General features: G+C 45.1%; 112 protein-coding genes and 1 tRNA gene (1 of these 113 running past the window's edge). 69 read left to right on the top strand and 44 right to left on the bottom strand.

What is annotated here, in order from left to right; genetic code table 11:
• The first annotated feature begins 421 nt into the window (after nucleotides 1–421).
• The gene (locus tag CSH92_RS10060) at nucleotides 422–952 is read left to right on the top strand and encodes a gamma carbonic anhydrase family protein (protein WP_100657519.1); all 531 of its coding nucleotides are present in this window, start codon (nucleotides 422–424) and stop codon (nucleotides 950–952) included.
• Nucleotides 953–1168: 216 nt separating this feature from the next.
• On the opposite strand, the gene aroE is transcribed toward CSH92_RS10060, so the two are convergent.
• The 7 genes from aroE to CSH92_RS10095 form a co-directional block, all read right to left on the bottom strand.
• Nucleotides 1169–1996 (bottom strand): shikimate dehydrogenase, encoded by an 828-nt coding sequence (gene aroE / locus CSH92_RS10065; RefSeq protein ID WP_100657520.1) that lies wholly within the window; start codon nucleotides 1994–1996, stop codon nucleotides 1169–1171.
• Between the two features lie 96 nt (nucleotides 1997–2092).
• Nucleotides 2093–2791, bottom strand: a complete 699-nt coding sequence (locus CSH92_RS10070) for an OmpW family outer membrane protein (RefSeq protein WP_100657521.1) — start codon at nucleotides 2789–2791, stop codon at nucleotides 2093–2095.
• Between the two features lie 350 nt (nucleotides 2792–3141).
• Entirely contained in the window at nucleotides 3142–4083 is a 942-nt protein-coding gene (gene hemF / locus CSH92_RS10075; protein WP_100657522.1) for an oxygen-dependent coproporphyrinogen oxidase, read from the bottom strand.
• A gap of 1 nt (nucleotide 4084) precedes the next feature.
• Nucleotides 4085–4639, bottom strand: coding sequence for a DNA topoisomerase family protein (locus tag CSH92_RS10080; protein WP_100657523.1), 555 nt, complete (start codon nucleotides 4637–4639; stop codon nucleotides 4085–4087).
• Nucleotides 4640–4673: 34 nt separating this feature from the next.
• Nucleotides 4674–5150: a DUF494 family protein gene (locus CSH92_RS10085; RefSeq protein WP_100657524.1), complete on the bottom strand. Its 477-nt coding sequence runs from the start codon at nucleotides 5148–5150 to the stop codon at nucleotides 4674–4676.
• A gap of 1 nt (nucleotide 5151) precedes the next feature.
• Nucleotides 5152–6285: a DNA-processing protein DprA gene (gene dprA, locus CSH92_RS10090; RefSeq protein WP_124916945.1), complete on the bottom strand. Its 1134-nt coding sequence runs from the start codon at nucleotides 6283–6285 to the stop codon at nucleotides 5152–5154.
• A gap of 30 nt (nucleotides 6286–6315) precedes the next feature.
• The gene (locus CSH92_RS10095; RefSeq protein WP_100657526.1) at nucleotides 6316–7383 is read right to left on the bottom strand and encodes a LysM peptidoglycan-binding domain-containing protein; all 1068 of its coding nucleotides are present in this window, start codon (nucleotides 7381–7383) and stop codon (nucleotides 6316–6318) included.
• 200 nt (nucleotides 7384–7583) lie between these two features.
• Here CSH92_RS10095 and def point away from each other — a divergent pair, with 200 nt between their 5' ends.
• The 4 genes from def to trkA are packed head-to-tail and all read left to right on the top strand — an operon-like array spanning nucleotide 7584 to nucleotide 11754.
• On the top strand, nucleotides 7584–8093 hold the full coding sequence (gene def / locus CSH92_RS10100) for a peptide deformylase (protein WP_100657527.1): 510 nt from the start codon (nucleotides 7584–7586) through the stop codon (nucleotides 8091–8093).
• 20 nt (nucleotides 8094–8113) lie between these two features.
• Nucleotides 8114–9043 (top strand): methionyl-tRNA formyltransferase, encoded by a 930-nt coding sequence (fmt, locus tag CSH92_RS10105; RefSeq protein ID WP_240612786.1) that lies wholly within the window; start codon nucleotides 8114–8116, stop codon nucleotides 9041–9043.
• The gene (gene rsmB / locus CSH92_RS10110) at nucleotides 9040–10371 is read left to right on the top strand and encodes a 16S rRNA (cytosine(967)-C(5))-methyltransferase RsmB (protein WP_100657529.1); all 1332 of its coding nucleotides are present in this window, start codon (nucleotides 9040–9042) and stop codon (nucleotides 10369–10371) included. Before fmt ends, rsmB begins: the two co-directional genes overlap by 4 nt.
• 3 nt (nucleotides 10372–10374) lie before the next feature.
• Nucleotides 10375–11754, top strand: coding sequence for a Trk system potassium transporter TrkA (trkA, locus tag CSH92_RS10115; protein ID WP_100657530.1), 1380 nt, complete (start codon nucleotides 10375–10377; stop codon nucleotides 11752–11754).
• A gap of 77 nt (nucleotides 11755–11831) precedes the next feature.
• On the opposite strand, the gene CSH92_RS10120 is transcribed toward trkA, so the two are convergent.
• On the bottom strand, nucleotides 11832–13283 hold the full coding sequence (locus CSH92_RS10120) for a TrkH family potassium uptake protein (RefSeq protein WP_100657531.1): 1452 nt from the start codon (nucleotides 13281–13283) through the stop codon (nucleotides 11832–11834).
• 477 nt (nucleotides 13284–13760) lie between these two features.
• Here CSH92_RS10120 and polA point away from each other — a divergent pair, with 477 nt between their 5' ends.
• Complete coding sequence (polA, locus tag CSH92_RS10125) at nucleotides 13761–16541, top strand: DNA polymerase I (RefSeq protein ID WP_100657532.1); 2781 nt, start codon at nucleotides 13761–13763, stop codon at nucleotides 16539–16541.
• A 275-nt stretch (nucleotides 16542–16816) separates the two neighbouring features.
• On the opposite strand, the gene yihA is transcribed toward polA, so the two are convergent.
• A complete protein-coding gene (yihA, locus tag CSH92_RS10130) occupies nucleotides 16817–17422 on the bottom strand; it encodes a ribosome biogenesis GTP-binding protein YihA/YsxC (RefSeq protein ID WP_100657533.1) in 606 nt (201 codons plus the stop codon).
• A 171-nt stretch (nucleotides 17423–17593) separates the two neighbouring features.
• Between yihA and CSH92_RS10135 the strand changes: the two genes are divergently transcribed.
• The 4 genes from CSH92_RS10135 (at nucleotide 17594) to CSH92_RS10150 (ending at nucleotide 20205) form a co-directional block, all read left to right on the top strand.
• Nucleotides 17594–18229: a c-type cytochrome gene (locus CSH92_RS10135; protein ID WP_100657534.1), complete on the top strand. Its 636-nt coding sequence runs from the start codon at nucleotides 17594–17596 to the stop codon at nucleotides 18227–18229.
• Between the two features lie 327 nt (nucleotides 18230–18556).
• Complete coding sequence (locus CSH92_RS10140) at nucleotides 18557–19219, top strand: class I SAM-dependent methyltransferase (protein ID WP_100657535.1); 663 nt, start codon at nucleotides 18557–18559, stop codon at nucleotides 19217–19219.
• A 21-nt stretch (nucleotides 19220–19240) separates the two neighbouring features.
• A complete protein-coding gene (yihI, locus tag CSH92_RS10145) occupies nucleotides 19241–19759 on the top strand; it encodes a Der GTPase-activating protein YihI (protein ID WP_100657536.1) in 519 nt (172 codons plus the stop codon).
• Nucleotides 19756–20205, top strand: a complete 450-nt coding sequence (locus CSH92_RS10150; RefSeq protein WP_100657537.1) for a DUF2489 domain-containing protein — start codon at nucleotides 19756–19758, stop codon at nucleotides 20203–20205. Before yihI ends, CSH92_RS10150 begins: the two co-directional genes overlap by 4 nt.
• 1 nt (nucleotide 20206) lies before the next feature.
• Here the strand turns inward: CSH92_RS10150 and CSH92_RS10155 are convergent, their stop codons facing one another.
• A complete protein-coding gene (locus tag CSH92_RS10155) occupies nucleotides 20207–20809 on the bottom strand; it encodes a DNA-3-methyladenine glycosylase I (RefSeq protein ID WP_100657538.1) in 603 nt (200 codons plus the stop codon).
• Between the two features lie 95 nt (nucleotides 20810–20904).
• On the opposite strand from CSH92_RS10155, the gene glyQ reads away from it, so the two are divergent.
• From glyQ to CSH92_RS10170, 3 genes are read left to right on the top strand one after another with little or no spacing between them, the layout of a single operon-like run.
• The gene (gene glyQ / locus CSH92_RS10160; protein ID WP_100657539.1) at nucleotides 20905–21810 is read left to right on the top strand and encodes a glycine--tRNA ligase subunit alpha; all 906 of its coding nucleotides are present in this window, start codon (nucleotides 20905–20907) and stop codon (nucleotides 21808–21810) included.
• Nucleotides 21811–21813: 3 nt separating this feature from the next.
• On the top strand, nucleotides 21814–23889 hold the full coding sequence (gene glyS, locus CSH92_RS10165; RefSeq protein ID WP_100657540.1) for a glycine--tRNA ligase subunit beta: 2076 nt from the start codon (nucleotides 21814–21816) through the stop codon (nucleotides 23887–23889).
• An 11-nt stretch (nucleotides 23890–23900) separates the two neighbouring features.
• A complete protein-coding gene (locus tag CSH92_RS10170) occupies nucleotides 23901–24356 on the top strand; it encodes an early set domain-containing protein (RefSeq protein ID WP_100657541.1) in 456 nt (151 codons plus the stop codon).
• 101 nt (nucleotides 24357–24457) lie between these two features.
• Here CSH92_RS10170 and gyrB read toward each other — a convergent pair whose 3' ends face one another.
• Genes gyrB through dnaA form a run of 4 tightly spaced genes read right to left on the bottom strand, consistent with a single transcriptional unit; the run spans nucleotide 24458 to nucleotide 30584 of the window.
• The gene (gyrB, locus tag CSH92_RS10175) at nucleotides 24458–26875 is read right to left on the bottom strand and encodes a DNA topoisomerase (ATP-hydrolyzing) subunit B (RefSeq protein ID WP_100657542.1); all 2418 of its coding nucleotides are present in this window, start codon (nucleotides 26873–26875) and stop codon (nucleotides 24458–24460) included.
• A 3-nt stretch (nucleotides 26876–26878) separates the two neighbouring features.
• The gene (gene recF, locus CSH92_RS10180) at nucleotides 26879–28006 is read right to left on the bottom strand and encodes a DNA replication/repair protein RecF (protein ID WP_100657543.1); all 1128 of its coding nucleotides are present in this window, start codon (nucleotides 28004–28006) and stop codon (nucleotides 26879–26881) included.
• Nucleotides 28007–28014: 8 nt separating this feature from the next.
• Nucleotides 28015–29118, bottom strand: a complete 1104-nt coding sequence (dnaN, locus tag CSH92_RS10185) for a DNA polymerase III subunit beta (protein ID WP_100657544.1) — start codon at nucleotides 29116–29118, stop codon at nucleotides 28015–28017.
• A 26-nt stretch (nucleotides 29119–29144) separates the two neighbouring features.
• On the bottom strand, nucleotides 29145–30584 hold the full coding sequence (gene dnaA / locus CSH92_RS10190; protein ID WP_100657545.1) for a chromosomal replication initiator protein DnaA: 1440 nt from the start codon (nucleotides 30582–30584) through the stop codon (nucleotides 29145–29147).
• 604 nt (nucleotides 30585–31188) lie between these two features.
• On the opposite strand from dnaA, the gene rpmH reads away from it, so the two are divergent.
• The 23 genes from rpmH (at nucleotide 31189) to CSH92_RS10305 (ending at nucleotide 50236) form a co-directional block, all read left to right on the top strand.
• Nucleotides 31189–31323, top strand: a complete 135-nt coding sequence (rpmH, locus tag CSH92_RS10195; protein WP_082633349.1) for a 50S ribosomal protein L34 — start codon at nucleotides 31189–31191, stop codon at nucleotides 31321–31323.
• 16 nt (nucleotides 31324–31339) lie between these two features.
• Nucleotides 31340–31696 (top strand): ribonuclease P protein component, encoded by a 357-nt coding sequence (gene rnpA, locus CSH92_RS10200; protein WP_100657854.1) that lies wholly within the window; start codon nucleotides 31340–31342, stop codon nucleotides 31694–31696.
• Nucleotides 31696–31932 (top strand): membrane protein insertion efficiency factor YidD, encoded by a 237-nt coding sequence (gene yidD, locus CSH92_RS10205; RefSeq protein ID WP_420807510.1) that lies wholly within the window; start codon nucleotides 31696–31698, stop codon nucleotides 31930–31932. Before rnpA ends, yidD begins: the two co-directional genes overlap by 1 nt.
• Nucleotides 31933–31941: 9 nt before the next feature.
• On the top strand, nucleotides 31942–33621 hold the full coding sequence (gene yidC, locus CSH92_RS10210) for a membrane protein insertase YidC (RefSeq protein ID WP_100657547.1): 1680 nt from the start codon (nucleotides 31942–31944) through the stop codon (nucleotides 33619–33621).
• 21 nt (nucleotides 33622–33642) lie between these two features.
• Nucleotides 33643–34125: a YajQ family cyclic di-GMP-binding protein gene (locus CSH92_RS10215; RefSeq protein WP_100657548.1), complete on the top strand. Its 483-nt coding sequence runs from the start codon at nucleotides 33643–33645 to the stop codon at nucleotides 34123–34125.
• 19 nt (nucleotides 34126–34144) lie between these two features.
• Complete coding sequence (gene mnmE, locus CSH92_RS10220; RefSeq protein WP_100657549.1) at nucleotides 34145–35527, top strand: tRNA uridine-5-carboxymethylaminomethyl(34) synthesis GTPase MnmE; 1383 nt, start codon at nucleotides 34145–34147, stop codon at nucleotides 35525–35527.
• Nucleotides 35528–35531: 4 nt separating this feature from the next.
• Nucleotides 35532–35975 carry an FMN-binding protein MioC gene (mioC, locus tag CSH92_RS10225; protein WP_100657855.1) on the top strand — a complete coding sequence of 148 codons (444 nt, stop codon included), beginning with the start codon at nucleotides 35532–35534 and terminating at the stop codon, nucleotides 35973–35975.
• 8 nt (nucleotides 35976–35983) lie between these two features.
• Nucleotides 35984–36628: a DnaT-like ssDNA-binding domain-containing protein gene (locus tag CSH92_RS10230; RefSeq protein WP_100657550.1), complete on the top strand. Its 645-nt coding sequence runs from the start codon at nucleotides 35984–35986 to the stop codon at nucleotides 36626–36628.
• 37 nt (nucleotides 36629–36665) lie between these two features.
• The gene (locus CSH92_RS10235; protein ID WP_100657551.1) at nucleotides 36666–37487 is read left to right on the top strand and encodes a DnaA ATPase domain-containing protein; all 822 of its coding nucleotides are present in this window, start codon (nucleotides 36666–36668) and stop codon (nucleotides 37485–37487) included.
• A 76-nt stretch (nucleotides 37488–37563) separates the two neighbouring features.
• A complete protein-coding gene (locus tag CSH92_RS10240; RefSeq protein ID WP_100657552.1) occupies nucleotides 37564–38346 on the top strand; it encodes a DUF4097 family beta strand repeat-containing protein in 783 nt (260 codons plus the stop codon).
• Between the two features lie 520 nt (nucleotides 38347–38866).
• The gene (mnmG, locus tag CSH92_RS10245; protein WP_100657856.1) at nucleotides 38867–40768 is read left to right on the top strand and encodes a tRNA uridine-5-carboxymethylaminomethyl(34) synthesis enzyme MnmG; all 1902 of its coding nucleotides are present in this window, start codon (nucleotides 38867–38869) and stop codon (nucleotides 40766–40768) included.
• Nucleotides 40768–41397: a 16S rRNA (guanine(527)-N(7))-methyltransferase RsmG gene (gene rsmG / locus CSH92_RS10250; RefSeq protein ID WP_100657553.1), complete on the top strand. Its 630-nt coding sequence runs from the start codon at nucleotides 40768–40770 to the stop codon at nucleotides 41395–41397. The genes mnmG and rsmG overlap by 1 nt, the downstream gene beginning before the upstream one ends.
• A gap of 11 nt (nucleotides 41398–41408) precedes the next feature.
• Nucleotides 41409–42203 (top strand): ParA family protein, encoded by a 795-nt coding sequence (locus tag CSH92_RS10255; RefSeq protein WP_100657554.1) that lies wholly within the window; start codon nucleotides 41409–41411, stop codon nucleotides 42201–42203.
• 17 nt (nucleotides 42204–42220) lie between these two features.
• Nucleotides 42221–43099 (top strand): ParB/RepB/Spo0J family partition protein, encoded by an 879-nt coding sequence (locus tag CSH92_RS10260; protein WP_100657555.1) that lies wholly within the window; start codon nucleotides 42221–42223, stop codon nucleotides 43097–43099.
• 186 nt (nucleotides 43100–43285) lie between these two features.
• A complete protein-coding gene (locus CSH92_RS10265) occupies nucleotides 43286–43675 on the top strand; it encodes an ATP synthase subunit I (protein WP_100657556.1) in 390 nt (129 codons plus the stop codon).
• 46 nt (nucleotides 43676–43721) lie between these two features.
• On the top strand, nucleotides 43722–44555 hold the full coding sequence (gene atpB / locus CSH92_RS10270) for a F0F1 ATP synthase subunit A (RefSeq protein WP_100657557.1): 834 nt from the start codon (nucleotides 43722–43724) through the stop codon (nucleotides 44553–44555).
• Between the two features lie 54 nt (nucleotides 44556–44609).
• Nucleotides 44610–44831: a F0F1 ATP synthase subunit C gene (gene atpE / locus CSH92_RS10275; RefSeq protein WP_026376053.1), complete on the top strand. Its 222-nt coding sequence runs from the start codon at nucleotides 44610–44612 to the stop codon at nucleotides 44829–44831.
• 46 nt (nucleotides 44832–44877) lie between these two features.
• Nucleotides 44878–45348: a F0F1 ATP synthase subunit B gene (atpF, locus tag CSH92_RS10280; protein WP_100657558.1), complete on the top strand. Its 471-nt coding sequence runs from the start codon at nucleotides 44878–44880 to the stop codon at nucleotides 45346–45348.
• 12 nt (nucleotides 45349–45360) lie between these two features.
• On the top strand, nucleotides 45361–45894 hold the full coding sequence (gene atpH / locus CSH92_RS10285) for a F0F1 ATP synthase subunit delta (RefSeq protein WP_100657559.1): 534 nt from the start codon (nucleotides 45361–45363) through the stop codon (nucleotides 45892–45894).
• A 14-nt stretch (nucleotides 45895–45908) separates the two neighbouring features.
• A complete protein-coding gene (atpA, locus tag CSH92_RS10290) occupies nucleotides 45909–47450 on the top strand; it encodes a F0F1 ATP synthase subunit alpha (RefSeq protein WP_100657560.1) in 1542 nt (513 codons plus the stop codon).
• A gap of 54 nt (nucleotides 47451–47504) precedes the next feature.
• Nucleotides 47505–48365, top strand: coding sequence for a F0F1 ATP synthase subunit gamma (gene atpG / locus CSH92_RS10295; protein ID WP_100657561.1), 861 nt, complete (start codon nucleotides 47505–47507; stop codon nucleotides 48363–48365).
• Between the two features lie 31 nt (nucleotides 48366–48396).
• The gene (gene atpD, locus CSH92_RS10300) at nucleotides 48397–49782 is read left to right on the top strand and encodes a F0F1 ATP synthase subunit beta (protein WP_100657562.1); all 1386 of its coding nucleotides are present in this window, start codon (nucleotides 48397–48399) and stop codon (nucleotides 49780–49782) included.
• 37 nt (nucleotides 49783–49819) lie between these two features.
• A complete protein-coding gene (locus CSH92_RS10305; RefSeq protein ID WP_100657563.1) occupies nucleotides 49820–50236 on the top strand; it encodes a F0F1 ATP synthase subunit epsilon in 417 nt (138 codons plus the stop codon).
• A 49-nt stretch (nucleotides 50237–50285) separates the two neighbouring features.
• Here CSH92_RS10305 and CSH92_RS10310 read toward each other — a convergent pair whose 3' ends face one another.
• From CSH92_RS10310 to soxR, 3 genes are all read right to left on the bottom strand, one after another.
• On the bottom strand, nucleotides 50286–51029 hold the full coding sequence (locus tag CSH92_RS10310) for a transporter substrate-binding domain-containing protein (RefSeq protein WP_100657564.1): 744 nt from the start codon (nucleotides 51027–51029) through the stop codon (nucleotides 50286–50288).
• A gap of 128 nt (nucleotides 51030–51157) precedes the next feature.
• Nucleotides 51158–53590 carry an endonuclease gene (locus tag CSH92_RS10315; RefSeq protein ID WP_100657565.1) on the bottom strand — a complete coding sequence of 811 codons (2433 nt, stop codon included), beginning with the start codon at nucleotides 53588–53590 and terminating at the stop codon, nucleotides 51158–51160.
• 169 nt (nucleotides 53591–53759) lie between these two features.
• Nucleotides 53760–54200, bottom strand: coding sequence for a redox-sensitive transcriptional activator SoxR (soxR, locus tag CSH92_RS10320; protein WP_100657566.1), 441 nt, complete (start codon nucleotides 54198–54200; stop codon nucleotides 53760–53762).
• A gap of 91 nt (nucleotides 54201–54291) precedes the next feature.
• Between soxR and CSH92_RS17120 the strand changes: the two genes are divergently transcribed.
• Nucleotides 54292–54432, top strand: coding sequence for a hypothetical protein (locus tag CSH92_RS17120; RefSeq protein ID WP_164084713.1), 141 nt, complete (start codon nucleotides 54292–54294; stop codon nucleotides 54430–54432).
• 96 nt (nucleotides 54433–54528) lie between these two features.
• Here the strand turns inward: CSH92_RS17120 and CSH92_RS10325 are convergent, their stop codons facing one another.
• From CSH92_RS10325 to imuA, 5 genes are all read right to left on the bottom strand, one after another.
• Complete coding sequence (locus CSH92_RS10325; protein WP_100657567.1) at nucleotides 54529–56697, bottom strand: prolyl oligopeptidase family serine peptidase; 2169 nt, start codon at nucleotides 56695–56697, stop codon at nucleotides 54529–54531.
• A gap of 320 nt (nucleotides 56698–57017) precedes the next feature.
• Complete coding sequence (locus tag CSH92_RS10330) at nucleotides 57018–57218, bottom strand: hypothetical protein (protein WP_100657568.1); 201 nt, start codon at nucleotides 57216–57218, stop codon at nucleotides 57018–57020.
• An 87-nt stretch (nucleotides 57219–57305) separates the two neighbouring features.
• Nucleotides 57306–60377: an error-prone DNA polymerase gene (locus CSH92_RS10335; RefSeq protein ID WP_205662172.1), complete on the bottom strand. Its 3072-nt coding sequence runs from the start codon at nucleotides 60375–60377 to the stop codon at nucleotides 57306–57308.
• Nucleotides 60377–61804 carry a Y-family DNA polymerase gene (locus tag CSH92_RS10340; RefSeq protein WP_100657569.1) on the bottom strand — a complete coding sequence of 476 codons (1428 nt, stop codon included), beginning with the start codon at nucleotides 61802–61804 and terminating at the stop codon, nucleotides 60377–60379. Before CSH92_RS10340 ends, CSH92_RS10335 begins: the two co-directional genes overlap by 1 nt.
• 5 nt (nucleotides 61805–61809) lie before the next feature.
• Complete coding sequence (gene imuA / locus CSH92_RS10345) at nucleotides 61810–62496, bottom strand: translesion DNA synthesis-associated protein ImuA (RefSeq protein WP_100657570.1); 687 nt, start codon at nucleotides 62494–62496, stop codon at nucleotides 61810–61812.
• A gap of 190 nt (nucleotides 62497–62686) precedes the next feature.
• Here imuA and CSH92_RS10350 point away from each other — a divergent pair, with 190 nt between their 5' ends.
• Nucleotides 62687–63187, top strand: coding sequence for a hypothetical protein (locus tag CSH92_RS10350; protein ID WP_100657571.1), 501 nt, complete (start codon nucleotides 62687–62689; stop codon nucleotides 63185–63187).
• A gap of 30 nt (nucleotides 63188–63217) precedes the next feature.
• On the opposite strand, the gene CSH92_RS10355 is transcribed toward CSH92_RS10350, so the two are convergent.
• The 5 genes from CSH92_RS10355 to CSH92_RS10375 form a co-directional block, all read right to left on the bottom strand.
• Nucleotides 63218–63727 carry a hypothetical protein gene (locus CSH92_RS10355; RefSeq protein WP_100657572.1) on the bottom strand — a complete coding sequence of 170 codons (510 nt, stop codon included), beginning with the start codon at nucleotides 63725–63727 and terminating at the stop codon, nucleotides 63218–63220.
• A 17-nt stretch (nucleotides 63728–63744) separates the two neighbouring features.
• Nucleotides 63745–65505: a DUF885 domain-containing protein gene (locus CSH92_RS10360; RefSeq protein WP_100657573.1), complete on the bottom strand. Its 1761-nt coding sequence runs from the start codon at nucleotides 65503–65505 to the stop codon at nucleotides 63745–63747.
• 33 nt (nucleotides 65506–65538) lie between these two features.
• Nucleotides 65539–65856 (bottom strand): DUF1820 family protein, encoded by a 318-nt coding sequence (locus CSH92_RS10365; RefSeq protein ID WP_100657574.1) that lies wholly within the window; start codon nucleotides 65854–65856, stop codon nucleotides 65539–65541.
• A gap of 44 nt (nucleotides 65857–65900) precedes the next feature.
• Entirely contained in the window at nucleotides 65901–66992 is a 1092-nt protein-coding gene (locus CSH92_RS10370) for an MBL fold metallo-hydrolase (protein ID WP_164084714.1), read from the bottom strand.
• 81 nt (nucleotides 66993–67073) lie between these two features.
• The gene (locus CSH92_RS10375; protein WP_100657576.1) at nucleotides 67074–67643 is read right to left on the bottom strand and encodes a TetR/AcrR family transcriptional regulator; all 570 of its coding nucleotides are present in this window, start codon (nucleotides 67641–67643) and stop codon (nucleotides 67074–67076) included.
• A 250-nt stretch (nucleotides 67644–67893) separates the two neighbouring features.
• Here CSH92_RS10375 and CSH92_RS10380 point away from each other — a divergent pair, with 250 nt between their 5' ends.
• Entirely contained in the window at nucleotides 67894–69498 is a 1605-nt protein-coding gene (locus CSH92_RS10380) for a M28 family metallopeptidase (RefSeq protein WP_240612799.1), read from the top strand.
• Between the two features lie 132 nt (nucleotides 69499–69630).
• Here CSH92_RS10380 and slmA read toward each other — a convergent pair whose 3' ends face one another.
• Together slmA and coaBC are read right to left on the bottom strand one after the other, a co-directional pair.
• The gene (gene slmA, locus CSH92_RS10385; protein ID WP_100657578.1) at nucleotides 69631–70218 is read right to left on the bottom strand and encodes a nucleoid occlusion factor SlmA; all 588 of its coding nucleotides are present in this window, start codon (nucleotides 70216–70218) and stop codon (nucleotides 69631–69633) included.
• Nucleotides 70218–71444, bottom strand: a complete 1227-nt coding sequence (gene coaBC / locus CSH92_RS10390; RefSeq protein ID WP_100657579.1) for a bifunctional phosphopantothenoylcysteine decarboxylase/phosphopantothenate--cysteine ligase CoaBC — start codon at nucleotides 71442–71444, stop codon at nucleotides 70218–70220. The genes slmA and coaBC overlap by 1 nt, the downstream gene beginning before the upstream one ends.
• Nucleotides 71445–71527: 83 nt before the next feature.
• On the opposite strand from coaBC, the gene radC reads away from it, so the two are divergent.
• The 8 genes from radC to mutM all read left to right on the top strand — a co-directional run bounded on the left by radC (nucleotide 71528) and on the right by mutM (nucleotide 76920).
• Nucleotides 71528–72202 carry a RadC family protein gene (gene radC, locus CSH92_RS10395; RefSeq protein WP_100657580.1) on the top strand — a complete coding sequence of 225 codons (675 nt, stop codon included), beginning with the start codon at nucleotides 71528–71530 and terminating at the stop codon, nucleotides 72200–72202.
• Between the two features lie 13 nt (nucleotides 72203–72215).
• On the top strand, nucleotides 72216–73370 hold the full coding sequence (locus CSH92_RS10400) for a glycosyltransferase (RefSeq protein WP_100657581.1): 1155 nt from the start codon (nucleotides 72216–72218) through the stop codon (nucleotides 73368–73370).
• Between the two features lie 2 nt (nucleotides 73371–73372).
• On the top strand, nucleotides 73373–74131 hold the full coding sequence (locus CSH92_RS10405) for a glycosyltransferase family 25 protein (protein WP_100657582.1): 759 nt from the start codon (nucleotides 73373–73375) through the stop codon (nucleotides 74129–74131).
• A 5-nt stretch (nucleotides 74132–74136) separates the two neighbouring features.
• Nucleotides 74137–74976 carry a glycosyltransferase family 2 protein gene (locus CSH92_RS10410; RefSeq protein WP_100657583.1) on the top strand — a complete coding sequence of 280 codons (840 nt, stop codon included), beginning with the start codon at nucleotides 74137–74139 and terminating at the stop codon, nucleotides 74974–74976.
• A 152-nt stretch (nucleotides 74977–75128) separates the two neighbouring features.
• Nucleotides 75129–75365, top strand: coding sequence for a 50S ribosomal protein L28 (gene rpmB, locus CSH92_RS10415; RefSeq protein WP_100657584.1), 237 nt, complete (start codon nucleotides 75129–75131; stop codon nucleotides 75363–75365).
• Nucleotides 75366–75377: 12 nt separating this feature from the next.
• Complete coding sequence (gene rpmG / locus CSH92_RS10420) at nucleotides 75378–75533, top strand: 50S ribosomal protein L33 (protein ID WP_014107089.1); 156 nt, start codon at nucleotides 75378–75380, stop codon at nucleotides 75531–75533.
• A gap of 111 nt (nucleotides 75534–75644) precedes the next feature.
• The gene (locus CSH92_RS10425; RefSeq protein WP_100657585.1) at nucleotides 75645–76097 is read left to right on the top strand and encodes a hypothetical protein; all 453 of its coding nucleotides are present in this window, start codon (nucleotides 75645–75647) and stop codon (nucleotides 76095–76097) included.
• A gap of 10 nt (nucleotides 76098–76107) precedes the next feature.
• Entirely contained in the window at nucleotides 76108–76920 is an 813-nt protein-coding gene (gene mutM / locus CSH92_RS10430) for a bifunctional DNA-formamidopyrimidine glycosylase/DNA-(apurinic or apyrimidinic site) lyase (RefSeq protein WP_100657586.1), read from the top strand.
• On the opposite strand, the gene coaD is transcribed toward mutM, so the two are convergent.
• Entirely contained in the window at nucleotides 76917–77411 is a 495-nt protein-coding gene (coaD, locus tag CSH92_RS10435; protein ID WP_100657587.1) for a pantetheine-phosphate adenylyltransferase, read from the bottom strand. The genes mutM and coaD overlap by 4 nt on opposite strands.
• A gap of 177 nt (nucleotides 77412–77588) precedes the next feature.
• On the opposite strand from coaD, the gene CSH92_RS10440 reads away from it, so the two are divergent.
• Both CSH92_RS10440 and CSH92_RS10445 read left to right on the top strand, forming a co-directional pair.
• Nucleotides 77589–79019, top strand: coding sequence for a capsule assembly Wzi family protein (locus CSH92_RS10440; RefSeq protein WP_100657588.1), 1431 nt, complete (start codon nucleotides 77589–77591; stop codon nucleotides 79017–79019).
• Nucleotides 79020–79030: 11 nt separating this feature from the next.
• Complete coding sequence (locus tag CSH92_RS10445) at nucleotides 79031–79798, top strand: glycosyltransferase family 2 protein (RefSeq protein ID WP_100657589.1); 768 nt, start codon at nucleotides 79031–79033, stop codon at nucleotides 79796–79798.
• A gap of 1 nt (nucleotide 79799) precedes the next feature.
• Here CSH92_RS10445 and CSH92_RS10450 read toward each other — a convergent pair whose 3' ends face one another.
• Nucleotides 79800–80537, bottom strand: coding sequence for a 3-deoxy-D-manno-octulosonic acid kinase (locus CSH92_RS10450; protein WP_164084715.1), 738 nt, complete (start codon nucleotides 80535–80537; stop codon nucleotides 79800–79802).
• A gap of 188 nt (nucleotides 80538–80725) precedes the next feature.
• Here CSH92_RS10450 and CSH92_RS10455 point away from each other — a divergent pair, with 188 nt between their 5' ends.
• Nucleotides 80726–81691, top strand: coding sequence for a glycosyltransferase family 9 protein (locus tag CSH92_RS10455; protein WP_240612787.1), 966 nt, complete (start codon nucleotides 80726–80728; stop codon nucleotides 81689–81691).
• Here CSH92_RS10455 and CSH92_RS10460 read toward each other — a convergent pair.
• Nucleotides 81677–83002: a 3-deoxy-D-manno-octulosonic acid transferase gene (locus CSH92_RS10460; protein WP_100657592.1), complete on the bottom strand. Its 1326-nt coding sequence runs from the start codon at nucleotides 83000–83002 to the stop codon at nucleotides 81677–81679. The genes CSH92_RS10455 and CSH92_RS10460 overlap by 15 nt on opposite strands.
• A 153-nt stretch (nucleotides 83003–83155) precedes the next feature.
• On the opposite strand from CSH92_RS10460, the gene CSH92_RS10465 reads away from it, so the two are divergent.
• From CSH92_RS10465 to glpG, 7 genes are all read left to right on the top strand, one after another.
• Nucleotides 83156–83599, top strand: a complete 444-nt coding sequence (locus CSH92_RS10465) for a hypothetical protein (RefSeq protein WP_124916946.1) — start codon at nucleotides 83156–83158, stop codon at nucleotides 83597–83599.
• Entirely contained in the window at nucleotides 83596–84789 is a 1194-nt protein-coding gene (locus tag CSH92_RS10470; protein ID WP_100657594.1) for a hypothetical protein, read from the top strand. The genes CSH92_RS10465 and CSH92_RS10470 overlap by 4 nt, the downstream gene beginning before the upstream one ends.
• Before the next feature lies 1 nt (nucleotide 84790).
• Nucleotides 84791–87235: a putative bifunctional diguanylate cyclase/phosphodiesterase gene (locus tag CSH92_RS10475; protein ID WP_100657595.1), complete on the top strand. Its 2445-nt coding sequence runs from the start codon at nucleotides 84791–84793 to the stop codon at nucleotides 87233–87235.
• A 65-nt stretch (nucleotides 87236–87300) separates the two neighbouring features.
• On the top strand, nucleotides 87301–88497 hold the full coding sequence (locus tag CSH92_RS10480; protein ID WP_100657596.1) for a glycine C-acetyltransferase: 1197 nt from the start codon (nucleotides 87301–87303) through the stop codon (nucleotides 88495–88497).
• Entirely contained in the window at nucleotides 88494–89519 is a 1026-nt protein-coding gene (tdh, locus tag CSH92_RS10485) for an L-threonine 3-dehydrogenase (RefSeq protein ID WP_100657597.1), read from the top strand. The genes CSH92_RS10480 and tdh overlap by 4 nt, the downstream gene beginning before the upstream one ends.
• 7 nt (nucleotides 89520–89526) lie before the next feature.
• Nucleotides 89527–89850 carry a thiosulfate sulfurtransferase GlpE gene (glpE, locus tag CSH92_RS10490; RefSeq protein WP_100657598.1) on the top strand — a complete coding sequence of 108 codons (324 nt, stop codon included), beginning with the start codon at nucleotides 89527–89529 and terminating at the stop codon, nucleotides 89848–89850.
• Nucleotides 89851–89852: 2 nt separating this feature from the next.
• Entirely contained in the window at nucleotides 89853–90686 is an 834-nt protein-coding gene (gene glpG, locus CSH92_RS10495) for a rhomboid family intramembrane serine protease GlpG (protein WP_100657599.1), read from the top strand.
• 84 nt (nucleotides 90687–90770) lie between these two features.
• Here the strand turns inward: glpG and CSH92_RS10500 are convergent, their stop codons facing one another.
• Nucleotides 90771–91085: a flagellar basal body-associated protein FliL gene (locus CSH92_RS10500; protein WP_420807511.1), complete on the bottom strand. Its 315-nt coding sequence runs from the start codon at nucleotides 91083–91085 to the stop codon at nucleotides 90771–90773.
• A 258-nt stretch (nucleotides 91086–91343) separates the two neighbouring features.
• Here CSH92_RS10500 and CSH92_RS10505 point away from each other — a divergent pair, with 258 nt between their 5' ends.
• The 3 genes from CSH92_RS10505 to CSH92_RS10515 are packed head-to-tail and all read left to right on the top strand — an operon-like array spanning nucleotide 91344 to nucleotide 94745.
• Nucleotides 91344–91916, top strand: coding sequence for a chorismate--pyruvate lyase family protein (locus CSH92_RS10505; RefSeq protein WP_164084716.1), 573 nt, complete (start codon nucleotides 91344–91346; stop codon nucleotides 91914–91916).
• Nucleotides 91917–91928: 12 nt separating this feature from the next.
• Nucleotides 91929–92783 carry a 4-hydroxybenzoate octaprenyltransferase gene (gene ubiA / locus CSH92_RS10510; RefSeq protein WP_100657602.1) on the top strand — a complete coding sequence of 285 codons (855 nt, stop codon included), beginning with the start codon at nucleotides 91929–91931 and terminating at the stop codon, nucleotides 92781–92783.
• A gap of 21 nt (nucleotides 92784–92804) precedes the next feature.
• Nucleotides 92805–94745 carry a methyl-accepting chemotaxis protein gene (locus tag CSH92_RS10515; RefSeq protein WP_100657603.1) on the top strand — a complete coding sequence of 647 codons (1941 nt, stop codon included), beginning with the start codon at nucleotides 92805–92807 and terminating at the stop codon, nucleotides 94743–94745.
• Between the two features lie 7 nt (nucleotides 94746–94752).
• On the opposite strand, the gene ubiK is transcribed toward CSH92_RS10515, so the two are convergent.
• On the bottom strand, nucleotides 94753–95004 hold the full coding sequence (gene ubiK / locus CSH92_RS10520; protein WP_100657604.1) for a ubiquinone biosynthesis accessory factor UbiK: 252 nt from the start codon (nucleotides 95002–95004) through the stop codon (nucleotides 94753–94755).
• Between the two features lie 136 nt (nucleotides 95005–95140).
• On the opposite strand from ubiK, the gene rep reads away from it, so the two are divergent.
• On the top strand, nucleotides 95141–97153 hold the full coding sequence (rep, locus tag CSH92_RS10525; protein ID WP_100657605.1) for a DNA helicase Rep: 2013 nt from the start codon (nucleotides 95141–95143) through the stop codon (nucleotides 97151–97153).
• Nucleotides 97154–97158: 5 nt separating this feature from the next.
• On the opposite strand, the gene CSH92_RS10530 is transcribed toward rep, so the two are convergent.
• Both CSH92_RS10530 and CSH92_RS10535 read right to left on the bottom strand, forming a co-directional pair.
• Nucleotides 97159–99753: a sensor domain-containing diguanylate cyclase gene (locus CSH92_RS10530; RefSeq protein WP_100657606.1), complete on the bottom strand. Its 2595-nt coding sequence runs from the start codon at nucleotides 99751–99753 to the stop codon at nucleotides 97159–97161.
• 64 nt (nucleotides 99754–99817) lie between these two features.
• A complete protein-coding gene (locus tag CSH92_RS10535) occupies nucleotides 99818–100219 on the bottom strand; it encodes a c-type cytochrome (protein WP_338063735.1) in 402 nt (133 codons plus the stop codon).
• A gap of 247 nt (nucleotides 100220–100466) precedes the next feature.
• Here CSH92_RS10535 and CSH92_RS10540 point away from each other — a divergent pair.
• A tRNA-Arg gene (locus tag CSH92_RS10540) sits at nucleotides 100467–100543 on the top strand.
• A 165-nt stretch (nucleotides 100544–100708) separates the two neighbouring features.
• On the opposite strand, the gene CSH92_RS10545 is transcribed toward CSH92_RS10540, so the two are convergent.
• Together CSH92_RS10545 and CSH92_RS10550 are read right to left on the bottom strand one after the other, a co-directional pair.
• Nucleotides 100709–101065, bottom strand: coding sequence for a hypothetical protein (locus CSH92_RS10545; protein WP_124916947.1), 357 nt, complete (start codon nucleotides 101063–101065; stop codon nucleotides 100709–100711).
• A gap of 7 nt (nucleotides 101066–101072) precedes the next feature.
• Nucleotides 101073–101435: a TMEM175 family protein gene (locus CSH92_RS10550; protein ID WP_100657608.1), complete on the bottom strand. Its 363-nt coding sequence runs from the start codon at nucleotides 101433–101435 to the stop codon at nucleotides 101073–101075.
• A gap of 301 nt (nucleotides 101436–101736) precedes the next feature.
• Here CSH92_RS10550 and CSH92_RS10555 point away from each other — a divergent pair, with 301 nt between their 5' ends.
• From CSH92_RS10555 to CSH92_RS10580, 6 genes are read left to right on the top strand one after another with little or no spacing between them, the layout of a single operon-like run.
• A complete protein-coding gene (locus CSH92_RS10555) occupies nucleotides 101737–104526 on the top strand; it encodes a monovalent cation/H+ antiporter subunit A (RefSeq protein WP_205662162.1) in 2790 nt (929 codons plus the stop codon).
• Nucleotides 104526–104891, top strand: a complete 366-nt coding sequence (locus CSH92_RS10560; protein WP_100657610.1) for a Na+/H+ antiporter subunit C — start codon at nucleotides 104526–104528, stop codon at nucleotides 104889–104891. The genes CSH92_RS10555 and CSH92_RS10560 overlap by 1 nt, the downstream gene beginning before the upstream one ends.
• Nucleotides 104888–106411 (top strand): monovalent cation/H+ antiporter subunit D, encoded by a 1524-nt coding sequence (locus CSH92_RS10565; RefSeq protein WP_100657611.1) that lies wholly within the window; start codon nucleotides 104888–104890, stop codon nucleotides 106409–106411. The genes CSH92_RS10560 and CSH92_RS10565 overlap by 4 nt, the downstream gene beginning before the upstream one ends.
• Nucleotides 106408–106911: a Na+/H+ antiporter subunit E gene (locus CSH92_RS10570; RefSeq protein ID WP_338063736.1), complete on the top strand. Its 504-nt coding sequence runs from the start codon at nucleotides 106408–106410 to the stop codon at nucleotides 106909–106911. Before CSH92_RS10565 ends, CSH92_RS10570 begins: the two co-directional genes overlap by 4 nt.
• Nucleotides 106905–107174 carry a K+/H+ antiporter subunit F gene (locus tag CSH92_RS10575; RefSeq protein ID WP_100657612.1) on the top strand — a complete coding sequence of 90 codons (270 nt, stop codon included), beginning with the start codon at nucleotides 106905–106907 and terminating at the stop codon, nucleotides 107172–107174. The genes CSH92_RS10570 and CSH92_RS10575 overlap by 7 nt, the downstream gene beginning before the upstream one ends.
• Nucleotides 107175–107182: 8 nt before the next feature.
• Nucleotides 107183–107566 (top strand): Na+/H+ antiporter subunit G, encoded by a 384-nt coding sequence (locus CSH92_RS10580; RefSeq protein ID WP_100657613.1) that lies wholly within the window; start codon nucleotides 107183–107185, stop codon nucleotides 107564–107566.
• A gap of 84 nt (nucleotides 107567–107650) precedes the next feature.
• Here the strand turns inward: CSH92_RS10580 and CSH92_RS10585 are convergent, their stop codons facing one another.
• Nucleotides 107651–108730 carry a carbohydrate porin gene (locus CSH92_RS10585; RefSeq protein ID WP_164084717.1) on the bottom strand — a complete coding sequence of 360 codons (1080 nt, stop codon included), beginning with the start codon at nucleotides 108728–108730 and terminating at the stop codon, nucleotides 107651–107653.
• Between the two features lie 174 nt (nucleotides 108731–108904).
• Here CSH92_RS10585 and CSH92_RS10590 point away from each other — a divergent pair, with 174 nt between their 5' ends.
• A complete protein-coding gene (locus tag CSH92_RS10590) occupies nucleotides 108905–110200 on the top strand; it encodes a sigma-54 interaction domain-containing protein (RefSeq protein ID WP_240612788.1) in 1296 nt (431 codons plus the stop codon).
• Between the two features lie 36 nt (nucleotides 110201–110236).
• Here CSH92_RS10590 and CSH92_RS10595 read toward each other — a convergent pair whose 3' ends face one another.
• The 5 genes from CSH92_RS10595 to CSH92_RS10615 form a co-directional block, all read right to left on the bottom strand.
• Nucleotides 110237–110452, bottom strand: a complete 216-nt coding sequence (locus CSH92_RS10595; RefSeq protein ID WP_100657615.1) for a YgaP family membrane protein — start codon at nucleotides 110450–110452, stop codon at nucleotides 110237–110239.
• Between the two features lie 15 nt (nucleotides 110453–110467).
• A complete protein-coding gene (locus tag CSH92_RS10600) occupies nucleotides 110468–111781 on the bottom strand; it encodes a hypothetical protein (RefSeq protein WP_100657616.1) in 1314 nt (437 codons plus the stop codon).
• Complete coding sequence (locus CSH92_RS10605) at nucleotides 111781–112566, bottom strand: outer membrane lipoprotein-sorting protein (protein ID WP_100657617.1); 786 nt, start codon at nucleotides 112564–112566, stop codon at nucleotides 111781–111783. The genes CSH92_RS10600 and CSH92_RS10605 overlap by 1 nt, the downstream gene beginning before the upstream one ends.
• Nucleotides 112567–112581: 15 nt before the next feature.
• Complete coding sequence (locus tag CSH92_RS10610; RefSeq protein ID WP_100657618.1) at nucleotides 112582–115119, bottom strand: efflux RND transporter permease subunit; 2538 nt, start codon at nucleotides 115117–115119, stop codon at nucleotides 112582–112584.
• Between the two features lie 212 nt (nucleotides 115120–115331).
• On the bottom strand, nucleotides 115332–115343 hold the final stretch of the coding sequence (locus CSH92_RS10615; protein ID WP_100657619.1) for a PAS domain-containing protein. The gene runs 4485 nt beyond the window's last position; only the last 12 of its 4497 coding nucleotides appear in the window; its start codon lies off the right edge, out of view; its stop codon occupies nucleotides 115332–115334.

Raw genomic sequence — 115343 nt, forward strand, 5'->3', positions numbered from 1 at the left:
AGGTGCAAAATAACGACGCTTTATATCGTTCTTTTGCGCAAGGAGGACAATCAGTACGCTCAGTTGCTAACTATTGTTCTCTTTGCTGTGCTATTGAAGCGTCTTTGTGACTCTCCTCAAGCGGGATGCGAATTCTACATTGTCGCATCTGGGAGTCAAGCATTTTTTTGAAATTTTATTTTCAGCGATTTGCTTGAAACCCGCTTCAGCTAAGGGATTGCGTCAAATCATTGGCGTTGAAGTTGATTTGTTCATTTCGTCTTCCCGTTGAAGCGAGCGCGCATTCTACAGACCTAACTTCTCAGGTCAACCGCTTTTTTGAAAAAAGTTGAAAAAAAGCGTTTTTCGAGCGAATAACGCGCAAAAAGGTTATTTAAGATACAATCCCACTACAACCTATTTACATTAATGCGGAGATAACATGCCAATTAAGTCCTATAAAGGAATTACCCCGACCGTAGGTAAAAGTAACTATATAGATGAAAGTGCAGTGCTATATGGCGATGTTGTCATGGGTGATGACGTAGGTATATGGCCTCTAGTGGCAGCGCGCGGCGATGTGAATCATATCCGAATTGGAGATCGCACAAATATTCAAGATGGTAGCGTACTGCATGTCACTCGAGTATCAGAAAAAAATCCCAAAGGATTTCCTTTGATAATTGGTGACGATGTAACCGTTGGCCACAAGTGTATGTTGCATGGATGCACATTGGGTAATCGTATTTTGGTGGGTATGGGTGCAATAGTGATGGACGGCGCTATCGTAGAGGACGATGTATTTATTGGAGCTGGCACTGTCGTTCCGCCGAACAAACGACTTCGCTCTGGATACCTTTATGTAGGTAACCCCATGGAAGAGAAGCGCAAATTAAGTGAAGCGGAAGTCGCCTTCTTAAAACAGTCTGCACTTAACTATGTAAAGCTTAAAGATGAGTATCTAGCAGAATAGTCAATGTTTTCGTTCGAGAGCACCCTCTAGAAATCATGCTACAGAATTAATGATACATTGCAGGGTCGACTCAACCCTGCAAAGTGGTCAAAAAAAAGCAAAACATGAAAGAGATTTATTACCCAAAGTAAAATGGGCAGCTGATAGGTGCAAGCTAGTGACAGCTTCTTAGATGTTAACCCCAAATACCTGTTTCTGTTTTGCCCACTTTTTGTGTTACAGCTGTTCCCTTAACTCTGTAATGACAGGTTGAATGTTTGGCATAAAATCAGTCCAAATTTTAAAACTCATTGCGGCCTGCCCCACCAGCATCCCTAACCCATCGCTTATCTTTGTTGCGCCGGCTCCTTTTGCCCATGCTAAAAAAGAAGTAGGTTGACTCGCATATACCATATCGTAAACCAAGTCAGCTTCAGCAACGACAGGGGCGGAAATGGGAGGTATTTGATTGTCTAAACTCAACGATGTGGCGTTGATGACAATATCAAAGCTATGCTCATCAATATCATCAAAATTTGTCGCAGTTAATGGAAGCGTGTGTTTAATGGTCTCACCAATCTCCACCAGCTCTTTGGCTTTTTGAACGGTTCGATTCGCAATAGTAATGGAATACGGATTTTGATTGATTAGCGCCCGAATAACACCGCGAGCGGCACCGCCAGCACCTAAGATAAGGATGGACTTACCATACAATTCTACATTTTGCCGCGAGATATCATTGATCAGCCCTACGCCATCGGTATTGTAACCTGCTAACGAACCGTCACTAAGTTTGGCAATGGTATTGACCGCACCAGCAAGTTTCGCTTCCTCACTGATAGTATGAACTAAACGACAGGCAAGTAACTTAAAAGGAGCCGTCACATTACACCCAGTTGCTTGCTTATGTGCAAAAAAGCGTTCTACATCACTGCAGAACTCTTCCTTAGTGGATAACTCTGCACTGTAATCAATAGTTAAATTCGCCTGTTTAGCAAAGGCTTGATGAATTAATGGAGAACGGCTTTGTTGGATCGGATTGCCAAAAACAGCGAACTTTTGCATCGATTCAAATCAGTTGTGACGTTTATCGATAATCTACCTCAAACCATACCAACAAAAAAGCTCCACGATGGGAGCTTTTTATATAACCGGTGTACTTTAGAACTTATATCCAATGGAAACGGTGTAAACCCATGGGTCAATAGTTACACTTTCTATTTTACCAATATCAGAGCCGCTTACTTTAAAATCAGCTTCAGTTTCAATATCGATATAGCGCACTGATGCATTTATAAACATATCGTCACTGAAGAAATAGTCGGCTCCAGCTTGCGCTGAAAAACCAAATGAAGCATCGAGATCAAGATCGGACACAACTGCACCGCCGGTCGCTGTTTCAATGACTCCCGCTGTTGCACCATTAAACTCTTCATCGAAAAAGATTGTATAGTTCAAGCCAACCCCAACGTAAGGTTGGAACTTGGCCGCTGGGTCAGCAAAGAAGTAGTTTGCTGTCACTGTTGGGGGTAGATGCTTGGTGCTAGCTAAATTTGTACCGTCACCTAAGTCGATATCGTGACTGAATGGCGTAGCAGCAAGCACTTCAACATTCCAATGCGGAGTAAAGAAGTACGCGACATTAAGACCAAGTTGGGTATTACTATCAACATTGACGCCACCCACGGTTTGACCACCCAAGGCAAAATCTGCTCCCCCCACTAAGATGTTTGTGCTGCTGTCATCGGGTGCAACAGTGGTAAGCCCACCTCGAACCAGAATGTCACCTTTTTCGTAGGCGAACGCTGCTGGGGCCAGAGTCATTGCGGCAAGTGCTAATGCTAGTGTTGTTTTTTTCATGTGTGTTTTCTCTATGTTTATATCTGTTGCGGGCACTATAAACAGCTATAGAGGGAAAAAGATTGATCTAGAACAAGACTAAAATCCCAGTTTTGAAACAACAGATTACGCTTGATCCAAATCAATAAGTAAGCCATTCCAAAAGGCTTAACACCGCAATTAGAAATAAATTCGAGTGCCCCGATTTTGCAAATGCTCACCGTGTTCTGCTTGTCGATAAGGCGAGCGATATTGCGCTGGTACGAATTCTTCGACAGCGTTGCCGGCTGATTATAACCGTGACTTTATGCTGGTAACGTTAAGGCTTTGTCGTCAACGTGCTAAAGCGACTCGAAAAGTCGAACAAGAACTTATAGCACCCAATCTCGCGGTACCAAATAGGCTTGCAGCTCTGCTTCTGGTGAGTGTGCCTCCGGTGTATAAGCATACTCCCAACGTGCCAGTGGTGGCATTGACATTAAAATAGACTCGGTTCTGCCGCCACTTTGTAATCCGAATAGCGTGCCGCGATCATAAACCAGATTGAATTCCACGTAGCGCCCACGGCGATAGAGTTGAAATTGACGCTCATGCTCCCCGAAAGGACGCGCCATGTTTCTCTGCACTATTGGCAGATAAGCATCCAAGTAGCCATTACCTACCGCCCGCATAAACGCAAATGATCGTTCAAAGCCCCATTCATTGAGATCATCAAAAAATAGTCCACCAACACCCCGTGTTTCATTACGGTGCGGCAGATAAAAGTACTTATCACACCAAGCTTTGTAGTCTGCATAAACGTTATCACCGAAAGGGTCGCACAAACTTTTTGCAACACTATGCCAATGCCGAACATCTTCTTCTTGTGGATAGAAGGGGGTTAAATCAAAGCCGCCACCAAACCACCATATTGGCGCTGCTCCCTCTTTCTCTGCAACAAAAAAGCGCACATTGGCATGCGACGTGGGGACATGAGGATTATTCGGGTGGATAACCAAAGATACGCCCATAGCTTGCCAATGACGCCCAGCTAATTCTGGTCTTGCCGCGGTCGCTGATGCAGGCATTTTGTCACCAAACACATGGGAAAAGTTAACTCCGCCTTGCTCTATTACGGTACCGCCTCTCAGCACACGCGAGCGGCCGCCGCCACCTTCTTCTCTTTGCCATTCGTCAATAATAAAATCTTTGCTGCCATCAATGCGCGACAAACCATCACAAATCGACGATTGAAGGTTTAACAAATAATCTTTAACGGCATCAATTTGGTCTTGCGAAATGGATTCTAATGACAGATTGGATTGGCTAGACATACTACTCACTTATCAATTGCTTTTCGCCACACTGAGTCTGTGGGCACACTAACTGGTTATCTATTTTTAGCAAAATGGGCCATTGGCATTTTTTGCAAGCCTGAGCCACGGGAGGATGATTTACGACATATTTGCAGTTTGGAAATTGATTACAACTATAAAAATGTTTGCCGAAGCGATTAGTCCGTTTTACCAAGTGCCCTTTATGGCACACTGGGCATTCAACTTGCGTATCGGCTTGCTGCTTTAATGACTCGATATGGTGGCATTCAGGCATGTTAGTACAGCCAATGAACAAGCCATAACGCCCCTTTTTGACCGCCAGCTCATGCCCGCACTCCGGACAGCTCGAGGAATCAATAACTTTAACCACATGAACTTCATTATCATGCAGGGGTTTCGTGTAATCACAGGTTGGATAGGTAGAACAACCTATGAACGCACCACTTTTGCCACGTTTAACAACTAATGGAGAACCGCATTCAGGGCAATCACCGAAGGCAGCACTTAACGCATGACTCGACGCACTGAAAAGTGCATGATTGATTTTGCTCACAGACAGCCTTGCTGTTGTTAGATGACCCTAGCGGTTAATGTAACACACCGCCACTTTCATCGAACAATAAATCTTCCATCTGCGCGTATGCGTTTTCTTTGCCTGGTACATTAAATAGCACCATCAAAACTACCCACTTTAGGTCTTCCAAGCAGAACTCAGCCGCGTCAATTTCCATTACGCGATCGATCACCATCTCTCGAGTGGCGCCGTCTAAAACATTCATCTGCTCTAAGAATAAAAGAAAGCCGCGACAGGTTGAATCCAAACGCATCTCTTCTTCGTGGGTATACATCCGCATGGGAGAAGCTACATTGCCTTTTGCAAGGTAAGGCTTAATGTCGGTTTCTTGCAGAGCCGCAAGTTTCTCTAACCACGCTAGCGCTTTATAGATTTCATCATGATGGAAACCGGCACGCACAAGCTCATCAGTCAACTCGTCTTGGTCGACACAGATTTCGCTTTCACTGTGGATAAGGTTTTCAAACAGATACATGAGGATATCGAACATATTATTTTCCCCTCAATTTAACGTAGCCTCCGGGTGTGGAAGCGACGAGACCTCGCAACTCATATTCTAATAATGCTGCCATTACCTCGTGGACCGGCAGTTTGCTGCGTTCGGTAATGATGTCGATAGATGTGACATCAAACTCTACACTATCTAACAAATCTGGGGTTGCCAAGAGAGAAATGGGACTTTTTTTAGCGGTTTCAATAGTGGGCATTAGAGCCAAATGGTTAAGCTCCTGAAATTCAATCAGAATATCCTCAACACAAGTCACTAATTTAGCGCCTTGTTGGATTAAAAAATGACAACCTTGCGATTGCTCAGTACGAATATTGGATGGAATCGCAAAAACTTCGCGATTCTGATCTAACGCTTGGCGAGCAGTAATAAGCGACCCGCTTTTTAGCGCAGCCTCAACCACCAGCACTCCCAGCGATAAGCCGCTAACAATGCGATTGCGGCGCGGGAAATGTGACTTATGCGGTGCGACTCCTGGATAGTATTCGCTAACGAGAAGTCCGCCTCGTTCTATGAGTTCCTGGTACAAGCGCTGATTTCGTTTTGGGTACACTTGATCAATCCCACAGCCGAGCACGCCAATGGTTTCTCCCGTCTGTTCAATAGCGCCCTTGTGGGCCTGTTGATCAATCCCCAATGCCATACCTGAAACAATGGTAAGTCCTGACTTCGCTAACTCCTGTGCAAACTGATAACCCAACGCTTTACCAGAGAAGGTAGGTTGTCGACAGCCAACAATTGCCACACAGCTTTGCTGCAGCAATGCAAGATTTCCCTGTACGAGTAAGACCAATGGGGGCGATGCAATTTCTTTTAACAGAGCGGGATAAGAGCTGTCTTCAATTGTAACCACCCAGCGCTGTAATTGCGGCTGATGCCAATTCATGGCCGCGGCTACGGGTGGTGGCGTTGTGTTGCCGAGAATGATTGCAATATGGGCTGCAGTGAATCCACAGGCCTGCAAAGTGTGCTCAGACAAGCGGGATAAGCCGTCTACTGAACATCCAGTCGCCGCTTGAACAGCAGCCCACTTCTGAGCACCGAATGAATAACTAAAAGCGAGTCGCAGATAAGCGTTGCGTATTGAATCGCTCACCCACGGTTGATGGTATGACAAGTCTCCTCCTTGAGACCCTCTCAGAATTAGTTACGGTTTTGCGACCAGCGCTCCATTTTTAATCAGTTCACTCGCACGGGTGATGATCGCGTAGCTGGCTTTATCGAACGTTTTAAAAACAATCAATTCACCAATTTTTACGGCTGGCTGCTGAATGGTCGAGCCATCTTGAAAAGCACCTTTAAGACGACTGGACTCGCCTTCGTATTTTGGATCGTCACCGTCGTATATATCAGGGCCTTTCAAATAAATGCCCATAACTGTGCCAGCACTGATATCGTCAGCGCCAATATCAATGATAACCACGTCATGTTTACCGAGCAGATCGCGTTGATGTAAATTACCCACCACTTCTGCACGTTGACGGCCACTCGCCGGCACTAGCTCCATATCTTGCGGCTCAACTTTTTGTGCTGTATACAAACGGTCGCCACGCATCGCTTCGTAATTACTTTGTTTAACCCGAACCATCCACTCACTGTCGGGTTGAGCATCCGTTAATGTTCCATCAGCAACATGGCGTACCTGCATACCAATGGAGTTCCCAAAGCGGTCGAATACTTCGTTTTGCTGCCTCACAATGACAAACTCATCTGCCGAACGCCCACGAGCTTTGGCAAGCACAACGTCGTCATTCACGAAACGAATATCTCCGAAACTATTCCCAAGGATATGCGGTAGTCGCTCATATTCAGCTTCAGATAAGATCATGTCGTTATTCAAGTAGGGAGAAATAACGCTCCAAGGGAGCAACGGGATTGCCCCCGTTTTGGTCGAGCGATTAGCACTTGGCGACAGGGTAACGACGCGTTTTTCTGGTCGGTCAACAACCAACACTGGCTGACCGTCCCGCCACTGTAACGTCAACAGATCACCTGGATAGATCAAATGCGGATTCAAGATTTGCGTATTTGTGCGCCATAGCTCAGGCCACAACCAGGGCTTCTCCAGAAATAGATTAGAAATATCCCACAGGGTATCGCCCTGCTTAACTTCGTATTGCTCAGGCGCACTGTCTTTCACTTGAACTTGCTGTGCAAAGCACCACATTGGTAGAAAGACCAATAACGCTAAGACTTTCAAACTTGGTTTAAACATACCTTCCCCATGAGGTTGTAATTTAATCCATTACCGGATGTCTATTAATTGGTTATCGGGCATTCTCGACAATACCTAAGAAAGCTCGCACCCAATTACCGTTATGCGTTAGAATAATAGTGTTTTAACCCCTGTAAAGCGTGTTATGCCACGTTTAGTATAGGAATTGATACTGAATTAAAGTGTAGTTGAAAAATATCATGGCAATATTAGAAGTTTTAAGTTTTCCCGATGAACGCTTGCGCACCGTCGCCGAACCGGTTGCAGCCGTAGACGATGGCATTAAGCAATTAGTTGCCGACATGTTCGAAACTATGCGCGAAGAAAACGGTATCGGTCTGGCCGCGACACAAGTGAATGTGCATAAACGTGTGGTCGTAATGGACGTTTCTGAAGAGCAAAATGAGCCGCGCGTGTTTATCAATCCTGAAATTATCGAGAAGAAGGGCTCGACGGTCAGCGAAGAAGGCTGTCTATCTGTGCCGGGTAATTATGCCAAGGTTGATCGCGCGGAATGGGTAAAAGTGCGCGCACTGGACGCCGATGGTAAAACCTTCGAGCTCGAAGCCGATGGTTTGTTGGCAATTTGTATTCAGCATGAGCTTGACCACCTTAAAGGTGTGTTATTTGTAGATTACTTATCACCGCTTAAGCGCCAACGCATCCGCAAGAAATTAGAAAAAGAAGCGCGTTTGGCGGCGCGAGCCTAACACCAAAGAGGGATAAGTCATTGCGCGTTATTTTTGCCGGCACGCCGGATTTTGCTGCGACTCACTTACAAGCCTTACTTGCATCTGACCATGAGGTCGTCGCAGTCTATACACAACCAGATCGGCCCGCCGGTCGCGGTAAGAAGTTGCAAGCCAGTCCGGTCAAGCAATTAGCAGAAACAAACCAAATTCCTGTTCATCAACCAAGCAGCTTAAAAGACATAGAAGCACAACAGCAATTAGCTGAAATCCACTGCGATATTATGGTGGTGGTTGCCTACGGTCTTTTGTTGCCCAAAGCGGTTCTTGAGATTCCTCCATTGGGTTGTGTCAATGTACACGGTTCCATATTACCTCGTTGGCGCGGAGCAGCACCTATCCAGCGTGCCATTTGGGCTGGAGACTCTGAAAGCGGTGTTACCATAATGCAAATGGACGAAGGCCTCGATACTGGCGCAATGCTGCATATTCAAACCACGCCAATCAGCAGTGAGGAAACCAGCGCGTCGTTGTATAACCGACTGGCCGAAATTGGTCCTCAAGCGTTGATCCGCTGCCTCGATGATTTTTCAGCGCTAACCCCAGTGACGCAAGACGAAGATCTAGCGACTTACGCAAAAAAATTAAGCAAACAAGAGGCTCGTATTGATTGGTCGCTATCAGCAGCACAACTTGAACGCAACGTACGAGCCTTTAATCCATGGCCGGTGGTCTGGTTCGAAGTCGGTGAAACAGCCCTTAAGGTTTGGGCAGCGTCTACGCTGCCTGACACCACAAACAAGAGCCCAGGAACGATAGTAAGTGCCGACAAACACGGTATCCGCGTGGCAACTTCAGAGGGGCTATTTTGTATTACTGAGTTACAAGTCCCAGGTAAAAAACGAGCACACGTAAGTGATATTCTCAATGCCAAAGGTGATTGGTTCGAACCAGGAACTCTGCTCTCGTGAATCCACAAAAAGTTGGACGAGCACTACGCGCAGACTCCGCAAAAGTTCTGTTCGCAATTTTAGAACAAAACAAATCCAGCCGCGGATTGCTCAGTGATGTGCAACAACATTATCGCGATGCTCGCGATAAAGCCTGGCTACAAGAGGTCGTTTTTGGCGTATTGCGACAATTGCCTACGTTACAGTTTTGGTTGAGACAGCTACTAGAGAAACCATTAAAGGGTAATAAGAAGGTTGTTGAGCACTTGTTATTGGTTGGCTTGTATCAACTTGCCTTTACCCGAGTGCCGGCACACGCCGCGATTGGCGAAACAGTGAACGCCTGTCAAAGCTTAAATGCTGCTGGGCTTAAGGGCCTAGTTAATGCTATTTTGCGGGAGTTTCAGCGCAGCGAATTAGCGCAACAGCTACCCACTGGCGCCGCAGCTCAAGCTGGCTTACCTAACTGGCTATTCAAACAAATAAGCACAGCTTACCCTGCTCAATCAGAAGCTATTGTGCAGCAGATGAATACCAAAGCTCCGCTGTGGTTGCGAGTAAATCGACAACAAATCACACGGGACGAATACACTCACCACTTGGTTACTGAAGGGATAGCATTTACCCTGCCGCCAGACCATGTTGATGGAATAATCTTGAACCAAAATATCGATGTTACTGCATTGCCAGGCTACAACGAAGGTCAATTTGCGGTGCAAGATGGTGCGGCTCAACTAGCGGTAGATTATTTGCAGCCACAAGCTCACGCGCGCGTATTAGACTGCTGCGCCGCTCCCGGCGGCAAGACCTGTCACATGCTCGAGCGTCAACCAAGCATTACCTGTACGGCTATTGATAACGATGCTTCACGACTTCTGCGTGTGAAGGAAAATTTGCAACGTTTACAACTGCAAGCCGAGGTCGTGTGTGCAGATGCCGCTAACTTGGCAGAATGGTGGGATAATCACCCATTTGATGCCATTTTACTTGATGCTCCGTGCTCAGCGACCGGTGTTATTCGGCGCCACCCTGATATCCGCTGGTTACGTCAAGCAAGTGATATTGAAGCTTTGGTCAATTTGCAACAATTGTTATTGCAGCGTCTCTGGCAAACCCTACGTCCGGGCGGAACATTACTCTACGCTACTTGCAGTATCCTGCCGCAAGAAAACCAACAGCAAATTGAGCAATTTCTCGCAATAACTCCTGATGCTTCTGTTTGTACCACTACCCATGGTGACAGTATCGGCAGACAAATACTGCCGGGAGAAAGTCAAATGGATGGCTTCTATTACGCTAGACTGATAAAGTCAAAACTCAAGAATAAGAATAATCCTACTGGTGAGTAGTCAATGAAAATTATCATCGTTGGTGCTGGACAAGTTGGCGGAACGCTTGCAGAAAACTTAGTCGGTGAAAAAAACGAAATTACGATAATTGACGCCGATGGTGAACGCTTACGCGAATTACAAGATCGCCTCGATCTTAAAGTAGTGACTGGCTATGGCTCGCATCCTGACGTTTTAAGGCAAGCCGGCGCTGAAGATGCTGACATGTTAATTGCGGTAACCAATAGCGATGAAAGTAACATGCTCGCCTGTCAGGTTGCGCACTCACTGTTTAATACCCCCACCAAAATTGCTCGTGTGCGCTCTGAAGAATATTTGTTGTATCAAGAAGACCTTTTTGATTCCACTCATATTCCTATTGATCATGTAATTGCACCGGAGCAACTAGTAACCAAAGCGATCAAGCGACTCATTGATTATCCCGGTGCTTTGCAGGTTGTTGAGTTTGGTGATGGCAATGCGAGTCTGGTCGCAGTAAAAGCGTATTATGGTGGACTTTTGGTTGGCCATGCCTTGTCTGCACTCAAAGAACACATGCCCAATGTAGAAACTCGCGTGGCAGCCATTTATCGACGCGGTAAACCCATTCGTCCACTGGGTTCGACCATTATAGAGGCCGATGATGAAGTGTTCTTCATTGCTGCAACCAAGCACATCCGTGCAGTAATGAGTGAGCTACAGAAACTCGAATCGAGCTACAAACGCATTATGATTGCGGGTGGCGGATTGATCGGTGCAGGGTTAGCCAAGCGTCTCGAACACAAGCATTCAGTTAAGCTGATTGAATACAATCAGGAGCGTGCCCGCTATTTGGCCGCCCATCTGGACAAAACCATTGTGTTTAGTGGTGACGCTTCAGACGCCGAACTGCTTAGCGAAGAAAATGTTGAACAAGTAGACGCCTTTATCGCCGTGACCAATGACGACGAAGCAAACATAATGTCTGCTATGCTCGCGAAGCGTATGGGCGCTAAGAAAACCATGGTACTTATTCAGCGCAGTGCGTATGTTGATCTTGTGCAAGGCGGTGAAATTGATATTGCTGTATCCCCGCAACAAGCCACAATTTCGGCTTTATTAACCCACGTACGCCGTGGTGATATTGTTAACGTATATTCGCTCAGACGCGGCGCAGCTGAAGCCATTGAAGCGATTGCCCATGGTGACGAAACAACTTCTAAAGTTGTTGGCCGTCAAATCCGGGATATTAAACTTCCACCTGGCACCACAATTGGTGCAGTTGTGCGCGAAGATTCTGTGATCATCGCGCATAGCGACACTAAGATTGAAGCTAATGATCACGTGATCATGTTTTTGGTCGACAAGAAATTCATTGGTGACGTTGAAAAGCTATTCCAACCGAGCGCATTCTTTTTTGGCTAAACGCCTTTAACCTCACTGTAATTTTTATCTCGCTACACCATTCTAGCTGAGCATAGCGAGATACATAGCGTGACGGCTTAACTGCGCCAAAAGGTGGGAGAGAACAGCACCAGCAAGGAAAATATTTCCAAGCGTCCAAATAACATCGCCAGCACTAGCAACCATTTACCCGAATCGCTTACGTCGGCATAAGTTCCAGCTACACTACCTAGGCCTGGACCTAGGTTATTTAACGTAGCTGCAGTTGCAGTGAAGGCTGTAATGTTATCTAAGCCGGTTGCTATCAGACCGATCATGATAACCACAAATACGATTGCGTAGGCAGAGAAAAACCCCCAAACGGCTTCAACCACCCGCTCTGGCATTGAGCGGTCTCCAAGTTTAACCGCATATACCGCGCGCGGGTGGATCAAGCGATCAACCTCTCGCTTACCTTGCAAGAACAGCAAGAACACTCGAATGACTTTCAAGCCACCACCCGTTGAACCGGCACAACCGCCAATAAAGCTGGAAAAGATCAGAAGTATAGGTAAATACGCAGGCCATTCTGAAAAATTAGTCGTAGCGAAACCCGCCGTAGTACTGATAGATACCGCTTGTAACATGGCCTGATCAAGTGCAGTTTCAGCAGTATCGTAATAATTTTCACCGACAAGAACCAAAAAACAAACGGTGATCAGCGTAAATTGAATGGCAAAAAACGCTTTAAATTCAGGGTCGCGCCAATAGTTGTTCAGTGACCGCGAGGTAGCTGCGGCAAAATGTAATGAGAAATTCAGTGCTGCTATCCAGAGGAAAACGACACACACAATATTCACCAAAGGACTGTTGAAGTAACCTAAACTGGCGTCGTAGGTACTAAAGCCTCCTATTGCAATGGTGGAGAACGCATGACAAACCGCATCGAACAAATTCATTCCGGCAAACCAATAGGCTACGGTGCACGCCGTGGTTAAAGCCAAATAAATATACCAAAGTTGTTTTGCGGTATCAGCAATACGCGGGGTCATTTTGGAATCTTTCACTGGTCCTGGAGTTTCCGCACGATAAAGCTGCATGCCCCCAACGCCCAATATAGGCAATATGGCAACGGCTAGTACGATAATCCCCATGCCGCCAAGCCATTGTAATTGCTGGCGGTAGAACTGTACGGCCTTGGGTAAGTACTCAATACCTTCAATAACCGTTGCACCTGTTGTCGTCAGCCCAGAAAATGACTCGAAGAAAGCATCGGTAAAGCTCATTTCGGGTTGTTCTAACAGCACAAATGGCAAAGCACCGAAGCTCGCAAGCACCGTCCAAAATAAAACAACGATCAAAAACCCTTCTTTAGCACGCAAATCTGATCGATTGAAACGGTTTGGATACCAAAACAACGTGCCGGTAATAATACATAGGAAAAATGCGAGGATAAAAGGCAGACCGCTGCCGTCTTTATAGATCAGTGAAACCAACGCAGGCGGGATCATTGTCACGCTGAACAGAGCAACCAGCAAACCTAGGATGCGGACAATTGACCGATATTGCATGTAATTATTTTTTCCAGCGCAACAAAAAGGGGCTTAGCAAGATTATGGTGATATGCACCACAAACTTAAAGTTTTTTTATCGTACACAAGTCCACGGAAAATGCACTTATGCATTTATGTGAGTTTTTAATAATCAAAAATGTTAAAAAATATTAACAAATGCTGTTTTATTCTCTTGGTAATGTGCTAGATTACTCAGCCGATTTGAAATGTCGATGTAGTCGAAATTTCAATATCCACAGGATAAAAAAACAACAATTTAGGTAAATCCCTCAGTTCAAACGTCGAATTTATCCATACAAAACAACAGCTTGATAGAAGTTAAATAGTTTATCGGCTTTCTGTTTGCTTGCCTAAATATCAGCTTACTAACAGAGTTATCCACAACTCACTCCAAAAGCAATTTCAACTTTTACATCATGGTTAAAGTACAGCGAATATGGCATTCTACGTGCACTGATTGCTGAGAAAATTTTCATGTCTACACACAAAAATCCTCCTTTTATACTAATTGATGGCTCTTCTTATCTGTTTAGAGCGTTCCATGGCATGCCTCCCTTGACCAATTCAAAAGGACAAGACACCGGAGCAATCTATGGCGTGATCAATATGCTAAAAAGTTTGCTCAAGGAATACCAACCTACCCATATTGCAGTGGTTTTTGACGCCAAAGGTAAAACCTTTCGAGATGATATCTATCCAGAATATAAGGCAAACCGGCCGCCAATGCCTGAAGAGTTGCGGCAGCAAATAGAGGCACTCCATCAAATCATCAAAGCGATGGGATTACCTATTATCGTTGAGCCCAACGTAGAGGCCGACGACGTTATTGGTACGCTAGCCAAACAAGCCGGAGAACAGGGTATCAATACGCTGATCAGTACCGGTGATAAAGATATGGCTCAATTAGTGAATGAGCACGTGACATTAATCAATACTATGACAAATCAACTCATGGATATTGAAGGTGTAAAGCAAAAATTCGGAGTGCCGCCTGAACTGATTATCGACTTTCTCGCGTTGAAAGGAGACAAGGTCGACAATATCCCGGGAGTGCCTGGGATAGGCGATAAAAGTGCGCAAGGCTTGCTCAATGGTATCGGTGGGATAACAGAGATCTACGCTAACTTGGATAAGATTGCTGAGCTGGATTTTCGTGGCGCGAAATCACTAGGCAATAAAATGGCTGAGTATCAAGAGCAAGCATTGTTGTCGTATGAACTTGCAACCATTGCGGTTGATTTGGACTTGGAATACTCCCCCACTACATTAACGCCTACAGTTCCCGATTATCAGGCCTTAGCGACACTCTATACCGAATACGAATTTAAGCGTTGGTCGCAAGAAGCAAATCAACAAATAAGCGGGGGCTCAGCCAACACGCATGCTGATGGTGAAGAGGCCATTGACACAGAAGCATCGTCCCCCTCAGACAACAAATTTGAGCCCGGTGAGTACGAAACAATCACCACACAAGCTCAATTGGACAATTGGCTCACAAAGCTTAAGGATGCAAATTTATACGCCATTGATACGGAAACGACGAGTTTGGATTACATGCAAGCTGAGTTAGTTGGATTCTCATTTTGCTGTGAGCTCGGACAGGCGGCTTATTTACCTCTCGCCCATGATTATCCTGGCGCACCCGAGCAACTAGACCGCGCACAGGTACTGCAACAATTGAAACCTATCTTAGAGGATCCAACAGCTAAGAAAATTGGTCAACACATTAAATATGATATGAATGTGTTAGCCAACTACGATATCCATCTTCGCGGAGTTGCCTATGACACCATGTTAGAGTCTTATGTACTCAACAGCGTTGCTAGCCGACACGATATGGATACATTGGCCCTTGCCCATCTTGGGCATTCCACGATCAGCTTTGAAAGTGTGGCAGGTAAAGGCGCCAAGCAGCTCACTTTTAATCAAATAGCGCTCGAACAGGCCGCGCCTTATGCCGCAGAAGATGCAGAGGTTACTTTTGCTCTGCATCATGCGCTATGGCCTAGTGTTGATGGCGTATCTACTCTACAGCAGGTTTATAGCGACATTGAACACCCTCTTATTGAGGTTTTGGCATGCATGGAACAAACCGGAGTATTGATCGATAGTCAACGACTAAATCAACAATCACAAGATCTCGCTCAACGCATTATGGAGCTCGAAAAGGAAGTACATGCTGAAGCTGGTGAAGCGTTTAATCTGGGCTCAACTAAACAGTTACAACACATCTTATTTGACGTACTGGAATTACCGATTGTAAAGAAAACGCCAAAAGGCGCACCATCAACCTCCGAAGAGGTATTGCAGGAACTGGCATTAGAATATCCTTTGCCCAAGTTAATTATGGAATATCGCGGGCTAACCAAATTAAAAAACACCTATACAGACAAGCTTCCAAAGATGATAAATCATCGTACGGGCCGCGTGCATACCTCCTATCATCAAGCGGTTACGGCAACTGGACGGTTATCTTCAACTGAGCCTAACTTGCAAAACATTCCCATTCGAACAGCGGAAGGTCGGCGTGTAAGACAGGCGTTTGTTGCCCGCCCGGGATTTAAAATAGTCGCAGCGGATTACTCACAGATTGAACTGCGCATTATGGCTCACTTATCTGAGGATAGCGGCTTACAAAAGGCCTTCGCTGAAGGCAAAGACATTCATGCGGCGACTGCGGCTGAAGTTTTTGCTACTCCCCTAGACGACGTTTCTACCGATCAACGTCGGAGCGCAAAAGCAATAAACTTTGGCTTGATTTACGGCATGTCAGCTTTTGGGTTAGCCAAACAACTCAATATTCCACGCCACGACGCACAGCATTATATGGATACCTACTTTGAACGCTATCCAGGTGTATTGACTTATATGGAACAGACCCGCGAAAACGCTAAAGCCGATGGTTATGTAACCACTGTATATGGTCGACGCTTGTATTTACCGGATATAAAAGCCAGCAATGGTGCTCGGCGTAAAGGTGCAGAAAGAGCTGCTATTAATGCACCAATGCAAGGCACCGCTGCAGATATCATTAAGAAAGCAATGATCGCCGTGCATAATTGGGTCTCTGACCAAGAGGAAGACTCTATTTACATGATAATGCAAGTGCATGACGAATTGGTTTTTGAAATAAAAGAACAATTTATAGATGGTTATGTAAATAAAATTACAGAAATCATGGAGAATGCCGTTTCCCTATCCGTCCCGCTAGTTGTCGAAGCAGGCGTTGGCGATAACTGGGATGAGGCACACTAAGAGGATTAGGCTCGCCAAAATTTGTGTAATTTTATTACAAAAAACTTGCAATATTACTCCCCTGCGCTAAACTTTGCGTTGTAGGGTACAGAGGTTAACAAATTTTGTGTTTCAACCTTTGATTTGGCCCCAGCGCTTGTCGCTGGGGTTTTTTTATGCGCGAAAGAAAATTTTTTGAATTAATTTGAACTATTTAAAAACTCAAAGACTCTTATCTTCGGTTTTTGTGTGTTTTCTCTGAAGTCCTGTTGCCCCGCTTATACAGCGGGGTTTTTTTATTCTTTTGACTCAATCCCCATCCATGTATGTAATGTGTTTTCCAAGTCAGGTAAGCCCAAACGATTCAATGAAGAAAAACACTTAACGGTTACATCGCCACAAAATGCTAGTGCCGCCTCCTGAGTAAACATCAATTGCTGTTTGCGCTTACCGCTTTTTAATTTATCCGCTTTGGTTAACAGAGCTAAAACTGGAATATTTGCCGAAACTGCCCAATGAATTAACTCCTGGTCTAGATCTTTAAATGGATGGCGAATGTCCATTAGCACCACCAACCCTTTTAGTGATTTACGCTTTTGCAAATATTCTGCTAACGCTTGCTGCCACTTTTTCTTCATAGCGATTGGCACTTTGGCGTAACCGTAGCCGGGTAAATCAACCAAACGCTTACCTTCATCTAGCTCAAACACATTGATCATTTGAGTTCGGCCCGGCGTTTTACTGGTTCTGGCTAAACTCTTCTGCCGTGTTAACGTATTCAGCGCACTACTTTTCCCGGCATTGGAGCGGCCAGCAAATGCAACTTCAATACCGGTATCATCGCCGAGATGTCGAATATCGGGCGCACTAAGGGCAAATTTTGCTTGTGTAAAATAGGTCATCTGTTGTCCATTGCATCACGCTAAGCGTTCAAAACAGGGCGACACTCGCAGTAAAACCAGATAAATCTGCACTATTTATGTGCTAATAGGTTTTTCTGACGAATGAAACGTGTAAAATGTGAATGTTATCACGCTTTTAGGGTAACTTTTTAATTGCGGAAGAATAGATTTATGAAAAAACTTGGTTTGCTATTTTGTGTTGCAATACTTTCTACCAGTGGAGCCATCGCTCAAGAAAGTATGCAAGGTGATCCTGAAGCAGGAAAAGCTAAATCAGCAGCCTGCGCCGCGTGTCATGGTGCTGACGGTAACAGCATTATTGATATGAACCCTAAGCTAGCGGGTCAGCATGCGAGCTATCTAGTCAAGCAGCTACAGGATTTTAGAACGGCGTCTCAGACTGGCGGTTCTGAAGGACGTAATAACGCTGTGATGAATGGGTTTGCTGCAGGCTTATCTGATCAAGACATGCTGGATATTGCTGCATATTTTGCAAGCCAAGATATGAAACCAGGCTCTACACCTGAAGACATGATCGATGCTGGCGCTGCACTTTATCGTGGTGGTGATGCTGAACGTGGTATTACAGCCTGTATTGCTTGTCACGGTCCAAAAGGTAATGGTATGGGCTTGGCTAACTTTCCAGACATCAGCGGTCAACACGTAACCTATACTAAAACACAGTTAGAAATGTTCCGCTCTGGTCAGCGCGCTAATGACCTGAACGGCATGATGCGTGATATCGCGAAGAAATTAACTGACGAAGATATCGAGTTATTATCTAATTATGTCAGTGGTTTACATTAACCCGTCAAAATTTTGTCGGTTTTTTTTGTAAAAAAGTTGTAATAAAAATAATTTGCTGTATTCTACTTGGCAAATCAGATGCAAGCGCTTTTCGTCGAACAACAATAATATAGCGTTAAGCGGGCAGATGAGAGTTACAGGAAGATTTAATAAAGCGTCAGGAAGACCCAAAACAATTTAAATACTCTGTAAACAATAATAAAAAGAAGAGTTTTCCAGGAAGGAATAAAGCACACGACGTGCACAATGGGAGAAGTGTCATCTGACACTGACAAATAAGGTGAAAGCGTATGCTCTCACCTTTTTTTCTTTCTAGCCCCAATAGATATGATCTGCCCAAATTGCCAAAGCCTCGATATCGAATTCTTCCATCAAGATAAAAGGCGTTCGTACTTTCATTGTCTCCAGTGTGAATTGGTTTTTGTTGATCCGACTCAACTACCTCCTCTAACTACAGAAGAGCGGGAGTATTCATTACACAATAACAGTGATAGCGACGATGGGTACCTACGTTTTCTCGATAGGGCAAGACTGCCGTTGCTAAAACATATCCCTTTAAATGCGTACGGCATCGATTTTGGATCAGGCCCCAACCCAGTGCTAGCGAGGCGTTTGATTAACGATGGTTATCGAGTCGACGTATATGATCCCATTTTTGCACCTAATAAACATTGGCTTGAACGTAGCAAAACCTATGACTTCATAGTGTCTACCGAAGCTATTGAGCATTTTCACAAGCCCCATAAAGAATGGCAGCTGTGGCTTCGTTTACTGCGACCGAATGGGCACTTAATCATCATGACTAAACGTTGGCTTTCCAAAGCCCGTTTTAGTACCTGGCATTATAAGAATGACCCAACACATGTAAGCTTTTTTAGCCTTCGAACATTTGAGTACTTGGCTCAGCGTGATGGATTAACAATTAAATTTACCAGCGACGATGTAGTAGTGATGCAGCGAATTGCGACTCAGGATATAATCACTGATTAATTCATTCATAGGAAATAACCGATGCCTCGCGTTAAAAAATCTCGTAAAGGCGGTCCTATTGGCGTCCGAAAATCAACCAATACCGATCACAGAAAGCCGCCTCGTGACAATTCGACGTCCAAACCCAAGCGTAAAAAAGGCAAAGCGCCCGGGTCGCGACATAATGTTGAATCCGTTGCACCGAAAAAAATAGAAACGAACGTCAATTCTGACAAGCGCATTGGCAGTAAAAAACCCGTACCGCTGATCGTTACCAAAGCACCGGTAACAAAGAAAAAGTTAAGAACTTATGCCACCCCACGTCAAGAGCTCGCAGCGCTCGAAGCTGACGATCGCTTTAATGCGTTGCTCGATAAAGTAGATGATGGGCAATCACTAACAATAGAAGAGCAAGAGTGGTTAGACGGTAAACTAGAACGCCATCAGATCCTATGCGAATTGCTCGGTATCAAACCGGATGAAGAGGAAAACGTAGATAAAGATGATCCTTTTGCGCAGCTAGACGCTATCCGAATAGACGATTTTAACGACGAGAAATGATGCAATTATTACTAATTGGGTTAGCACTCTGTATTATTGCAGGGTTAAGTTTTTATGCCGGCAGGTTGCTGTTTCAACTCAAGCAACAAAATGCGCGACAACAGCGCGTGCGCACGAAACGGATCGAGACGATAATAGAAAGCGTTCAAACCATTGCACTTGCGATGCAACAGCAGCAATGTAATCTTTCTGAAGGAGTGATTCGGCTAACCCACTTGTTGGAAGCAATTCCACTTAATCCGGCGCCAGATTATCGCCAAGACTATCCCGCAGTATTTGCGCTTTATGACCAAATCAAACACTTCCCAACGCACAATGCGCGTAACAGTTTGAGCAAATCAGAGCGTCGTCAGCAAGACAAAGAACGAGAGCAAATTGAGTCAGACTATGAGTCGCAAGTCCTGCGCGAAGTTGATGCGCTTAAGCAATTTAGTATCGACATCTGACTCAGCGACGAGCTAAATTGCAAACCTCTGAATAACAGTGACAATCGGTGGTGTGGTCGTTCACCATGCCCACTGCTTGCATAAATGCATAGCAGATTGTGGTACCAACAAAATTGAATCCAGCTTTCTTAAGCGCCTTAGCCATTGCGTCAGACTGCGCGGTGTTAGTTGGTACTTGGCTAAGCTCTTCCCACTGATTGACTACCGTCTGATGTTCCGTGAACTGCCAGATAAAGTCGCTGAAAGATTGCTTTTCTGAAAGTTTAAGGTAAGCATTGGCATTGCGGATAATCGACTGAATTTTCAGTTTGTTACGCACGATACCAGGGTCTTGCATTAAGCGTTCAACATCTTCACTTGTTAGCGTTATGATTTTCTCAGGTTCAAAATTGTAGAAAACCTTCTCGTAGTTTCCTTGCTTTTGCAAAATGGTAAACCAAGACAGTCCAGCTTGCTGACCATCAAGGCATAATTTAGCAAATAGCTCTTTAGCATCTAATACTGGCCTGCCCCACTGTGTATCATGATATTGCTGGTACAGCGGGTGCGAACTCACCCAGCTGCAGCGTGTCAGTGCCGGACTGTCGCAGGCATAGTTTGACATAGTGATTTCCTAACGTTTGGGGCTACTTAAAAGAGCGTTGAAAATGTATACTATGCCACTTTATTTAACATTGGTCATAGAGCTGATTTAGCAGCATGCAAAAATTCGATATTAAAACCTTTCAGGGCTTAATTTTAGCCTTGCAAGATTATTGGGCGCGCCAAGGTTGCGTGATCATTCAACCTCTCGATATGGAAGTTGGTGCGGGTACATTTCACCCAATGACATTTCTTCGTTCTCTCGGTCCAGAGCCAATCAGTAGTGCCTATGTACAGCCATGTAGACGACCTACCGATGGACGTTATGGCGAGAACCCAAACCGATTGCAGCATTACTATCAGTTTCAAGTCATGCTCAAGCCGTCACCGGATAATATTCAAGAGCTCTATTTAGACTCTCTTAAAGAATTAGGGTTTGATCCGTTAGTTCATGATATTCGCTTCGTTGAAGATAACTGGGAATCTCCCACGCTCGGCGCTTGGGGTTTAGGTTGGGAAGTTTGGTTAAACGGCATGGAAGTAACCCAGTTTACCTACTTTCAGCAGGTCGGCGGACTTGAATGTAAGCCAGTTACAGGCGAGATTACTTATGGTCTTGAGCGATTAGCCATGTACATTCAAGGTGTCGACAGTATATATGATTTGGTTTGGACGAATGGTCCAATGGGCACCGTTACCTATGGCGACGTATTCCACCAAAACGAAGTAGAGCAGTCGACTTACAATTTTGAATTTGCCAATGTCGAAACATTATTCAATGACTTTGATAACTGTGAGAAAGCAAGTCAACTTTTAATAGAACAAGGACTTGCTTTGCCTGCCTATGAGCAAGTTATGAAAGCCTCGCATGCGTTTAACTTACTGGACGCTCGTCACGCCATTTCTGTCACCGAGCGGCAACGTTATATCTTACGTGTGCGAACACTCGCGAAAGCCTGTGCAGAACAATATTATGCGAGCCGTGAAGCGCTTGGATTCCCTATGTGCCAGAAGGAGCAGTAAATTATGCGCACAGACATCTTATTAGTAGAATTGGGTACTGAAGAGCTTCCACCAAAAGCACTCAAAAAATTAGCCGAGGCTTTTTTACAAGGATTCAAAGACGCATTAGATGCGGCCGAATTAGATTACACGAACGCAAACTATTACGCCGCTCCACGCCGCTTAGCGTTGTTGGTTGAGGGCCTGGAATATTCCCAAGCCGATAAAATAGTCGAAAAGCGAGGGCCTGCGATTAACGTAGCATTTGATAGTGACGGAAATGCAACAAAGGCTGCAGAAGGTTGGGCACGTTCAAACGGTATCACTGTGGCTGAAGCGGAAAGACTAAAAACTGATAAAGGCGAGTGGTTGCTGTATAAGGCAATGCAATCAGGTGAAACATTGCATGAATTACTCCAAGGACTAGTCGAAAAGGCGCTTAGTAGATTACCGATCCCTAAAGTTATGCGCTGGGGAAGTTCAGATGCACAGTTTATTCGACCAGTACATACTGTGTGTGCCCTGTACGGCGCTGATGTTATCTCGATTGAGTTGTTCGGTCACAAGTCTGATCGTTTTGTGTTGGGGCACCGTTTTCACAGCCAAGGCAAAGTATGCATCGACAGTGCTAGCGATTACGTCGCCACGATGAGAGATTCTTTTGTTCTAGCCGACTTTGCAGAGCGTCGTGCAAGTATTGCCGAACAACTGCAGTCAGAAGCCAATGGACTAGGCCTAACTCCTGATTATGATGATGCGCTGCTGGATGAAATTGCATCATTGGTCGAGTGGCCAGTGGTATTGCAGGCTAGTTTTGGCAAAGCCTTTTTAGAAGTGCCTAAAGAAGCGCTGATTTACACGATGAAGGATGATCAAAAATATGTGCCTTTGTTGGATACATCCGGACAGTTAGCCTCTACGTTTTTGTTTGTGTCTAATATCGAAAGCTCCGATCCTAGCCAGGTTATCACAGGCAATGAGCGCGTCATAAGACCGCGTCTAGCAGATGCACAGTTCTTTTTTGAAACCGACAAAAAGACAACACTGGCATCACGTATTGGGTCATTAAGTACGGTCCTGTTTCAGAAAAAATTAGGGACCTTAGCAGAAAAATCAGAGCGAATCGCCGAAAATGCTGCGGTCATTGCTGAGCTGCTGGGAGGCGATGCGCAAGCAGCAAGACGTGCTGGTGAGCTGTGTAAAACCGATCTGATGACAAATATGGTTATGGAGTTCCCTGATGTACAAGGCGTTATGGGTATGCATTACGCCTTGCATGACGGTGAAAGTAACGCCGTTGCAAACGCATTGTTTGAGCAGTATTTACCACGATTTGCTGGCGATAAAGTTGCCACTAACCCAGTAAGTATTAGCTTAGCCTTGGCAGATAAGCTCGATACATTAGTAGGTATTTTTGGAATTGGCCAGTTGCCTAAAGGCGATAAAGATCCGTTCGCATTACGCAGAGCAGCAATCGGTGTTCTAAGGACAATCATAGACAACGAATTAGACCTCGATTTGGGTGTGTTAGTAGACAATGCTTACGAAACGTTAAAGAGCAAACTGTCTAACACCGAATGCAAGACACAAGTAATACAGTTTATATTTGCACGTCTTAATGCATTGTATCAGGACAAAGGGGTTTCTGTGGATGTGCTACAGGCTGTATCTGCGCTAGCACCTACTCGCCCATCAGATTTCGATGCCAGGGTTCGCGCTATTAGCACATTCAAAGCCTCAGCAGAGGGAGAATCCTTAGCTGCTGCACATAAGCGTACTGCTAATATTCTCAATAAAAATGCTGAAGCGATTGGTGCCGCAAGTGTTTCACAAGATTTATTATTAGAATCTGAAGAATCTGATTTGTTCCAGACTCTCGCAGCTATAAGCCCACTTGTGCAGGACGCAATTAGTAAAGGCGACTATAGTTTTGCGCTTAATCAAATCGCAAGTTTGAAAGCATCTGTTGATGGCTTCTTTGATAACGTAATGGTTATGGCAGAGGACGAAGCACTGAGGGCAAATCGACTAGCTCTGTTGGTGGAATTGCGTAGAGTCCTTGAGTCCATTGCTGATATCAGCAAGCTAGATGTTAAGTAGGTAGGCTATCAGTGGGTATTCGTTTTTTAGCCAGTATTATTGTAGCCACATTTGTTATCAGTGGCTGCAGTACATCACCTTTTAATGTTCCAAATGAGCAACAAGTTAAGCCTTCAATCGTCTACAAAGAGTTATTTGTACGCGGTGTCTTTAATTGGTGGGAAGCAGAAGAGCGTTTTCAGCTCCAAGATGGTGGTGATGGAATTTATAGTGTTAAGGTGGAATTGATTGCTGATGGACAACCATATGACTTTAAATTAGCAGACGCGATATGGTCTCCACATACTAATTGTGGTTTTGAGACCGTTGCATCAGAGTTAATTGAGGGTCAATGGTACACTTTGTATTGCGGGTCTGATTCGCAAAATATGCAGTTCATACCGAACGAAACAGGACGGTTTTTCATTCAGGTAAAACCCTCCAATTTTTCAGGTGGCGATCCAGTACTTTCAATCACACAGATATAATTTCGATCTAGCCTAATCTCCAGGCTCCCAAGAAATTGCAAAAAAAAAGCCTGTAGCGACTTCGCTACAGGCTTTTTTAATGGTTTTTCTGTCAGATACCGCTATACATCTAGGTTTTCAACCTTCAGTGCATTCGCTTCGATAAAGGCTCGACGAGGTTCTACCTGATCACCCATTAGTGTCGTAAAGAGTTGATCAGCACCGATAGCATCTTCTATGGTTACTTGTAGCATACGACGACTTTCAGGGTCCATTGTAGTTTCCCACAATTGCTCCGGATTCATTTCGCCTAGCCCTTTATAACGTTGAATGTATTGACCACGTTTAGCTTCAGCCATTAACCAGACAAGAGCCTCTTTAAAAGCCGTTACTGACTGAGTACGCTCACCACGTTGAATATATGCGCCCTCTTCCATCATTCCGTTGATAGAAGCATTGAGGTCAGCAATCTTCGCATACTCACTACTCTCAACGAAATCATTATCAATTGTGTATTCGTAGTCGATTCCATGCATGCGCATGATAACAACTAACTTGTTGGTCGATAATTCGCTATCTGGGCGAACTTCATGACGGAATGTTGCACCTTCATCGTTACCATCAATTTGAGCTAGTAGTTTATCAGCAAATGTACTAAGCGCTGCGGTGTCCTTTAACAATTGCTTAGTCATTACATCTGAATAAACCATTGCATTTAATAGCGAAGTCGGCATGTTGCGATGCATACGCGCTATTAACTTTTCAGTTGACTGGAATTTTTTAACCAATGTCTCAAGTCCAACGCCTGAAATACCTGGGGCATCTTTACTGGTATGCAATGAGGCACCATCAATGGCTATGCTGGTTAAATGTTGGTTTAGGGCTTCGTCATCCTTCAAGTATTGTTCCTGCTTGCCCTTTTTAATCTTATAAAGCGGAGGTTGTGCAATATAAACATAGCCTCGCTCGATGATTTCTGGCATTTGGCGATAAAAAAACGTTAATAGCAGGGTGCGAATGTGTGAGCCATCAACGTCAGCATCAGTCATTATGATAATACTATGATAACGAAGCTTCTCTGGGTCATACTCATCACGTCCGATTCCACAACCCAATGCGGTAATGAGTGTTGCCACTTCTTGTGAAGATAACATCTTGTCAAAGCGAGCTTTCTCTACGTTCAATATCTTACCTTTCAACGGTAGAATCGCTTGGTTCTTACGATTACGGCCCTGCTTGGCTGAACCCCCTGCTGAGTCACCCTCCACTATGTAAAGTTCGCTAAACGCTGGATCTTTTTCCTGACAGTCAGCAAGTTTACCTGGAAGACCTGCTAAATCTAAAGCGCCCTTTCTCCGCGTCATTTCTCGGGCTTTGCGCGCAGCTTCCCTCGCTCTTGCTGCGTCTATAATTTTATTCGCAATTATCTTACTTTCCGTTGGGTTTTCTAAAAGAAATTCTGCAAATTTCTCGCCCATCGCTGTCTCTACAGCAGATTTAACTTCTGAAGAAACAAGTTTGTCTTTAGTCTGTGAAGAGAACTTAGGGTCCGGGACTTTTACTGAAACTACCGCAGTTAGACCTTCTCTTGCATCATCACCGGAAGTACTGGCTTTAGCTTTCTTGTTCAAGCCTTCCTTTTCCATGAAGTTGTTAAGCGTTCGTGTAAGCGCTGCTCTGAATCCTGCCAAGTGGGTACCACCATCACGCTGCGGGATATTGTTCGTAAAGCAAAACACATTTTCTTGGAAGCCGTCATTCCATTGCATAGAGACCTCCACTGAGGTTCCATCTTCACGCTCAGTAGAGAAATGGAAGACCTTTTGATGTACAGGTGTCTTATTCTGGTTTAGGTATTCAACGAATGCCTTAGTACCACCTTCGTACATGAAGTGGTCTTCTTTTCCATCGCGCTCGTCTTTTAAACGAATAGATATACCTGAGTTAAGGAAGGAGAGCTCACGAAGGCGTTTAGCAAGGATATCGTAATGGAACTCTGTTTGGGTGAATGTATCGTGGCTTGGCCAAAAGCGAACCATAGTCCCTGTTTTTTCAGTATCACCAACTACTGCAAGTGGTGCTTGTGGGACACCATGCTGGTATTCTTGCTCGTGTGTTTTGCCATCACGGCGTATACGCAACTTTAGCTTGCTCGATAAAGCGTTTACTACAGAAACACCTACGCCGTGCAGGCCACCCGACACCTTATAACTGTTATCATCAAATTTACCGCCTGCATGAAGAACCGTCATGATTACTTCAGCTGCTGACACGCCCTCTTCTTCATGTATAGAAGTAGGTATACCACGACCATCATCAGAAACCGATACTGACCCGTCACTATGGATTTGAATGGTTATTTCGCTACAGTGACCTGCAAGAGCCTCATCAATTGAATTATCGACAACTTCAAACACCATGTGATGTAATCCGGTACCATCATCAGTATCCCCGATATACATACCTGGTCTCTTTCTAACAGCATCAAGTCCTTTAAGAACTTTAATACTGGATGAATCGTAGTTGTTCTGCTCTGACATTCATTACTCCTCTGTCACATGGCCATGTTCCACGTGAAACATTTTCTTATTATCTATTTCCTTGGTAAGGGAAAACTGGGACTTATCTATCGCTGTAATAAACAATTGTGCGTCTGACTTAAGCAATTCGGATATAAACAGCGAACGCTTCTTCTCATCTAGTTCAGCACCAATATCGTCTAACAAAAAAATCCCACCCTGCTGCTTTACATCGAATAAAATCTTGCTCTGAGCTAACTGAAGCGCTGCAACCAACATTCGCAATTGACCGCGTGATAACATTTCAACTGCGGTCTTATTATCCGCTTTAATTTTCAAGTCAGCTTTATGAGCCCCAACCGATGTGAAGCCAAAACGTATATCGTTTATACGCTTTTCTTGTAAAAGTTCGAGAATTTCTCTCGATGTATCACACCCCTCATAATACGATATTTCGATAGAAAACTCAGGTAAAAATTGCTCAACTAGAGCATTAAAATAAGGCTTTAAGCGCGCCAAATATTGCGTTCTGTGATTGTTTAATTGCTGAGAAAAGTTAGCTATTTGTCCAACCCAATAATCATCTTGCTTAAACAATTCATCTTGAGGTCCTACTTTATTGGCACGTGTTTGGGCGGAAGATTTTAGCTGTTTCAGCAACGCGTTCCGTTGTGACACTGCCCGTTTATAGTGTGATGATAATCTATGAAAGTGATGTTCCACGTGGAACAATCCCCAATCAATGAATTTGCGACGAAGACTTGGACCCGCCAGGAGCAGATCAACACTTTGGGGTGTAAAAATCTGAACGGGAAACAAGCTCGCCAGATCTGCTATCTTTTTGCTGCGTTCACCATCAATACTGCATTCAAAGGTTTCTGATTGCGACCTTTGCAAACCAATTTTCCTTTGAGTTTTATCTTTATCACTACACTGAGTAAAAACAGTAAACCTATCGCAACCGTTCTGAATGATATGCTTTGGTTGAGAGGTGCGAAACGACCGACCATAACCAAGTAAGTGAATTGCCTCTAGAATTGACGATTTACCACTACCGTTCTCACCGTACACCAAGTTAACACTTGGTGACAGTGACAGGGATAGGTCTTTGAGGTTTCTTAGATTCGATACATTAAGTGTATCTAACTTCATAAAAGGAGTTACAGCCTCATCGGCATAATAACGTACTGTGCTGCGCTGTCTTCGGAAGATTCGATAAGTGCACTAGAGTTACTATCTGATAGCGAAATAGAAACATTGTCGGCCTTCAATGCATTTAACACGTCAATCAAGTACGCAACATTGAAGCCAATCTCAAGATCGTCACCCGCGTAGTCAACGTCTACGATTTCCTCCGCTTCCTCCTGCTCAGGGTTATTGGCCGTGATTTTCAGCTCACCTGTGGCAAGATTAAGCCTTACACCCTTAAACTTCTCGTTTGAGAGGATCGCAGCGCGGGAGAACGCCTGCTTTAATACTTCTTTACTGGACTTAACGACTTTATCGCATTCCTTCGGAAGTACACGTCGGTAATCCGGAAAACGCCCATCGACTAACTTACTAGTAAAAATAAAATCCGTAGAAAAAATACGGATGTGATTACTCCCAATTTGGATCTTTAAGCTCTTGTCATCGTCTTCGATAAGACGAGTAATTTCTAAAACCCCTTTACGAGGTATTATTACCTGCCTAGAGGCCAAACTAAGATTATCAAAACTCAGTTTACATAATGCGAGGCGGTGGCCGTCTGTTGCTACTGTCCTAACAACATTTCCCTCAGTTTCCAACGACATACCGTTGAGGTAATAGCGAACATCTTGCTGCGCCATTGAGAAAGCCGTGCTATCGATGAGCTGTTTTAACTCACTACGTGCAATTTCAAATTCAATCTCACCTTCCCAATCTTCCAGGTTCGGGTAATCATTGGCTGACAGCGTTGATAATGAATATCTACCTCTACCACTACGTATAACGGCTTTGTTTCCATCTACATCAAAAGTAATGTCATTGCCTTCGTTTAAGCCGCGGCAAATATCCAACAGTTTTTTCGCGGGGACAGTCGTTTCACCCTCTGTGTAATCACCCTCCAAAGCAACGCTTGAAATTAACTCTACCTCTAAATCTGTGCCTGTAAACCAAAGTGCGCCCTCACTAACCTTTATCAATACATTCGATAAGATAGGCAAAGTATGGCGACGCTCTACAGCACCAACAACAAGTTGTAAGGGTTGAAGAAGTTTTTCGCGGCTGATAGTGAATTTCATTGGGTAAATTACTCGCTTTAATAACTTTAAGAAGACAGCGTTCGAATTAGGTTTTTATAGTCTTCTTTTATATCATGACTTTCTTCTCTTAGCTGCTCTATTTTTCTGCAAGCGTGAAGAACTGTCGTATGATCTCGACCACCAAATGCATTCCCGATCTCGGGTAAGCTACGGTTAGTTAACTCTTTTGATAATGCCATTGCAACTTGTCTAGGCCTTGCAATACTGCGGCTGCGTCGCTTAGATAATATATCTGACAGTTTGACTTTGTAATAATCAGCAACCGTTTTTTGTATATTGTCTATCGTTACTAGTTTATCTTGCAAGGACAATAAGTCGCGCAACGCATCCTTAACAAAATCAATCGTTATTGGTCGTCCAGTAAAGTTAGCATTGGCAATAACTCGGTTTAAAGCCCCTTCTAATTCACGAACATTTGAACGTAAACGTTTGGCGATAAAAAAAGCAACTTCGTTCGGCAATACAATACGATTTTCAGCAGCCTTTTTCATTAATATCGCGACGCGTGTTTCTAGCTCAGGAGGCTCTATTGCAATAGTTAATCCCCATCCGAATCTTGATTTTAGTCGGTCTTCTACGCCTACAATTTCTTTAGGGTAACGATCTGACGTTAGGATAATTTGTTGGTTACCTTCTAACAATGCATTGAATGTATGAAAGAACTCTTCCTGCGAACGATCTTTATTAGCGAAAAACTGAATATCATCAATCAAGAGAGCATCTACCGAACGATAAAACCTTTTGAAATCTTCAATCGCATTGTTCTGAAGCGCTTTCACCATATCTTGCACAAAACGTTCAGAATGCATATATACAATTTTCGCATCTGGCTTACTCGCCAAAATTCCATGGCCCACAGCATGCAATAAGTGAGTCTTACCAAGACCTGTTCCACCGTAGATGAATAAGGGGTTGTAGGCCTTACCTGGATTATCAGATACTTGAGACGCCGCGGCGCGAGCCAATTGATTAGACTTACCTTCTACGAAACTCTCGAACTTATACGTCGGGTTTAGATTGTTCTTGTGCGTCGCACCGGCAGGAATGGGGACTACATTTGGAACCGTCGACTGCTGCGGCTGACCAGTTTCCTGCGCCGAACTATTCAGCGCTAATTGGCTATGATTTGAAGCAGGTGAATTGCCAGATGATTCATCGCTTGAGGTGCTTTTTACTGTTTGATTTGTCGTTACTGGAGGTGAAGTTTCTTTAGCCTGGATGTCTAACTTCAATAGCGGTGCATCAGACCCTCCTATTTCAACCAGCAAACTCGCAATTAAGTTACGATATTTATCTCTAACCCAATCTAAGATGAAATGATTCTGCGCGTATAAAATCAATGAATCTTCATTTAAATCGTAATTCAGAGGCCTTATCCACATGCTAAATTCTTGAGTGGGTAAATCTTCCTTCAAACGCTCAAGGCATTTAGACCAAATATCCATTCTTATAAAACCTCATAATTCTTATTTATACTAGGCTGAACCGTATTTTTCAGCTAAATTATTGAATACTCCCCCTACACTCCAAGTATTCAATTAAAGCGCAGAAAACCTTGTAAAATACCAATAATTAAAAGAGGGTTGTGAATTATCTATCATCCCTAACAAGATGTAAAACAGATCTGCGATCATTTTGATCGTATCGCAAAAGAAAAGTTATATATTAATGTTTTTATTGTATTTTTTAGCCGATCTAAAAGATAATCATGACATTAATCAACAACAAATTTGATTTCAATTTATAGTTAGTGAGATCAATTTCAATGCCATATTTTTCACTTATCGATAAAATCCTGTGGATAAAATTGCTATTGCCTGATTTTTATTCACAAATTGTCGATGTATCATTCAGGCTGAGAGCATATCAACACATTAAATTGACGAAAAAGTTACTTAAATTGTCATTTCATTGTGATTAAAGATTGACATAGCGCTTAGTGATCTCTAGAATTCAGCGTCCTTTTTGAGCACTACTTAGTTAAGTTCAGCGAAACTGCTAATTACATGTTCAAATGTCCTTTAAATTTACTAAGATGAGACTCAGGCGATGAAAAGAACTTTTCAACCGAGCAATCTGAAGCGTAAGCGTTCACACGGTTTCCGCGCTCGCATGGCGACAAAAAATGGTCGTAAAGTGCTTGCTAGCCGCCGTGCAAAAGGTCGCGCTCGTCTTTCAGCATAAGCTCTAATTGCAAAAAGTGGGCGAATGCACGTTTACAAGGGAGTCGCGATTGCTGACTCCCACCCACTTTACCTTCGTATTCGACCAAGCAATACCAGCCACTTCAAACGCATTTACCGTTCTAGCTAGACACAATAAGCAGCAACATCCTCGCTTAGGTATTACGATAGCGAAAAAACGAATCCGTAAAGCACACGATAGAAATCGTTTAAAGCGTATTATCCGAGAAAGTTTTCGAATTAATCAGCAGTCACTGCCAAATGTTGATATAGTCGTGCTTGGCAAATCTAATGCTGAATTAATGTCCAACCAAGAACTATTTAATACTTTAGAAAAACTATGGAAAAAGCTCGCAAAACGTTGCGCAAGCTAATGATATTTATTCCTGTAGTACTCTTGAAAGTATACAGAATGTTTATATCTCCACTACTGGGCCCGAAATGTCGGTTTCATCCTAGTTGTTCGAGTTATGCCATTCGGGCATTAAAGGTCCACGGATTGTTTATTGGTAGTTGGTTATCCATTAAACGCATTATAAAATGCCACCCTTTTCATCCTGGGGGCATTGACCCTGTTCCCCAGAGAACGAATAAATCAAAGCATCATTAAGAGATTAGTATGGAATCGCAACGTAGTTTTTTAATCATTGGCCTAGCTCTAGTCAGCTTTCTATTGTGGCAACAGTGGCAAGTTGATTATGGTCCCAAAATGGTTGAGCCCACAGCCGTATCATCAACAGATACTCCTACTAATGCGGTTCCAAGCGCCATTAATTCATCTATCAATGATGCCGCCGTACCCACTGATATCGCTCAGGAAAGCTTAAGCGAAGTTCCAAGTAATACCTCTGTTAATACCGCTAATACGGCGCGATTTGTTGAAGTATCAACTAACAGCATTCATGCAACTATTGACCTTGTTGGTGGCGACGTAGTTATAGCTGACCTGAAAAAGTTCCCAATTACTCAAGACTCTGATGAGCCATACAGTTTATTACGCGCTGAGAATACTGGCTTGTATGTCGCGCAAAGCGGTCTTATCGGACCCAATGGCCCAGATGGTAACAGCCAAGGTCGTCCACTTTATACGACGAATCAAACCTCTTACGAGTTAACCGCAGATACTCTGCGCGTTCCATTAACTTGGCAAAATGAGGAAGGATTAGTTGTAACTAAGGTATTTACCTTTACGCGCGATTCTCACATTGTTGATGTGACATACAACATTCAAAACAACACAGCGAATGCAGCTCAAGTTCAGCAGTACGCACAATTAAAACAAACGGTATCGCAACCAGAAGGCAACATGTTCATGCCTACGTACCGCGGTGCAGCTTACTCTACGCAGGATACGCGCTACGAAAAGTTCAAATTTGGTGATTTTGAAGACGAAAACTTACGCCTTGCTACTATCGGTGGTTGGGTTGGTATGCTGGAGCATTACTTCGTATCTGCTTGGGTGCCGCCACAAGAACAAACCAACACCATATATACTCGTCTGATTAACAACCAATACGCCATTATTGGGTACACCACACCAGCTATATTGGTCAACGCTGGAGACAATGCATCCTTGACGAGCACTTTATACTTAGGGCCGAAAGATCAGGAAGTATTGGCTGGTATCGCTCGTGGTCTTGATCTGACTGTAGATTACGGCCCATTGTGGTGGATTTCACAACCCTTATTTAGCTTGCTTAAGATGCTGTTTGACCTCGTTGGAAATTGGGGTGTAGCCATTATCTTAATTACCATCATTGTGAAAGGTGTAATGTATCCGCTGACCAAGAAACAGTACGAATCATTCGCTAAACTACGAGTACTTGCCCCTAAAATGCAGCAATTAAAAGACCGTTATGGCGACGACAGACAGAAAATGTCACAAGCCATGATGGAGCTTTATCGCAAAGAGAAAGTGAACCCTATGGGTGGTTGCTTCCCACTGTTATTACAAATGCCTATCTTCTTAGCATTGTACTGGGTATTGCTTGAAAGCGTGGAATTACGCCATGCAGATTTCTTTCTGTGGATCACCGACTTATCAGTGATGGACCCGTATTTTGTGTTGCCTGTTTTAACCGGCGCAAGCATGTACTTGCTACAAAAACTAAATCCAACCACTGTCCAAGATCCGATGCAGCAGAAAATAATGCAATGGATGCCCGTTGCTATGAGTATTTTCTTTATTTGGTTCCCTGCAGGCTTGGTTTTATATTGGTTGATTTCTAACGTAATCACTATCGTCCAAGCGAAGATGATATATAACTCAATGGAAAAACGCGGCATCAAGACCCACTAGTTACGAGCGAGGAAAACGACAATGCCTTCATTTGATATCGTGTCAGAAATAGATATGGTCGACGTTAAAAACGCGACTGATAATGCTAATCGTGAGCTCGCTACCCGCTTTGATTTTCGCGGTGTTGAAGCGACTTTCGAATCCACTGATGATGGCGTAATGATGATTGCTGAAGCTGAATTTCAGTTGCAGCAAATGGACTCTATGTTACGTAACGCATGTTCAAAACGCGGGGTTGATACTGCGTGTATGGAAGCGAAAAGCGTTGATCATCGTGGCAAACAATATCGTCAACTGATGAGTTTTAAACAAGGTATCGACCAAGCGACAGCAAAGAAAATTGTCAAGCTTGTTAAAGACGCCAAAATTAAAGTACAAACTGCAATTCAAGGTGATCAATTGCGAGTAACCGGAAAAAAACGTGATGATTTGCAAGAGGTCATTGCTTTGGTTAAAGGCGCTAACCTAGGTCAACCTTTCCAATACAATAATTTCCGCGATTAACTGTCACGGTAAATTACCTATGACTTTTGGTTCAAGCGATACTATCGTTGCCCAAGCCACTGCAAGTGGTAAAGGCAGCGTTGGTATTGTGCGAGTTTCAGGTCCCCAGGCGGCTTCAATTGCTGAAGCAATCCTAGGTTTTTGCCCACCACTAAGAGAAGCGCGCTACCTACCCTTCAAGGCAAAAAATGGTGATGCTATTGACCAAGGACTGGGTCTATTTTTTCAAGCACCGAATTCTTTTACTGGTGAAGATGTTCTTGAGTTGCAAGGACACGGAGGCCAGATTGTCATCGATATGTTGCTCAGTGAGATACTGCAACATGACAATGTTCGCATGGCTCGGCCAGGAGAATTCAGCGAACGAGCATTTCTCAATGATAAAATGGACCTAGCGCAAGCCGAGGCTATTGCTGACTTAATCGACGCGAGTTCTCAGCAAGCTGCACGCAGTGCTATGCGCAGTTTACAGGGCGATTTTTCCAAGCAAATTCATGCCTTGGTGGAAGCCGTCATCCAACTTCGGATGTACGTCGAAGCAGCTATTGATTTTCCCGAAGAAGAAATAGATTTTCTCAGTGATGGCAAGGTTGCAAACGACCTAGCTGCCATCCGCTCACATTTAGCCGAAATACTAGCAAAAGCCCAGCAAGGTTCGATTCTTAGAGAAGGAATGCACGTGGTGATTGCCGGCAAACCTAATGCCGGGAAATCGAGTCTAATGAATGCGCTAGCAGGTCGCGAAGCAGCAATTGTTACTGACATCGCTGGTACCACCCGTGACGTATTAAAAGAACATATTCACCTCGATGGGATGCCTTTGCACATAATAGACACTGCGGGTTTACGCGAGAGTGATGACAAGGTCGAGCAAATAGGTATACAAAGAGCCTGGGAAGAAATTAATAAAGCTGACCGTGTTCTCATGGTTGTCGATGCGACCACAACAACTGAGATCAATCCGGAAATACTGTGGCCAGAATTCGTTGCTCAGTTACCCACCAACGTTGGTATAACGTTACTCAGAAATAAGGTTGATCTGACTGGCGAGGACACTTCCCCTGCATTAGTCGTCACTGAGCGCGGTGAAATACCGGTCTATAAAATAGCTGCTAATACTCAAATCGGTATGCAAGAGCTAACCGAACATCTTAAACAATGCATGGGTTATTCTAGTCAAACCGATGGTCAGTTTATTGCGCGCCGGCGTCATTTAAACGCCTTAAACCAAGCCGCGGAACACATAGCTATTGGTGAACAGCAACTACTGCAAAATGCGGCTGGCGAAATACTGGCGGAAGAGTTGCGTATTGCACAACAACAATTAAATGAAATTACCGGTGAATTTTCTTCTGACGACTTGCTCGGTAGAATATTTTCATCGTTTTGTATTGGGAAATAATAAGGTGAAGCAAATTCAGATTATTGTTGGTTCAGTGCTTGGCGCCAGTGAATATGTCGCCGAAGCGGTAGCTGAAAAGCTACAAGGCTTAGGTTTTACAACTGAGCTTCATCTACAACCAGAATTCGACCAAATAAAGCAGCAGGACATATGGCTGATATGCTCTTCAACTCACGGTGCAGGGGATTTGCCGGATAATATCCAAGACTTTGCAGATTCACTGCAAGACCAACAGCTCGAAGGCTTACCGTATGCAGTAATCAGCTTGGGTGATAGCAGTTATGATACCTTTTGCGAAGGTGGTTCGACCTTACATCGCTTAATGCATAAGGCTAATGCCAAGCCTTTGTGCGAACCGTTTGAAATTGATGTATTACAACACCCTATCCCAGAAGATATCGCTGTCGAGTGGCTTGAGAAAAATAGTTCATTGTTTGCACAGGTGTGAGTCAAGTGATGAATGATGCCGAGCGGGATGCCCTCCTCCAACCTATAAGCAACCTTGCCCGAGTGCTCTATATTTTAGGATTAAGACCGACTGCAAATACCAGTACCGGGGCAACGTCTCCATTGATGTACAAAACACTGATGCAACTATTGAATAGTACGGAAGAGACGATTACACGCGGTCGACAAATTAATTCATTAGTTAAAGAACTTATTCAATTTGGACTCGTTGCACTCAACGATGAGCAGGATGTTGAGCGCAGTCTTAACCAACAACGAGTAGTATTACCCTTGGTTCCGATGGATGAATCGGATATTCAACGCCTGCATCATCAACGCCAGTCCATGACACCCGATTGGCAACCCAATAAAACGGTATTTGAGCAACTATCACAACTGGTAGGACTGATCGATAAACACTGCACTGATGAGGAAATTGGTGATTATGTGGCGTACTGGTTAGGACGACCTACTACCACACTCAGCGAATTCCAATGGACACAGAAGTTTGTAAACTTTCTAAAGCAAAAACGACAAGCCCGTTACACAGGCAATCACAAACAAATTGGTTCGCAGGTTGTGCAATCAAAAGCCGGTTTAGAAGTTGATGATAATGCGCGCAAGCTGGTAGCAAAGTATGCTACGAAACAGTAATCTACACGGTCTAAGTGCCAAAGGTTAAAAGTTAAACGTGAAAACACTGAATGACAAAATAGCTAATTTAGCCAAGTTAATGGGTCGCTCACTTGATCTCGCGCCAGAGCAACCGAATACTGATTTTCACGCTATCAAGCAGGAGTATGAAGCGCTTGCCAATCGCGAGGTTAATCATCTTCAACAACAGGCACGTCAGCAGCGCATAGAACAGCTCCATGGGCGTTCTGATCTTAATCCAAAATGGACATTTGCTAACTTAGTGCAGGATAGTGACGATGTAATTGAAGCAATCAATATTGCTCAATCTTTTATTGCTGCACATGCCGATCCAAACTGGCGCAACAACAGTTCTCATATGATGATTTTTTATGGTGACTATGGTCGCGGTAAATCTCATATTGCCGGTGCTATCGCCCATGAATTAATTGCTCAATATGAGACCACGGTGTTATATCGCCAACTCTCTAGTCTGCTAGAGATGCGATTCTTTTCCTATGATTACTCATCCACAGATAACATTGCTCAGCAATTTAGAGAAATACAGCAAGAACTACTTAACGTTGACTTATTGATCCTAGATGAAGTCTGTGTGAACGAAACCATGCTGAAGAAAAACACCCAAAGTTGGTTGGGCAATTTGTTACGTCAACGTCTAGCTGACAATAAAAATTGCATTTTAATAACCAATCACAATTTACAAGAGCTTGAAGTAGCCTTGGGTCGTTATTGCTTTGAGTCCATTAAGGAATACGACACCTATAAAGTAAAATTCAGTGGTCCGAGTCGACGCAAAACGATTACTCCATCTTTACCTGAAGCTGAAAACACGCCTAGTTACCGTCCCAATCAATTATAATTTTCTTACATTTAAACCTTTGCAGTTTTATCAACGACTCACTTTAATAACACCGTAAACTGCAAAGGAAATCACCATGAAATCACCCTTTAAATCAACCCTAGTGGCATTGATTGGAGTAACCGCGTTTAGCACACCTGTTGATGCTGAAACGTACTCACAAACATACACTGTCGACGCTGGAAAACTGCTATACATTAAGACTGATGTAGGCAGCATAGACATTCGCACGCAAAATTCAGACAAAGTAGAAATTGAAGTTGACGTTGATGGTCACAATGCTGATGAATTCGACGTTCGTTTCGAAGAAACCAGTGAAGGTATTGCTATCTATGGTGACAAAACTAATGATGGCTGGGGTTGGAACGGTTCTCAAATACGCGCCAAATTCCATATCACAGTGCCTGAAACATTTAATATTGACGTAAACACTGCGGGCGGATCAATCAAAGTTGAGGACCTGAACGGGAATGTAGATGCACAAACTTCAGGTGGGTCAATATCATTGGGTGATATTGATGGCGATGTAGATGTACATACTTCTGGCGGTTCAATACGCGTAGATAGCGTCAATGGCGACATTGATGCAAATACGTCGGGCGGCAGTATCCACGTCGAGTTTAAACAACAAATCACCAAAGATGCCAAACTAACCACCTCAGGTGGGTCAATTACCGCCTATTTACCAGCCGATATCCAATTAGATATTGATGCTTCTACTTCTGGTGGATCGGTACGCAGTGAGTTTGATGTTGACGGTAAAGTGAAGAAACGGTCAATTCGCGGTGCAATTAATGGTGGTGGTCCAGAACTAACCTTACGCACTAGCGGCGGCAGCGTTAAAATCAATAAAGATTAATCCACAGGCAATGCGGTGATCAGTGTGATCGCCGCGATCCCCTATTGCACTTAGCTCTTAAAAAGTTATCCTTTCTTACACACAATATACCAACAAGATCCTACTAATTGTGGATAAGATCGATATAAAGCTGTGATCTAAGTCAAATATTCCTGTTAACCTAATTGGTTAAAATTTAATCTGTGGATAAAATGCTTAGTTATACACAGATTATAAGGCTGCAACGATCGTATAGATCACACGTTAAAAATCACATAACTCTATGTTTTTTAGCAATTTAAATGGGTTTTAAACAGATTTAGCGTTGCTTAATAATAATAAAAATAAACTAATTAAAGATCAGATCATTATTTTAAGGCTACGATCATATTTACTTTCCAAGGATCGCTACATCAAATATTTAGCAATATTTATTAACCACTAGTTGAGTAAAATTTGTACAATAAAGATGTTTTTCAGTGCATTATTCATATAGAATATGCGCCCGCATTTTTGCGCGTTGTTTAATGAGGTCGACCCTGTGTTTTATGAGCAAAGCTTTGATGTAATTGTTGTTGGTGGTGGGCATGCTGGTTCTGAAGCAGCTATGGCTTCTGCTCGTATGGGCGCTAATACATTACTTTTGACACACAACATCGAAACACTTGGACAAATGTCTTGCAATCCAGCGATCGGTGGGATCGGTAAAGGTCACCTTGTTAAAGAAATTGATGCCTTAGGCGGCGCTATGGCGATCGCGGCAGATAAAGCCGGAATTCAGTTTCGTACCTTAAACAGCAGTAAAGGGCCTGCAGTTCGTGCGACAAGAGCACAAGCGGATCGTTCTTTATACCGCAGTGCAATGCGTTCGATGTTAGAACATCAACCCAATTTAACGATCTTCCAGCAGTCTTGTGATGATTTGATCGTTGAACACGATCAAGTTTGCGGTGTTGTTACGCAAATGGGCCTTAAATTTCGCGCCAAAGCAGTGGTTTTGACTGTTGGTACGTTTTTGGGCGGTACAATCCATATTGGTTTAGAGAATTTTCAAGGTGGTCGAGCGGGCGATCCGCCTTCTAATGCACTAGCACAACGTTTACGCGCCTTGCCCTTTAGAGTTGATCGATTGAAAACTGGCACACCAGCACGTCTTGATGCGCGTACGCTGGATTTTTCAGTTATGCAGGAACAACCAGGCGATGATCCATTACCCGTATTCTCATTTATGGGCACTCAAGCTGATCACCCACGTCAGATCCCGTGCTATATCACCCATACCAATGAACGCACGCATGAGATCATCCGTGGCGGATTGGATCGTTCTCCAATGTACACCGGTATTATTGAAGGGGTCGGGCCACGTTATTGTCCTTCAATCGAAGATAAAATTATGCGTTTTGCGGATAAAACGTCACATCAGATTTTCGTAGAACCAGAGGGCCTAAATAGTATTGAAGTCTATCCAAACGGGATTTCTACTAGTTTACCTTTCGACGTTCAAATGGCCTTAGTGCGTTCAATTAAAGGCTTCGAAAATGCTCACATTGTGCGTCCGGGCTATGCGATTGAGTACGATTTTTTCGATCCTCGAGATTTAAAACAAACCCTCGAGACTAAATTTATTCAGCACTTGTATTTTGCCGGACAGATCAACGGCACCACGGGTTATGAAGAAGCAGGTGCACAGGGATTGATCGCAGGTGCCAATGCTGCGTTGGCGGTTATGCAAAAAGATCCGCTTATTTTGCGTCGCGACCAGGCGTACATGGGGGTGTTAATCGATGATCTCGCAACCATGGGTACCAAAGAGCCCTATCGCATGTTTACCAGTCGCGCGGAATACCGTTTGTTACTGCGCGAAGACAATGCTGATATCCGCTTGACTGAACTGGGTCGTAACGTTGGATTGGTCGATGATCAGCGCTGGCAGGCGTTTAATCAAAAAGTTGAGTTAATTGAGCAAGAAGTTCAGCGTTTGCGTGGACAATGGGTTCATCCTGATCATGTGGCTGTGTCAGAGTTAAATCAAATAGTTAAGAATCCTATCTCTCGGGAACATTCCTTAGAAGAATTAGTGCGCCGTCCGGAGCTTACCTACCAACAACTGATGCAAATTCCGTCGCTAGGTCCAGCACTTGAGCATAAGCAAGCAGCGGAACAAGTTGAAATCCAAATTAAATACGCGGGTTATATCTCGCGTCAGCAGGAAGAAATTGAAAAGACGCGGCGCCACGAGAATACTCTGATCCCCCATGATTTTGACTTTTCTTCAGTCTCCGGATTAAGCAATGAAGTTGTGGCTAAGTTATCTGATGCGCGCCCAGAAACCATTGGCAAAGCATCTCGGATTTCAGGTATTACTCCTGCTGCAATAAGCTTGTTGTTGGTGTATTTGAAAAAACAAGGTTCGTTGCGCAAACAACAACGTGAGTCAGCCTAATGACGCAGGCGTTGTTGGCTCGATTAGAATCGGGCGTAAAGGAGCTTGGATTGACGTTAAGTGAAGCGCAACTCGTTGCGTTAGTCCGCTACATTGAGCTGATGGATAAATGGAATAAAGCCTATAATCTAACGTCAGTGCGGGATCCGCACGATATGCTCACCAAGCATATTTTAGATTCCTTAGCCGTGGTGCCATTCATCCATGCAAAACATTATATTGATGTTGGAACCGGTCCGGGATTACCCGGCATTCCACTGGCTATTGCATGCCCACAAGCACATTTCACCTGTTTGGATAGTTTGGGTAAACGCGTACGTTTCATGAAGCAAGTGGTACACGAACTTAAATTGCAAAATGTAGAACCCGTACAAAGTCGAGTTGAACAACATCAACCAGAGCAGTTCTACGATGGCGTTTTAAGCCGGGCATTTGCTTCGCTGCAGGATATGTTGCATTGGTGCCAACATTTGGTAGATTCTTCGGGTGAATTTCTTGCATTAAAAGGGCAATACCCTCAAGATGAGTTAGCTGATATCCCAGAAAATATATCAGTTGTAAGTACTCACAAACTACAAGTTCCCTACTTGATAGGTGAGAGAAACATTATCTTGCTTAAAAAACAGTAATAGGATCGTCAGTGGCTAAGGTCATCGCAATTGCTAATCAAAAGGGTGGTGTTGGAAAAACAACCACCGCCGTCAATGTTGCAGCGTCAATGGCTGCGACCAAGCGTAAAGTTTTACTGATTGATCTGGATCCGCAAGGTAATGCGACCATGGGAAGTGGCATCGATAAATACGATGTTGATGCTACCAGCTATGAGTTATTGATCGAAGAAAAGCCCATCGAAGAGGTGGTGATAAAAAATACCTCAGGCAAATACGACCTCATAGCGGGTAATGGTGATGTTACCGCAGCAGAAATTAAATTGATGGAAGTATTTGCCCGCGAAGTGCGTTTGCGTAACGCATTGAAACCAGTTCAAGGGTACTATGATTTTATCTTCATAGATTGCCCGCCATCATTGAACCAATTAACTGTAAATGCGTTAGCTGCTGCTGATTCTGTGTTAGTTCCAATGCAATGCGAATACTATGCGTTGGAAGGTTTAACTGCACTAATGGATACTATCCAAAAGCTCGCATCAGTGGTTAATCCTAATTTAAAAATCGAAGGTGTTCTGCGTACGATGTATGATCCGCGCAATCGTCTAGCAAATGACGTATCAGAACAACTAAAACGCCATTTTGGCGAACAGGTTTACCGTACGGTGATCCCGCGCAATGTGCGCTTAGCCGAGGCCCCCAGTTTTGGCGCTCCAGCCATGTATTATGACAAATCATCTACTGGTGCTAAAGCGTATTTAGCACTAGCAGGTGAGATATTGCGGCGTCGGGATAAAGCGCCTGCGTCGACCGCGCAGGCTAGTTAACGAGTATTGAGGAAAGCATGTCAGCAAAGAAGCGAGGATTAGGCCGGGGCTTGGATGCATTACTAGCGACCAGTCATTCGAGCAAATCCGATAAATCCACCGATAGTCAATCCAGTGAATTGACCAAATTGCCCATTGAGTGGTTACAACCGGGAAAGTATCAGCCCCGCAAAGACATGTCTCCTGAGGCATTAGAAGATTTAGCCTCGTCAATTCGCTCACAAGGTATTATTCAGCCGGTTGTTGTGCGTCAAATTGACACTGAAAAATACGAAATTATCGCTGGAGAACGTCGTTGGCGCGCTTCTCAACTTGCTGGCTTAGACGTAATTCCATGTCTGGTAAAAGATGTCCCTGATGAATCTGCGGTCGCCATCGCACTCATTGAAAACATTCAGCGCGAAGACTTAAATGCAATGGAAGAGGCACAAGCCTTGGATCGATTGATGGTTGAATTTGCGCTAACTCATCAGGAAGTTGCTGATGCAGTAGGTAAATCGCGGACAACTGTTACCAATCTACTTCGATTGAACAACCTCAATGACGATGTTAAGAAGATGGTTGAGTATGGCGATATTGAAATGGGTCACGCTAGAGCATTATTGGCGCTGGATGGTGATGCTCAATCTGAAGCAGCACAGCACGTTTCTGGCAAAGGTTTAACTGTTCGTGATACCGAAAAATTGGTGCGCAAGTTTTTAGAACCAACGCCAGAAAAAACACCTAAACGTATTGATCCTGATGTGGCGAGGTTGGCCACTCGTTTGTCTGAGAGTGTGGGTGCTCCAGTATCGATTGATCATAATGCTAAGGGTAAAGGTAAAATGGTAATTAACTTTACCAGTTTAGATGAGCTCGATGGGATTCTAGCGAAATTACAACTTTCAGACGAATAGTTACTCTTAAATCATCGGGAAATTCGATGGATTAAATCGCGAAAATTTGCCCGAATCGCAACTTACCTGATATTCGGTTGGTAAATTTTCACAATCGCTTTCAAAAAGGCGGTAACGGTTGAAATTACTACGGATCCAAGTATACTTCAGTCGCTTTTATTTTGGGCGTTGATAACTATAAAAATTATGCCATCGAATGACTTGGTCGGGAGCGGCAAAAAACTAGCCAAATTAGCTTTTTGCACACAACTGGCAGTTTCAGTTTGTATGGTTTTTGCTGCAGCATTGACTTGGTCAGTTCATGCAGCAGTTTCTGTAGCGTTAGGTAGCGCTGCAAGTGTCATCCCCAACGGAATTTTTGCGTTTTTTGCATTTCGATTTTCCGGCGCACAACAGTCGCGCGCGGTGGCTCAAAGCCTAATGCAGGGCGCAAGATACAAATTAGGGTTAGCGGCAATCATTTTTGGTATCGCGTTTATCGTCTTCAATGCACATCCAGGTTTTCTTTTTTGTGCTTTTGCGATTACCACATTGATGTATTGGATAACCTTGTTGCGCGTCAGCAAAATGGCTTAAGAACGCGCGATAAACAGTTTTACAATTACACTACTTGGGTTTAACAATGGCTTCTGAATACACTACATCAGAATATATTAAGCACCATTTAACCAACGCCAGAATGTGCTCTACCGACGACGGTATCGTGTTCAATAAGGCGTGTGAAGATGCCGGCTTTTGGGTTTGGCATGTTGACACCTTAGGTTGGTCAATTGGTCTTGGTATACTTTTCCTTTGGCTCTTCCGCAGTGTTGCTAAAAAGGCAACTACTGGAGTTCCTTCTAAAACACAAGCGTTCGTGGAGATGGTTATCGATTTCGTTAATGATAACGTGACCAGTACCTTCCATGGCAAGAGCGCTTTGATTGCTCCGCTGTCTTTGACAATTTTCGTCTGGGTTTTGTTAATGAACCTAATGGACTTAGTACCAGTTGACGTATTGCCTATGATTGCTGGTGCGATTGGACAATACGGCTTTGGCATGGACCCTCATGATGTTTACATGAAAGCTGTTCCAACAACTGACTTAAACTTAACCTTTGCTTTAGCAATCGGTGTTTTCTTCTTGATTATTTATTATTCATTGAAGATGAAGGGTATAGGCGGTTTTGCTAAAGAACTTACCATGCAGCCTTTCGGTCATTGGGCTTTTATTCCGGTTAACTTCATTCTTGAAACCGTTACTTTACTCGCTCGCCCACTGTCATTGGCGCTGCGTTTATTTGGTAACTTGTACGCCAGTGAGCTTATCTTTATTTTGATTGCCACTATCGGTTTCTTCCAGCTTCCACTGCACTTTATGTGGGCTGTGTTCCATATTTTGGTACTCCCTTTACAAGCGTTCATTTTCATGATGTTGACTATCGTGTACTTGAGCTTGGCAAGCGAAGACCACTAATAACGTTTTGCTTTTAACTTTAACTTTAAATTTAACTACACATCGGAGATTTACATGTTATACATCGCAGTTGCTCTACTAATCGGTATGGGTGCCCTAGGTACTGCTATTGGTTTTGGTCTTCTAGGCGGTAAGTTCCTAGAATCTGCTGCTCGTCAACCAGAGCTAGCTCCTCAACTACAGGTGAAAATGTTCATCGTAGCGGGTCTTATCGACGCGATCGCAATGATCGGTGTTGGTATCGCGCTATACCTATTGTTCGCGGTTGGTGCTTAATTTTACTTAAACCTACGACTAGCGAATTTACAGAGGAGGAGCGGACGTGAACATTAACGCCACTCTTATTGGTCAACTTATAGCGTTTGCTGTATTTGTGGTTTTCTGCATGAAGTACGTGTGGCCACCACTATTAGCAGCAATTGAAGCGCGTCAAAAGACGATCGCTGATGGTCTAGCCGACGCAGAGCGTGCCGGTAAAGACCTTGAACTTGCGCAGCAAAAAGCCACTGATCAGCTTCGCGAAGCGAAGCAACAAGCAGCGGAAATTATTGAGCAAGCGAAGAAGCGCGCTAACCAATTAGTTGACGAAGAAACGCAGCGCGGCCATGCCGAGCGCGAAAAAATCATTAATCAAGGTTATGCAGAAATCGAAGCTGAACGTAACCGTGCTAAAGAAGATCTACGTAAGCAAGTTGCTGCCCTAGCGGTAGTCGGTGCTGAACGTATTCTTCAACGCGAGATTGATGCTGCGGCACAAGACGACATTGTTGAAAAACTTGTCGCTGAACTATAAGGGTATTGAGCTATGGCTGAATTAACAACCGTTGCTCGCCCTTATGCTACTGCTGCATTTAATTTTGCCGTTGAGCAAAAAGCCGTTGCCGAATGGCAAGAAATGTTGGTGTTTGCCAGCGAAGTATCACGCAATGAAACCATGAAAGGATTGCTTTCAGGTGCCACTGCTGCTGAACAACTCGCTGAAGTATTCATTAATGTTTGTGGCGATCAGCTCAACTCAAATGGTCAGAATTTTATTAAAGTTTTGGCTGAAAATAAGCGCCTTGCAGCTTTGCCTGAAATTGCCGCTTTGTATGCTGAATTGAAGTCAGATTACGAAAAGGAAGTAGATGTAGACGTTACCTCTGCAACCGAACTGACTGCAGCACAACAAGCCAAAATCAGTGCATCGTTGGAACAGCGTTTGGCACGTAAAGTGAAGCTTAATTGTAACGTGGATCCTGCACTGGTTGCTGGCGTAGTCATAAAGGCTGGCGACACTGTCATTGATGGTTCCGTAAAATCTAAACTGAACCGTCTCGCAGACGCGTTGCAAGCATAACGGGGATAAAGAGCATGCAACTTAACTCCACAGAAATTGCAGAACTGATTAAGAAAAGAATTGAACAGTTCGATATCGCGAGTGAAGCGCGAAATGAGGGTACGATCGTTGGTGTAACTGACGGTATTATTCGTGTCCATGGCCTTGCTGATGTTATGCAAGGTGAAATGATTGAACTACCGGGTAGTCGCTACGCGATTGCACTTAACCTTGAGCGCGACTCTGTTGGTGCGGTAGTTATGGGTCCATACGCTGACCTTCAAGAAGGCGTAAAAGTTAAATCAACAGGTCGTATCCTTGAGGTACCTGTTGGCCGAGCTCTACTTGGTCGTGTTGTAAACACTCTGGGTGAGCCTATCGATGGTAAAGGCGCAATTGACGCAGATGGTTTCGAACCAGTAGAGAAAATTGCACCAGGGGTTATCGAGCGTCAATCTGTTGACCAACCAGTGCAAACTGGATACAAGTCAGTTGACTCAATGATCCCAATCGGTCGTGGTCAGCGTGAGTTGATCATCGGTGACCGTCAAACCGGTAAAACAGCACTAGCAATCGATGCGATCATCAATCAGCGTGACACAGGCGTTCCTTGCGTATACGTAGCTGTTGGTCAGAAAGCATCTACTATTGCTAACGTGGTACGTAAGCTAGAAGAGCACGGTGCTTTGCAAAACACTATCGTGGTTGCTGCATCTGCGTCTGAGTCTGCGGCGTTGCAATACTTGGCACCTTACTCAGGTTGTACGATGGGTGAATACTTCCGTGACCGCGGTGAAGATGCACTTATCGTTTATGATGACTTGTCTAAGCAGGCCGTTGCTTACCGTCAAATTTCATTGCTATTGAAGCGTCCTCCAGGCCGTGAAGCCTACCCTGGTGACGTTTTCTATCTTCACTCACGTTTGCTAGAGCGTGCTGCGCGCGTAAACGAAATGTACGTTGAGCGTTACACAAACGGTGAAGTAAAAGGTAAGACGGGTTCACTGACGGCGTTGCCGATCATTGAAACACAAGCCGGTGACGTATCAGCATTCGTACCAACTAATGTAATTTCAATTACTGACGGTCAGATTTTCTTGGAAACTGACTTGTTCAACTCGGGTATTCGTCCGGCGGTTAACGCGGGTATCTCGGTATCTCGTGTAGGTGGTGCGGCGCAAACTAAAATCGTTAAGAAATTAGGTGGTGGTATTCGTCTAGCACTTGCTCAGTATCGTGAGTTGGCTGCGTTCTCACAGTTCGCTTCTGACCTTGATGATGCAACGCGTGCACAGCTTGAGCACGGTGAGCGTGTAATGGAGCTAATGAAGCAGAAGCAATACGCGCCTTTGAGTGTTGCTGATACTGCAGTTTCATTGTTCGCAGTTGAGAAAGGCTACTTAAAAGACATAGAGTTAAACAAAATTCTAGACTTTGAAGCAGCACTTCACTCATACATGAACAGTGAAAAAGCTGAGCTAATGAAAACGATTAATGAAACAGGTAACTACAACGACGACATCGAGTCACAGTTAGCTGACGCTTTAACTAACTTTAAAGCGACACAAACGTGGTAATCGACTGGTGCTTATTCGTAAGCACCGCGTCTGTTAAGTAACTGGAGAATAATCATGGCCAGCGGTAAAGAAATTAAAGGTAAAATTGGGAGTATTAAAAACACCCAAAAAATTACCAGTGCGATGGAAATGGTTGCAGCGTCAAAGATGAAAAAGGCGCAAGACCGGATGGCCACGGGCCGCCCATACGCACAAAACATGCTAAAAGTGATTGGTCATATCGCGAATGGCGCGCTTGAGTATCGCCATCCTTATCTAGAGGAGCGTGAAGTTAAACGTGTTGGTTACATCGTTATTTCCACTGATCGTGGATTGTGCGGTGGTTTAAACACCAACGAGTTTAAAAAAGTCACGCAAGATGCTAAAGCCTGGCAGGAAAAAGGTGCTGAAATTGCCTTTGCTGCACTAGGTTCTAAAGCGTGTGCATTTTTCAATCGATTCGGTGGTGATGTAATGGCTGCTGAGTCGGGTATTGGCGATGCACCTAAGGTGAGCGACATTGTAGGTATTGTTCGCGTAATGATTAATGCGTTCGATAAAGGTGAATTGGATAAAATTTATCTTGTTTACAACAATTTCGTAAACACCATGGCGCAAGAGCCAGTGATCAATCAATTATTGCCTTTGCCGAAATCAGAAGATGAAGCATTGCAGCATCGTTGGGACTACATTTACGAGCCAGATCCAAAGCCGATCTTGGAAGCGTTAATGACACGCTACATTGAGTCTCAAGTTTACCAAGGCGTTGTTGAAAATGCGGCGTCAGAACAAGCTGCGCGTATGGTTGCAATGAAAGCTGCAACCGACAATGCGGGCAACTTAATCGATGAATTGCAATTGGTATATAACAAAGCCCGTCAGGCAGCGATTACACAAGAAATCAGTGAAATCGTTGGTGGCGCAGCTGCGGTGTAGGCAACAGGTTTAAAGATAACGAGGACTAATTATGAGTCAAGGTAAGGTCGTCCAAATCATTGGTGCCGTTGTGGATATCGAATTTCCACAATCAGCAGTACCAAGAGTGTATGACGCACTGAAAGTGACCGAAGGTGACTTAGAGGGTTTGACCCTTGAAGTGCAACAGCAATTAGGTGGCGGTGTTGTCCGTGGTATCGCACTAGGTACTACTGACGGCTTACGTCGTGGATTGAAAGTTGAAAATACGGGTGCACCAATCATGGTTCCTGTCGGTACCAAAACATTGGGCCGCATCATGGACGTGTTAGGTAATCCAATCGACGAAGCAGGCCCTATCGGTGAAGAAGAGCGTATGTCTATTCACCGCGAAGCGCCAACGTACGAAGAGCAATCTAGCTCTGTTGAACTACTTGAAACTGGCATCAAGGTTATCGACTTGGTATGCCCATTCGCTAAAGGTGGTAAAGTAGGTCTGTTCGGTGGTGCTGGTGTTGGTAAAACTGTAAACATGATGGAGCTTATCCGTAACATCGCTATCGAGCACAGTGGTTACTCTGTATTCGCTGGTGTTGGTGAGCGTACGCGTGAAGGTAATGACTTCTATCATGAAATGAACGAATCAAACGTACTTGATAAAGTATCACTGGTTTATGGTCAGATGAATGAACCACCGGGTAACCGTCTTCGTGTTGCATTGACTGGTTTGACAATGGCTGAGAAGTTCCGTGACGAAGGTCGTGACGTTCTTTTCTTCGTTGATAACATCTACCGCTATACCTTGGCCGGTACTGAGGTATCAGCACTACTTGGTCGTATGCCTTCAGCGGTAGGTTATCAGCCTACACTAGCTGAAGAAATGGGTGTTCTTCAGGAGCGTATCGCGTCTACTAAGACCGGTTCTATCACCTCGATCCAAGCGGTATACGTACCTGCGGATGACTTGACTGACCCATCACCAGCAACGACGTTTGCTCACTTAGATGCAACCGTTGTATTGTCGCGTGATATTGCATCTTTGGGTATTTATCCAGCGGTTGATCCACTAGATTCAACCTCTCGTCAGCTAGATCCACTAGTCGTTGGTCAAGAGCACTATGACACTGCACAAGGCGTTCAAACAACGTTGCAGCGTTATAAAGAGCTGAAAGATATTATCGCTATCTTGGGTATGGATGAATTGTCTGATGAAGACAAGCAAGTCGTAACACGTGCTCGTAAGATCCAGCGTTTCTTGTCTCAGCCGTTCTTCGTAGCTGAAGTATTTACTGGTTCGCCAGGTAAGTACGTATCGCTTAAAGATACGATTGCTGGATTCAAGGGTATCTTAGCAGGTGATTACGATAGCCTTCCTGAGCAAGCCTTCTATATGGTTGGTTCAATTGACGAAGCGATTGAGAAAGCCAACAAGAAATAAGTCCGAGCGCGTAAGCGCTCAACTTTAGGAGGTGCCCATGGCAGCAATGACAGTACATCTTGATGTGGTAAGCGCTGAAGAGCAAGTGTTCTCAGGCCGTGTTGAGACGATACAGGTAACCGGTAGCGAAGGTGAATTGGGTATCCACCCAGGTCACGCGCCGCTGATCACTGCATTAAAGCCTGGCATGGTGCGATTAGTTAAGCAGCACGGTGAAGAAGAGATGATTTACATCGCTGGTGGTATTTTAGAAGTACAACCGGGCAATGTAACAGTTTTGGCAGATACTGCGGTACGCGCTGAAGATCTCGACGAACAAGCCGCTGAAGAAGCTAAGCGTCGCGCTGAAGAGCATATAGCGAATCCAGGCACAGACTTTAACTATGCTGAAGCTGCTGTAGAGCTAGCTGAAGCGATAGCACAGTTACGATTAATTCAAAAACTGCGCAAGTAAGTAGTTATAGTATGAATTGAAGAGCCGGCAAACGCCGGCTTTTTTATTTCTAATAAAATGCAAGTAAATCTTCAAAGCGTTCTATGTTCTTGTCTTTAGCTGCTCTGATTAAAATTTGTTTAATTGCCTCTTTTTGCGGTGAAAGTACTGAGACAGCGTAAAACGTTGGAATAGAGGTTAAGTTTTCAATGTCTACCTCCAGCGGTGTACTGAAACCGTGTTGTTCAAGATAAAACTTGTAAGGCGCTTTATAGGTAATAAGGTGTCGGGTCCGACCTCGAATAAACATTTTGATCGCATCAATACTTCCGGGTGTGTCTTGGAAGGTGAAGCCTCGTTTCACGAGCTCTTTACGTTGTCCATTATAATCAAAGCCTCTTATGCCACTGACCATGTTTGCGAACCCATTGTTTTTGTGGGTTAAGAAAATTAATTCTAGTTGGCCATACTGAGGCTCAATAAATTCGACTTTGTTTTGGATTAGCTGGGTAGACTTAATGTTGACCGTTAAATCGATGTCGCCAATTTCAATCATCCGATACACCCTAATAGCCGGCGCACAAATGGCTTCCAACGTATAACCCTCGCGTGAAAAAATTTGTCGTGTTAGCTCAATGATGTATCCGACACATTCGCTTGAGCCCGTTTGCGTATATGAATAAGGCGGAAACTCTAATGCCGCTAACGAAATAGTCTGGTTTGGAGTTGCAGAGGCATGTGAATTGGCTTGCGCGGTGGAATAACTACCGAACAGTAGAAGACTAAAAAAGTAAAATAGTCTTATCGACCGCATTTTGTTTCCCCCACGTTATAAGACTAAAGATAGTCAGTATTTGCTTATTTTGCTAAATGATTTCGATTATATGCGGGTAAGCTGAACAATGGCTGACTGCATTGCGCAGTCAGCACTTTCATTGTTTGTTAAAATGATTGATTAGCGTTTACGAAGCCTTTGCTATTCTGCTGAGGTGCTTGCCACACAAAATCAGAGTAATGAGTACCACTCCCTGCTAGTTGCAAAGAGTCATTTCGACGGGTTGAGCCATCTTCCGCTACCCCAATATCCTCTGATAATAATCCAGCTGCAGGGCCATTGGTTGCAGTAAATGAGCCTTCATAGCTGATGAACATCACAACGCTACCTGAGTCATCGACTAATGCGATGCCATCGGGTCCGCCGTTTTGCAAGCCGGCAAAATTGAACGCGCGAGTACCATAGCCATTTTGTTGATTCAGCAATGTGCCGCTAAGATTAACGGTTTGATATAGCTGCCCGTTACCGCCGTTATATGCGACTAAGCTCCATCCATTAAGGTCCGTACCAGCTTGACCCGCAATCTCGACGAATTCGTTCTTATCACCGCCTTTATTGTCGTAATGGAATTCGTTGATCCACGGTTGAACAATAACAGGTGCAACCACATCGATGCTGGTACTTACGGAATCAGTTGCGCCTTGGTCGTCAGTGACGGTTAACGTGACAGTGTAACTTCCAGCTGCTGGATAGCTGTGAGAAATTAGCGCGCCATTGCCTGACGTGCCATCCCCTAGCGTCCAAGCATAATTGACAATATTGCCGTCAGAGTCTGAACTCGTTGACGCATTGAAATCGCAGGATAGGAAACTACATGATTGCGCGAATGCCGCAATCGGCGCTTCATTTACTGGGCCGCCAAGAAAGCTTTGGCCGTCATTAACTTGACCTGCGGACGCTTGGCTAGGTGATATCCAGTAGAATTCAGCATAGCTTGACCCGCTGCCGGTTAACTGCAATGAATACCCCACAGGTGTTGATGATGTTTCACTCACGCCAATATCGCTCGACTGCATACCCGCTGCTGGACCATCAGTGGCGGTAAACGATCCTTCGTAACTTAGAAATTGCACTACCGCACCAGTGTTATCAATCAAGGCCAAACCGTCTGGGGCACCATTTTGTAGGTCGCTAGCAGCGAAACTTATGGTTCCCATGCCGCCCGCTTGGTTTGCAAGGGTGCCACTTAGCGCAACGGTTTTGTAAGCGGTTCCACCATTACCGTTATAGGCAACGATTGAGTAGCCGTCGAGGACTGAGCCCGCGGTTCCGGCAATTTCAACGAACTCACCAACATCGGTTCCATCGTTGTCATAGTGGATTTCATTAATCCATACTGTAGATTCAGACGGCGTGCCGCCACTTACCATGCCAGAGACTTCATTACTAAAGCTGGATTGATTGTTGCTGTTATCAACGGCTGCTACCACGTAGAAATAGGTGGTATTAGCGGCTGCTGAGCTGTCGTTGTAAGTTGCAGCGCTAAGTAAACTGCCAGTGATTCGGCTGTAACCAGCGCCAGATGAAGTGCTTCGGTATACATGGTAACCAGCAAGATCAGATTCGTTGTTTATATCCCAGCTTAAACTAACTGCTGTTTGTTCACTGCTGGCAGTTAATCCTGTCGGTGCACTTGGCGGAGTAGTGTCGCCACCGCCGCCATTACATATATTTTCGAAAATGCAGTTGGCGAACTCTGGGTGGTCGACAAACGGATTACGGTTACCTTGATGGGCAAATACGGCTTCATTGTGACGGCGTTCAAAGTCATCAACTGGATCGCTATTATGCCAGTTGATTAATACTGAACGTAATCCCATGTACGCGACGTTAATATTTGCGCCTGTATTAGATGCGGCAATCAACGCTCTGTCGTCAGTTAAAATCAGGTCAGGCTCAGTGACACCCGTCACACCGTGAGTTCCGCCTTCATAGCGCACTGCCATGTACATCATAGCGCGAGCAACATCCCCTTTACGTGAATCCCACGTTTCCCAACTACCATCAGAAAATGAACCGGTTGTGAAGTTTGAGTCAGCGTTACTGCCGCCACGGCCATTGTTTAAAATGGTGATTTTCTCATCACAGCCAACATCGCATTCTGCATAGGGTTTATTACTTCTTGATGAGTTGTAACCACTGTCAGCAATAAACAAGTGGTGTGCATCTGTATAGGGGTAGTTGCTGCTGCCATCTGACGGGAATCCATAGGATTTTGGCCAGCTATGTTCACGGTTATAAAAAGTGTTTCCGCCACCCACTTTTGCATAAGTTTCGTTTTTATAAATGGTGATAACGTTATTTGGATTATCCGGATCTTGGTCCGCCGCTTCTAAGATATCCCAAGTATCAGTTGCTGAGGAGGTGTAGGGAAAACGTTGATGATCATCAATGATTTCATGTAGGGTGTTTCTTAAAGTGTTCGCGTTTGATTGGTCCACCGTGTCGTAATAGCCAGCTGGTGGAGCAGCAAAAACTGACGAGCACATGAGTACCGTTGGCAACAGTAGCCAACGATAAGTTCGCTGTGTGTTTCGCATGAAAATTGCTCTTATTTATTATTATTATGCTTCCGTGCGAAAGGTGTGTATTCCATCGCGGAATCAGTCTAGTTTTTAATCATTACAGTTTTGTTACAAAAACCAAGCTAATGTACAGTTGTTTTTCCCTAATAACGTCATAGCACTGGCAACTTGCTCGATAAAGTGGCTACTTACGGTTCAGGATAACGGCCCCTGGGCCATCAACTGCTAATTGATCATCGGGGTTATAGAGCGGACAAGCCTGCAATGATAAACAACCGCAGCCAATACAACTGGACAGTGAATCTCGTAGTCTTTCAAGTGCATAAATTCGTTGATTTAAGGCTTCTTGCCAATGGCTAGAAAGTGTTGCCCAGTCCTTTTTTGTCGGCGTTCGTTGTTGTGGCAAATTGGCCAGCGCGAGTTTTATTTCCTCCAAACTTACGCCAAGTCGCTGCGCGGCCTTAATCACTGCAATACGACGTAAAACATCCGGTCGATAACGGCGTTGATTACCCGTGTTACGTTGACTGGTTATCAGTCCCTTTTGTTCATAAAAATGCAGGGTCGAAACCGTAACTCCAGAGCGTTTTGCAATGGCACCAACGGTCAAAGCTTGTTGTTTCATAACGAATCTCAAAAATAAATCAAAGAATTGCTTTACCTCAAGTTAACTTGAGGTTTTACAGTGATTGTGAACTTAACGGAGGAATAGTCAAATGAATATCACTGTAAGCAATGAAAAATCCATCGACAGTGCAACGAAAAAGCAGATAAGCAGTGTTTCGATAAATCAGTGGATACGCCAGTGGGCGTCCAACTATGTTGCACTTGTGAATGCAACGATGGCGCTTAAATAGTTCGTCTAGGAAACGCTAATTAGCTTATCAGACGACCCGAATTTACTGGAGTTGTATAGGGAAAACACCCGCACAGCTAGTGCGGGTGCAAATTGGTTAAAGCTCTTTAATGCCCATATTAAACAGGGTAAAACCGTAGATATCAGCATATTGCTCTATGGTTTTGCTTACTGGAGTACCAGCACCGTGGCCTGCATCCGTTTCAATCCGGATTAATGTGGGGTTAGAGCCACTTTGATGCTCTTGTAAAGTGGCTGCAAACTTAAACGAGTGAGCAGGCACTACGCGGTCATCATGATCTGCGGTAGTCACCAAGGTAGCAGGATATTCGACACCCGCTTTTACATTGTGGACCGGAGAGTAGCCCAACAGGTATTCAAACATTTCTGGGCTTTGCTCGGATGTACCGTAGTCATAAGCCCATCCTGCACCAGCGGTAAACGTGTGGTAACGCAGCATGTCCAGAACACCAACTGCAGGTAACGCGACTTGGGCAAGCTCAGGACGCTGAGTCATTACAGCACCAACCAATAATCCACCGTTTGAGCCACCGCGCAGTGCGAGGTATTGACTGCTGGTATAGTTGTTTTCAATCAGGTATTCCGCTGCTGCAATGAAGTCATCAAATACATTTTGTTTCTGCAGCTGCGTACCGGCTTTATGCCAAGCTTTACCATATTCACCGCCACCTCGGATATTCGGCACAGCATATACACCACCTAATTCTAGCCAAGCAGCGACCGTTGAACTGTAACGTGGGGTAAGACTGACATTAAATCCACCGTAGCCGTAAAGCATGGTCGGGTTTTTACCGTCTAGTTTGGTGTCTTTATGATGCGTAATGATCATAGGTACTTTAGTGCCATCTTTAGAGGTGTAGAACACCTGTTTTGACACGAAATTGTCACCAACAAATGCCGTTTCTGGTTGATTAAATACGGTAGTTTCACCACTGTCGATGTCGAAACTGTAGACTGTGGTTGGTGTGCTGTAATTGGTAAAGGTGTAATACGCTGAAGTATCCTCTCGTTTACCTGAGAACGCTCCGGCTGAACCAAGCCCTGGTAATTCGACTGTGCGGACTAATTCACCTGTCAGGTTATACTGGTTCACCTGTGAAATCGCATCAACCATGTACTCTGCAAAGATAAAGCCACCGGCAGTGCTTGGGGTCAATACGTTTTCGGTTTCTGGGATCAGATCTTGCCAGTTTTCTATACTTGGATTGGCAATGTCTGCAACCACAATTTTGGTATTTGGAGCATCGTGATTGGTCACTATGATCAGTTTATCGCCATCAGTGGTCAGCGGTGTAGCATCGGTGGTGATGTCCTCTTTCACGGTCACCCATGTTGGTTCAGCCGCATTAAGATCTTTCACGTACAAACGATTGCCTGAAGTAGAGTTAGCCGCACTGATAAACAAGAAGCGATTGTCATCGCTTACGCCGGCCCAAGCGTAACGATGCTTCTCAGCTTCGGTATGACCAAAGATTTTTTGATCATCAGCTTGTGGTGTTCCTATACGATGGTAGTAGATTTTATGTTGGTCAGTTTTTTCACTTAGCTCAGAGCCTTCCGGCTTATCGTAGCTGGAATAATAAAACCCTTCATTTTTGTACCAAGACAAACCGCTAAACTTAACGTTGTCTAATTTATCGCTCAGTAGTTCCTTGGTTTCGGTATCCATGACGTACACTTCACGCCAATCACTGCCGCCTGTAGACGTTTGATACGCTGCTAGCGAACCGTCTTCAGAAAATGTCAGCGCTGCCAGTGATACCGTACCATCTTCACTGAATTGATTGGGGTCGATAAATACTTCTGGCTCACCGTCGCCTTTCTGACGATAAACAACACTCTGGTTTTGTAGGCCATCATTCTTATAGAAATAAGTGTATTCACCCTCTTTGAAGGGGGCAGAGACCCGCTCGTAGTTGATCAGGTTTTTGACTACTTCGGCAATCTTGTCGCGATAAGGGATCTGGGCAAGATAACCCTGCGTCACAGTATTTTGCATCTTAACCCAAGCTTCGGTTTCTGCGCTGCGATCATCTTCGAGCCAGCGGTAAGGGTCGGCGACAGTTGTTTCAAAATAGGTGTCTACGACATCGCCTTTGGTGGTTACTGGATACTCTACGGTCACTGGGGTCACTTCTTCACTTGTGGCTGCCGGTTGAGTTGTTTCTTCTTTTATTTGGGGCTGGCAAGCACTGATTACGCTCGCTACGCCCAGCGCAACGAGTGTTCGGGTGGTTGTTTTCATGAATGATTACCTGTTTAGCTCTTGTTATTCTGTGATTAAGGTAAATATGTTACGCAAGTAGTTGCAGTAACGTTCAGTTCTTATCCTAAACGAAATTGCGGAGATTTTGTGTGATTAATTGCATGGTTGATGTTTTTTCATAAGCCGTAACTAATACAGTCGCTTTCTTTTGGGTGCATGCGCTTGTTGGTGGAGCTCCTTTCTAATTAGTGAATGTGAAGATGAGTAGCACCCCAATGACAAAAAGGATAAAAGCTAGCCGTTGTATTATCGGTTTTTTATTACGCTTAAACATTGCCAATAGTAAACCGGTTGGTTATTTATAATTTATCGATGGTTTTTGGGTTCTTGGAGACCCAAAAGTAGAAAGCCGCAACAATCAGCCCAAACAATGATGTGATCAGTATTATTCCGCCGAAGGTCAGTGAAGTTAAATCCAGTTCTTGATGAATAAAAAAGAAGTAAAATATGGCGAACAGAGCTGTGGCTATTTGGAATGCTGATTTTTGTTTTCGCGACATCTGTGTGTCTTCATAGAGCAATAAATAGAATGTTTGATTTGTGCCGCAATGGCTACCGTATTGAAGATCAGTTTGTACTTCTATTGATTAATAAAAATGGCGGGCATTGAGATCCAGCTCGCTAAGTAAATGACTGAGGTCGGTCAGGCGGCCAGCAATGATATGAATAACATCGCCATCACCGCGTTCTAAAATGCCGTTTACCTGTAGAATCGTCGATTTTAAATAGGCTTGTTTTTGTGCACGGGCAGAGGCCTGCCACACGATCACATTAGTATTCCCTGTAGGGTCTTCCAAGGTAATAAAGGTAACCCCAGAAGCCGTGCCAGGTGCCTGTCTGCCGGTAACGCAACCAATCACCGTAACCACTGATTTATGCGGTAGGTTGATGAGGTCGCGGGCCAGCGTGAATTTAGGCAGCTTTTGGGCTTGTATGAGTAATTCTACGGGATGGCGATTGAGCGACATCCCAGTGGATTGATAATCTTCTAATAAGTTATCTACATCGCTTGGCATTAAGCTGAGCTGGTGGGGATCGGGTTGATCAGCCATTAGGGGCAGTTGTGAGGTGTTTTCCATGATTTGCCAGCGGGCTTGATAGCGATTCCCGGCAATCGCATTAAACGCGTCAGCACTGGCCAGTGCCTGGAGCTCTAATGCATTGATACCTAATTGACGAACTTGGGCAATCGATGCAAAACCGTTAGCAGGGCGTTGCTGTAGTAAGCGTTCAGCTGTCGCTTGTGATAGTCCTTTGACAATCCGTAACCCTAAACGGATGGCAAAACACCCCCCCTCGGGCTCTAAGTAATGCTGGTATTGTGATGTGTTAATGCACACCGGCCTGACCTCGATGTTATGGCGTTTCGCATCTTGTACTAGCTGCGACGCGCTATAAAAGCCCATGGGTAAACTGTTCATCAGACTGGCGTAGAAGGCTGCAGGATAGTAGTACTTTAACCATGAAGAAACATAAGCTAAGACTGCAAATGAGGCAGAATGGGACTCCGGAAATCCATACTCACCAAAACCACAAATTTGTTCAAACAGACGCTCGGCAAAGGCTTCTTCGTAACCCTTTTTGAGCATCCCGGCAACCAGCTTCTGTCTAAATTGCAGTAGCTTGCCATTTTTCTTCCAACTGGCCATAGCGCGGCGTAATTGATCCGCTTCTCCACCACTAAAGCCAGCGGCAACCATAGCGAGTTGGATCACCTGTTCCTGAAATATCGGCACCCCCATGGTGCGACTCAGTACGGCTTCCACGGCCTTAGAAGGATACTCAATCGACTCTTTACCATCTCTGCGGCGCAAGTATGGATGCACCATGTCACCTTGAATGGGCCCCGGCCGAACAATCGCTATCTGCACCACTAAATCGTAATAACAGGCCGGCTTTAAGCGCGGTAACATAGACATCTGTGCGCGGGATTCTATTTGAAAGACGCCGACAGTGTCGGCATGTTGGATCATCTTATAGACTTGCGGGTCGTCTCCCCAGCGCGTGATATCAGCAATACAGGTGGAGTGTTGATAGTACTGTTGTAGCATATCGAAGGTTTTACGGATGGCCGTTAACATACCCAGTGCTAATACATCCACTTTGAGCAAGCCAAGGCTTTCTAAATCATCCTTATCCCATTGAATAACTGTACGCTCAGGCATGCTGGCGTTTTCCACCGGGACTAATTCATAGAGTGGACCTGAGGAAATCACAAAACCACCCACATGCTGCGACAAGTGGCGTGGAAAGCCCATGAGTTCATGCACCAAATTAACCAGTTGCTGGCTGATACGACTATCGGGATCTAAACCTAATTCACTGAGTTGCGATTGCCAGCTGACATCGCGGTCACGGCGATTCACGTTGGCTATGAAGAAGTCCAGTTGCGAGGCGTTGATCCCCAGTGCTTTACCTACTTCTCTGAGTGCACTTTTAAAGCGATAACAGACCACGGTTGCAGCCAATGCCGTTCTTTCTCGCCCGTACTTACGATAAATATACTGAATAACTTCTTCGCGTCGCTCATGTTCGAAGTCGACGTCAATATCCGGTGGCTCATTGCGCTCTTTGGAAATAAAACGTTCAAATAAAACATTGATTTGGCGCGGATCAACCGCCGTGATTTCAAGGCAATAACACACCACGGAATTAGCTGCTGAACCCCTACCCTGATAAAGAATACCTTGTTGTTTGGCAAATTGAACGATGTCAAAAATGGTTAAAAAAAAGTATTCATAGTGTTGTTCGGCAATTAAGCGTAATTCTTTTTCGATGATCGCGCGGATATCCTTGCTGAGACCGGATGGAAAGCGTTTTTTGATCCCGCGTTCAACACATAAACGCAAGTAACTCTTGGCATCAAAACCCGTGGGGATGAGTTCGGCTGGATACTGGTAGCGTAAGCTGGATAAACAAAAAGTGCAGCGCTGTGCAATATGCTGAGTTTCAGCTAACCAGTCGGCTGGATAAAGTTTGCTCAGTTTAGTTTGATCGCGTAAACAGCGTTCTGTATTGCTAAGCCCTGCCTTGCCTAATTGCTGTACCGTTGTACCGACGCGAGTCGCATGCAGCACATGCTGTAGAGGCAAACGTTCTGGTTCATGCATAAGTACCCCGCTACAAGCGCAGATCGGTAGGTTGGCCGTAGTCGCCAGCGTTTGCAACTGGTTTAAGTAAGCTTCTTCATTAGCAACCAACCAGCGCTGTGCACCGATCCATGTGCGTGTGGGATGGTAGCGCAGGATCCAGTCTAACCACACTTGTTGGCTACTTGGGTCGGGTTTGGGCAACCAAATTAATAAGCAGTGTTGAATGCGTTTTAAATCCCATTCTTCTAATTGGTATTGGCCTTTAGTTGCGCGACGACGGGCATTGGTGATGATCCGGCATAACTCGGCATAAGCTTTTTGATTCGGGCATAATAAAACACATTCAAATTCATCATTTAACGTAAAGTAGCTACCGACTATCAGTTTGATGGCCAGTTGTTTTTGCTGCTTTTCGGTAAAGGCTCTCACAATCCCGGCTACAGAGCATTCGTCGGTGATGGCTAAAGCGGAATAGCCCAAAAAGTCAGCGCGGGCGATCAACTCTTCAGGGTGTGAGGCGCCAGTTAAAAATGAAAAGTTAGACTGGCAAAACAGTTCAGCATACATCAGACAAAATACCCATGCACAAACCAGCGTTTGTGTTGGTCGCGAAATACCCACAAATATTGACCTAGCTCATTTTGCGCAATGAAGTAGTCCCGCTCTAAAGGTTGTGCACTCCACCAGCCGGTACATAAGCGCTCGGGGGCGGTTAGGATCCGGCTTTTCCCTGCCAATGGTTGTGGTGCTGGTAATAGTAACGACGGACGGTCATGCAACGGTTGGGCAACACTCGTGGGCTTAGCGGGCTGCTGATCCGTTAGGTACAAGCGCTGACTAGCATATTCGGGACGATGATCATTGCCTAAACCTAACTGATACACGCAGCGTTCACCCAAGCGAGCTTGTAAACGGGTGATTAACTGCAATGGGGTGAGTTCAGATTGGCGGGTAGTAAATAAATCGTCATTTGCAGCAAGTATCGGAGTGAGTTCATTCGCACTCAGGCTCATGGCTTGAACGGGAGCTGTAAGTTCCAGACGCTCGACAGCAACACGAGCAATGGACAACCAAGCTTTACTACGGTTCTCACCCTGTGCGCTATGTAATCGCCATTGCTGTTTTTGCTTGTCACGCAAGATTAATGTGATATTTAGATCAAAAGTCACAAGCGCCCGTTGAATAAGGTAACGTTCAAGGGAAACCAGTAAATATTCTAGGGGTTTTAAGAGACGTTCGCTGAGCGTGATTTCATATAAAAATTCTGAGTGTTGATGAAATCGCCGGGCTGGTCTAAACAGCGGAAGCCGTTCAAAACGTTCACCTTTGAGTTCACTGAGGTAGCGTAATAAGAAACCATCAAATCGAGCTGCAAGTGCACTGACGGGTTGCTTAAACAGATCATCAAATGAGGTAATGCCGACTCGTTTTAGCGTCTGAAGTTGTTTATCCGTGAGACTGCTGTGTCGTAAAGAACAACGTCTTAGGGCTTGCTTCCATTCCCGCGGAGCGTCGCTGATACGATTATACTGTGCGCGGGCGAGTACTTTTGCTGCACTCATGGAGCAGGCGCTGGCGTAGTTATAAGTATAGTTGCAAAGCAATGATTGAAGGGTTTGCCAGTAGCTGCTCAAGCTGGCATACAGCTTAAGCATATTATCGGCACGTAGAAACAAGCCGTCAGGGGGATCTAATGCGATATCTGCAGTAATTCCGTACAACTGTTCTGCGATTTGGCTCAGACGTTGACTTTCACATTTATTGTCGTATTCGATAATAGTGAGTTCAGAGCAGAGCGCACTAGCTGATGCAAGACCTTGTCCGTGACTTAATCCTTGTTGTTGTGCGGCTTTATTTAGCTGGCAGAGTTGATTGTTTTGCGCATCATAAATCGCGATGGGTTGTAGGGCATCAAGCGCTGATAAGCCGCTATGGTCAACAACGCTACTTAACTGTAACGCATTGAAGTGCACATATAACCACAGCCCCTGCATATGTTTTACTGTTGCGCATGTAAATGAACAACATTATCCATGGTGTTGGTGGGTATAGCTTGATAGCGTTGTTGCACACTACCGAGTGTATGCTCGACTTGCAATCCGGATACCGGCCAGCCGCCGCGTTGTTTATCAATGTCTATGTGTAGATGTTGCTCCGTTCGACTGACTCGCATAGACAGACTGATGGGGAGAGGCTGTACTTGTTGATTGTATTGTAACAATAACAACAAACTTTGGTTTTGCTCAGCAGCTACCTGTAAGCGCTTGGCTTGGCTAATTGAAAGCTGGTTACACCACAACACGGCGGTATGGCAAACACCACTTTTTAAACATTGCTCACAGGCCCATAACACATCAGCTGTTTCAGCTGGTGGGATAAAAAATGTACGGGCTAAATCAATCCCATATTCGGTAAGCATTTCAGCATTGACGGCGGCGGGTGGAGAAATAAAAAATAGTTGGCGTAAATCTTCTTGCTGAGCCTGAATAATCGGCATGCATAAGCGTAATTCACCAATGCTCATAGTACTGTTGATGCGTACTACACCGTGCTTCGGAAAGCCGCCATGCAGCGCATTGTCTAAGGCACTGATACTGGTTGGTAGCTTAGCGGCAGCTATTTGGTTGGCGTGTGATGCTTGCCATAATAGTTGCTTGTTTTTTAGATGAGTAATTAAAGCAGACATAAAAGATTACTGTATACTGTATATATGTACAGTATAATTTAATCGCTTTATTCTGCAAGTAAAGATTAATAGCCTTGCTATTAAAGCTAACTCTTAACGCAATAATGGGTTTCTAAATTAGCTGGTTATACCTAAACTAAATACCTAGCCTTAACGTATAAAGTAAAAATATTTTAGGCGTATACAGAATATGCAACACCCTTTCACTGTAGAAGTTGCAGAAAATATGGTGCAAGTGCGATTCTTAGAGTCATTTCACCACACTAAACATTACCGCGGGTTAATTAATGCGGTAATGGATATTGTTGCAACATCGTTGCCTAACAAGCAGTGGGCTTTATTGGTGGATTGGGGTAATTTATTTATTCAAATTCCTGAGGAAGAAAAGCTCTGCATGCTCTTTTTGCAGGAGTATAAAACCGCTGGACTACGTTACTTAGTTAACATAACGCCAAAACATCCAGTTGTTGATTGGCAGATGAATAAAATAATTGCTAAGCACTCGGACATTGACATTATGGTTTCTGATGATGTTACCGAGGGACTGCGTTGGTTAGCAAAACGAAACATAGATGTTCAAGCTAACGCTGTCGAAATTACACCGAATTGGTTCAAACCTAGCGATGCTTTTAGTGCCTTACTGAAGAAATACAACCTTTCTGCATCCAAGTTTGACGCACGATACGAATGATATCTCAGCAGCATGTCTTAATTTGCTGAATTAACTTGCGACAGCGGCGTTTTCGCTGTCTGATGCATCGGTTTTCAGCGCCCCACTGCTAATTCCGCGGCATGCGGCGATAAAACCATCGACCGTGTTTTGACACCAGGCAACACGTATTTCACTGGGTTGTTTCTTGATTAATTCGTTTACTTTTTCAATAGTGACTGGCTGATTTTCTACCGCACGATTAACCGCCTCTTCTACGGTACGGCTATGTTCGGTACAATTCATCACAATAAATTCAAAGCGCTTGATGATGAAGCTGGCGACCTCATAGTCTTCTTGTTTAATCAAGCCTCGTTTGTTCAACGCTTCTAAGCGATTAATAAATATTTGCTGAAGCTCATGGGCCATAAAGGCCAATTGTTTCTGCCCTATACGCAGTGCATAAGCTTTTGCTTTGGCATTATGATTAGCTAGTTTTAATTCACGCTGCAGTCCCTGTCCACGCACGACAAAATAAATCAAAATAATAAGCATAATGGCGATAATGCCGGCAGAAATCATAATCCTGAAAAACCTCTTTATAGTGCCTTTTGTTGTTCGATAAAGGCATTAATACTTTGTTCAAGCACAAACAATGGCACTGACCCTTGGGCTAACACTGCATCATGAAAGGCACGCAGATCAAACTTATCACCTAATGCATCTTCGGCAGTGGCTCGGAGTTGTTTGATCTTAATCTCTCCGATTTTATAGGATAGTGCCTGCGCAGGCCATGAAATATAGCGGTCAATTTCAGTCTTTACGTTATGTTCTGACAGTGCAGTGTTTTCAAGCATATACGCAAGTGACTGTTCACGCGACCAGCCCATCATATGCATACCCGTATCGACGACTAAGCGGCACGCTCGCCACATTTCATAACTTAAACGACCAAAATCGTCGTAAGGGTCAGAATAAATACCGACTTCCTTACCCAAATATTCTGAGTACAAACCCCAACCTTCGCCAAAGGCAGATATGTAAGTTTGGCGACGTACAGGTGGTAACCCGGACATCTCGTTAGCAAGTGAAATTTGCAAATGATGACCAGGAACAGCCTCATGCAGAGTCAAGGCAGGAATAGCATATAATGGGCGCTTATCTAAGGCATAGGTGTTCACCCAATAGTAACCGGGTTGATCGTCGCGTGCAGGAGATACATAGCGACCGGTAGTATATTTTGGTGCGATCGCATCTGGAACGGGCGCTACGCCATAGGGAGTGCGAGGCAACTTCTTAAAAAGTTGCGGTAGCTTGGCATCCATTTGTTTCGCAATATACGAAGCGTAGATGAGTAATTCTTCAGCACTTTTGGCGTAAAACTGTGGATCGGTACGTAAAAATTGGATGAACTCATTTATGTCGCCAGCAAACTCAAGCTTATCCACAATAGCTTGCATTTCAGCGCGGATCCGATCCACTTCGGCTAAGCCTATTTTATGGATTTCCTCCGCTGTCATCGTGGTGGTGGTGTAGTACTCGATACGGTTCTGGTAGTAAGCCGCACCATCAGGCAATAGCTTCGCAGCTATTTCATCACGTGCATTCGGTTTATAAACTTGGGTAAAAAAGTCATAAAAGCGCTGTAATGCAGGCATAATTTGCGCTGCAATGATGCCCTGCCCTGTGGCTTGCCAAGTAGCTATTTGTTCAGCGCTGAATTTGCTTTCGTCTAAGTTAGCCAAAGGTTGGTAGAAAACACTGTCTTGGCTCTCAACCATGAGAGACGAGATTGTATCTTCATAACCCGCTAAGACAGCTTTGGGTTGAGTTTTACCTACCGCTAAGCCCTTTTTCATCCACTCAATGTGCGTATCAATGACCGCGTCGACTTGCTTGAGTTGTGCTAAGTAATTATTTACTGATGCGGCGTCAATGATGCGAATCTGGTTAGGTAACTGGGCAAGACTACTGTGGAATCCGTATTCTGAAGTTATCGGCACATAATGTTCATTAAAACGATATTCATCCACGTAGTTCTTAATACGATAACGTTGCATTAATAAGGTGATGCGCTCTTCTTGTGACAGCTCGCTCTCGTCAATTAGTGCGAGTTGATCAAGATATGCTTGAAACTGTTGTGCACGGGTTTGCAGAGCCGTTTGAGAAACGTCGGTTATTCTGTCTTCGTAGTCTCGGATCCCTTGACGGCTCGCCAAACCTGGAAAGCTGCGTAATTCAAACTGCCAAATTTCACTGGTTAACCGCTCTAATCGTTGAGCTGCTGAGTCGTTGCCGTGCGCGGCACCACAAAAGCCAGCAATGAAAATAACAAGGGCGGATAAAACGGTTACTTTCATAAAGCTTACTCCAAACAAACTGTGGCAACGAAACTACTTTTTAGGTGTATAAATTGGGGTCGGAAACGCCGTTACTTTATCAGATAGTGCAGTAATTTTTGCACTTCCTTGCTTTTTAACTTCGTCAATCCGCAACACATTATGCATCGGAATGAAGGTATGCGTCACATCAGCAAACTCATCTTTGAGTTTTTCGTGGCTCGGATCAAGAACCAGACTGGTATGGGTATCCCAAACAAAATCGCCGATTTCAATAAAGCCAAAAAGCCCACCCTGACTGACTTCACGGACGTATAATTCATAACGTTCGCCATTGCTTACAAATTGAATTCTGAATAACGATTTAGACATGATACCTGTATGACTCTATATTAACCGCGCTGATTTTAGCCTTTTCAATGTGCTTTATCCATGACTAAGTAGCTCTCACCAAGGTCAATTGTTATGAAGTTATGCAGTGCTTCCTGACGCGCTTGCATGACTTGATAGAGACGCTGCTGCGGTTCAATGGGAGGCTCTGCAGTGAGTGGGAATGTGCCCCAATGCATACCAATTGACTGCTTGGCACCAATATCGTCATGAATTTTGACAGCTTCCTCCGGGTTCACATGGTAATCTTGCATAAACCAGCGCGGTGCATAGGCACCAATTGGTATTAACGCTAGATCGATTACACCGAGCTGCGTGCCAATGGGCTTGAACAACTCGCTGTGGTAACCGGTATCTCCCGCAAACCACAGCGTAAAATCACTGAAAACCAATCCCCAACTCGCCCATAAAGTTGCAAACCGATCGCCTAATGAACGTGCTGACCAGTGTTGCGATGGCAGTGCAACCACCCTGAGGTCTTGATTGAAAATAGCTGTTTGTTGCCAATCTAGTTCGTTAACTTGCGTCTCGTTTACACCGTTGTCAACAAACCAGGTTTTGAGACCCAAAGGCACGTAATACGTCGGTCGGTTGCCTAGCTGTTTAATGGTTGCTTCATCTAAATGATCATAATGACTGTGACTAATAACTACGGCATCAATGGGTGGTAACTGTTTGTAATCAATAACATGTGGTACATAACGCCTTGGGCCCATAAAGGACAAGGGCGATGCACGGTCAGAAAAAATAGGGTCTGTAAGTATATTGATCCCTTGGTACTGAATTAAAAAGGTTGAGTGTCCTAGCCACGTTACTTGCACAGTATCTGGCGGTTGTTGAATACGCGAAACATCCACTTGCTGTAACGGCACTGTGTCCGCTAGTTTACTGTGCTCGGCCCACGACTCATCACCAAAATAACGCATCTCAAGGAAATCAAAAAAGCTCTTATCTTTATCATTGAGGTAAATATTGCGAAAGCTTACGTTGCCATCAGCGTCTATTAGATGGTGGGCTTGGGTTGGATCAAACCATTCTGGAGGCCGCTTGCTGGAGCAGGCTTGCAGATTTATTAATAATGCTAGTAAGAGTGACCAACGCACGACTTTTAACTTCATAAGTGACAAAGCACTAACCGGACTTTTAGGCATACCAGTGGATACGTAGCGACACTCCGAAAAGATTTCCCGCGAAGGTTGTTAATGCTGAACACTACCCAGTAAGCGATGGGTTGCCATTTTTAGCTCTTGGTTGTCTTGTACAAGGATGGCGTTAACCGCAAAACCCTGCACATAGCTGGTTAACTGCAATGCAACAGATTCAATGGGTGTATCCGGCGAAATCTCATGATTATTCACCGCTCGCTCCAAACAGCCGATAAAATCTATTTGCAGTCGGTCAAGGTAATGTCGGCCAATATCTTTAATCGTTGCATCGTCGTGACCGAGTTCGGTAATACTATTAACTAATAAGCATCCTCTTCCACTAACCAGTGCCAAGTATCGGTCAAAGTATTCATGAATTGCCAAAATGCCTTGTGGTTGTTCTAAGGCGATTAAGACTTGTTTCATTTGCGTTGCAAGGTAAAAGTCGATTACCCGATAGAGAAACTTTTGTTTGCTGCCAAATTCGCGATAGAAACCGCGCCGATTAAAATCCGTACGCGCGATAATTTCATCCATAACGGCACCGTGAAAACCGTGTTCGAGGAAAACATCAATCGCTTGTTCCATGACTTCTTCAAGATCGTATAAAGGAGCGCGTGGCATTGCTGTTCCATTTCGAGAATTTCTATTCTTTAGACTAGCCACTGGCCATCTTTAGTCAAGCGCTTTTGCATAACTCGTCGCTTTACTTTCGACCAGTGGTGCAATATGCCAGTTTGCTGGAGCGGATCAGTGTGTTTATCCGTAACTCAGTGCGATAAACTAACCGTTTGACCCTGCTGTATTTTTGAGAACTACAATGATGGAATATAAAACCCGAAAGATTGTTTTGACTGCAATCGCTGGTTTATCGATGCTAACCGTTGGCTTCGGAACAAACGCTGAGCCAGCAAAACCTGATGCAGAACGCATTAAAGCGCACATGCAATTTTTAGCCGATGACTTGTTAGAAGGTAGAGAAACCGGCAGCCAAGGACATGAAATTGCATCACTGTATATTGCGACAGAGTTTGCCAAGTACGGTCTTAAACCCGCTGGTACTGATGCTGCCTCACCTTACATGCAACGTGTTAACTTTCGTTATGCAACGCTCGATCAAGACTCACCTACAATGGTCTTAACAGATGCTAACGGTCAAAGTAAGGCATTTGATTACCCGAAAGACTTTATCATGGGGCCGGATACTGTAAGGACTGAATCGCATGTGCAAGCAGAACTGGTATTTGTAGGCTACGGCATCACAGCACCCTTATTAGATCATGATGACTACGCAGGTCTAGACGTAGCAGGAAAAATCGTGGTGATGTTGTCAGGTAAGCCGACAGACTTTCCCACTGAAGAAGGTGCACACTTTGCCTCGGGCAGTCAGAAGCAAGCATACGCTGCAGCAAATGGCGCTATCGGCATTATCTCGATTGTCACACCACAATCCGAAAAAACTCGACCGTATCAACGTTCTTTGAGTTACTTACATACGCCTTCAATGCGCTGGTTAAATGCTGATGGTGAGCCTGAGAATGTGCAGCCGACGTTATTAGGTAGCGCCTATTTACCAATGCATACAGCTAAGGAGTTGTTTGCTGGCGCGCAAAAATCTCTTGATGAGGTTTACCAGCAACTTGAAAATGATGAAGTCCCGCGCGGGTTTGCATTAGCCACAACAGTCGAGTTGAGTCGTAAAAGCGAGCATAAAACCATCACTAGCCCTAACGTAGCTGGCATTATAGAAGGCAGTGATCCGGAATTAAAAAACGAATACGTGGTTTATTCTGCCCATTCTGATCACATTGGATTTTCGAAAACGGTTAAACAAGACAAGATTAACAATGGCGCTATGGATAATGCGTCCGGTACGGCAGTCATGTTAGAAACTGCGCGATTATTCAGTCAGTTATCAGAGAAACCAAGACGTTCGATCTTATTTGTCGCAGTGACCGGTGAAGAGAAAGGTTTACTAGGTGCAGACTACTTCGCACGTAATCCAACGGTGCCGCAGCAGAGTATGGTAGCTAATGTTAACTTGGATATGCCTTTACTCACCTTTGAATTTGCCGATGTTATAGCTTTTGGTGCAAGCCACAGTGATTTGAAGGCCTCAGTCGAGGATGCAGCGAAAAATGTTGGCCTAACGTTGAGCCCTGATCCATGGCCAGAGCAAGCCTTGTTTACCCGTTCTGATCACTACAGCTTCGTCAAGCAAGGTATTCCTGCAGTGTTTTTGGTACCTGGAATTAAAGCTGTTGACCCTGAAATTGATGGTAGCCAAGTATTAAACAACTTTTTATCGAGTAATTACCACAAGCCTTCTGATGATATGAATCAGCCATTTGATTGGAATGCTGCAACCAAATTTACAGCGGTAAATGCTCAAATTGGACTTACATTAGCGAATCAAACGCAGCGCCCGGCTTGGAATGAAGGGGACTTCTTCGGAGATACTTTCGGTAAAGCTGAGTAAACCTTGAAGCCTCTTAACATAAGCATTAAATAATACAAAAAAGGCCGCATTTGTGCGGCCTTTTTTATACTCATCGTTACTATGTTAAGAGAAGCTAGGGCACCGTTTCAATTAAACTGGCGTGCATCGCAATTAGAAGAAACGATTTTTAATGAACACCCACTGCGCAGCGAAGTCTTCAGTTGGCTTACGACTAAATTCACTGCGAATAAATAGATTAATCCGTCCGTCAGCATAACAAACCAACATATTAGCAATAATGGCCTCATCAGCGGGTAGTTCTTTACCTTCTCTTAGCTTTCGCTCACGCAAAACTTGCTTAAACTGTGTCTCTAATCGCTCGTATAACTTTGCGATTCGAGCTCGTAAACGTTCCTGTTCGCCTAACAAAGCATCGCCATTCAGAATGCGCGTTATACCCGGATTCTTTTCCGCAAAACCCAATAACAAATGCAAGATCATTTGGCAGCGAGCTGCTGCATCTTTCTCTTCATTGACGATTTTATTGATCCGCGTAAACAGCGCCTCTTCAATAAACTCGATAAGCCCTTCAAACATCCGTGCCTTGCTTGGGAAATGACGGTATAGCGCAGCTTCCGAAACACCGACTTTCTCAGCCAGCTTAGCTGTTGTAATACGTTGACCTGGATTAGTTTCGAGCATTCCAGCAAGACATTGCAGGATTTGAGCACGCCGGTTGGGTTTTTTAGTCGCTGGCATTAATCGGTTCCGTGAGTTTCTTGTTTTAATTTATATTGGCTTGCCAGTAAGGCTATCAATTGTTGCGCAACTATGTGTTTAGGTGCAGTTGTTAGCTTCTGGTCACCGTCGGACCAAAATACGTGTAACGCATTTTGATCACTATTAAAGCCTATATCGGCATTCGATACATCGTTTGCAGCTATCATATCAAGCTTTTTATTCCGCAGCTTATTCTGTGCGTAATGTTCTAACTCGTGGGTTTCTGCCGCGAAACCAAGCGTAAACGGTGGTGTCTGTAATGACGCAACATCACTAAGAATATCAGGGTTTTTAACAAAAGTAAGTGTTAACTCATCTGAGTTCTTTTTTATCTTTTGGTCGGCAATCGACTCACAGCGATAATCAGCTACTGCCGCGGTTGCAATAAAAACGTCGCACTGTTTAACCGCTTGCATTACCGCAGCATGCATTTGCAAAGCGCTATCGACTTGAATTAGCTCTACGCCAGCAGGAGTTGGCAATGCAGTTGGTCCGCTGACTAATGTTACAGTTGCACCGGCCTGAACTGCCGCAGCAGCAATGGCATAACCCATTTTGCCGCTGCTATGATTACTAAGGTAGCGCACTGGATCCAATGCCTCTCGCGTAGGGCCAGCAGTGATAACAACATGCAAATTATTAAGTAATTCAGTAGTGGTTGAGGTGAAGAGCTCGCCTAGCTGAGCAGCAATGCACTCTGGCTCAGTCATTCGACCGGCTCCAATATCGCCACAGGCCTGCTCACCGCTATCGGGGCCTATAAATTTGATTTGTCGGGCTTGTAAAGTCGCAAGATTAGTTTGTGTCGCTGGATGTGCCCACATCGCCTGATTCATCGCTGGCGCAATAATGACTTGTGCAGATGTTGCTAGATATAAAGTACTTAACAGATCATCGGCAATGCCATGCGCCAATTTAGCCATGAAGTTGGCTGTCGCCGGTGCAATGAGTAATACATCAGCCCATTTTGCCAGCTCAATATGACCCATGCCGGCTTCTGCATCTTCATCCAACAGATGTTGATGCACGGGATTACCCGATACTGCCTGCAATGATAATGCGCTAACAAACTCCGTTGCCGAAGCTGTTAGAACAACCTTAACTACGGCCCCTTCAGCAGTCAGTTTGCGTACCAAGTCGGGTGTTTTATAGGCGGCAATACCACCGGTTACACCAAGAAGAATGTTTTTATTTTTCAATTGCATCGGATACAGACTGACCTTGTGGACGGCGACTTTAAGCGCGCAATACGCTTTATTTGCCTAAATAGTAGCAAGGGAACGCGCAGATGAGAATAACTGATTGGTCAGTCGCTGAAAGGCCAAGAGAAAAGCTATTGGTACACGGTGCCGACAAACTTAGTGACGCAGAATTACTCGCAATAATTCTCAATACCGGTGTGGCAGGGCAAACATCGCTAGGTCTGGCTGAAGCTTTACTGCATCGTTTTGGAGATATTGCCGGCTTGTTTGTAGCCAATGATAATGAGTTACGGCAAGTGTCAGGTATCGGGAATGCCAAGATAGCTTTGTTAAGAGCTGCGCGAGCGTTAGCCAGTCGTAGCGTACAAGAACGCTTGGTTAATCGGACGACCTTTAATGACGTGACTGCGGTGAGTGATTTTCTGTTATTAGAGATGGCGCATTTAAAGCAGGAAGTCTTCGCTGTGCTAACGTTAAATAGTCAGCATCAACTTTTACATTTTCGTAAGATGTTTTTTGGTTCCATTAGTTCTGCTGCGGTATATCCACGCGAATTGGTCCGACAAGCGCTTGCCGATAATGCTGCTGCAGTGATTTTGGCACATAATCATCCGTCAGGTGTTGCCGAACCGAGTCAGGCTGACCGTGATATTACCCAGCGCATTATTGCTGCTCTGGATTTAATTGAAGTTAGTGTGCTCGATCATTTTGTGGTAGGCCGTACAAGTACGGTATCATTCGCGCAACGAGGCTTAATCTAGTGGAATCCCAGCTTTGACAATAGGACCTGCTGATTCGGCAGAAAATAATAACAAACGTATCGCACTATTTATTGACTCACTCGCTGGTGGTGGTGCTGAAAAAGTCGTTATAACCCTCGCTAACGCGTTTTCTCAATTAGGGCACAGAGCAGAAATTATTTGCTTACAACAGCGCCAAGAATATGCTGTTCCTGAACACATACCGGTGCACTATTTGTATCCGCAACGGCGAGTTAAACTTGCAAGCCCCTGGAGTCGCGCGAAGCATGCCAAAGAACTTACCGCATTAATTACTAAGCTGCAGCTGAATGACTCAGCATTTGACTTATTTTTGGCGAACTTAGATGAGACGAATTACATTGTTTCAGCGTGTCACTTTTCGCCGTGTTACTACATTGTACACAATGCCATTATGCCAACGCTCGCCCGCGCAAAGCTTATGGGGCCGCATAAGTATCTCCGCCAACGGCGTTTATTTAAAGCTTTAGAACAGCGCCGTATTATTGCGGTATCTCAAGCGTTAGCGCAGGAAGTAGAACAGCAAAACTTATTTACGGCTGAGTCTACAAGCGCAATTTACAACCCCTTTGATTTGACTGCTATCCGCGCGGCCAGTGAGGAAAAATGCAGTAAACTACCGAGTTTTCCCTATATTTTACATATTGGGCGCTTTGCCAAACAGAAACGTCACGACGTTCTATTTAGTGCCATAAAACGGCTCTCAGATACCTCTCTAAAACTGGTTTGTTTAGTATCGAATACCGCAGGACTACAACGCTTGGTTCAGCGGCTAGGGGTGGCAGATCGGGTTGTTGTGGTTGAGTTTCAGCAAAACCCCTACGTCTGGATAAAACAGGCAAAATGTCTGGTGTTAAGTTCTGATTTTGAGGGTTTTGGTAATGTCCTAGTAGAGTCTTTAGCCTGCGGCACTCCGGTGGTTGCTACGGATTGTCCGTATGGTCCCAATGAAATTTTGGTGGGTGAGAACCGAACCTTTCTAGTGCCACCGAATGACCCAGAAAAACTTGCGCAAGCAATTACCCGGCGACTAGAGACTCCAATAAATGATAACATTCAAAGACTCAGCGCGACATTTGGCCATATACAAATCGCCAAACAATATTTAGCTCTTTTGCAGTCGCCACCAGCACCAGGGAGTCAGGATTAACCGTGTCGGAAATACCTTGTTTTGTTATCAATTTGGCGCGTTCAAAAACTCGTATGGCTACCATTAGCCTACAATTAACGGCGCTAAACATTCCATTCCAGCGCATCGAAGCGGTAGATGGCAGTGCATTATCATCTACGCTCATGAATGAAGTGTACGCGCCAAATCACCCAGAGGCTTACTATAAGTCAATGAACAAGGGCGAAATTGCGTGTTATTTAAGTCACCGCTCAGTGTGGCAGCGCATGGTTGATGAAAACATTCAACTCGCAGTGGTGCTTGAAGATGATGTGCAACTGAACACAACTCTTGCTGATGCCATTAGCGCTATTCAAGAAATGCCAAATGATTGGGATTATATAAAATTAGCCCAGCACGCGCGCAAGCGCCCCGTTTTGCACCATTTCCAGTTTAATCAGTTTGACCGCGTTACCTACGCTAAAGTACCCGCTAGAACCTGCGCACAGGCGATAAGCTTGGCAGGGGCGAAAAAGTTACTCGCGCACAGCTTGCCAATCATTCGTCCGATTGATATCGATTTACAATATTGGTGGGAAAAGGACTTACGTTTATTTGGCTTGATGCCCTATCCAGCCACTCCCAGTGCTGAAGATAGTAGTGATATTGAACACGTGGCAAAGCGCAAACGTGCGCAACAGAGTAAGCTACAGAAGTTGCGTAATATGTGGCGCTTTTATTGGCAAAACCGTTATCATAATAAGCGTCGCTTGGCGGCACTTGCACAAGATCCAAAGAGGTAAATTGCATGCAACTGTCAGTGATTTTTTCAACTTATAATTCGCCTGAATGGATGTTGAAGACTTTGTGGAGTTTGCATTATCAAACCTTCCAAGAGTTTGAAATAATAATTGCCGATGATGGTTCAGATGCGGTGACTGCGGAAACCATAGCTCAGTTCCAAGCTGAGTCTGGGCGTCAGGTTAAACATGTTTGGCAACCGGATGATGGTTTTCAAAAAACACGGATTTTAAACCAGGCGCTGATTGCTAGCGAAGGTGAATATATCCTATTCACTGACGGCGATTGTGTCTTGCGTAGCGACTTTCTGGCTGTACACATGCAACGGCGTGAGCCGGGTTATTTTCTTTCTGGAGGCTACTTCAAATTGCCGATGGAAACCAGTAAGGCGATTACGCGAGATGATATCGCTACCGGTCGGGCATTCGACTTGGAGTGGTTGATGGCACATGGCTTACAGAAAACTCACAAAACCATGAAGCTCACGGCGTCTGGATTAAAAGAAAAACTGCTTAACTCGCTAACACCAACCAAGGCAACTTGGAATGGGCATAATGTATCCGGTTGGCGCAGCGATATTTTTGCGGCCAATGGATTTGATGAACGTATGCAATATGGTGGCGAAGATCGTGAGCTTGGTGAACGCTTGTTTAACGCGGGTATAAAGTCGAAACAAATTCGCTATTCTGCTATTTGTCTGCACTTAGACCATGCACGAGGTTATGTAAAACAAGAGATGCGGGATAAGAATGCTGCAATAAGAGCAGTAACCAAGCGTGAGCGTAAGACTGAAACAGAGTTTGGGATTAAGCAGGCGATCGCGAGATCGGAACACGATCGCGATTAAATTTTGTTGATCATTGCCTGTGTTTGCTGTATAACATGCGCCCTCTTAATTGTAGGTTGGATGCCTGTGTTGCTCCCCGGCTATTGATTGGTCATAAAGGGAAGTAGCCACTAGTGGCAACACCATTGTAAACGTTGTTCTGGAGACAAAAAATGTCAAAAGTATGTCAAGTGACAGGAAAGCGTCCAGCGGTTGGTAATAACCGTTCACACGCGCGCAATGCGACTCGTCGTCGTTTTTTGCCAAACTTACAAACCCACCGTTTTTGGGTTGAAAGCGAAAATCGTTTCGTAAAATTACGCCTTACTCCAAAGGGTATGCGTATCATCGATAAAAAGGGTATTGATACAGTACTAGCTGATATCCGTGCTCGTGGTGAGAAAGTTTAAGGAGCCTAAACCATGCGTGATAAAATTAAATTAGTATCAACAGCGGGTACCGGTTTTTACTACACTACTGATAAAAACAAGCGTAACATGCCTGGCAAAATGGAGATCAAAAAGTACGATCCTAAAATTCGCCAGCACGTAATGTTCAAGGAAGCTAAGATTAAGTAATTCTTACCTTTTGTCTCCTTTTAAAAACCCGGCTTTGACCGGGTTTTTTGCGTTTTCAACTCGCTTTCTAATCAGGTAAGCTAGCGAAAACTTTATCTTGCTTGGTGAGCTTTGAGATTATCAACCCGTGCATTAAACAACGTCATTATTTTTGCCATGTTGGTAATGATTGCTTTGTTTAATCTTGACCAATGGATACCAACGCCTCAGTCGACTCCGCAGCTACAGTTAATTGGTGAGAATGACATGCTGTTGCGAATTGACATCGGAACGACTCGTTTAGAACGTGTCGGCACCCAGTGGCGATTGGTTGATAGTGAAAGCCTTATCCGCCAAGCAGGGGATGAAATTGTTTCCCATTGGCTGGGTGCCCGATTACAGTTGGTAGAGTCAGTACCTTCACCAAGTAATCAAGTCGTTGCTCAGGTTTGGTTGGCGCGACAGTCCTCACCCGCCGAAGTTGTTCTTTATACCAGCGACACAGGAGATTTTGTGCAGATTGGGGACTACATATACATGCTGCAAAATACCACATTTGACGAATTAGTCTTTAACCGGAATTGAGGAAGCCTACGTGCCTGAGTTACCAGAAGTTGAGGTCAGTCGTTTAGGTATAGCGCCACATATCGAAGGAGCAACCATTACTGCACTTCGGGTGCATAACTCTTCGCTGCGCTGGCCAGTACCTGATTCGGTGCAAACCGCAGTCGGAGAGCCGGTGATATCGGTTACGCGCCGGGCTAAATATTTATTTATCAACACGCCCAAGGGTAGCATTGTGTTGCATCTCGGGATGTCTGGGCGTTTGCGAGTGGTGGATCAGAACCTACCCCTGGAAAAACACGACCATATCGAGCTGTATTTATCGACTGGGCAGTGTTTACGCCTTAACGATCCGCGTCGCTTTGGTGCTTGTCTGTGGCAAGCAAAAGAGGCAGAGCCTTTGGCAATATTGTCAGGTTTGGGTCCTGAACCATTGACCGATGAATTTGATTGGCGACGTTTATACGATATGTCCCGAGGTAAATCGATGTCGGTAAAAGTCTTTATCATGACCAATCAAGTGGTCGTCGGGGTGGGTAATATTTATGCTAATGAAGCGTTATTTTTAACCGGCATCGATCCCCGCCGTTCCGCCGGGCGTGTAGCGAAGGCTCGCTATCAGGAGCTTACTAAGAACATCAAGCAAGTGTTGGCCGCCGCAATACGTCAGGGTGGAACTACGCTTAAAGACTTTACCCAAGCTGATGGCAACCCGGGTTACTTCAAACAGCATTTGCGCGTTTATGGACGCGCGGGAGAGCCATGTGAAGTGTGTGAAACCAGCATCAAAAGCCAGGTGTTAGGTCAGCGCAACACTTTCTTTTGTCCGCAATGTCAGCGTTAATCTTGATTTTGTTCGTGCAGGCGTTTTTGTAAAGCTGCTTGCACCACAGGATGACAAAATTCACTTACGTTGCCACGGTGCAAGGCGACTTCCTTGACTAAAGTGGAAGAAATAAAGGAATTTTCCTCTGCTGGGGTTAAAAATACGCTCTCTAGTTTGGGGTTCAGGCGGCGATTCATATTGGCTAATTGGAACTCGTATTCAAAATCGGATACTGCGCGCAGTCCGCGGATCAATACAGTCGCATTTTGCGAGTCAGCAAAATCAGCTAGCAGGCCTGTGAAACCAAGCACTTCAACATTATCTAAATGTGCTGTGATTTCTTGGATCATGGCGACACGCTCAGCCAAACTAAACAATGGCTTTTTGCTCGGATTGGCTGCTATTCCAACCAATACACTGGAAAACATTTGTGCCGCACGTTCAATAAGGTCGGCGTGACCATTGGTAATAGGATCGAATGTGCCCGGATAAATAGCTCGCGTGTGCATACACCAAATACTCACTTTTCATGATTGCCGAAACACTACATGGAATCCTAATTTGATGCAATTTATTCACGGATTTGCCTATATCTTATGCGGCTTATCAGCTAGGATCTGATATCCAAATAGTCCCTTGAGAGCCCAGATTTGCGAGTCATAGTAGCGTTATTGTTGTGTTTATGGATGAGTAGTGAAACCACCGCTACGCCTTGGGTGGGAACTCTTGATCCTCAACTGCATCAAGACTTGGTGAAACTCTCAGAGTATTCTTTACTCGACGTGGCGGTAAATACGTATCCCGTGCCCTGGAAAGGGATTGCCCAGCAACTTCAAAACATTGAGTTATCGGGACTGCCGCAACATGTGCAATTATCCGTTTTGCGCTTACAGCATTATGTGGCGATACAGCAAAACCGCACGTGGGGCTCTTCGCTAGAGATGTATGCCGCTGGTGACGAAGCTCAATTCACAGCATTTGATGCAGAACAAAGAACATCTGCACGATTGACGCAAAGCACTGAATACAAAAAAGGTCGCTGGGCTGCGCAACTTTCGATTAACGCCGAGTCGGGCGGTGAACGACATTTAGATCAAAGCTATCTCGCGGTTCAGTTAGCAGATTGGAATTTTGCAGTGAGTGCCATGGATCAATGGTGGGGACCCGGGCAAATGAGCAGTTTAATCCTCACGGATAATGCACGACCTGTACCGGTATTATCGTTGTCTCGCGCAACTGCGGTTCAATCTGAGTCGCCATGGTTGAGCTGGTTAGGCCCATGGTTTTTTACCGCTCAATTAGGTGAATTAGAGTCTGAAAGAGAAGTTGATGGGGTCAAACTGTGGCGTTCAAGATTAACCGTAAAGCCATTACGTGGATTAGAGCTCGGCGCGTCGTGGGCGGCCATGTGGGGTGGCGAAGGTCAAGCTAACGGTATATCAGGCTTTATTGATGTAGTAACATTTCAAAAAGAATGTGCCAATGGGGCTGCCAGTTGTGACCCAGAACTAAATACGACGGTAGGTAATCATATTGCAGGCTTTGACCTAAAATATACCTTTACGTTATTCAATACCCCGGTCTCGCTTTATGCGCAGCGCGTTGGCGAAGATGCGGTCGATGGTTATCGAATCACTGATAATGCAAATCTGTTTGGAATATCGACCTACTTTGGTCGCGTTTATACCTTTCTCGAAACCAGTGATACCAACATTGCCTGTGCGGGTGATGGTAGTACATTGACTAATTGTTATTACGAAAGCGGTACCTATCCAACGGGCTATCGTCGTTATGGTCGCGCTATGGGCAGTACGTTTGATAGCGATGCAAAATACGTTACGCTGGGCAGTCGTTGGCACATGCGAGACGCTGATTCCGTCCAGCTGCAAATCAGCCGAATTGAACTCAATCCTGATGGCCAAAGGCCATCTCCTGTATTGCGCAATAGCATCCAAGAAGATATTTGGTATGTCAGCGGCGCTTATCAAACCGCCTGGAAAAACTGGCAATTAAAGGTTGGTGTTAATCTGGCTTATCGCGAGTTTGCCATTCAAACACGCGACGCTGAAACAGACTTAAACGGCTATTTGCATGTCCGTTATGCGGTATTGAATTAGAGAGAACTGCTATGTCAGAGCGAAGTAACAAGCTACCAGTCAGCGTTTTTATTGTAGCGCAGGATGAAGCTCAGCATATGCCAAGGCTTTTGCAGAGTTTGGAGGCCTTTGCAGAAGTTATTGTAGTCGACTCGGGCAGTACTGATAACACGCGCGAAATCGCTCGCCAGTATGGTGCGACTGTTTATGACCAGGAGTGGTTAGGGTATGCAGGGCAAAAACAGTTTGCATTGGAGAAATGTACTCAAGAGTGGGTCTTAAACTTAGATTCTGACGAACAAGTTAACGCAGCAATGCTAAATGCAATCCGTGATTTTATTGCCACAACGGATAAAGATGCACTGCGTTTCGACCGTAATGATATCTTCATTGGTAAGATGCCCCCCGCAGCAATAAGTAAACCTAACAATGTTCGCCTCTACCGGCGCACAAAAGCCCGCTTTAACACCGAGCAACAAGTCCATGAAAGTGCCGTAATCGATGGTCCCATAGCTACTACTTCGGCGAGCTTTGATCATTATGGCTATGACGATATTCACACCTTAGTCATTAAACACAACCAATATTCCACGCTGAAAGCGCGCGAAAAGTTTAGTCGCAATAAACGCGGCTCGATATTTAAGTTAATGCTAATTTTGCCGTTAGAGTTCATCCGCCAGTATGTATTTAAACGTTTATTCACGTTTGGACTGCGTGGGCTTATCCTTGCCACTCTGAATGCGAATTACGCGTTTTTAAAAGAAGCCAAGCTGATCGAGCAGCAGTTACGCAAACCCTAGTCTAAGTAAAACGTCGATATCCTTCTAACAATGCTTGCCAATCACTATCTTTAAATTGGTAACTCGACATTTTACCTTGCTCTTTGCGCAATGAACGATGCAAGCGCGATAGGTTGCCGGTTTTCCAGCGATTGCCGCGACGTACGGCGCATTTATCAAAGTCGATTAACCACGCCTGACCCTCGTCGTCGAGCATGATGTTGTGAATATTAAGATCATGGTGATATACCTGATGCTTGTGAAAGCGAGCAATGGTAGCGCCAATGTGCCGCCATTCGATGGCACTTAACGCGGAATCAACAATCAGTGAATGCACATCTTTCGCATTCGGGATCCGTGAAGTTAAGAGGTCGCCCCGCCAAACTAAGCCTACTCGCGTTACTTGCCCTGCAATAGGCGTGGGACATGGCAAATGCCAACTTCGCATGCGAATTAAAAGGTCTAATTCGCGCACTGGCCGAGTCCAAGCTTTACGTAAAAATAAGAACTGATCATCCAATAGTTTGCCAATTAGTCCGCCACGTTTGTAGTGCCGCAACACTAAATCACAGTCCTGATAACGCAAAAAGTGAGTGGTACCGCGACCAGCTGCACTGCCAACAAGACTAAAATCGCTCGCTGCCGGAGGACTCGCAAACCATTGGGAGTTTGGTGTGGGCAACTGATTCAGCTGGCAATTGGCAGGCACCCAATAAACCGTATTGTGGTTTTCTGAATGGCTTGCTAATAATGGGTTCACAGTATAAATCCACGATAATACTTGAGAATTACGCGCAATTGTAATCAAATTGCGTTTATTCGTCCGCTACTAATCCCATTTCTTTGGCTTTCTTTCGCAAACAATTACAGATAACCGCCCTACCTCAGGATGCCAACATTTGCTTAATGCGACTTTCCGCAATAGGCGACGTTTGTCACGCAGTGGCAATGGTGCAAGCAATACAACAGCAGCGTCCGGATGTCAGGATTACCTGGATTATTGGCAAAATCGAGTCTCAATTATTGCAAGGACTCGAAAACATTGAGTTTATTGTGTTTGACAAAAAAGGTGGCAAAGCGGCTATTCAAGCGCTTAAAGCGTCTATGCAAGGCCGTCACTTTGATGTTTTATTGATGATGCAAGTCGCCCTCCGTGCAAATTGGGTATCGCGCGTGATCCCTGCGCAAATTCGACTTGGCTTCGACTCAGCGCGCAGCAAAGAGTTGCACGCGTGGTTCACCACACATACCATTGCGCCGCAAGAACATGCGCATGTCCTTGATGGGTTTATGGGCTTTGCAGCTGCGTTGGGTATCACTATTGAACCACCGCAATGGAATATGCCGTTAGCGAAAGAGGATTTAACCTTTGCAGACCAAGCAGCAGCTGAATGGGGGGATTATGTGGTCATTTGCCCCGCAGCCTCTAAAGCGGAGCGCTGTTGGTTACCTGAGCGTTACGCACAAATAGGAGATGAATTATCCCATGCTGGGAAGCGGGTCGTTTTGTGCGGCTCACCAGCAAACCTTGATGTAAGCCTGGCGCAGGCGATTGAACAGAAGACTAACTGCGACGTTGTCAACATGGTGGGGAAAACGACTCTTAAACAACTTCTGGCGTTATTGGCTAACGCGCAACTGGTTATTGCTCCTGATACTGGGCCTGCACATATGGCCACTACGATGGGTACTGCGGTCATTGGTTTGTACGCTCACAGTAATCCCCGGCGCACAGGGCCATACAACAACCTCAATCAGGTAGTGTCGGTATACGATTCGGTTATTCTGCAACAAACGGGTAAACACTGGCAAAACTTGGTTTGGGGTAAGCGCGCAAAAGGTGCTTCACTGATGGGGTTGATTGGTGTAGATGAAGTCCTTGCCCAGGCGAAAGCGCTCTTAGCGATCCAGTAGTTGGTTAATTAATAGTAAGTTAGCCGCTACGGCGCCACGATTTGCATTGATCACCTCTAGGCCTTGTTTCCCGGCCTGTTTGCGAGCCGCAGCAGTAGTTAACCAATGTTGAATTTCTGCTAATAATTGTTGCTCATTCAATACTGTTTTTAATGCCCCCGCGGTCGCTAAATGTGCAGTAATGGTGGGGTTATTGTACTGACTGGGGCCCATGACTACCGGAACCTCATACAACGCTGGCTCAAGCGCATTATGGCCTCCTCTGTCAGCGAAACTACCGCCAACAAATGCAATATCAGCAATGGCATACAGGTCATGTAAAACTCCCATGGCGTCAATCAGCAGAACAGTGGCATCAGGAGCGATGTCGCCATCACTGTAGCTAGCAAAGTGAATGTTTTTATTTATCAGTAGTTCTTTTACTTCATTAAACCGTTGCGGATGGCGCGGTACAATGCAAGTAATCAAATTGGAAGTCGTCTGCTTCAGGCGCTGGTGGGCAGCGAGAATTATTTCTTCTTCCGGCGCATGCGTACTGCCCGCGACGACTATTGGTGCCTGTCTTTCCTGAGCTAAATCTGCGAGCTTTAAAACCCAAGGGTCCTGACGTCGCTGGGATTGAATTTCAAATTTAATGTTGCCAGTGTTTTGCGTGTTAGTTGCATTAGCTCCCAGTGTAATATAGCGCTCCTGATCATCCCCACTTTGCGCATTTATATAGTTGAACTGTTGCAGTGTGTGGGCAAGAAACTGCCCAAGCTTAGCGTAACGCTTAGCAGAACGATCGGTCATGCGAGCATTGACGAGTATACTGGGGATTTTTTTTGCGCTGCAAATTGCCAACAAGCTGGGCCAAATTTCTACTTCGGTAACTATCAGTAACTGCGGACGTAGTTTGCTGACAAGACGGTGCATTAGTCCATAATGATCATACGGTAAAAAGCAATGTTGCACTTGCTGACCGAGTGACCGCTGCACTTGTTCAGCGCCGGTTGGCGTGGTTGTTGTAATCGTAATTTTAAGATCATGCTGTTGTTCGAGTAGCGCTTTGATTAATGGCGTAACTGCCGTTACTTCGCCAACGGAAACGCAGTGCCATAAAATATCGCACCTAGATAGCCCTTGCGAAAAAATTGCAAATCTTGATAGTCGGCGTTGTGAATAATCAGGGCGTCTAAATGCCCATTTCACCATGAATATCAAAAACAGCAGTGGCAGCAGAATTGTCCACATCAGGTTATACAAAAATAGCTGGATGCGGTACCACACTGAGGGCGTATTTTGTTCATTATTTGGGGCTGATTGTTGCAATCCATCTCCGCCATTTTTTGCTAATCATCATAACACACTTGCAAAGCGAAGCTTATACACACTGCCTGCCGACTTAGGATATCGCAAAACTCAAAAGATGCACTACACTGAAAGTGGATGGTAAATACATAAACCAAAACACGCGGAGAGAAATTGACACGATTATCGCTGCTCATGATGATTGCACTGTTATTTTCGTCAGAGCTTATAGCTGAAAATGGAGCATCAGTTGTGATTGTGCACCCTCAGGTCGCTCAAGGCGAAGTTGATCGACAACAATTACGGCGAATTTTCTTGTTAAAACAACGCACTTGGGATGATGGTGCACCAATATCCCTAGTTGTATTTGCCAGCGACGATGAAAAGCACCGCGCATTTTTGCGGCAACGCTTGAATATGTTCCCGTACCAGCTTGAACGTGAATGGAACAAGTTAATTTATTCTGGGCAATCGGCACCACCGGCCATCGCTATGGACACCGAAGATATGTTACTCCTTGTAGCCTCTACTCCTGGTGCGATCGGTTATGTTCTCGCTCCTCAAGCCATTGAAAACAGTATTAGCCGGGTGAAAGTTATTGAGGTAATTGAGCAATGAAAAAAAGGATTTGGCTTGTCTATCCCCTGGTATATGTATGCTTGCTAATTTCGCAGTGCAGGTTAGCGTTGGCGCAAGAAAACTGGAGTATTAACGGTTTTGTTGCACAAGGCATACAGCAAGCGAGTAAAACAAATTTTGTTAGTAGTGATGGCGACTTGTCTTTTGCGTTAACTGAAATTGGCGTTAATGGGCGCTATGCGATTGACGAAGATTTGAGTTTGAATGCACAGGCGGTTTATTTAAACGCAGGGCGACGCTATCCAGAAGGGGCGCGCGTGGATTACCTGTTTCTCGATTGGCGTGTTGTTGACGCAAATAATCTAAACCTTAATGTGCATTTAGGTCGTTACAAAAATTACCATTGGTTGTATTCATCGACCCGGGATGTGCCACACACCCGACCAGGGAATCTATTACCACAATCGGTTTACTTTGATAGCTTTCGCGACGTCGCGTTGGGGAGTGATGGCGTTGCGATACGCGCAAGCACGACGAATCGGTTCGGTGATTGGGAATTTAATTGGAGCTACGGTAAGTCGCCAGTATCGCGCGAATCGACGGTGCAACTGTTGGGACATAACTCTAGCGGCAAAGTGAGTCAGGATCATGACCACCAAATGAGCGTTTATTGGCGTTCGTTCTCTTCAGGTCTGCTATTTGGTGTGAGTTGGTTAGATGCAGACTTCACCTATAACCAAGGGCTCAATGATGGATTTGTGAATGGTAAGGTTAATGTGCAGAGAGTCGCGCTAGCGGCGCAATGGCAAAGCCAATATGTTGAATTAACAACAGAATTGGTACGTGAAAGTAGCGCCTACAATGATGTGTTAGCCCCCAACTTCTTTAGTGATACCAGCGCAGAGGGGGGCTATGTGCAACTCAATGTTATGCCGTTGCCAAAGCTAACGGGCTTATTCAGACTCGATCTTTATGACCAGAATAAAGAGGATCGCAATGGATTTGCACTAGAACAGGCGACCAATGGTGCTATTCCCAATTACTTTGCTTATATGGATACAGCAACAGTTGGTGTGCGGTACTTACTCGCTGATAACATTGCCTTGCAGGCGGAATTTAATCGGATCAAAGGCGCTGGCCGTTTGACCCCACTTTTAGTGCGTACAACAGAAACCACAGAATCTGAATACTGGGATTTGTGGTCGCTTCAGTTTATGTATTGGTTTTAAAATGCCCAGACGTGTCAGCATTGCACAAAAATTCATTGTCGTATTGGTTCTCTTGCTGACGGTATTCAGTGTGTTGCTCGTAGGTTTCTTGATTAACCGAGCCAACCAATCGTTGATCAGCCAACAGAGTCAAATACAGCAGCAGTATTACAAGCAGTTTTCTCAGCTCAATACCATTGTGACCGACCGTAACGTGAGATTCGTCGAGAACTTTATCAATGATCTAGACAGCCGCAAGTTTGCGACGCTAGACAATGCGCTGAGCTATATTAAAACGCAATACGAAGAACTGCTCTTGCGTTGGCAAGTCGAGAAAATATGGTTACACCTTGAGCAAACATCGGTTCTAGAAGTTGATGAACAAGGCAGAGAACCCAATGAACTAAAAGGCTTAGTGGCCGCAGTCACGCAAAAGCAAAGTCCTGAAATCTTAATTTCATGCACACAGACATGTGTGGCAACGCTAGCAGTACCAGTGCTAATTGCTGATAACTTCGCTATCGTGTCGATTCAATATTCGTTGGCTGAGGCGCTGGCCGCCTTTGTGCGCGCGTCATCAACAGAGATTGCGCTAGTCAATTGGCAAAAGCAGGAAAACAACTTAATTACCATTGGTGAGCAGACAATCGTGCTTCAACAGCGCTTTAATCAAATACTTCAGGCGCTGCCAACAACCCTAGATTATTCGCGGTTTTATCAATTCGGTGAAATCATCGACGCATTTGATAAAACCTTTTTGCTGAATATTATTCCGTTAGATCAAGGTGCCACTTCTGGCTTTTATTTGTTAACGGTAACTGATTTTACTGAGCGCGCGACTAATCTTAAAAATCAACAAGCCTTTATCATTACCTTGGCTGTGGTTTTGAGCTTAACATTTATTACCCTGGTTGCTTTTTTGTTGCGTCACTACCGCAATAAGCTCACCAACTTGTCACAACGTTTGCCCTTACTTGCAGAAAACCGCTTTGATGAGTTCAATGAGTTGCGGCTAAAGAAACGCGGATGGTTTCAGGATGAGCTGGACCAACTTGAAGAATCAGCTACGCAATTGGCAAAAAATCTCGAACAACTAAATCAACAATCGCTTGCCGATCAAATGCAATTAGAAAAAATGGCAATGTTTGACGGCTTGACCGGATTACCTAATCGCAGCATGTTGATGTTTCAACTGGAAAAACACATTGGTGCACTGAAGCGCACCAATAAGGCAGTAGCTCTGATGCTGCTCGATTTAGATGACTTTAAACGTATTAACGACTCCCATGGCCATGGTGTCGGTGACAAATTATTGGAAAAGGTCGCCAAACGGATCAGTAAACAACTGCGTATTGCAGATATTGCGGCACGTTTTGGCGGTGATGAATTTGCGATTTTACTAACCGATGTAGAGTCCATGTCAGACGCTGTGAGCGTTGCAGAGAAAATTGTTGAGACCTTTAAGCAACCAGTCATGGTACGAGAACATCGGTTCTTTTGTGCGGTAAGTATTGGTATCGCGGTTACCCATGAGGATGATGCGATTTCAGCAGAGCTTCTACGGCATACTGACATAGCTATGTACGAAGCAAAAACAGTCTCTGGCTCTGCCTATCGTTGTTATGACGCGGCGATGAATCGAAAATTAATGCGCCGTGTCGAGCTGGAAAACGAAGCGCGGCAAGCCATTCAAAGTGATCAATTTTACTTGGCGTTGCAGCCCAAAGTCGCACTTACCGATGGCAAATTGTTAGGCTTTGAAGCCCTAATCCGCTGGCAACATCCGCAAAAAGGTCAGATTTCACCCGCCGAATTTATCCCAATTTTGGAGAAGACCGCTTTGATGGGAACGCTCGACTATTGGGTTATCGCTCATGCAATGCAGATATTGGCTGAACTTAGGCTCAACGGCTATCACGAACTTAGTATGGCGATTAATGTTTCAGCACAGCAATTTTTGGATAGCGATTTAACCGACTATTTACGCCAACAATTGCGTCACCATGACATTCCGGCGAGCCGGATAGAATTGGAACTGACGGAAACAGCCTTAGTCGATGACTTAACTCGCGCGTGCAGTGTGATGAGTGAGGTCCGTGAGCTCGGCTGTAAAATTGCGATTGATGACTTCGGTACCGGCTACTCGTCTCTCAGTTACTTGAAAGCGCTGCCCGTCGATGTGGTAAAAATTGATCGGTCTTTTGTGAGTGGTATGTTGGATGATCACAGTGATCGGAATATCGTGTTTTCGACTATCTCCATGGTAAGGGGCCTAAATATTGAAGTTGTTGCAGAGGGGATAGAAACGCTCGAGCAATTTGAGTTGCTGTGTGAGTATGAATGTAATGTTGGACAAGGATATTACATTTCAAAACCCATTGACGAGAGCGCTCTTTGGGAAACACTCAGTGCACAATGCCAATCTGGCATGTGGCAACTCCACTTGCCGGTATCTAGCACAGAATAATTGGGTTTTTCTGTACCGGCGTTGTCAGGTTTATTAAGATACCGCGTCATTATTCGGAGGGTGATATGTCTGAAGCATTTTTGGCGCATTTAAACGCGCAAATTGAAACAGTAAAAAGTGAAGGCCTGTACAAACAAGAGCGGGTTATCGAGTCACAGCAACAAGCCGATATAAGTGTTGCCGGTGGCGAGCATGTAATTAACTTTTGCGCCAATAATTACTTAGGTTTAGCTAATCACCCAGATTTAATTGCAGCTGCCAAAGCCGGTCTGGAAAGTCACGGGTTTGGCGTTGCATCCGTTCGATTTATCTGCGGAACACAAGACATTCATAAGCAATTAGAAGCCAAAATCAGCCAGTTTTTGGGCACCGAGGATACAATTTTGTATCCGTCATGCTTTGATGCAAATGGTGGATTGTTTGAAACCATATTGGAGCCAGAAGACGCGATTATCTCAGACTCACTAAATCACGCCAGTATCATTGATGGAGTAAGGCTGAGTAAAGCCAAGCGCTATCGATACGCAAATAACGACATGCAAGCATTAGAAGAGCAGTTGCAACAAGCAGAAGCTGACGGTGCACGCTATAAATTGATTGCAACTGACGGTGTGTTTTCGATGGATGGCATCATTGCAAATCTGAAAGGGATCTGTGATTTGGCTGAGAAGTACGACGCCATGGTCATGGTTGATGATTGTCATGCTACAGGATTTGTCGGTGAAAACGGGCGTGGTAGTCATGAATACTGCGAGGTTATGGGCCGTGTGGATATTATTACTGGTACATTGGGCAAGGCGTTGGGTGGTGCCTCAGGTGGATATACCTCAGGTAAGAAGCCTGTGATTGAATGGTTGCGCCAACGTTCGCGGCCTTATCTCTTCTCTAACTCAGTTGCGCCGCCAATTGTTGCTGCCTCGATTAAAGTATTTGAAATGATGGAGAATGGGCAAGCGTTACGTCAGGCAGTTATGCGCAATGCTGAACATTTCAGACGCCGTATGTCGGAAGCAGGCTTCACCCTAGCAGGTAAAGATCACGCGATCATTCCGGTAATGTTAGGCGACGCAAAACTCGCCAGCGAAATGGCAGACCGTCTATTAGCCAAAGGGATTTACGTTATCGGTTTTTCTTATCCAGTAGTACCAAAAGGTCAAGCACGGATCCGTACCCAAATGTCTGCTGCGCATACAATTGAACATGTAGATAAAGCCGTCGATGCATTTATTGAAGTCGGTCGGTCCTTAGGAGTTATCGCATGAAGTCGTTAGCAAAATTGCATCGTGAACCGGGTATTTGGATGCATGAAAGTCCAATGCCAGAGGTAGGCCACAACGACCTTTTAATCCGGATCCGGAAAACGGCGATTTGTGGCACAGACATGCATATATTTCATTGGGACGAATGGTCACAAAAAACCATTCCGGTACCAATGATTGTTGGTCATGAATATGTCGGTGAAGTGGTTGATATGGGGAGCGAAGTGCAAGGCTTCCATAAAGGCGATCGGGTTTCCGGTGAGGGGCATATCACTTGTGGTCACTGTCGTAATTGCCGTGCTGGCCGTCGTCACCTTTGTCGTAATACAGAAGGCGTGGGGGTTAATCGGCAAGGTGCCTTTGCCGAGTATTTGGTGATCCCCGCGTTTAATGCATTTAAAATTCCTGACAATATCAGTGATGATTTAGCTTCAATTTTTGATCCCTTTGGTAATGCGGTGCACACGGCATTAGCATTTGATCTCGTAGGTGAAGACGTATTAATTACCGGTGCCGGGCCCATCGGTATTATGGCCGCAGCTGTAGCTAAGCATGTGGGAGCGCGACACGTAGTGATCACGGATGTAAATCCGTATCGACTGGAGCTAGCCACAACGATGGGAGCCACTCGTGCCGTAAATGTGGCAAATGAGAACCTAAAAGATGTCATGCGCGAATTGGGCATGACAGAAGGCTTCGATGTTGGATTAGAAATGTCGGGTGTGCCCAGTGCCTTCGATAGTATGCTAGTGAATATGAACAACGGTGGTAAAATCGCCATGTTGGGGATCCCTCCTAACGCGGTAGCGATAGATTGGAATCAAGTGATTTTTAAAGGCTTAACGATCAAAGGGATTTACGGACGCGAGATGTTCGAAACCTGGTATAAGATGGCTAGCTTGTTGCAAAGTGGCCTCGATCTTAATCCCATAATCACCCATCAGTTTAACGTGGATGAGTTTCAACAAGGCTTTGAAACCATGGGGTCAGGACGGTCAGGTAAAGTGATCTTGAATTGGGAGTAGTCTGCATATGTCCTCGTTTAAACATATCAGTCCGGAGCAAACTTACGCCAAAATTGAAAACGGTGAGACGTTAGCCATAGCCGATATTCGCGATTATCAATCTTACTTAAACGGGCATATGCCCTCGGCAACGCATCTGAATAATGAAACCATTACTGGTTTTATGCAAAGCACGCATATTGATACCCCTGTCATTGTGGTTTGTTATCACGGTATCAGTAGTCAGCAAGCCGCTGAATACCTAGTTAGTCAAGGTTACACCGAAGTGTATAGTATGGATCAGGGCTTTGAAGGGTGGCGTTTACGCTACCCTGTTGAGTCTGGTGTTTAAGCGTGACGCCGCTGGTTGGCTTTCAACAGGAGCAAGCCGCGCGGTTATTAATCGCGCACTTAAACGCTCAGGGCATACGCGCTAATTATCGTAAAGCTGGCGATGCCCATGAAGTTGTATTGGCTTATGCAGAGGATACCGAAAAAGCAACATTACTCACGCGCACATTTCTTAATAACCCGCATGCCAAAGAATACCAATCGAACGCCTGGGATTTAGGTGAACAAGTAGAAAAATCCGGCTCATTAAACCTGACTTTTCCTGCGCTAGCGGAGTGGATAAAAGCGCCTTTTACTATGCTAGTTGCGGTGACGTGTAGCCTGGTATTTTTCTTTATGACTTTTGGCGGTTTCTCTTGGGTCAGAGAATGGCTATTTATTGCCCCCCTCAATGAGCTTTTTCAAAGTCATCAGTATTGGCGAGTTTTTACGCCGAATGTGATTCACTTTTCTTTCCTTCATTTTATTTTTAATACTCTCTGGTGGCTTATGCTGGGCAGTCAGATCGAACGCCGTTTAGGGCTGTCAGCCATTATTATGATTTTTATCTTAGCGTCGATAACATCGAACATCGCCCAACTGTTAATGTCTGGCCCAAATTTCGGCGGACTGTCCGGCATTGTTTACGCCGTGCTTGGCTTTGTATGGTGGGCTGGCTGGTTGCGTCCGGATTGGCAGCTGCAGGTCAGCAAACCGATTGTGGGCTTTATGCTGGTGTGGTTGTTGGTAGGTTTCGCTGACGTCTTATGGATTTCAATGGCGAACACTGCACATTTAGTGGGTCTAATCAGCGGTTGTTTGATTGCGGCTGGGCTTGCCAAGTTGTTGCCGAAATAACGCTTTGGCAGCAATAAAACAGCTCTCGCACAAAATTTAGCGCTACAAGTGACAAAAGGTTAGAAATGTTGTTTCAGGGCGGTATTAACCCTGATACAGATACTTAGTAAAGATCACATCACTAACAACCGCCTTTCCAGTTTCCTTTTCCATACGCTGTTGCAGTAATTGTAAGATAGTGCGGCGTATATCTTCCCGTCCGGTCAAAGACTTAACTTTGTCCTCTGGCTGACGCCCAAACACTTCAATAACAATGGCACGCAAGAGTGGCATATGATGTTCGACCACTTCTAAATTGTCAGCATCATCCAACATTAACTCAACTGTCACGCGCACAAATCCAAGGGTACGCGCATTTCCGCTTAGATAGTTGGTTACAATGTCAGGCTCTAATCCCATGTAAGCGTATTGTTTTTGCTGGGCGGAAACCGAAAAGCTTAGGCTCAAGCCAGCAATGACGATGGATGCTTTAAGTAACTTTTTCCATGCTACTGGGAACATTATGTCTTAAACCTTTTTAGCCAATAAGAGAGTTAAAAGTATCGCATAAGTTTAGCAAAGGCCGGACAAAAAAATATGCTAAAAACGATTTATGGATATTTTCAACGCGTGAATGTTAATATTATCGGCAATTACCTGCGTAAGTTTTAAAAGATTTTGTCGAATCAAATCAGCCAGCAACCATTGGTCCCGGTGGAACTTGAGTTTGAATGGTATCCCAGCAATCAAGTTGACGTTAGTAACGCGTATCTAGCTAATTGGCTTTTGGATACGGGATCATTGACTGAGCGCTTACAGAGCATGTGTCGGCGGTTTAGAGTCGAAGTGCTTTTTCATGCACCGATGTCTGCGCCGTTATGCGGCGACGATGACACAAACTATCTACGCGAAGTCATTCTGTGGGGGGACGATACACCATGGGTATTTGCGCGTTCAATTATTCCTGCAGCACTCAATAATGGCGAGTTGCTGGATTTAGGTGAGCAACCCTTAGGCCAGCGAATATTCAATGATGAACGGTTTGTGCGAAGTCAGTTTGAGATGTGCCAAGTTAATAGTGAGGCTCTTTGCAAACAATTGCCAGCCAAGGTTACTGCAGCAGTTAAACGCTCGAAATGCGCTAATGTAGGCCCATTATTCGGTAGACGTTCAGCATTCCATTTTCTTGAGCACCGCCTTAGTGTAGCTGAAATATTTTTACCCCTGGCTCCGGCTTACAGTCGTGGATAACGGACTTTTTGCATGAAAGCGAAAATTTTTGCCTATTGGCAGCTCATGCGGGCAGATAAGCCCATCGGTATTTACCTATTGCTTTGGCCTACCTTTTGGTCGGTACTCATTGCTGCGCAAGGCAAGCCCACTTGGCCTATTGTCGTGATTTTCACTCTTGGCGTTGTCCTTATGCGCTCAGCAGGATGCGTCATTAATGATATTGCCGATCGGCACGTGGATGGCAGCGTGAAGCGCACAGCTCAACGGCCACTCCCGAGTGGCCAAGTGACTTTACGAGAAGCTCAATGGCTGTTTGTGGCGTTGGTACTGCTGGCATTTATATTGGTGCTACAACTCAATACTCAAACCATACTGTTATCAGTCGTTGGCCTCGTACTCGCTTCTGCTTACCCCTTTATGAAACGTTATACCCACTTGCCGCAAGTGGTGTTGGGAGCTGCGTTTAGTTGGTCGATCCCCATGGCAGCAATGGCGATCCTTGAAGACCTCCCGCCGTGGGTGTGGGTTCTCTACATGGCTAATCTATTGTGGACGGTGGCCTATGATACTGAATACGCCATGGTTGACCGCGATGATGATTTACACATTGGAGTGAAATCAACCGCGATATTGTTCGGTCTATATGATCGAGCGATTATTGCCTTGTTGCAGATTGTCAGCTTACTGCTTTTGATAGGGGTTGGATTGAGTCTTTCGATGACTTGGCCGTTTTACTTTTCTCTTACCATAGCTGCGGGTTTGTTTGCTGCCCAGCAATTCATGATCCGTCATCGTGAGCGCGACGCATGTTTTCGTGCGTTTTTACACAATCATTGGGTGGGCATGGTGATTACTTTAGGAGTCGCTCTACACTATTGGCTATGACTTAACTGACAGGTATTCACTATGGTTAGACTGATGCACCATCTAAGTAAACCCGCGCAAGGGCTGATGTCTAGCTTAAATTTCTCCAGTAAGTTTGTATTGGTAAGCGTTATTTTTCTGCTGCCTTTGGTGTTAAGCCTGGTGCTACTACAAGCCGAGTACTCGGAGCGCATATCCTCGAGTGAAACTGAAAAAGAAGGTGTACGTTTACTCGAGCAAATCGTAACTGAACAGCAATCCCTTGCAAGCGCAATCATGCGGGGCCAAAGCCACACCACATCTTTGCAGTTGTCATTAGGGAACTTGTCTGAGCGACGTGCTGAAGCCATTGCCAAAGCGCTTGAGTCATACAGTGCAAATGAAGGGGTTTCTTTCGTAAGGTTAAACCAACTGATCCAGACGGTCGCAGACCGAACTAATTTGGAGTTAGACCCTGCCCTTGCCAGCCGTTATCTGGTCACAGCTATCGTAAATAATGTTCCTGCGTTACAAGAGCAATTAGTATCCGTTGCAAGTACTGCCAAAAACGTATTGGATGAAGGCAGCTTCACCCCAGACACCTACATTGCACTTTCGAATGCAAATCAAAAGCTGCCGCTGTTGATTGACCACTTAAGTCGTTCTGTCACAGTGGCTTTGGAAGAAGATGCAAAAGCAGAAAAGGCGTTACTTTCATCATGGCGTTCGTTAGAGCAAACGTTGCGAGAGTATAACCAGCTAATCAGCCAGCAAATTCTTGAGCCTGACAGTATCCAAATGTCGTCGCAACAATTACTTCGCTTAAGTCTGCAAACCAGTGATGCTTTAGTCGACTTTTTGCGTCAAAGTTTACCGACTCTTGCATTGATGCTGGAGCTACGTATCGACGATAAAAATTTCAAAAATCGATTAGTCATAGCGGTTGCCGTCGTGGCTGTCTTGCTCGCGGTTTTTTTGTTTATCGGTATGTATGTATCGGTAACAGACACCGTGTCACGAGTAGTGAGTGCGGTACACAGTATTGCGGGTGGAGATTTATCGACGCGAGTCAAAGTGTCTACCAAGGATGAGATGCGCGCTATTGCAGAAGATCTAAACTCCATGACTGCGGGTCTAGAACAATTAGTTGCGCGACTCAGCGATGCTGCTAGTACCTTGAGTCATTCCGCTGAAAATCTGCAAACTGTAACGGCACAGACAATCACTGGTGTGCATCAACAACAGGCAGGTACCGCACAAATAGCTAAATCTATGGCGGAGCTGACTGATGTTGCTACCCGAGTTGATCAGAACTCAGAGACTGCATCAGAATCTACGGTTTCAGCGAAACAGCAAGTCAGTGAGAGTTTGCAGTTATTGTCGCAATTGCAAACGGTCATGACCCAAATGCAAGCAGAATCAGCGCGTTCTCAATCCGCCCTCAATCGCTTAGTTGAAGATAGTAAAGACATTGGCCAAGTATCTAGCGCTATCAATGAGATTGCCGAGCAAACTAATTTGTTGGCCTTGAATGCTGCCATTGAGGCTGCGCGCGCCGGAGAGCAAGGGAGAGGCTTTGCCGTCGTTGCAGATGAAGTGCGTACGCTAGCGCAGCGAACTCAGGCGCAAACCAATCAAATCCACGATATTATCAGCCGTTTACAAGAGGCCACCAGCGAGACGCATGCGAGCATGGAGCAAAGTCGCGAGCAGATGAATTTGAGTGTTAATGAAGCAACGGTTGTAGGTGAGTCTTTGGATAGGATCAGTCAAATGATTGAGTCTATCAATCAGATGAATACCGAAATTTCAGCATCAGCCTCACAGCAACGCAGTGTAACTCACGCAGTCGCCGAGCAAGTGGATGGCATTGCTGCTATCAGCAAAGACGCGAAGCACGGAGCAGATAGCACTGAGCAATCAGCAAAGCAACTTTTACGTGTGGTTGCGATCTTAGAGCAAGAGTTGGCAAGTTTACAAAAGGGGCATCACTCTGCCCCTTAGACTATGCTTAGTCTTGCAGTTTTAATGCTTCAAGCGCAGCAACGCGTGCTTCCAACGCTTCCAGCTTTTCACGCGTGCGGATTAAAACCTGAGTTTGTACATCAAATTCTTCGCGCGTCACAAGATCTAGTTTAGACAGTTGACTCTGCAGCACCTGTTTTATCCGCGCTTCGGCACCTTCTGCCATGCTTTTCACGCCAGGTGGGACTGCGTCTGAGATTTGTTTGGCAATATCTTCAAGTTTTTTGGGGTCCAGCATGGTTATGTCTCTGCTTTATCTTTATTGACGTTAGTTTAAGTGACTGACATAAGGATGCAACGATAGAGTTCTACCCAAAGGATAAATTCATGTAAAATGCCTGCCCTTTTGGCGAATAAGCGACGCGCTACCGCACATGCAACTAAACCCTGCTCAACAGTCTGCTGTGACCTATATTTCAGGCCCTTGCTTGGTGCTAGCCGGTGCGGGTAGTGGTAAAACGCGAGTTATCACAAATAAAATAGCGCACTTAGTTCGCGAGTGTGAAATGCCTGCGCGGCACATAGCTGCAGTTACATTTACCAACAAAGCGGCGCGTGAGATGAAAGAGCGTGTAGCTCAAACGTTGGGCAAAAAGGAAGCACGCGGACTGATGGTGTCGACCTTTCACACGTTAGGATTAACCATCATCAAGAAGCATGTGTCGCAATTGGGGCTTAAAGCAGGCTTTTCGCTGTTTGATGATAAAGACAGCATTGCGCTGTTAAAAGACCTAACCGAAGCTGAGTTTGACGGCGATAAAGACCAGCTGAAATTGCTGCAAAGTTGCATTAGTAACTGGAAAAACGATTTGTTACTTCCCGAAGCGTTAAGTGCTCGGGCGAGTTCGCCAGCAGAAAAGCAATTTGCCGCTTACTACCAGCAATATCAAAATCACTTGCGCGCCTACAACGCGTTAGATTTTGATGATCTGATTTTGCTCCCCACCCTACTGTTGCGTAGCAATGCAGAGGTGCGGCAGAAATGGCAAATCCGCATCCGTTATTTATTAGTAGACGAATACCAAGACACCAACACCAGCCAATATGAATTAGTCCGGTTATTAGTCGGCGATAGAGCACGGTTTACGGTGGTTGGCGACGACGACCAGTCGATTTATTCTTGGCGTGGTGCGCGGCCACAGAACTTGGTGTTGTTACAAGAGCATTTTCCTAACCTCAAGGTTATCAAGCTAGAGCAAAACTACCGGTCTTCAGGGCGCATCCTGCACAGCGCTAACATCTTGATCCAAAATAATCCCCATGTGTTTGAGAAGAAACTGTATTCAGAGCTAGGTTATGGTGAACCACTGCGCATTATCATCGCCAAGAATGAAGAGCATGAGGCTGAGCGGGTGGTTGCCGAATTGATGGCGCATAAATTCATGCAGGCTACTGAGTACAAAGACTACGCCATCTTATATCGCGGCAATCATCAATCAAGGGTGTTTGAAAAGCTACTGATGAGTAACCGGATCCCCTATAAAATAAGTGGTGGCATGTCGTTTTTTGGACGCGCAGAAATCAAAGACATGATGGCGTATCTGCGTTTGCTAGTAAATGTTGATGATGACAACGCATTTTTACGGATCGTAAATTTGCCAACACGCGGGATTGGTAGAGCCACACTCGAAAAAGTGGGAAACCTTGCTAATCAGCATCATATTTCATTGTTCGCTGCTTGCTGTCATCCAGATTTATCACAGCATATCAGTGGTGCCAGTTTGAACGCTGTTGAACGCTTCTCGCGATGGATGGTAGAGCTTGCAGACAATGCAACACGAGGTGACACAGTCGCCACAATCGGCGAAATGATCAAATCTATGGGCTATGAAGAATGGCTGTACGAGCACAGCGTTAGTCCTAAAGCTGCAGAAATGGCAATGGCCAATATCAGTACTCTGTATAAATGGTTGAAAGACATGCTCAACGGCTCTGAGTTGGAGCCGCCAATGACCTTACAGGAAGCCGTGAATCGATTTATCCTGCGCGACATGATGGAACGTGGTGAAGAGGAAGGCGATGCCGATCAGGTTCAGTTAATGACCCTGCATGCGTCAAAAGGGTTGGAATTTCCGCATGTATTTATGGTGGGTATGGAAGAAGGATTGTTGCCCCATCAAAGTAGTATTGATGAAGACAATATTGAGGAAGAGCGACGTCTTGCCTATGTGGGGATCACTCGAGCGCAACAAACGTTGGTCTTCAGCATCGCTCGTGAGCGTCGTCAATTTGGCGAGGTCATAAACCCCGACCCCAGCCGTTTCTTATACGAGCTACCTCAAGATGATTTAGATTGGGAGTTCAAGAAGAAGCAGAAAACGGCAGAAGAGCGCCAGAAAGAAGGCGAGGCCAGTATTGCTAATTTACGCAATTTATTAAATAAGTGAATATATTAGGCGTCTTGCAATAGCATGGTTGGAGCTAATAGCTTTCCTTGCCCATACACGCAACCTAGCTCATGCAATACGTCTAACTGCCCCTGGTTATCAATCCCATCAGCAATTACATGGAAACGCAGATGTTCACTGATCAGCATGATTGACTGAATGAGTTTCTGATTGCGTTGTGAACGAGTTAATGAGCGGACAAAGCGATGATCCACTTTGATGTAATCAAATGGATAGGAAAACAAATAGCTCAACGACGCTAACCCGCTACCAAAATTGTCGAGCACTAACGAAATTCCGGCGCGACGTAGCTTTTTAATTGCCGGTAATATAAATTGCGAGCGACGATTCAAATCATTTTCGTCAAATTCAAACACCAATTTTTTCGGTGAAATGCCGGCTTGTTTGATCTGCTCTAAAATGCGATTGACCAGGTTGCCTTGTACAACGTGATTGATCGACATATTAATGGCGATTTTAGAGTCTTTGTCTTTACCTTCTTGTGTTTCCCAATGTTTTATCTTTGCGCACGCGTATTTCAGCATATAGTTGTCGAGTTCAAGGGTGAGGCCTGATTGCTCTGCTATCTGCCAAAATTGTTCGCGCTTTACTTTACCCAGCGTCGGATGCTCCCAGCGTACGTAACATTCATAATACACCGGCTCACCATCAGCTAAGGAAACCGTGGGCTGGATAAAGCACTGAAATTCAGCATCACGCAACGCTCGGCGAAATTCATTCTCTAGCTCAAGCTCTTCCAACAAGCGCTCGCGCATACTTTTATCGAAGGTAATGAAACGTCCGCGCCCTTGCTGCTTGGCTTGATACATCGCGGCGTCTGCATCACGTAGCACTTCTTCCGCTTTCTGGTAGGTAATATCTAAGTGAGCTATACCAATACTTGCACCGGAATACATCTCCTTTCCTTCCAGCACGAAGGGTTCAGCTATCGAGTCAATGACTCTCCCAGCAACTTCCTCAACGTCATGAATATCATCGAAATTATCAAGCAGGATAACAAACTCGTCGCCACCCAAGCGGGCTAGAAGGTCATGGCCACGAATGCAAGTGTTGATGCGTCTGGCGACTTCAATCAGAAATTGGTCACCCGCATGATGACCCAACGTATCGTTAATCACTTTAAAGCGGTCCAAATCAATAAACAACACCGCAAAATTGTTTTCCGGATGGCGTTTTTTGTTCGCAACCGCTAGCTCTAAACGACTATTAAACATGGTGCGATTAGGTAAGTCGGTTAAGCCATCGTGATGTGCATCGTGGATCAAACGCAGCTCGATCTCTTTCCGCTGTTCGATTTGGTTTTTAAGGATTTCATTGGCACGATTCAGCTCTTTGGTACGCGCTTCAACCCGTTCACTTAGCTTTAATGTGTATTGCTGGATTGCTTCAGATTGCCTTTTACGCTCCATTGCCACTGCAATATGATGCGAGACATAGCGCAGTAGTTCGAGGTCTTTACTGGTGTATTTATTTTGCTTGCCATAGGTTTGTACTGCGATAACGCCAGAAATCTCACCATCAACCACCAACGGCGAACCCAGCCATGAGTTAGAGCTGGTCAGCATGTTTTGCGCAACGCTGACATCCAATTCGCCGCTTTCAACCAACTGCACAACCCGTGATGGATTGATCATTTCGGCTTGCCCACTGCGCAAGACAAACTCGGTTAATCCGTAGCCCAAGGGGCGTTTTTCGGGAGCATTGTCTTTTTCATCGCTGAAATAGGGAAAATTTAGGTGCTCTTTTTCTTCATCCAAGATTGCAACATAACAGTTTGGTGCGCTAATCAAGCGCGAAACAATACTGTGCAATTGGGAATAGAATGATTGCATATCATCGTCTAAATTCGCAGCAACCTCGGATATCTCAAACAAGGCTTGCTGCAATGACTCAACTTTCTGCCGCTCCAGTATTTCCTCTTGCAGGTCATCGTTGATTTGGCGTAACTGTTTGGTCCGTTCACGGATCGTGCGCTCGGTCATTTCTCGACTTTTTACACGGTCTACTGTGGTAACAATGTGTTGCGATACGAAGAGTAGAACTTCTAAATCATCATTCGAGTAGCGCAGGCTATCGTCATAGGTTTGCACCACCATGGCACCAATTACCTGAGAGCCGCGTTTCAGTGGCACGCCGATAAAATCTGACGGCACCGAGCCCATGATTTTAATGCCCTTGGCGCCTAATACTTCTTCGGCGTTTTCCTTGCCAAATACGACATGTTCGCCACTGCGTAATATGTGACCGGTGATCCCATCCATCAATTGTTCTGCGGGGATCTGCTTTACCGTTTGCTCGTCAAACTCATCCACAAAATAAACGAAGTCGATAATTTTTTCTTCGCGTTCATAAAAAGCCACGAAGAAGTTATCGGCGTTCATAAAATCGCCAACAATGTCATGGATTGAGCGATAAAGGTTTTGTAAGTCACTGACCGAACTGGAAAGTTCTGAGATATCAAACAATGCTTTTTGTACGCGCTCTGCGCGTTTGTATTGCTCGGTCAACTGCTGCAGTTGAGGAATGAGTTCGCGTAACTCTTCTTCTGACAGGTCGCTTTTTGATAGATCAGCTGTCATTCTCTCTCTCGTGCAACGTTGAGTAGGATGGCAAGTGTGGCCGCCTAGAGGCGGCCAAAATAGACTAGATGCCTTCGATCATGTAGTCGATTGCAGCTTTAATATCGTCGTTAGAGCAGTCACCACAGGTTCCCATTGGCGGCATAGCATTGATACCGTTAATAGCGTTTTCCCAAACCGTGTCATAACCCTTTTCATCCAATCGCGGTTGCCAGTCAGCAGCAACTTGCAGTTTAGGGGCTCCTAACACACCAGAACCGTGACAAGCAACGCATGCTTGATTGTAAATATCTTGACCCGAACGGGGGCCTGCCGCAGCTGCTCCCGCAGCCTCTGCACCTGCTACATGGACAGAACCATAAGGCTTGATGCGCTCAGCAATTTCTTCGTCTTTCATTTCCTGAGCATTGAGTGTTAGCGCACTGAACAATAATGCTGACAAACCTACTAAAACTTTTACTTTCACAACAGACTCCAGCCGTTCGTTAATTTCGCGATTTATTGCGTCAAAGCAGTTTCAAAAAACCTATTGTCACAATTTTGCAGACTCCCGATTATAGCGGTAATTTCAATCGGGACAACCGTTAACATTGATGATATTACGCAAACGTCTGTATTTCGGTTTTAATCGTACTTTCAGAGTGATAAACCGGTTGAAGCATTAATATTTGCAACGTATTATTGGCGCCTCTTCACGCCAGGCCGTGTAAAGAGCACCCGTAGCTCAGCTGGATAGAGCGTTGCCCTCCGGAGGCAAAGGTCATAGGTTCGAATCCTATCGGGTGCGCCATATAAACAAACCAGCTTTTGCTGGTTTTTTTGTATATTGTATCCCGTGGATGAGAGTCTGGTTCGACAAATTTGTCGGGAGCAAATTTGAACATCGCGTAGCGATGGCCTGCTAGGGCGAAGGGCAGGATGCCCGGAGTAATCCTATCGGGTGCGCCATACCTACCTACAGAGCAGATGAAGAGTCGCGTTTCATCCACACCCTCTTTCGCCAATACCCATGCCCACTTAATACTACAAAGAGTAAGAAATAGCTGTAACCAGACCAGCCAATCAGATGATTGGGTAAGGTCAATGCGAGAATAAATGAAAGTAGGGCAATGAGTGAAGCCAACCACCAGGATTGAACATCCGATTGGGTAAGAAAAGTTTCAGTTTTAGTCAGCTCGCATACATCACGTTTGGCATATGCGTAAGCGTATAAGCCAACAAAGTTCAGAGCCAAGAAGAAGAAACCTGCCGCGTAAAACATAAACATAAAGCGTATGTGTTCAAATTCTTCATAGGCCATTTCGTATGGCAAGTACCCATTACTGGCCGCAGCAAAAAAATACCTGCATCATCGCGCGCAATGGATATATGTAAACCAGCACCAAAAATACTAAGGTCGCGCTCATTATGATAGCGGGTCCGTCTTCTAATCCATAGCGTCGACACCAGTTAGCATGGCTCGCCCATATCCAAACGATAACCGCAAAGCTTGCAGCAAAGGATGGGATGAGTTTGACCGCATACACAAATTGCGCATAGTTACTCGGGACATCATCAACTGAGATGACGAGCATTGTAACCGCGAATGCAAATGCTGCAGCTACAAACGTTTCCAATCTATCCATGCTCTCACCGCGATTGCGAAACGTTGGCTGCTTTTTCGTTCTCGTTGGCTCAGACATTGGGATCCTCAACGTTAAGGCGTAAGCTATTTTGTTCAGCGTAGCTGCGATCGTCAATGTGATATCACGTCAGCAGACATAAACATATCAGTGGCTTGCATTTTTGCCTCCTTATTGGTGTTGAGGCAATCTCACACCTTGTTTTCCTTACCAATGTGTGACAATTGTTCGAAAAAACCAGATCCGCTAGTCGCTAAAAACCGTACCAAATGTCGCAATTATTACCCCAAAAATTTTAAATTTGTGTTACTTTCTGGGGACTTGTATTCGCCTTCATTGAATTTAGGAGCGCCGTCAAATCATGAGCTTATTTTGGGTATCCGTGATCATGCTAATTGGTGTGCTAGTGCCTATCGTGACTGAGCGTTTTGGGCGTAATGCAAATACACTATTTACGATGTTTGCGCCAGCTATTGCGCTTGTCTATATCATCAGTTTGGTCCCGACAGTATTAGCTGGTGAAGTGGTGACAGAGCATATTGAGTGGATCCCGAGTGCAGGGTTAGTGCTTTCGATGCGGCTAGACGGTTTGGCGCTGATGTTTGCTTTGCTGATCCTGGGCATTGGCTTACTGATTATTCTCTATGCGCGCTATTACTTATCTGCGCAAGAAGCGGCAGGTCGCTTTTTTGCTTATTTAATGCTGTTCATGACGGCCATGTTATCCATTGTACTGGCAAATAACATTTTACAGCTGTGGATGGCATGGGAAGTGACCAGCATCAGTTCATTTTTATTGATCAGTTTTTGGGGTCACAAAACTGAATCGCGTAAAGGTGCGCGCATGGCGCTTACTGTAACTGGTGCAGGTGGTTTGGCCTTGTTGGCCGGATTATTGTTGATCGCTGATGTAGTTGGCAGTTACGACTTGGGTACCGTGTTGGCCAGTGGTGACGTGATCAGAGACAGCGCGCTGTATCCGGTTATTCTGGTACTGGTGTTGCTTGGAGCGTTCACCAAGTCGGCTCAATTCCCATTCCATTTCTGGCTACCACACGCTATGGCTGCGCCAACACCAGTAAGTGCTTACTTGCATTCCGCGACCATGGTAAAAGCCGGCATCTTCTTGTTAGCGCGCTTTTTCCCAGTGTTGTCAGGAACGGATATGTGGTTCCTGATTGTAACCTTGGCCGGTTTAATCACCCTAGTGCTAGGTGCTTATGTTGCGCTATTCAAACACGACCTAAAGGGGCTCTTAGCTTATTCAACAGTGAGTCATCTAGGGTTGATAGTATTGCTTTTGGGTATGGACACGCAGCTTGCCACTGTTGCGGCGCTATTCCATATTATGAATCACGCAGTTTTTAAGGCCTCTTTATTTATGGCGGCCGGTATCATTGACCATGAATCCGGTACCCGAGATATGCGCAAGTTGAACGGTTTGTGGCGTTTTATGCCTTACACAGCGACCTTAGCGATGGTTGCTGCTGCGTCAATGGCGGGCGTTCCTTTGTTCAACGGATTCCTTTCTAAAGAGATGTTTTTTGCCGAATCGCTGCATCAAGAGGCGTTGGGCTTTTTATCATGGATGATCCCGGTTCTGGCAACATTAGCTGGCATTTTTGCTGTAGCGTACTCGTTACGTTTTGTGCATGACGTCTTTTTTAATGGCGATCCAATTGATTTGCCTAAGACCCCGCATGAGCCACCGCGCTACATGAAAATCCCAGTCGAGATATTAGTTGCGCTGTGCTTGCTTGTGGGAATATTTCCAGGTTTCATGGTGGGAGACTTTCTGGATGCCGCTGCACGCTCTGTGGTTGTTGGCGAACTTCCCACTTACAGTTTAGCGATTTGGCATGGGTTCAACCTACCGCTACTCATGAGTGTAATTGCTATTGGCGGTGGTGTCGTGATTTACGCTTACCGAAATCAGCTCTACCGTTTTCAAGGTCAGTTCAAAGAATCCGATGAAAAGCTGGTATTTGAAGGGGTTATTCAAACGCTGGTTAGCTACGCTGATGCCGTTCACAACAAGCTCAGCAACGGCTCTCTGCAGCGCTATGTTGCTTTATTGCTAGTTTTCACAGTGATAATTACTGCGCTACCCTTGATCAATCTTGATGTAGCAGCATCACATCTGCCAGATCAACCGGTTAGCTTTGCTGAAATTATTGCTGGGATTATCTTATGCGTTAGCGCTGTGGCAACGGTAATATTCCACCGCAAGCGGATGCTCGCGCTGATTTCATTATCAGTAGTTGGTCTGATTGTTTCGGTAGCATTCGCGCGCTTCTCTGCGCCAGATCTTGCGCTAACCCAGTTGGCAGTAGAAGTTGTTACTGTCATATTGCTCATGCTGGCACTCTACTTTTTGCCGCAAAAAACAGCTACTGAGTCAGCCCCCTCGCGCGTGGTGCGAGATCTCGGCATTGCTGCTGCGGTTGGTGGCATTGTCGCCACAGTTAATTATGCATTTATAACCCAGCCACTGGATAGCATTTCGGATTTCTACTTAGCCAACAGTAAGACTGGTGGCGGTGGTACTAACGCAGTGAATGTTATTTTGGTGGACTTTCGTGGGCTTGATACTTTAGGTGAAATTTTAGTGCTGGGCATTGCGGCCTTTGGCATATTTAAGCTGCTGGCAGGTATCCGCTTGTCCATGACAAGCGCCAATGACAAAGGGATCCCTTGGTCAGAAGATAGCCACCCACCCATCCTAATCATGATTTCGCAGAGCTTGCTACCGCTTGCCTTGTTAGTGTCATTTTATATTTTCTTGCGTGGGCACAACATGCCTGGTGGTGGCTTTATTGCGGGCTTGATCACCTCGGTTGCACTCATCCAACAGTATATTGCTCATGGGGTAGATTGGATCAAGCCGCGCTTGAAAGTAGATTATCAAGCGCTCATTGCCTGGGGCGTGCTAATTGCCGCACTCACAGGGATTGGCAGTTGGTTCTTCGGACGGCCCTTCATGACGACGTGGTTTGATTACTTTGATATTCCAGTTATTGGCGAAATTGAACTCGCCAGCGCTTTAATATTCGATTTGGGTGTGTATTTAACAGTGGTAGGTGCCACCTTACTCATTTTGGCGAATTTGGGTAAGTTGACATCGGTTCATCGACCGACTGCGGAGGAATAATGGAAACTTTATACGTAGTGTGTGTAGGTGTTATCACCTTTTGCGGTGTGTTCTTATGTTTGCGAGGGCGGACGTTTTCAGTCGTTGTGGGCCTCACCATGCTGTCTTATTCGGTAAATCTTTTTTTGTTTTCCAGCGGACGTTTGAATTTGGATGGCGCTGCTATTTTAGGTAAGGCTGAAAAGTATGCTGACCCATTACCGCAAGCACTTGTATTGACCGCTATAGTGATTGGGTTTGCCATGATTGCGTTTGTGGTTATCTTATCGATGCGGGCACGAGCCGATTTGGGGAATGATTTGGTTGATGGTCGCGAACCGCCTGACACCTACAAGCGTGTTAAGCCCGTCAGGAGCAAGCTATGATGGTGCATTTGCCAATATTACCCATTTTAATACCATTGGTTGGGGGAGTCCTTATGTTGCTCCCGCCCTTCGTTGGTAGTGAAAGATATCGGCTTCGGCGTGCGGCCTCTATCCTGCTTTCTGTCATGCAAGTGGTATGCGCTGGATGGCTGATAACCACCGTGATGCGCGACGGTGGGATCATGTATGCGGTTGGTGACTGGCAACCCCCGTTTGGAATTATTTTATACGCTGATTTGTTATCTGCCATGCTAGTGGGATTGACTAGTTTTCTGGGACTTGGCGCTGTGCTTTACGCCTGTGCAGGAACCGATCGGGAAGGTAAGTATTTTCACCCTTTATTGCAATTTCAGTTGCTTGGTATCGCAGGCGCGTTTTTAACCAATGACTTATTTAATCTGTTTGTTTTCTTTGAAGTTTTACTGATTGCTTCATACACGCTGTTGATCCACGGTGGCGGTAAAATGAAAACCGCGGCGAGTGTGCATTATGTCATTCTAAATTTGATTGGTTCGAGCCTGTTTCTGATCGCTTTAGGGACGCTGTACGGCGCCACGGGCACCTTGAACATTGCCGATATGTCACAACGTGTCGCTCAACTGAGCGATAGTCAGGCAATTATTGCCCAAGTCGGTGGGAGTTTATTGCTGGTGGTGTTTGGCCTTAAGGCTGCTATGTTGCCACTGCATTTTTATTTGCCCAGTACTTATGAGGCTGCCAGCGCGCCAGTAGCGGCACTATTTGCCATCATGACTAAAGTTGGTGTGTACTGCATATTCCGGGTTTACACCGTTATTTTTGGTGAGCAAGCCGGCGAACTCGCGCACATGGTCGAACCATGGGTTTGGGGGTTGGCACTCAGCTCTATTGTTGTCGGTACCATTGGTGCATTGGCGAGCCCGAGTCTACGGATGTTGGCCGGGAATCTAGTGATTGTATCGGTGGGTACATTACTCGTGGCTTTCGCGCTTAGAACGCCTGAAGCAACCGCTGCTGGATTGTTTTATTTGGTACACAGTACGCTAATTACCGGGGCCTTATTTTTAATTGCTGACATGATCGGCGAGCAGCGTGGGAAAGCGTTTGATCGGTTCGTCATTGCGCGCAAGTTGAATCAGCAAACCCTGCTCGGCGTAGTTTTCTTTGTTGCTGCATTAACGGTTGCGGGTTTACCTCCATTTTCGGGCTTTCTTGGCAAGGTATTGATCTTGCAGTCAGTTACCGATGGCAATGAGCGGCTTTGGGTTTGGTCGATTATTCTGATTTCCAGTTTGGTTACTATTGTGGCCTTTTCGCGTGCCGGCACCACTTTGTTTTGGCGCTATGCGCCACATAGTGAGCCCAGCGAAGAAGATGGTGCGTCAGTATGGCAGGTCGGGGCAACAGTTATGCTACTAATTGCGTCTCCAGTGCTAGTTATCTTTGGCGACAGCATAATTCAGTACTCTCAGGCCGCTGCTGCACAATTGCACGATATTAATGGCCTACTTGATGTCATGAATTTGCGGGGAGGTTTATGATGCAGAGTTTAGCTAAGCTATTACCCATGCCGTTGCATAGCATTATGTTGCTGGTGGTGTGGCTGATGATCAACTCCAGTATGAGCCCTGGGCATTGGCTGCTTGGTGCTGCCTTAGCAGTCGCTATTCCGCTTTTGTGCGAACCGCTGCGCGTACCGCAACCGGCCATCAAGAAACCACTGAAGGTCATCAGCTATGTATTATTAGTGTTAAAAGACATAGTGGTTGCCAATCTTGAAGTTGCGGTCTTGGTTCTTGGTCCAATGCGTAAAATAAAACCTGGTTTTGTCGCGGTACCATTAGAATTACCTGACGTTTTTCCAGTGACGATACTCGCTAGCACGGTCACCATGACGCCGGGTACGGTCAGCTGTGATATTTCCAGTGACCGGAAGTGGCTGTATGTACATGTATTGAACATGCCCGAGAACGAACAAGAAGTCATCGACTTTATCAAACAGCGTTATGAAGCGCGTGTGAAGGAGATATTCGGATGTTAGATATAACCGTTATCATCGTTGCGATTATGCTCTGTGTTGCATTGGTATTAAACCTGTGGCGGTTACTGATTGGGCCGCACATTGTCGATCGTATTCTCGCCTTAGATACGATGTACATTAATAGCATTGCATTGATTTTATTGTATGGAATATACAACCGTACCGCCTTGTACTTTGAAGCAGCACTGTTGATAGCCATGCTCGGCTTTGTCAGCAGTGTTGCATTTGGCAAATATTTATTACGCGGCGATATTATCGAATAGGACACCGAATGAGTTTTACTGCTGAGCTAATAATTTCGATTCTTTTACTATTGGGTGGCCTATTTGTGTTGGTCGGCTCGATTGGTTTGTTGCGTTTGCAGGATTTATACGTGCGTTTGCATGCACCAACCAAGGCAACGACGTTGGGCCTTGGGGGGATCTTGTTAGGCTCCCTGGTGTACATGGCGTTTACCCAAGGCTACGTGAGTATTAAGGAGTTATTGATCACGCTTTTCTTAGTTATCACTGCGCCAGTTACCGCGCACATTTTGGCTAAGGCCGCAATGCACCTACAAGTCGGTACGATGGACCGCACCAAAAACCCACATCATGTTCTAACTGCGCGAGAGCAAAAAGCGCCCAGGTCACCGGAAGAAAAAGTAGAAGATTGATTACATCTGACTCAGCAAATAAAGGGAAAGTGATTTAATACCCTAATTCCTACTTTAACGCGTGGTAAAGCAAAGGAGCCGCTATTACCATGATAATTCAGCACGTAACGTCGCTACCCACGTGTTTTTTCCCTCGGCTATTGCTGCAGGAGAACGTATGTATTGAATATTAGGTTTTAGCGCTAAATAATCGTTGAGTGTGTAGCGGTAAAAAAACTCGATACTTGTTTCTGAGCTGGGTAACTCAGAACCGCGCAGATTTGATGTAGTAATGTGTGTAACGCCTATTCCCGCGCTGTCTAATGTGCGTGCACCGAATCCTTGCAGCATAACGCCAGCGCCGTAGTGCATTTCTATCTCACTATAGTCGCCATCACTTAAGCCTAACTGAAAAAACCATCGTGCCGACTGGACGTTAAAAACGGGCCAAGCCAAATCGTTTTCAACGGTGGCGTAAGCGCCTTCAGTACTGGATTCGATAGTTTGGCTGTCTACGGAGGTTACATCGCCAGAATAAGACCAAAGGCCAAATTTAACCTGCCAAGATAAACGATTCAGTTGGTATTCTACGATGGAAAATACATTTTCAAACTCTTGCGATTCATCGCTAAACGCTCCGAATACTAACTGGTTTGCTTGGCCAGTCTTAACAGAGGCTAGCGCCCCTAGGGTGGGAGTAGGATAAGTCGGTAGAAATGCGATGGTAGGGCTAAAACCCATCGACGAGTTGATAAACTCACTGGCCGAATCAGCAAAAGCAAATTCTGTATTGGCGTCTATCTTTCCAACTTTAACTCGTAGCGAATCATCAAGAAATAGCGATTCAATCCAAACTTCATATAGCCGCGAAAAGTCGCTTTCATCAATGTTTGAAAACACCTGTAAATCGCCAACGATTTCTGCGCCATTGTCGCCACGAAATGCTTGTGCCTCAATATGCAGTTTTGTTTTGCGTGTAATTTGTCGCTCATACGCCAATACGAAAAGCGCTCTATCAATCGACTGTTGGTCATTGTTGCTGTTTAGAATTTGACTATGGTCATAGATGACGGAAGCAGAAATCTCATTCGCTAAAACAGGGTGAGATGAGAAAAACATGCAAACCAAGAAAAGTAGTGTGCGCTTATGACCAAGACTTTCGTATTCTGAAAAGCGGTACGTCATTCGATTCGTAATCCCCATGGATTGAGTGCACGCTAAAGTATATGAAGGCAGGCGACTATTGTCACGAAAGCTAGTGGTACACGACATAAGTGGGGTATATGGGGATTCTTTTTGACTGCAGATATGTCATATTTGACACCCCAAACGCCAAATATGTCGCTAGAGTCAACATCGATGAACACTTCAATCATTCAGTCAATGATCAACGCTATCGATAACCCCGCAATTTTTATCGACACAAAGTACACTATTCTGGCAGTCAATGAAGCGTATCGCGATACCTATGAAACGGAGGTCTTGGTTGGCAGTAGTCACTGTTTTGAAATTTCCCACGGTCATCAACAGCCCTGCGATAAACATGGCGAAGACTGCCCTATCCAAACCTGCAAAGTGACCAATAAACCGAGTAGCGTGGTGCACATTCACAATACGGAACTCGGTAAAACCTATTGCGATATTCTAATGAAGCCAGTCAAAGATGAAAACGGGATGACCATTGGCTTCTTAGAGATCCTCGACCGCATCAATTTTGCCGCAGCAGAGTCAGAGGCCGATAAGATGATCGGCTCATCTGCGCCATTCAAGCGCATGCTGACGTTGATCAATCGTGCCGCAAAGTCAGAAATCGCTGTACTTTTACATGGCGAAACGGGAACCGGTAAAGAATTGGTGGCTAAAGCCTTACATGACTCGAGTTTGCGGGCTGAGCGGCCGTTTGTGGTGATTGAATGTACCGGGTTAAATGAAAACCTGTTTGAGTCTGAGTTGTTTGGACATGAAAAAGGGGCTTTCACGGGCGCCACGCATACTAAAAAAGGCCTCATTGAAGTCGCCCAAGGTGGTACGGTGTTTTTTGATGAAATTGCGGATGTTCCACTTAGCATGCAAGTCAAACTGCTGCGGTTGTTAGAAACCCAGTGCTACCGACCTGTTGGTAGCACCAAGCAACGTAAAGCAGATTTTCGTTTGATCTGTGCCAGCCACAAAAACTTACTGCAAATGGTTGAGAAAGGCGAGTTTAGGCAAGATCTGTATTACCGTATCGCGGGTTTCCCAATTGATCTACCTTCTTTACGTGAACGCCAGCCAGATATCCCTGCATTGGCACGCCACTTTCTCAGTGTGTCCGATTCAAAACATAAGCGATTCAGCGAGCCAGCATTAGAAAAAATTAGTCGCTACGAGTTCCCGGGGAATATCCGTGAACTGCGTAATTTGGTTGAGCGTTCTGCGCTTATGGCGAATGAAGATATTATCAATCCTGAAGATATACTCATCGCGCCTGTTAGTATTAAACCTTCTGGTAACACTAATGCTGCTTTGCTGTCACTGGAAGAAGCTGAGGCCGAGTATTTGACCGCAATTTGTGCGCGACAAGACATGCCTATCAATGAATTGGCTGAACGTTTAGGGGTGAGTACTAGAACCTTGTATCGGAAATTGCAGAAGTATGGGCTTAAATATGAGTAGGTCACGACCCAAGCGGTCGTGACGACGAAATGAGGATTATTTATCGAGTGCTAACTCTTGTTCGGTTTTGAAGCCAAAGACTTTACGCAGCACGATAGTGGCAGGGCAAAAGCCAGTAAAGCTTTGTTGGAAAAGATTGGCGCCAATAAATACCGTAAACCACACAAAATTAGGGTGCACCCAAACGGTAAGGGCTACCGAAAGCAGCACCATGAATCCAGCAAATGCAGTTAACGCGCGTTCAGCAGACATAACGACTCCTTATAGCTAATAGTAATAGCGATAACGCAGATAAACGTTGCTCGCATCGGAAAATTGATTGAAAAAGGTGTGTGCTTCGTCACCATAAAAGAGGTTTAGGCCAGCAGAAACTCGCCACTTGTCAGTTGGACTGTAATCGGCGGTTAGCTTGGCATAACCGTCGCTGTCTGACGTTGAATAAAAATTAAATAGCCCCAACGTTAAGGTTTGCTGCAGGGCCCTATAGGTTAAGCGTTGTGTGAGCACGATGCGACTTCGATTAGGCTCATATTCTGGTGCTATTGAGTAGGCAATTAGGTTGTCGTAATCCGCCGTGCGCTCCAAATACCATTGTACACTACCGGTTAAATTCTTGATTAATTCTTGCTCATAGCCAACTAAGTAGCGCGTTTGACTATTGGCAATCAGCGGGTTTGCGCCGTCACTGTCATCCTTCGAATCATAGTAGGCAAACTCAGCGTTGAATAAACCGCCGGCGAGTGGTGTGATGGCACTTGCGCCATAAACGTCTAAGGCGGAAAAGTACGGTAAACCCTCGGCAGTAAAACTGTTCGGCGACTTGTAGTAACCATTGTAGCCGTACAGCGCATACTCAGTTTGCCCAATCGTTTTGTAAATTCGTACTGCGAGCTCCGCACCATTGGGTTCAAGCGCAGACTCGACGCTGAATCCGGGAGCAATATTTTGGCCCAGCTGAGGTGAAAAGAAGGAAAAATAATCGCCATTGATATAGTTATCTGACGTAAATTCAGGCGTAAGTGCAATATCAATATTGGCGAGTTCGAAAAAGCCCGAAAGACGCGCAGACAATGACGGCGCTTTTAAATAACTATCATCACGACCGGCAAAAAATGATTGGAAATCTTTGGGGAATAAGTCATTTAAGAATAGGTAATCACCGGTGCCCCAGGTTAGCACTTGTTGACCAATCTTAAGATCAAAGTGCTTACCCCAAGGGCCGAGACTGGATAAATTACCCTGCCATGCTGCTTCCCTTACTTGTGCTTTCCACTGCTCAAGCACGCCGTCATAGTAACCATCAATGGTCAGGTTAAAGCGCGAAGCAGTAAAATCGTAGTCAAAGCTTAACTGACCACGTAGATCAGCAAGCGTCAGGTCTTCATTTAACGCCGAGTCAGACGATAAACGTGCGCCAATTGCTCCCTCAATGAATCCTGAGAAACGGTAAGGAGTTGAGGCGTCTTCTTGCCACTCGCCCATACCCCATTCATCACTGCTCCACTCATCTTCTTGCTGTGCAGTAACCGTAGCGCTGTGCAGCAGCAGGGCAACAATGCCAGCGAGTACTTTAGGTTGCATTAATTTAACCACTCCCGTGGCGGGTTACGCAGACTACGCTCAGTAAACACATCATCGCCTAAACCGATATCGTAGCGGATGTTACGAAACTCCATGAGGGTGTAGCCACCACTTTTTAGATCACTGACTTTACTGCGTACTACCGTTGGAAATCCCTGCACATCTTCAATTTGCACGGCTTCGACGCGGCGGTAGTTATCATCTCCAGCTTTGAAGAAATCGATTAATACCGGTAAGTTTGTGGCTTTATCGATGCTGACAAGGTAATAGGCGAACTCGACACTATCAGGGGCTTTCGGTGTTGCCTTAAGTTGATACTGGGCCTCTGTTTCTGCCACTAATTCAAACTGGTCTTCACTGATCGCGCGGCCAGAGACATCCTCATAATAAAAGTGGGAGCCGACAAACGACGTTCGTTTATCGCCAGCGGAAATACGCTTCACCAAGTCTAATGCCGGTAGGTACAACCAACGATCATCATCAGTATTTGCGTCTGTGTGTTTTTCTACCCGGAACACCGTATCTTTTACATCAGCAGGCCGTGAGAAAAACACCATCATTTGCTGATCACCGTTGTCACTAACATCACGGCGTAAGATCGTGAACTGACGCATCTGTTTGCGACCTTGCGCGTCGACAATCATCATGCGTGCATCCGAGCGACCATCTTCACCGGCGTAGTAAGCCGCCTTTTCTGCGGTCTGTACCAGACTATTAACTTCGACCTCAGCATGCCCAACTCCCGTGACGGAGAATGCTGCAACAGTGAGTAATGTGCGGATCATAAAACCTCCAAACAACTAGGCGTTAAAAACTATGCGTTTGGCCAACGTCATTACTGCCGGCAAAACTAACAAGGTAACCAAAGCTGAAATTGCCATGATGCTGGCTAAGAAAATTCCAACCGTAATATAAGGAACCAACGGCGCGAACAGCAACGGGGTAAAACCTAATGCAATCACCAGTGCGTTGCGCGAGATCGCGGTCGCTGATTCGCCAAACATCAATACAAAGGTTTGTTTAATATCTTTAGTTTGCGCATAGGTTTCGCGTGCGCGCTCCAAAAAGTGGATCGCAAAGTCAACCGAGAGTCCAAGCGTCAATGCTGAGAGCACTGCAATGGGCATGTCGTAATCTTTACCGATAATGCCAATCAGCCCATAAATGAATGAGATTGTAATCGTTAATGGTAACATCGCGAGTACGCCAAACACGAATGAGCGGAATAGCACGATCATCATAATAAACACGATCACAAAAGCACTGATCAGGCTATCGAGCATGCCCGCCACCATATTCTCCTGCCAGACAACGTTAAGATAAGCTTTTCCGGCCCAGCCTAATGATAATCCTTGGGGTAACGGATGTTGCGCGACATAGTTGTCTACCACAGTGATCACTTCTGTCATGTCTTGGTTATCACCCGACGTAAGCTGTAACCAGATTAGCGTGCTGCTAAAATCAGGCGTAACAAAGTGCCACAAATCATCGGGTCGATGTGACGATTGATACTGTAGCAATGTCTGCGCCACGGCCTGTGGTGAGTCAGGAATTTCATAGTCGTTGGCTTCACCGGAGCGCAACTCACGATTTACCACCTTAGTCACATCGGCGAGAGAATTAGATTTACCGACTAAACCGGTTTCGGCTAAGTGGGCTTGCAAATTGGCAACATAGTGCAGTAACTCAGGCGATTGAAAGGCCTTAGACGCACTGAGTGCTTGTTCTGCAGCGCTTAACTTATTCTCTAAATAGCTAACCGCTGCGTCCGAGTTATCGCCAAATAACCGGTCGTCGATATCGATAATCAGCTGTTGGTATTGTTCGCTGAGCGGCGAGCCAGCCAAGGCTTGTAAACGCTCATCAACCCATGCTGTGAGGTCGCTAGGTACGTCGGCGCCCAAAAACTCAGCTAATGGCGGCAGAGTATCGGTGCTTTCCAACACGATATAAGCATCATAAGTGCCGGCAAAATTCTCGTTTAATACTTTGTCGGCCACCCGAATTTCATGATCCTGCTTAAACCAACGCACAGGATTGTCGTTGATTTGGATCTGACTGATACCCCAAACTGACACTGCAAATATTGCTGCGAAGCTGAATAATAACAATGCGCGGTATTGCATTGCGATGTGGCCAAGGGACTTTGCTGCCACCGCAATTTTGCTGCCGCCGTGTTGTTCATGCATAACCGCTTGCAACTTAGCTAAGGAAGTCTCATTCATGCGTGAAAGATAAGCAGGCATAAACACGATGGTGATCAGAAACGCGAGCAAAATGCCCGAACCGACAAAAGCACCAAAGATTTGCACTGGCGGGATAGGGGTTAACATTAACGAGTAAAAGCCAACCGACGACGTTACTGACGTATATAGCATTGGGGTAAATAAGTGTCCAACCACCTCTTCGATAGTAGCGTTTAAGTCTTTGCCAGGTAGATAGCGGTCGCTAAATTCCGACAAAATATGCACGGAGTCTACCACTGCAATCGGCATTAAAAAGATGGCAATCATGGAAGACATGATATGCACAGTGAATCCCATGCCGATAAGTGCACCCATCGTGATCAAGACGGTCGCCATAGCGACAATCATTGGTGCGATAATCAAAGGTATGTTGCGAAAGAAGATGAACAGCAAGATAAAGATAGTTAACCCGGCGAGTGGCGCAGAGATACCCATTTGTACAAACATTTCAACACCAAACTGATCCTCAGCTACCGGCAGGCCGGTGATATACCAATTTGCATTGCCCGACAATTGGTCGATTTCCGATCGAATTTGCTCGGCAATTCGATAGCTTTGATTTTTGTCTTCTATGGGCACATAAATCGCGGCTGCTTTGCCATTTTGCGAGGCTAGAGTGTCTTGCAATAGAGGAAGGCGTGCTAATGCTGCTTGAATTTTACTGGCTTCAGTTTGGGTGGCTGGTGGTTTGGGCATCATCCATTCAAAGCGAATGGTGCCGGGGGCTGATTGAGTGATGTTGTCGACGGTAGAAATCGACATCAAATCGGCGCTGATCACACCTTCGATTGACATTATTGACTCTGTAATGTCAAAAATGTCAGTCAATGCCGCTGGGGTAAAGACCCCTTCTGGATCATCGCTATTTACCACCCCAACAACAATCGCATCATGCATTGCAAATTCGGTCTTTACTTGATTGTGAAAGACTCGCGCCGGATGCTCTGCATCCAGCATGTTTTCAGGGTCGGTATCGATTTGGATGCGCGGCATTTGAGCGGTAAAAACCAGCGCCAAAATGGCTAAAACCCAGTACACAGACTTGGGTCTAGTAAGACAAAAATGGACTAACTTTTGTGCGATAGATTGCATGTAAAACGCCAAAAATAAACAACTCTTGCAACAATAGTACAAGAAGTGTGCCAGTACCTAACCAATTTCATGCATGATACAAGTGCAGATAGACTTCCCTTTGCATTAGGTTGCGCTGAATGGCGTTAAGTTTATTAAGCGCCTGCTGACGTTTGCGGTTTAATGCCCTTGGTGCAAAAACAGCAGGCCTTGAAAGAAGATGGGCCCTTTACTTAATTTAACTC

The sequence above is a fragment of the Neoalteromonas flava genome (assembly GCF_002807685.1).
Lineage (GTDB): Bacteria > Pseudomonadota > Gammaproteobacteria > Enterobacterales > Alteromonadaceae > Alteromonas_E > Alteromonas_E flava.

Excerpts from the sequence above, each read along its gene's own strand:
- rep (WP_100657605.1), top strand. The coding sequence starts at position 95,141 with ATGCAACTAAACCCTGCTCAACAGTCTGCTGTGACCTATATTTCAGGC.
- CSH92_RS10265 (WP_100657556.1), top strand. The coding sequence starts at position 43,286 with ATGCCATCGAATGACTTGGTCGGGAGCGGCAAAAAACTAGCCAAATTA.
- trkA (WP_100657530.1), top strand. The coding sequence starts at position 10,375 with ATGAAAATTATCATCGTTGGTGCTGGACAAGTTGGCGGAACGCTTGCA.
- CSH92_RS10060 (WP_100657519.1), top strand. The coding sequence starts at position 422 with ATGCCAATTAAGTCCTATAAAGGAATTACCCCGACCGTAGGTAAAAGT.
- CSH92_RS10455 (WP_240612787.1), top strand. The coding sequence starts at position 80,726 with ATGGTGCAAGCAATACAACAGCAGCGTCCGGATGTCAGGATTACCTGG.
- atpE (WP_026376053.1), top strand. The coding sequence starts at position 44,610 with ATGTTATACATCGCAGTTGCTCTACTAATCGGTATGGGTGCCCTAGGT.
- rpmB (WP_100657584.1), top strand. The coding sequence starts at position 75,129 with ATGTCAAAAGTATGTCAAGTGACAGGAAAGCGTCCAGCGGTTGGTAAT.
- radC (WP_100657580.1), top strand. The coding sequence starts at position 71,528 with ATGAGAATAACTGATTGGTCAGTCGCTGAAAGGCCAAGAGAAAAGCTA.
- CSH92_RS10610 (WP_100657618.1), bottom strand. The coding sequence starts at position 115,119 with ATGCAATCTATCGCACAAAAGTTAGTCCATTTTTGTCTTACTAGACCC.
- CSH92_RS10260 (WP_100657555.1), top strand. The coding sequence starts at position 42,221 with ATGTCAGCAAAGAAGCGAGGATTAGGCCGGGGCTTGGATGCATTACTA.
- CSH92_RS10315 (WP_100657565.1), bottom strand. The coding sequence starts at position 53,590 with ATGCGAAACACACAGCGAACTTATCGTTGGCTACTGTTGCCAACGGTA.
- slmA (WP_100657578.1), bottom strand. The coding sequence starts at position 70,218 with ATGCCAGCGACTAAAAAACCCAACCGGCGTGCTCAAATCCTGCAATGT.
- ubiK (WP_100657604.1), bottom strand. The coding sequence starts at position 95,004 with ATGCTGGACCCCAAAAAACTTGAAGATATTGCCAAACAAATCTCAGAC.
- hemF (WP_100657522.1), bottom strand. The coding sequence starts at position 4,083 with ATGTCTAGCCAATCCAATCTGTCATTAGAATCCATTTCGCAAGACCAA.
- CSH92_RS10480 (WP_100657596.1), top strand. The coding sequence starts at position 87,301 with ATGTCTGAAGCATTTTTGGCGCATTTAAACGCGCAAATTGAAACAGTA.
- atpD (WP_100657562.1), top strand. The coding sequence starts at position 48,397 with ATGAGTCAAGGTAAGGTCGTCCAAATCATTGGTGCCGTTGTGGATATC.
- rpmG (WP_014107089.1), top strand. The coding sequence starts at position 75,378 with ATGCGTGATAAAATTAAATTAGTATCAACAGCGGGTACCGGTTTTTAC.
- CSH92_RS10380 (WP_240612799.1), top strand. The coding sequence starts at position 67,894 with ATGCTAACCGTTGGCTTCGGAACAAACGCTGAGCCAGCAAAACCTGAT.
- CSH92_RS10440 (WP_100657588.1), top strand. The coding sequence starts at position 77,589 with ATGAGTAGTGAAACCACCGCTACGCCTTGGGTGGGAACTCTTGATCCT.
- CSH92_RS10445 (WP_100657589.1), top strand. The coding sequence starts at position 79,031 with ATGTCAGAGCGAAGTAACAAGCTACCAGTCAGCGTTTTTATTGTAGCG.
- CSH92_RS10140 (WP_100657535.1), top strand. The coding sequence starts at position 18,557 with ATGATCTGCCCAAATTGCCAAAGCCTCGATATCGAATTCTTCCATCAA.
- CSH92_RS10560 (WP_100657610.1), top strand. The coding sequence starts at position 104,526 with ATGGAAACTTTATACGTAGTGTGTGTAGGTGTTATCACCTTTTGCGGT.
- CSH92_RS10240 (WP_100657552.1), top strand. The coding sequence starts at position 37,564 with ATGAAATCACCCTTTAAATCAACCCTAGTGGCATTGATTGGAGTAACC.
- CSH92_RS10375 (WP_100657576.1), bottom strand. The coding sequence starts at position 67,643 with ATGCCACGCGCTCCTTTATACGATCTTGAAGAAGTCATGGAACAAGCG.
- yihA (WP_100657533.1), bottom strand. The coding sequence starts at position 17,422 with ATGACCTATTTTACACAAGCAAAATTTGCCCTTAGTGCGCCCGATATT.
- CSH92_RS10575 (WP_100657612.1), top strand. The coding sequence starts at position 106,905 with ATGTTAGATATAACCGTTATCATCGTTGCGATTATGCTCTGTGTTGCA.
- CSH92_RS10550 (WP_100657608.1), bottom strand. The coding sequence starts at position 101,435 with ATGTCTGAGCCAACGAGAACGAAAAAGCAGCCAACGTTTCGCAATCGC.
- CSH92_RS10370 (WP_164084714.1), bottom strand. The coding sequence starts at position 66,992 with ATGAAGTTAAAAGTCGTGCGTTGGTCACTCTTACTAGCATTATTAATA.
- CSH92_RS10605 (WP_100657617.1), bottom strand. The coding sequence starts at position 112,566 with ATGATCCGCACATTACTCACTGTTGCAGCATTCTCCGTCACGGGAGTT.
- CSH92_RS10365 (WP_100657574.1), bottom strand. The coding sequence starts at position 65,856 with ATGTCTAAATCGTTATTCAGAATTCAATTTGTAAGCAATGGCGAACGT.
- CSH92_RS10585 (WP_164084717.1), bottom strand. The coding sequence starts at position 108,730 with ATGACGTACCGCTTTTCAGAATACGAAAGTCTTGGTCATAAGCGCACA.
- CSH92_RS10570 (WP_338063736.1), top strand. The coding sequence starts at position 106,408 with ATGATGCAGAGTTTAGCTAAGCTATTACCCATGCCGTTGCATAGCATT.
- CSH92_RS10590 (WP_240612788.1), top strand. The coding sequence starts at position 108,905 with ATGAACACTTCAATCATTCAGTCAATGATCAACGCTATCGATAACCCC.
- CSH92_RS10555 (WP_205662162.1), top strand. The coding sequence starts at position 101,737 with ATGAGCTTATTTTGGGTATCCGTGATCATGCTAATTGGTGTGCTAGTG.
- coaD (WP_100657587.1), bottom strand. The coding sequence starts at position 77,411 with ATGCACACGCGAGCTATTTATCCGGGCACATTCGATCCTATTACCAAT.
- tdh (WP_100657597.1), top strand. The coding sequence starts at position 88,494 with ATGAAGTCGTTAGCAAAATTGCATCGTGAACCGGGTATTTGGATGCAT.
- CSH92_RS10515 (WP_100657603.1), top strand. The coding sequence starts at position 92,805 with ATGGTTAGACTGATGCACCATCTAAGTAAACCCGCGCAAGGGCTGATG.
- CSH92_RS10325 (WP_100657567.1), bottom strand. The coding sequence starts at position 56,697 with ATGAAAACAACCACCCGAACACTCGTTGCGCTGGGCGTAGCGAGCGTA.
- CSH92_RS10155 (WP_100657538.1), bottom strand. The coding sequence starts at position 20,809 with ATGTCAAACTATGCCTGCGACAGTCCGGCACTGACACGCTGCAGCTGG.
- CSH92_RS17120 (WP_164084713.1), top strand. The coding sequence starts at position 54,292 with ATGAATATCACTGTAAGCAATGAAAAATCCATCGACAGTGCAACGAAA.
- CSH92_RS10360 (WP_100657573.1), bottom strand. The coding sequence starts at position 65,505 with ATGAAAGTAACCGTTTTATCCGCCCTTGTTATTTTCATTGCTGGCTTT.
- CSH92_RS10410 (WP_100657583.1), top strand. The coding sequence starts at position 74,137 with ATGCAACTGTCAGTGATTTTTTCAACTTATAATTCGCCTGAATGGATG.
- CSH92_RS10120 (WP_100657531.1), bottom strand. The coding sequence starts at position 13,283 with ATGCAATATCGGTCAATTGTCCGCATCCTAGGTTTGCTGGTTGCTCTG.
- soxR (WP_100657566.1), bottom strand. The coding sequence starts at position 54,200 with ATGAAACAACAAGCTTTGACCGTTGGTGCCATTGCAAAACGCTCTGGA.
- dnaA (WP_100657545.1), bottom strand. The coding sequence starts at position 30,584 with ATGGATATTTGGTCTAAATGCCTTGAGCGTTTGAAGGAAGATTTACCC.
- aroE (WP_100657520.1), bottom strand. The coding sequence starts at position 1,996 with ATGCAAAAGTTCGCTGTTTTTGGCAATCCGATCCAACAAAGCCGTTCT.
- CSH92_RS10070 (WP_100657521.1), bottom strand. The coding sequence starts at position 2,791 with ATGAAAAAAACAACACTAGCATTAGCACTTGCCGCAATGACTCTGGCC.
- atpH (WP_100657559.1), top strand. The coding sequence starts at position 45,361 with ATGGCTGAATTAACAACCGTTGCTCGCCCTTATGCTACTGCTGCATTT.
- atpG (WP_100657561.1), top strand. The coding sequence starts at position 47,505 with ATGGCCAGCGGTAAAGAAATTAAAGGTAAAATTGGGAGTATTAAAAAC.
- CSH92_RS10350 (WP_100657571.1), top strand. The coding sequence starts at position 62,687 with ATGCAACACCCTTTCACTGTAGAAGTTGCAGAAAATATGGTGCAAGTG.
- CSH92_RS10600 (WP_100657616.1), bottom strand. The coding sequence starts at position 111,781 with ATGCAACCTAAAGTACTCGCTGGCATTGTTGCCCTGCTGCTGCACAGC.
- CSH92_RS10095 (WP_100657526.1), bottom strand. The coding sequence starts at position 7,383 with ATGTTTAAACCAAGTTTGAAAGTCTTAGCGTTATTGGTCTTTCTACCA.
- CSH92_RS10530 (WP_100657606.1), bottom strand. The coding sequence starts at position 99,753 with ATGACAGCTGATCTATCAAAAAGCGACCTGTCAGAAGAAGAGTTACGC.
- atpB (WP_100657557.1), top strand. The coding sequence starts at position 43,722 with ATGGCTTCTGAATACACTACATCAGAATATATTAAGCACCATTTAACC.
- CSH92_RS10340 (WP_100657569.1), bottom strand. The coding sequence starts at position 61,804 with ATGCAGGGGCTGTGGTTATATGTGCACTTCAATGCGTTACAGTTAAGT.
- gyrB (WP_100657542.1), bottom strand. The coding sequence starts at position 26,875 with ATGTCAGAGCAGAACAACTACGATTCATCCAGTATTAAAGTTCTTAAA.
- imuA (WP_100657570.1), bottom strand. The coding sequence starts at position 62,496 with ATGTCTGCTTTAATTACTCATCTAAAAAACAAGCAACTATTATGGCAA.
- CSH92_RS10150 (WP_100657537.1), top strand. The coding sequence starts at position 19,756 with ATGATGCAATTATTACTAATTGGGTTAGCACTCTGTATTATTGCAGGG.
- ubiA (WP_100657602.1), top strand. The coding sequence starts at position 91,929 with ATGAAAGCGAAAATTTTTGCCTATTGGCAGCTCATGCGGGCAGATAAG.
- glyS (WP_100657540.1), top strand. The coding sequence starts at position 21,814 with ATGCGCACAGACATCTTATTAGTAGAATTGGGTACTGAAGAGCTTCCA.
- rpmH (WP_082633349.1), top strand. The coding sequence starts at position 31,189 with ATGAAAAGAACTTTTCAACCGAGCAATCTGAAGCGTAAGCGTTCACAC.
- CSH92_RS10330 (WP_100657568.1), bottom strand. The coding sequence starts at position 57,218 with ATGTCGCGAAAACAAAAATCAGCATTCCAAATAGCCACAGCTCTGTTC.
- atpA (WP_100657560.1), top strand. The coding sequence starts at position 45,909 with ATGCAACTTAACTCCACAGAAATTGCAGAACTGATTAAGAAAAGAATT.
- CSH92_RS10500 (WP_420807511.1), bottom strand. The coding sequence starts at position 91,085 with ATGGGATTAGAGCCTGACATTGTAACCAACTATCTAAGCGGAAATGCG.
- CSH92_RS10135 (WP_100657534.1), top strand. The coding sequence starts at position 17,594 with ATGAAAAAACTTGGTTTGCTATTTTGTGTTGCAATACTTTCTACCAGT.
- CSH92_RS10595 (WP_100657615.1), bottom strand. The coding sequence starts at position 110,452 with ATGTCTGCTGAACGCGCGTTAACTGCATTTGCTGGATTCATGGTGCTG.
- dnaN (WP_100657544.1), bottom strand. The coding sequence starts at position 29,118 with ATGAAATTCACTATCAGCCGCGAAAAACTTCTTCAACCCTTACAACTT.
- CSH92_RS10085 (WP_100657524.1), bottom strand. The coding sequence starts at position 5,150 with ATGTTCGATATCCTCATGTATCTGTTTGAAAACCTTATCCACAGTGAA.
- CSH92_RS10355 (WP_100657572.1), bottom strand. The coding sequence starts at position 63,727 with ATGATTTCTGCCGGCATTATCGCCATTATGCTTATTATTTTGATTTAT.
- CSH92_RS10475 (WP_100657595.1), top strand. The coding sequence starts at position 84,791 with ATGCCCAGACGTGTCAGCATTGCACAAAAATTCATTGTCGTATTGGTT.
- CSH92_RS10305 (WP_100657563.1), top strand. The coding sequence starts at position 49,820 with ATGGCAGCAATGACAGTACATCTTGATGTGGTAAGCGCTGAAGAGCAA.
- yidC (WP_100657547.1), top strand. The coding sequence starts at position 31,942 with ATGGAATCGCAACGTAGTTTTTTAATCATTGGCCTAGCTCTAGTCAGC.
- glpE (WP_100657598.1), top strand. The coding sequence starts at position 89,527 with ATGTCCTCGTTTAAACATATCAGTCCGGAGCAAACTTACGCCAAAATT.
- rsmG (WP_100657553.1), top strand. The coding sequence starts at position 40,768 with ATGACGCAGGCGTTGTTGGCTCGATTAGAATCGGGCGTAAAGGAGCTT.
- CSH92_RS10335 (WP_205662172.1), bottom strand. The coding sequence starts at position 60,377 with ATGTATGCTGAACTGTTTTGCCAGTCTAACTTTTCATTTTTAACTGGC.
- mnmE (WP_100657549.1), top strand. The coding sequence starts at position 34,145 with ATGACTTTTGGTTCAAGCGATACTATCGTTGCCCAAGCCACTGCAAGT.
- coaBC (WP_100657579.1), bottom strand. The coding sequence starts at position 71,444 with ATGCAATTGAAAAATAAAAACATTCTTCTTGGTGTAACCGGTGGTATT.
- CSH92_RS10310 (WP_100657564.1), bottom strand. The coding sequence starts at position 51,029 with ATGCGGTCGATAAGACTATTTTACTTTTTTAGTCTTCTACTGTTCGGT.
- recF (WP_100657543.1), bottom strand. The coding sequence starts at position 28,006 with ATGAAGTTAGATACACTTAATGTATCGAATCTAAGAAACCTCAAAGAC.
- CSH92_RS10215 (WP_100657548.1), top strand. The coding sequence starts at position 33,643 with ATGCCTTCATTTGATATCGTGTCAGAAATAGATATGGTCGACGTTAAA.
- yihI (WP_100657536.1), top strand. The coding sequence starts at position 19,241 with ATGCCTCGCGTTAAAAAATCTCGTAAAGGCGGTCCTATTGGCGTCCGA.
- CSH92_RS10580 (WP_100657613.1), top strand. The coding sequence starts at position 107,183 with ATGAGTTTTACTGCTGAGCTAATAATTTCGATTCTTTTACTATTGGGT.
- def (WP_100657527.1), top strand. The coding sequence starts at position 7,584 with ATGGCAATATTAGAAGTTTTAAGTTTTCCCGATGAACGCTTGCGCACC.
- CSH92_RS10230 (WP_100657550.1), top strand. The coding sequence starts at position 35,984 with ATGAATGATGCCGAGCGGGATGCCCTCCTCCAACCTATAAGCAACCTT.
- polA (WP_100657532.1), top strand. The coding sequence starts at position 13,761 with ATGTCTACACACAAAAATCCTCCTTTTATACTAATTGATGGCTCTTCT.
- glyQ (WP_100657539.1), top strand. The coding sequence starts at position 20,905 with ATGCAAAAATTCGATATTAAAACCTTTCAGGGCTTAATTTTAGCCTTG.
- yidD (WP_420807510.1), top strand. The coding sequence starts at position 31,696 with ATGATATTTATTCCTGTAGTACTCTTGAAAGTATACAGAATGTTTATA.
- CSH92_RS10565 (WP_100657611.1), top strand. The coding sequence starts at position 104,888 with ATGATGGTGCATTTGCCAATATTACCCATTTTAATACCATTGGTTGGG.
- CSH92_RS10470 (WP_100657594.1), top strand. The coding sequence starts at position 83,596 with ATGAAAAAAAGGATTTGGCTTGTCTATCCCCTGGTATATGTATGCTTG.